106 protein-coding genes, 2 tRNA genes and 1 riboswitch (2 of these 109 cut by a window edge) are annotated in these 114,799 nt (G+C 57.8%); of the genes, 67 read left to right on the forward strand and 41 right to left on the reverse strand.

Going from position 1 to position 114,799, the window contains the following annotated elements:
- The 9 genes from DKK66_RS10125 to DKK66_RS10165 form a co-directional block, all read left to right on the forward strand.
- Positions 1–758, forward strand: the 3' portion of a protein-coding gene (locus DKK66_RS10125) for an O-antigen ligase (protein WP_165494150.1). The gene continues 580 nt to the left of window position 1, outside the view; the window shows 758 of its 1,338 coding nt (coding positions 581–1,338); its start codon lies off the left edge, out of view; its stop codon occupies positions 756–758.
- 115 nt (positions 759–873) lie between these two features.
- On the forward strand, positions 874–2,310 hold the full coding sequence (locus tag DKK66_RS10130; RefSeq protein WP_131357697.1) for a UbiA family prenyltransferase: 1,437 nt from the start codon (positions 874–876) through the stop codon (positions 2,308–2,310).
- On the forward strand, positions 2,307–3,602 hold the full coding sequence (locus DKK66_RS10135; RefSeq protein ID WP_131357700.1) for an FAD-binding oxidoreductase: 1,296 nt from the start codon (positions 2,307–2,309) through the stop codon (positions 3,600–3,602). The genes DKK66_RS10130 and DKK66_RS10135 overlap by 4 nt, the downstream gene beginning before the upstream one ends.
- An 8-nt stretch (positions 3,603–3,610) precedes the next feature.
- Complete coding sequence (locus tag DKK66_RS10140) at positions 3,611–4,354, forward strand: SDR family NAD(P)-dependent oxidoreductase (protein WP_207389766.1); 744 nt, start codon at positions 3,611–3,613, stop codon at positions 4,352–4,354.
- A gap of 126 nt (positions 4,355–4,480) precedes the next feature.
- A complete protein-coding gene (locus DKK66_RS10145; RefSeq protein ID WP_131357706.1) occupies positions 4,481–6,175 on the forward strand; it encodes a hypothetical protein in 1,695 nt (564 codons plus the stop codon).
- 74 nt (positions 6,176–6,249) lie between these two features.
- On the forward strand, positions 6,250–7,185 hold the full coding sequence (locus tag DKK66_RS10150) for an NAD(P)-dependent oxidoreductase (RefSeq protein WP_131357709.1): 936 nt from the start codon (positions 6,250–6,252) through the stop codon (positions 7,183–7,185).
- A gap of 2 nt (positions 7,186–7,187) precedes the next feature.
- Positions 7,188–8,477, forward strand: coding sequence for an NAD(P)/FAD-dependent oxidoreductase (locus DKK66_RS10155; protein ID WP_131357712.1), 1,290 nt, complete (start codon positions 7,188–7,190; stop codon positions 8,475–8,477).
- Positions 8,474–8,875 (forward strand): GtrA family protein, encoded by a 402-nt coding sequence (locus DKK66_RS10160; RefSeq protein ID WP_045846665.1) that lies wholly within the window; start codon positions 8,474–8,476, stop codon positions 8,873–8,875. The genes DKK66_RS10155 and DKK66_RS10160 overlap by 4 nt, the downstream gene beginning before the upstream one ends.
- A 7-nt stretch (positions 8,876–8,882) precedes the next feature.
- On the forward strand, positions 8,883–9,824 hold the full coding sequence (locus tag DKK66_RS10165) for a lysylphosphatidylglycerol synthase transmembrane domain-containing protein (protein ID WP_131357715.1): 942 nt from the start codon (positions 8,883–8,885) through the stop codon (positions 9,822–9,824).
- 24 nt (positions 9,825–9,848) lie between these two features.
- Here DKK66_RS10165 and DKK66_RS10170 read toward each other — a convergent pair whose 3' ends face one another.
- The 14 genes from DKK66_RS10170 to rfbB form a co-directional block, all read right to left on the reverse strand.
- A complete protein-coding gene (locus DKK66_RS10170; RefSeq protein ID WP_131357719.1) occupies positions 9,849–10,655 on the reverse strand; it encodes a glycosyltransferase in 807 nt (268 codons plus the stop codon).
- Position 10,656: 1 nt separating this feature from the next.
- A complete protein-coding gene (locus tag DKK66_RS10175; protein ID WP_131357721.1) occupies positions 10,657–11,592 on the reverse strand; it encodes a glycosyltransferase family 2 protein in 936 nt (311 codons plus the stop codon).
- Positions 11,585–12,505, reverse strand: coding sequence for a glycosyltransferase family 2 protein (locus DKK66_RS10180; RefSeq protein WP_131357725.1), 921 nt, complete (start codon positions 12,503–12,505; stop codon positions 11,585–11,587). Before DKK66_RS10180 ends, DKK66_RS10175 begins: the two co-directional genes overlap by 8 nt.
- 64 nt (positions 12,506–12,569) lie before the next feature.
- A complete protein-coding gene (locus DKK66_RS10185; RefSeq protein WP_131357728.1) occupies positions 12,570–13,580 on the reverse strand; it encodes a glycosyltransferase in 1,011 nt (336 codons plus the stop codon).
- A gap of 5 nt (positions 13,581–13,585) precedes the next feature.
- A complete protein-coding gene (wzx, locus tag DKK66_RS10190; protein WP_131357731.1) occupies positions 13,586–14,977 on the reverse strand; it encodes an O-unit flippase-like protein in 1,392 nt (463 codons plus the stop codon).
- A 17-nt stretch (positions 14,978–14,994) separates the two neighbouring features.
- Positions 14,995–15,870 (reverse strand): NAD(P)-dependent oxidoreductase, encoded by an 876-nt coding sequence (locus DKK66_RS10195; RefSeq protein ID WP_131357734.1) that lies wholly within the window; start codon positions 15,868–15,870, stop codon positions 14,995–14,997.
- 2 nt (positions 15,871–15,872) lie between these two features.
- A complete protein-coding gene (locus DKK66_RS10200; RefSeq protein WP_131357736.1) occupies positions 15,873–16,409 on the reverse strand; it encodes a dTDP-4-dehydrorhamnose 3,5-epimerase family protein in 537 nt (178 codons plus the stop codon).
- A 7-nt stretch (positions 16,410–16,416) separates the two neighbouring features.
- A complete protein-coding gene (rfbH, locus tag DKK66_RS10205) occupies positions 16,417–17,742 on the reverse strand; it encodes a lipopolysaccharide biosynthesis protein RfbH (protein ID WP_131357739.1) in 1,326 nt (441 codons plus the stop codon).
- Positions 17,742–18,845 carry a CDP-glucose 4,6-dehydratase gene (rfbG, locus tag DKK66_RS10210; RefSeq protein ID WP_242673472.1) on the reverse strand — a complete coding sequence of 368 codons (1,104 nt, stop codon included), beginning with the start codon at positions 18,843–18,845 and terminating at the stop codon, positions 17,742–17,744. Before rfbG ends, rfbH begins: the two co-directional genes overlap by 1 nt.
- On the reverse strand, positions 18,827–19,600 hold the full coding sequence (gene rfbF, locus DKK66_RS10215) for a glucose-1-phosphate cytidylyltransferase (RefSeq protein WP_131357742.1): 774 nt from the start codon (positions 19,598–19,600) through the stop codon (positions 18,827–18,829). The genes rfbG and rfbF overlap by 19 nt, the downstream gene beginning before the upstream one ends.
- A gap of 12 nt (positions 19,601–19,612) precedes the next feature.
- A complete protein-coding gene (gene rfbC, locus DKK66_RS10220) occupies positions 19,613–20,161 on the reverse strand; it encodes a dTDP-4-dehydrorhamnose 3,5-epimerase (protein WP_131357744.1) in 549 nt (182 codons plus the stop codon).
- Between the two features lie 15 nt (positions 20,162–20,176).
- Positions 20,177–21,046 (reverse strand): glucose-1-phosphate thymidylyltransferase RfbA, encoded by an 870-nt coding sequence (gene rfbA, locus DKK66_RS10225; RefSeq protein ID WP_131357747.1) that lies wholly within the window; start codon positions 21,044–21,046, stop codon positions 20,177–20,179.
- 16 nt (positions 21,047–21,062) lie between these two features.
- The gene (gene rfbD, locus DKK66_RS10230) at positions 21,063–21,956 is read right to left on the reverse strand and encodes a dTDP-4-dehydrorhamnose reductase (protein ID WP_131357750.1); all 894 of its coding nucleotides are present in this window, start codon (positions 21,954–21,956) and stop codon (positions 21,063–21,065) included.
- Positions 21,953–23,017 (reverse strand): dTDP-glucose 4,6-dehydratase, encoded by a 1,065-nt coding sequence (gene rfbB, locus DKK66_RS10235; RefSeq protein ID WP_131357753.1) that lies wholly within the window; start codon positions 23,015–23,017, stop codon positions 21,953–21,955. The genes rfbD and rfbB overlap by 4 nt, the downstream gene beginning before the upstream one ends.
- 272 nt (positions 23,018–23,289) lie before the next feature.
- Between rfbB and DKK66_RS10240 the strand changes: the two genes are divergently transcribed.
- From DKK66_RS10240 to DKK66_RS10280, 9 genes are all read left to right on the forward strand, one after another.
- Positions 23,290–24,318 (forward strand): glycosyltransferase, encoded by a 1,029-nt coding sequence (locus DKK66_RS10240; protein WP_242673473.1) that lies wholly within the window; start codon positions 23,290–23,292, stop codon positions 24,316–24,318.
- A gap of 172 nt (positions 24,319–24,490) precedes the next feature.
- On the forward strand, positions 24,491–24,778 hold the full coding sequence (gene groES / locus DKK66_RS10245; RefSeq protein ID WP_045846653.1) for a co-chaperone GroES: 288 nt from the start codon (positions 24,491–24,493) through the stop codon (positions 24,776–24,778).
- Between the two features lie 54 nt (positions 24,779–24,832).
- Entirely contained in the window at positions 24,833–26,476 is a 1,644-nt protein-coding gene (gene groL, locus DKK66_RS10250; RefSeq protein WP_045846652.1) for a chaperonin GroEL, read from the forward strand.
- Positions 26,477–26,605: 129 nt separating this feature from the next.
- Positions 26,606–27,352, forward strand: coding sequence for a Nif3-like dinuclear metal center hexameric protein (locus DKK66_RS10255; protein WP_131357756.1), 747 nt, complete (start codon positions 26,606–26,608; stop codon positions 27,350–27,352).
- A gap of 120 nt (positions 27,353–27,472) precedes the next feature.
- Entirely contained in the window at positions 27,473–28,057 is a 585-nt protein-coding gene (petA, locus tag DKK66_RS10260; RefSeq protein ID WP_045846650.1) for a ubiquinol-cytochrome c reductase iron-sulfur subunit, read from the forward strand.
- Between the two features lie 14 nt (positions 28,058–28,071).
- Entirely contained in the window at positions 28,072–29,409 is a 1,338-nt protein-coding gene (locus DKK66_RS10265) for a cytochrome bc complex cytochrome b subunit (RefSeq protein WP_045846649.1), read from the forward strand.
- A gap of 17 nt (positions 29,410–29,426) precedes the next feature.
- Positions 29,427–30,188 carry a cytochrome c1 gene (locus tag DKK66_RS10270; RefSeq protein WP_062789169.1) on the forward strand — a complete coding sequence of 254 codons (762 nt, stop codon included), beginning with the start codon at positions 29,427–29,429 and terminating at the stop codon, positions 30,186–30,188.
- Positions 30,189–30,344: 156 nt separating this feature from the next.
- Positions 30,345–30,947 (forward strand): glutathione S-transferase N-terminal domain-containing protein, encoded by a 603-nt coding sequence (locus tag DKK66_RS10275; protein ID WP_045846647.1) that lies wholly within the window; start codon positions 30,345–30,347, stop codon positions 30,945–30,947.
- A gap of 8 nt (positions 30,948–30,955) precedes the next feature.
- On the forward strand, positions 30,956–31,402 hold the full coding sequence (locus tag DKK66_RS10280) for a ClpXP protease specificity-enhancing factor (RefSeq protein WP_131357759.1): 447 nt from the start codon (positions 30,956–30,958) through the stop codon (positions 31,400–31,402).
- A 44-nt stretch (positions 31,403–31,446) separates the two neighbouring features.
- On the opposite strand, the gene DKK66_RS10285 is transcribed toward DKK66_RS10280, so the two are convergent.
- Positions 31,447–33,117: a histidine kinase N-terminal 7TM domain-containing protein gene (locus DKK66_RS10285; RefSeq protein ID WP_131357762.1), complete on the reverse strand. Its 1,671-nt coding sequence runs from the start codon at positions 33,115–33,117 to the stop codon at positions 31,447–31,449.
- 103 nt (positions 33,118–33,220) lie between these two features.
- A riboswitch (S-adenosyl-L-homocysteine riboswitch) is annotated at positions 33,221–33,286 on the forward strand.
- Positions 33,287–33,356: 70 nt separating this feature from the next.
- Between DKK66_RS10285 and ahcY the strand changes: the two genes are divergently transcribed.
- Both ahcY and metF read left to right on the forward strand, forming a co-directional pair.
- On the forward strand, positions 33,357–34,757 hold the full coding sequence (gene ahcY, locus DKK66_RS10290; protein WP_045846645.1) for an adenosylhomocysteinase: 1,401 nt from the start codon (positions 33,357–33,359) through the stop codon (positions 34,755–34,757).
- A gap of 136 nt (positions 34,758–34,893) precedes the next feature.
- Positions 34,894–35,730, forward strand: a complete 837-nt coding sequence (gene metF, locus DKK66_RS10295) for a methylenetetrahydrofolate reductase [NAD(P)H] (protein ID WP_045846644.1) — start codon at positions 34,894–34,896, stop codon at positions 35,728–35,730.
- Positions 35,731–35,796: 66 nt separating this feature from the next.
- Here metF and DKK66_RS10300 read toward each other — a convergent pair whose 3' ends face one another.
- The 3 genes from DKK66_RS10300 to DKK66_RS10310 form a co-directional block, all read right to left on the reverse strand.
- On the reverse strand, positions 35,797–37,650 hold the full coding sequence (locus DKK66_RS10300; RefSeq protein WP_131357765.1) for a diguanylate cyclase: 1,854 nt from the start codon (positions 37,648–37,650) through the stop codon (positions 35,797–35,799).
- Between the two features lie 10 nt (positions 37,651–37,660).
- Entirely contained in the window at positions 37,661–38,707 is a 1,047-nt protein-coding gene (locus tag DKK66_RS10305; protein ID WP_165494151.1) for an ABC transporter substrate-binding protein, read from the reverse strand.
- A 118-nt stretch (positions 38,708–38,825) separates the two neighbouring features.
- Entirely contained in the window at positions 38,826–39,311 is a 486-nt protein-coding gene (locus DKK66_RS10310; protein ID WP_045846641.1) for an Lrp/AsnC family transcriptional regulator, read from the reverse strand.
- Between the two features lie 460 nt (positions 39,312–39,771).
- On the opposite strand from DKK66_RS10310, the gene hppD reads away from it, so the two are divergent.
- The 7 genes from hppD to DKK66_RS10345 all read left to right on the forward strand — a co-directional run bounded on the left by hppD (position 39,772) and on the right by DKK66_RS10345 (position 44,985).
- Entirely contained in the window at positions 39,772–40,854 is a 1,083-nt protein-coding gene (gene hppD, locus DKK66_RS10315) for a 4-hydroxyphenylpyruvate dioxygenase (RefSeq protein WP_045846639.1), read from the forward strand.
- Positions 40,855–40,949: 95 nt separating this feature from the next.
- Positions 40,950–42,080, forward strand: a complete 1,131-nt coding sequence (locus DKK66_RS10320) for a homogentisate 1,2-dioxygenase (RefSeq protein WP_131357771.1) — start codon at positions 40,950–40,952, stop codon at positions 42,078–42,080.
- 58 nt (positions 42,081–42,138) lie between these two features.
- Entirely contained in the window at positions 42,139–43,122 is a 984-nt protein-coding gene (locus DKK66_RS10325; protein ID WP_131357774.1) for a fumarylacetoacetate hydrolase family protein, read from the forward strand.
- Positions 43,115–43,765 carry a maleylacetoacetate isomerase gene (gene maiA, locus DKK66_RS10330; protein ID WP_131357777.1) on the forward strand — a complete coding sequence of 217 codons (651 nt, stop codon included), beginning with the start codon at positions 43,115–43,117 and terminating at the stop codon, positions 43,763–43,765. The genes DKK66_RS10325 and maiA overlap by 8 nt, the downstream gene beginning before the upstream one ends.
- Before the next feature lie 125 nt (positions 43,766–43,890).
- Positions 43,891–43,966: transfer RNA gene (locus DKK66_RS10335), tRNA-Phe, on the forward strand.
- A gap of 21 nt (positions 43,967–43,987) precedes the next feature.
- Positions 43,988–44,063, forward strand: a tRNA-Phe gene (locus DKK66_RS10340).
- A 127-nt stretch (positions 44,064–44,190) separates the two neighbouring features.
- Positions 44,191–44,985, forward strand: coding sequence for a Cof-type HAD-IIB family hydrolase (locus tag DKK66_RS10345; protein WP_131357780.1), 795 nt, complete (start codon positions 44,191–44,193; stop codon positions 44,983–44,985).
- 77 nt (positions 44,986–45,062) lie between these two features.
- On the opposite strand, the gene ptsG is transcribed toward DKK66_RS10345, so the two are convergent.
- The 3 genes from ptsG to DKK66_RS10360 form a co-directional block, all read right to left on the reverse strand.
- Positions 45,063–46,844 carry a PTS glucose transporter subunit IIBC gene (ptsG, locus tag DKK66_RS10350; protein ID WP_131357783.1) on the reverse strand — a complete coding sequence of 594 codons (1,782 nt, stop codon included), beginning with the start codon at positions 46,842–46,844 and terminating at the stop codon, positions 45,063–45,065.
- Between the two features lie 90 nt (positions 46,845–46,934).
- Positions 46,935–49,448: a phosphoenolpyruvate--protein phosphotransferase gene (gene ptsP, locus DKK66_RS10355; protein WP_131357786.1), complete on the reverse strand. Its 2,514-nt coding sequence runs from the start codon at positions 49,446–49,448 to the stop codon at positions 46,935–46,937.
- Positions 49,449–49,877: 429 nt separating this feature from the next.
- Positions 49,878–50,267 (reverse strand): DoxX family protein, encoded by a 390-nt coding sequence (locus DKK66_RS10360; protein WP_131357789.1) that lies wholly within the window; start codon positions 50,265–50,267, stop codon positions 49,878–49,880.
- 127 nt (positions 50,268–50,394) lie between these two features.
- Here DKK66_RS10360 and DKK66_RS10365 point away from each other — a divergent pair, with 127 nt between their 5' ends.
- Positions 50,395–51,312, forward strand: a complete 918-nt coding sequence (locus DKK66_RS10365; protein WP_131357792.1) for a LysR family transcriptional regulator — start codon at positions 50,395–50,397, stop codon at positions 51,310–51,312.
- Between the two features lie 34 nt (positions 51,313–51,346).
- Here the strand turns inward: DKK66_RS10365 and DKK66_RS10370 are convergent, their stop codons facing one another.
- Entirely contained in the window at positions 51,347–52,645 is a 1,299-nt protein-coding gene (locus tag DKK66_RS10370; protein ID WP_045846630.1) for a dicarboxylate/amino acid:cation symporter, read from the reverse strand.
- Between the two features lie 396 nt (positions 52,646–53,041).
- Between DKK66_RS10370 and DKK66_RS10375 the strand changes: the two genes are divergently transcribed.
- Complete coding sequence (locus tag DKK66_RS10375) at positions 53,042–53,932, forward strand: DNA-binding protein (RefSeq protein WP_165494152.1); 891 nt, start codon at positions 53,042–53,044, stop codon at positions 53,930–53,932.
- A 45-nt stretch (positions 53,933–53,977) separates the two neighbouring features.
- Here the strand turns inward: DKK66_RS10375 and DKK66_RS10380 are convergent, their stop codons facing one another.
- A complete protein-coding gene (locus tag DKK66_RS10380; RefSeq protein ID WP_045846629.1) occupies positions 53,978–54,583 on the reverse strand; it encodes a MarC family protein in 606 nt (201 codons plus the stop codon).
- Positions 54,584–54,876: 293 nt separating this feature from the next.
- Positions 54,877–57,612, reverse strand: a complete 2,736-nt coding sequence (locus tag DKK66_RS20735; RefSeq protein WP_131357798.1) for a THUMP domain-containing protein — start codon at positions 57,610–57,612, stop codon at positions 54,877–54,879.
- A gap of 130 nt (positions 57,613–57,742) precedes the next feature.
- Here DKK66_RS20735 and mutY point away from each other — a divergent pair, with 130 nt between their 5' ends.
- From mutY to DKK66_RS10470, 17 genes are all read left to right on the forward strand, one after another.
- On the forward strand, positions 57,743–58,783 hold the full coding sequence (mutY, locus tag DKK66_RS10390) for an A/G-specific adenine glycosylase (protein WP_370302420.1): 1,041 nt from the start codon (positions 57,743–57,745) through the stop codon (positions 58,781–58,783).
- Between the two features lie 54 nt (positions 58,784–58,837).
- Positions 58,838–61,042, forward strand: coding sequence for a bifunctional (p)ppGpp synthetase/guanosine-3',5'-bis(diphosphate) 3'-pyrophosphohydrolase (locus tag DKK66_RS10395; protein ID WP_131357801.1), 2,205 nt, complete (start codon positions 58,838–58,840; stop codon positions 61,040–61,042).
- Between the two features lie 9 nt (positions 61,043–61,051).
- Positions 61,052–61,480 carry an NUDIX hydrolase gene (locus DKK66_RS10400; protein WP_131357804.1) on the forward strand — a complete coding sequence of 143 codons (429 nt, stop codon included), beginning with the start codon at positions 61,052–61,054 and terminating at the stop codon, positions 61,478–61,480.
- A gap of 137 nt (positions 61,481–61,617) precedes the next feature.
- Positions 61,618–62,385, forward strand: coding sequence for a deoxyribose-phosphate aldolase (deoC, locus tag DKK66_RS10405; RefSeq protein ID WP_131357807.1), 768 nt, complete (start codon positions 61,618–61,620; stop codon positions 62,383–62,385).
- Between the two features lie 98 nt (positions 62,386–62,483).
- Complete coding sequence (gene deoA, locus DKK66_RS10410; protein ID WP_131357810.1) at positions 62,484–63,827, forward strand: thymidine phosphorylase; 1,344 nt, start codon at positions 62,484–62,486, stop codon at positions 63,825–63,827.
- Positions 63,824–65,038, forward strand: a complete 1,215-nt coding sequence (locus DKK66_RS10415; RefSeq protein WP_131357813.1) for a phosphopentomutase — start codon at positions 63,824–63,826, stop codon at positions 65,036–65,038. The genes deoA and DKK66_RS10415 overlap by 4 nt, the downstream gene beginning before the upstream one ends.
- Before the next feature lie 24 nt (positions 65,039–65,062).
- Complete coding sequence (gene deoD, locus DKK66_RS10420; protein WP_045846622.1) at positions 65,063–65,773, forward strand: purine-nucleoside phosphorylase; 711 nt, start codon at positions 65,063–65,065, stop codon at positions 65,771–65,773.
- 12 nt (positions 65,774–65,785) lie between these two features.
- Positions 65,786–66,268 (forward strand): hypothetical protein, encoded by a 483-nt coding sequence (locus DKK66_RS10425; protein WP_131357816.1) that lies wholly within the window; start codon positions 65,786–65,788, stop codon positions 66,266–66,268.
- A gap of 37 nt (positions 66,269–66,305) precedes the next feature.
- Positions 66,306–66,740, forward strand: coding sequence for a 50S ribosomal protein L13 (gene rplM / locus DKK66_RS10430; RefSeq protein WP_045846621.1), 435 nt, complete (start codon positions 66,306–66,308; stop codon positions 66,738–66,740).
- 10 nt (positions 66,741–66,750) lie between these two features.
- Positions 66,751–67,143: a 30S ribosomal protein S9 gene (rpsI, locus tag DKK66_RS10435; RefSeq protein WP_045846620.1), complete on the forward strand. Its 393-nt coding sequence runs from the start codon at positions 66,751–66,753 to the stop codon at positions 67,141–67,143.
- Positions 67,144–67,515: 372 nt separating this feature from the next.
- A complete protein-coding gene (locus tag DKK66_RS10440; protein WP_131357819.1) occupies positions 67,516–69,396 on the forward strand; it encodes a methyl-accepting chemotaxis protein in 1,881 nt (626 codons plus the stop codon).
- A 102-nt stretch (positions 69,397–69,498) separates the two neighbouring features.
- Positions 69,499–70,542, forward strand: a complete 1,044-nt coding sequence (gene argC / locus DKK66_RS10445; protein WP_045846618.1) for an N-acetyl-gamma-glutamyl-phosphate reductase — start codon at positions 69,499–69,501, stop codon at positions 70,540–70,542.
- Between the two features lie 95 nt (positions 70,543–70,637).
- The gene (erpA, locus tag DKK66_RS10450) at positions 70,638–70,988 is read left to right on the forward strand and encodes an iron-sulfur cluster insertion protein ErpA (RefSeq protein WP_045846617.1); all 351 of its coding nucleotides are present in this window, start codon (positions 70,638–70,640) and stop codon (positions 70,986–70,988) included.
- A gap of 75 nt (positions 70,989–71,063) precedes the next feature.
- Positions 71,064–71,927 (forward strand): CheR family methyltransferase, encoded by an 864-nt coding sequence (locus DKK66_RS10455; protein ID WP_062789092.1) that lies wholly within the window; start codon positions 71,064–71,066, stop codon positions 71,925–71,927.
- A gap of 110 nt (positions 71,928–72,037) precedes the next feature.
- Positions 72,038–73,294, forward strand: a complete 1,257-nt coding sequence (locus DKK66_RS10460) for a D-amino acid dehydrogenase (protein ID WP_045846615.1) — start codon at positions 72,038–72,040, stop codon at positions 73,292–73,294.
- Positions 73,295–73,371: 77 nt separating this feature from the next.
- Complete coding sequence (purT, locus tag DKK66_RS10465; protein WP_131357822.1) at positions 73,372–74,571, forward strand: formate-dependent phosphoribosylglycinamide formyltransferase; 1,200 nt, start codon at positions 73,372–73,374, stop codon at positions 74,569–74,571.
- 3 nt (positions 74,572–74,574) lie between these two features.
- The gene (locus DKK66_RS10470; protein WP_045846613.1) at positions 74,575–74,961 is read left to right on the forward strand and encodes a group II truncated hemoglobin; all 387 of its coding nucleotides are present in this window, start codon (positions 74,575–74,577) and stop codon (positions 74,959–74,961) included.
- Positions 74,962–75,027: 66 nt separating this feature from the next.
- Here DKK66_RS10470 and DKK66_RS10475 read toward each other — a convergent pair whose 3' ends face one another.
- A complete protein-coding gene (locus DKK66_RS10475; protein WP_045846612.1) occupies positions 75,028–75,456 on the reverse strand; it encodes a PaaI family thioesterase in 429 nt (142 codons plus the stop codon).
- 111 nt (positions 75,457–75,567) lie between these two features.
- The gene (locus tag DKK66_RS10480; protein WP_045846611.1) at positions 75,568–75,927 is read right to left on the reverse strand and encodes a dihydroneopterin aldolase; all 360 of its coding nucleotides are present in this window, start codon (positions 75,925–75,927) and stop codon (positions 75,568–75,570) included.
- 72 nt (positions 75,928–75,999) lie between these two features.
- Here DKK66_RS10480 and plsY point away from each other — a divergent pair, with 72 nt between their 5' ends.
- A complete protein-coding gene (gene plsY / locus DKK66_RS10485) occupies positions 76,000–76,626 on the forward strand; it encodes a glycerol-3-phosphate 1-O-acyltransferase PlsY (protein ID WP_062789095.1) in 627 nt (208 codons plus the stop codon).
- A 61-nt stretch (positions 76,627–76,687) separates the two neighbouring features.
- On the opposite strand, the gene DKK66_RS10490 is transcribed toward plsY, so the two are convergent.
- Positions 76,688–77,647 (reverse strand): histone deacetylase family protein, encoded by a 960-nt coding sequence (locus DKK66_RS10490; protein ID WP_045846609.1) that lies wholly within the window; start codon positions 77,645–77,647, stop codon positions 76,688–76,690.
- 95 nt (positions 77,648–77,742) lie between these two features.
- Between DKK66_RS10490 and DKK66_RS10495 the strand changes: the two genes are divergently transcribed.
- The 3 genes from DKK66_RS10495 to DKK66_RS10505 are packed head-to-tail and all read left to right on the forward strand — an operon-like array spanning position 77,743 to position 81,534.
- Complete coding sequence (locus tag DKK66_RS10495) at positions 77,743–78,642, forward strand: MoxR family ATPase (RefSeq protein WP_131357825.1); 900 nt, start codon at positions 77,743–77,745, stop codon at positions 78,640–78,642.
- Complete coding sequence (locus DKK66_RS10500; protein ID WP_242673474.1) at positions 78,626–79,576, forward strand: DUF58 domain-containing protein; 951 nt, start codon at positions 78,626–78,628, stop codon at positions 79,574–79,576. Before DKK66_RS10495 ends, DKK66_RS10500 begins: the two co-directional genes overlap by 17 nt.
- Positions 79,573–81,534, forward strand: a complete 1,962-nt coding sequence (locus DKK66_RS10505) for a DUF3488 and transglutaminase-like domain-containing protein (protein ID WP_131357828.1) — start codon at positions 79,573–79,575, stop codon at positions 81,532–81,534. The genes DKK66_RS10500 and DKK66_RS10505 overlap by 4 nt, the downstream gene beginning before the upstream one ends.
- Positions 81,535–81,676: 142 nt before the next feature.
- On the opposite strand, the gene rpoS is transcribed toward DKK66_RS10505, so the two are convergent.
- From rpoS to nadA, 5 genes are all read right to left on the reverse strand, one after another.
- Complete coding sequence (gene rpoS / locus DKK66_RS10510; protein WP_131357831.1) at positions 81,677–82,624, reverse strand: RNA polymerase sigma factor RpoS; 948 nt, start codon at positions 82,622–82,624, stop codon at positions 81,677–81,679.
- A 47-nt stretch (positions 82,625–82,671) separates the two neighbouring features.
- Positions 82,672–83,763 (reverse strand): peptidoglycan DD-metalloendopeptidase family protein, encoded by a 1,092-nt coding sequence (locus DKK66_RS10515; protein WP_242673475.1) that lies wholly within the window; start codon positions 83,761–83,763, stop codon positions 82,672–82,674.
- A 76-nt stretch (positions 83,764–83,839) separates the two neighbouring features.
- Positions 83,840–84,508: a protein-L-isoaspartate(D-aspartate) O-methyltransferase gene (locus DKK66_RS10520; protein WP_045846604.1), complete on the reverse strand. Its 669-nt coding sequence runs from the start codon at positions 84,506–84,508 to the stop codon at positions 83,840–83,842.
- The gene (surE, locus tag DKK66_RS10525; protein ID WP_131357835.1) at positions 84,493–85,236 is read right to left on the reverse strand and encodes a 5'/3'-nucleotidase SurE; all 744 of its coding nucleotides are present in this window, start codon (positions 85,234–85,236) and stop codon (positions 84,493–84,495) included. The genes DKK66_RS10520 and surE overlap by 16 nt, the downstream gene beginning before the upstream one ends.
- A 107-nt stretch (positions 85,237–85,343) precedes the next feature.
- Positions 85,344–86,261, reverse strand: a complete 918-nt coding sequence (nadA, locus tag DKK66_RS10530; RefSeq protein ID WP_131357837.1) for a quinolinate synthase NadA — start codon at positions 86,259–86,261, stop codon at positions 85,344–85,346.
- Positions 86,262–86,719: 458 nt separating this feature from the next.
- Here nadA and DKK66_RS10535 point away from each other — a divergent pair, with 458 nt between their 5' ends.
- From DKK66_RS10535 to xerD, 6 genes are all read left to right on the forward strand, one after another.
- A complete protein-coding gene (locus tag DKK66_RS10535; RefSeq protein ID WP_131357840.1) occupies positions 86,720–89,395 on the forward strand; it encodes a bifunctional acetate--CoA ligase family protein/GNAT family N-acetyltransferase in 2,676 nt (891 codons plus the stop codon).
- Between the two features lie 192 nt (positions 89,396–89,587).
- Positions 89,588–89,836, forward strand: coding sequence for a 30S ribosomal protein S16 (gene rpsP, locus DKK66_RS10540; RefSeq protein ID WP_045846601.1), 249 nt, complete (start codon positions 89,588–89,590; stop codon positions 89,834–89,836).
- Positions 89,837–89,869: 33 nt separating this feature from the next.
- Positions 89,870–90,376 (forward strand): ribosome maturation factor RimM, encoded by a 507-nt coding sequence (rimM, locus tag DKK66_RS10545; protein WP_131357843.1) that lies wholly within the window; start codon positions 89,870–89,872, stop codon positions 90,374–90,376.
- On the forward strand, positions 90,376–91,143 hold the full coding sequence (gene trmD, locus DKK66_RS10550; RefSeq protein WP_062789100.1) for a tRNA (guanosine(37)-N1)-methyltransferase TrmD: 768 nt from the start codon (positions 90,376–90,378) through the stop codon (positions 91,141–91,143). Before rimM ends, trmD begins: the two co-directional genes overlap by 1 nt.
- Before the next feature lie 3 nt (positions 91,144–91,146).
- Positions 91,147–91,515, forward strand: coding sequence for a 50S ribosomal protein L19 (rplS, locus tag DKK66_RS10555; protein WP_045846598.1), 369 nt, complete (start codon positions 91,147–91,149; stop codon positions 91,513–91,515).
- A gap of 55 nt (positions 91,516–91,570) precedes the next feature.
- On the forward strand, positions 91,571–92,476 hold the full coding sequence (gene xerD / locus DKK66_RS10560; protein ID WP_165494153.1) for a site-specific tyrosine recombinase XerD: 906 nt from the start codon (positions 91,571–91,573) through the stop codon (positions 92,474–92,476).
- A gap of 76 nt (positions 92,477–92,552) precedes the next feature.
- Here the strand turns inward: xerD and clpA are convergent, their stop codons facing one another.
- Positions 92,553–94,832 (reverse strand): ATP-dependent Clp protease ATP-binding subunit ClpA, encoded by a 2,280-nt coding sequence (gene clpA / locus DKK66_RS10565; RefSeq protein ID WP_045846597.1) that lies wholly within the window; start codon positions 94,830–94,832, stop codon positions 92,553–92,555.
- Positions 94,832–95,140, reverse strand: a complete 309-nt coding sequence (gene clpS, locus DKK66_RS10570; RefSeq protein WP_045846596.1) for an ATP-dependent Clp protease adapter ClpS — start codon at positions 95,138–95,140, stop codon at positions 94,832–94,834. The genes clpA and clpS overlap by 1 nt, the downstream gene beginning before the upstream one ends.
- A 224-nt stretch (positions 95,141–95,364) precedes the next feature.
- On the opposite strand from clpS, the gene DKK66_RS10575 reads away from it, so the two are divergent.
- Positions 95,365–95,568, forward strand: coding sequence for a cold-shock protein (locus DKK66_RS10575; RefSeq protein WP_045846595.1), 204 nt, complete (start codon positions 95,365–95,367; stop codon positions 95,566–95,568).
- Positions 95,569–95,668: 100 nt separating this feature from the next.
- Here the strand turns inward: DKK66_RS10575 and mdtH are convergent, their stop codons facing one another.
- Positions 95,669–96,877, reverse strand: a complete 1,209-nt coding sequence (gene mdtH / locus DKK66_RS10580; protein ID WP_131357849.1) for a multidrug efflux MFS transporter MdtH — start codon at positions 96,875–96,877, stop codon at positions 95,669–95,671.
- A gap of 88 nt (positions 96,878–96,965) precedes the next feature.
- Here mdtH and DKK66_RS10585 point away from each other — a divergent pair, with 88 nt between their 5' ends.
- Positions 96,966–97,850, forward strand: a complete 885-nt coding sequence (locus DKK66_RS10585) for a LysR family transcriptional regulator (protein ID WP_045846593.1) — start codon at positions 96,966–96,968, stop codon at positions 97,848–97,850.
- 53 nt (positions 97,851–97,903) lie between these two features.
- Here DKK66_RS10585 and icd read toward each other — a convergent pair whose 3' ends face one another.
- Together icd and DKK66_RS10595 are read right to left on the reverse strand one after the other, a co-directional pair.
- Positions 97,904–99,148, reverse strand: a complete 1,245-nt coding sequence (gene icd / locus DKK66_RS10590) for an NADP-dependent isocitrate dehydrogenase (RefSeq protein WP_045846592.1) — start codon at positions 99,146–99,148, stop codon at positions 97,904–97,906.
- A gap of 211 nt (positions 99,149–99,359) precedes the next feature.
- Entirely contained in the window at positions 99,360–101,597 is a 2,238-nt protein-coding gene (locus DKK66_RS10595; RefSeq protein ID WP_131357852.1) for an NADP-dependent isocitrate dehydrogenase, read from the reverse strand.
- A gap of 457 nt (positions 101,598–102,054) precedes the next feature.
- Here DKK66_RS10595 and DKK66_RS10600 point away from each other — a divergent pair, with 457 nt between their 5' ends.
- Both DKK66_RS10600 and aceK read left to right on the forward strand, forming a co-directional pair.
- Entirely contained in the window at positions 102,055–102,732 is a 678-nt protein-coding gene (locus DKK66_RS10600) for a pseudouridine synthase (protein ID WP_045846590.1), read from the forward strand.
- A gap of 52 nt (positions 102,733–102,784) precedes the next feature.
- Positions 102,785–104,527 carry a bifunctional isocitrate dehydrogenase kinase/phosphatase gene (gene aceK, locus DKK66_RS10605; RefSeq protein ID WP_131357856.1) on the forward strand — a complete coding sequence of 581 codons (1,743 nt, stop codon included), beginning with the start codon at positions 102,785–102,787 and terminating at the stop codon, positions 104,525–104,527.
- Between the two features lie 73 nt (positions 104,528–104,600).
- On the opposite strand, the gene DKK66_RS10610 is transcribed toward aceK, so the two are convergent.
- The 3 genes from DKK66_RS10610 to mutS all read right to left on the reverse strand — a co-directional run bounded on the left by DKK66_RS10610 (position 104,601) and on the right by mutS (position 108,247).
- On the reverse strand, positions 104,601–105,008 hold the full coding sequence (locus tag DKK66_RS10610; RefSeq protein ID WP_131357859.1) for a hypothetical protein: 408 nt from the start codon (positions 105,006–105,008) through the stop codon (positions 104,601–104,603).
- 189 nt (positions 105,009–105,197) lie between these two features.
- Positions 105,198–105,629: a hypothetical protein gene (locus DKK66_RS10615; protein WP_045846588.1), complete on the reverse strand. Its 432-nt coding sequence runs from the start codon at positions 105,627–105,629 to the stop codon at positions 105,198–105,200.
- A gap of 68 nt (positions 105,630–105,697) precedes the next feature.
- Entirely contained in the window at positions 105,698–108,247 is a 2,550-nt protein-coding gene (mutS, locus tag DKK66_RS10620) for a DNA mismatch repair protein MutS (protein WP_131357862.1), read from the reverse strand.
- Between the two features lie 264 nt (positions 108,248–108,511).
- On the opposite strand from mutS, the gene DKK66_RS10625 reads away from it, so the two are divergent.
- From DKK66_RS10625 to DKK66_RS10645, 5 genes are all read left to right on the forward strand, one after another.
- Positions 108,512–109,078, forward strand: a complete 567-nt coding sequence (locus DKK66_RS10625; protein ID WP_131357866.1) for a GbsR/MarR family transcriptional regulator — start codon at positions 108,512–108,514, stop codon at positions 109,076–109,078.
- A gap of 5 nt (positions 109,079–109,083) precedes the next feature.
- Complete coding sequence (locus tag DKK66_RS10630; RefSeq protein ID WP_131357868.1) at positions 109,084–110,427, forward strand: cytochrome ubiquinol oxidase subunit I; 1,344 nt, start codon at positions 109,084–109,086, stop codon at positions 110,425–110,427.
- Entirely contained in the window at positions 110,424–111,434 is a 1,011-nt protein-coding gene (locus tag DKK66_RS10635; RefSeq protein ID WP_131357871.1) for a cytochrome d ubiquinol oxidase subunit II, read from the forward strand. Before DKK66_RS10630 ends, DKK66_RS10635 begins: the two co-directional genes overlap by 4 nt.
- A gap of 228 nt (positions 111,435–111,662) precedes the next feature.
- On the forward strand, positions 111,663–112,427 hold the full coding sequence (gene ugpQ, locus DKK66_RS10640; RefSeq protein ID WP_131357874.1) for a glycerophosphodiester phosphodiesterase: 765 nt from the start codon (positions 111,663–111,665) through the stop codon (positions 112,425–112,427).
- A 6-nt stretch (positions 112,428–112,433) separates the two neighbouring features.
- On the forward strand, positions 112,434–112,730 hold the full coding sequence (locus tag DKK66_RS10645) for a SemiSWEET family sugar transporter (RefSeq protein WP_131357877.1): 297 nt from the start codon (positions 112,434–112,436) through the stop codon (positions 112,728–112,730).
- Here DKK66_RS10645 and DKK66_RS10650 read toward each other — a convergent pair.
- Positions 112,727–113,512, reverse strand: coding sequence for an ABC transporter substrate-binding protein (locus tag DKK66_RS10650; RefSeq protein ID WP_131357879.1), 786 nt, complete (start codon positions 113,510–113,512; stop codon positions 112,727–112,729). The two genes, DKK66_RS10645 and DKK66_RS10650, sit on opposite strands and share 4 nt — an antisense overlap.
- A gap of 129 nt (positions 113,513–113,641) precedes the next feature.
- Between DKK66_RS10650 and DKK66_RS10655 the strand changes: the two genes are divergently transcribed.
- Together DKK66_RS10655 and DKK66_RS10660 are read left to right on the forward strand one after the other, a co-directional pair.
- Complete coding sequence (locus DKK66_RS10655) at positions 113,642–114,088, forward strand: MarR family winged helix-turn-helix transcriptional regulator (RefSeq protein WP_045846581.1); 447 nt, start codon at positions 113,642–113,644, stop codon at positions 114,086–114,088.
- A protein-coding gene (locus tag DKK66_RS10660) for a DHA2 family efflux MFS transporter permease subunit (RefSeq protein ID WP_207389768.1) crosses the window boundary here: on the forward strand, positions 114,085–114,799 show its 5' end (the start). Its footprint extends 800 nt past the window's final position; the window shows 715 of its 1,515 coding nt (coding positions 1–715); it begins with the start codon at positions 114,085–114,087; its stop codon lies off the right edge, out of view. Before DKK66_RS10655 ends, DKK66_RS10660 begins: the two co-directional genes overlap by 4 nt.

Here is a 114,799-nt window from a genome sequence, read left to right on the forward strand (position 1 = left end):
GCATCAGCAAACCATGGCTGCTGGCCATTCTGGCCTTGTTCGTGTTCGTCAGCCTGCATGCTGCTGCGCGCAACGGCATGATAGGCATGGTCTACCTCAGCTTTTCCATGCTGTTGTTATATTCCATTTTCCAGGGGGTGAAGCATGGCTGGGCCAAGTTATTGCTGATCTGGCTGGTGGTGATTGGAACGCTGAGTAGCTTGGTGGTGTATGCCATCAAGCAGGACAGTCGCAATCTGGCGTTTACCGAGTCCGTGGCTGCAGGCTGGGACTACCAGCATCATCCCAGCTGGACGCAGATCGGCCCCCTGCCGCTGATGTCAAACGGCGAACCGGTGGATGACTCGGCCTTCAAACGCGTGGCCTGGATTCACAGTGGTCTGGACATGATTGCCAGCCATCCCCTTGGATTCGGCTTCATGCGCGAAGTATTTGCCCAGGCCGCCACCAGCATGGGCATCAAGAATAATCTGGGGCATGCCCATAGCGGCTTCATCGACCTTGGGCTGGCTCTGGGTGTGCCGGGCATTGTGCTGTGGCTGCTGTTTTGTGCCAGCCTGTTTGTCACCGGCTACCGGCGCTTCCGCTATCAGCAGGATGTTCGCGGACTGATGCTGATGCTGATGGTGTGTGGTTTTCTGGGTCGTATGCTCAACGAAAGCATCTTCCGCGATCATATGCTGCAGCTGTTGTTGTTTGTGGCCGGTGCCTTGCTGGCAGAGATGATTGCCATGGCCAAGCCAGGCCAAGGTTATTGATGTGGATTCGACAATTTGGCGGCTGTCCCTGCGCTTAGGCGATACCGGATCTTGTAGTTTAATCACGCCGCTTGCCGTGTCCCCATGTTTGCTGTTCAGGATGTAACAATTGACAATGAATAATCATCCCCCCTTGTGTGTCGATCTGGACGGAACGCTGATTTACTCCGACATGCTGCATGAGTCCACCTTGAGCATGTTGAAGACCAAGCCGCTTGCCGCGTTTTGTCTGCCGGGCTGGCTACTGCAAGGCAAGGCAGTCCTCAAGGAAAAAGTGGCAGCAGCAGGTGATTTCAATCCGGCAAGCCTGCCTTATAACCAGCCTTTTTTGGACTGGCTGCGCGCGCAACATGCCCAGGGGCGCAGGCTGATCCTGTGTACTGCATCCGACCAGAAAATTGCCCAACGCATTGCCGAGCACCTGCAGGTCTTTGACGAGGTGATGGCCAGCGAAGGGGCGGTCAATCTGGCGGGAGCCAACAAGGCTGATGCGCTGGTGCAGCGCTTTGGTGAAAAGGGTTTCGATTACGCGGGCAACTCCACTGCCGATATTGCAGTCTGGGAGCGCGCACGCAAGGGTGTCGTGGTGAATGCCTCCGCTACCGTGCAGCAAGATGCTGAAAGTTGCGTAGATGTCGAAAAGGTATTCGCCGGTCCTTGCAAGGGCATTGCCGTTTGGCGGCGCGTATTGCGCATGCACCAGTGGCTGAAGAACATCCTGCTGTTCATTCCCTTGATTGCCGCCCATCGCATTGCCGACATGGATGCATGGCTGTCCTTGCTGCTGGGTTTCCTCGCCTTCAGCTTGTGTGCGTCGTCGGTGTATATCGCCAATGACTTGCTGGACCTGGAAAGCGACCGCACCCATCCGCGCAAATGCCAGCGTCCGTTTGCTTCGGGTTCGGTTCCGGTCTGGCAAGGCTGCATTGCCGCCCCCATGTTGCTGCTGGCCAGCTTTGGCATTGCCTGCCAGGTGGGTGGCAGTTTCCTGCCCTGGCTGGTGGGCTATTTTCTGCTGACCTGCCTGTACTCGCTCAAGCTCAAGCAACTTGCGCTGGTGGATTGCCTCACGCTTGCCATCCTGTATACCTTGCGCATACTATCCGGGGCGGCAGCAGTATCCATCAGCATGTCATTCTGGTTGCTGGCTTTTTCCGGTTTCCTCTTCCTGTCGCTGTCCTTTGTCAAACGCTTTGCCGAACTGCAAATGCAGATCCTGCACAACAAGCACAAGGCCCATGGCCGTGGTTATTACTCAACAGATGCGCCCTTGGTGCAAATGCTGGGGGTTGCTTCAGGATTTTCCGCCGTACTGGTGCTGGCCATGTACTTGAACAGCAAGGAAGTGCTGTTGTTGTACCGTCACCCGGAGTGGATCTGGGGAACGGTGCCGGTGATGCTGTTCTGGATCAGCTGGATGTGGCTGCGCGCGGCACGCGGCGAAATGCATGACGACCCGCTGGTGTTTGCCGTCAAGGACAAGGCAAGCCTGATGGCCGGACTGCTGTTTGCCCTGTTGCTGCTGGCCGGTTCGGTAGGAGGCAAGGCATGAAGGTGTATTCATGGGGCCGGCTCAGTGGTGAGCCACATGCAGTAAGCATGCTTGCCAGTACCCGCAGATTGCCCCCGCTAGCCGATGGGCAACGTGCATTGCCACACGGCATGGGCCGCAGCTATGGCGACAGCTGCCTGAATCCACAGGGTGCACTGTGGAAAACCACCGCGCTGGATCACTACGTTTCATTCGACCTTGAGACTGGCCTGCTGGTGTGCGAAGCCGGCATCCTGCTGCGGGACATCCAGCGCACTTTCATTCCCCGGGGCTGGATCCTGCCGGTCACTCCCGGCACCCAGCTGGTGACCGTAGGTGGTGCCATCGCCAACGATGTACACGGCAAGAATCATCATGTACACGGCTCCTTTGGCGACCATGTCCGCCAGCTGCGCCTGCTGCGCACTGACGGCAGCGTCATCGAGTGCGGCCCGACAGAGAATGCAGACTGGTTTGCCGCCACCGTGGGCGGGCTGGGGCTGACCGGTGTCATTACCCAGGCTTGCCTGCAATTGCGGCCGGTAGCCGGGCCGTGGATGGAGACGGAAACCCGTCCTTACCATTCGCTGGATGACTTTTTTGAGCTGGCCGATGCCTCAGAGGCACAATGGGAACATACCGTATCCTGGATCGACTGCATGTCTGGCAGTCACAGTCGTGGCATCTTCATGCGCGGCAATCCTGCCACGGCAGACAACCGGCAACCGGAACCCGCGGCCAAGGCATTGACGGTTCCCCTGGTGCCGCCGGTTTCACTCATCAATCCGCTGTCCTTGCGCCCCTTCAATGCGGCTTATTTCCATGCACATGCACGTAAAACCGGGCGCCGTATCCAGCACTATGCCAGCTATTTTTATCCGCTGGACAATCTGCTGGAGTGGAACCGCATCTATGGCCCGCGCGGCTTTTACCAATACCAGAGTGTGGTGCCACGGCACGTAGGCCAGGATGCCGTCGCTGCCATGTTGAAAGAAATTACCCGCTCCGGTGCAGGTTCCTTCCTGGCTGTGCTGAAAACTTTCGGTAACCGCCAAGCCTTGGGCATGATGAGCTTTCCACAGCCGGGCGTGACGCTGGCACTGGATTTCCCCAACAAGGGCGCACCGACCCTGGCCTTGTTCGAGAGGCTGGATGCTATCGTGCGCGAAGCCGGTGGCAGGCTGTACATGGCCAAGGATGCGCGCATGCCGCGCGATTTGTTCGAGGCCGGCTATCCCCGGCTTGCCGAATTCCTCAACTATCGTGATCCGGGCCTCAGTTCCGCCCTGTCACGCCGTCTGATCGGATACTGATGTCTAGCATGCGTAAAATTGTGATTGTGGGTGCCACCTCTGCCATGGCCGAGTATTGTGCCCGCCTGTGGCTGCAACAAGGTGTGGACGAAATGGTGCTGATCGGACGCGATGTACAACGTACCGACCGGGTTGCCGCAGATTTGCGCGTACGTGCTCCGCAGTGCCGGATCCAGACCATCTGCAGCGACTTTCTGCAGCCGGAGGCCATTGCCAGTACGGTAGAGCAGGCCTGCACCACCATTAGTCCGGACATTGTGCTGATCGCCCATGGCTCCCTGCCAGAGCAGGCGCTTTGCCAGCAAGACCTGCAGGACAATCGTACCGCGCTGGAGGTGAATGCCATTTCACCGGTGCTGTTTGCCGAAGCCTTTGCCACGCATCTGGAACAGGCAGGGCAGGGCAAGCTGGTATTGATTGGCTCGGTGGCCGGAGATCGTGGCCGCAAGTCCAATTATGTGTATGGTGCCGCCAAAGGCCTGGTGACGCGTTATGCACAAGGCCTGCAGCATCGCTTTGCCGGCAGCCGGATTCAAGTGGTGCTGGTCAAGCCAGGCCCCACCGATACCCCGATGACCGCTCACCTCAAGAGCAGCGGAGCAAAACTGGCGAGCGTGGAGCAGGTGGCCGGCAATATCGTATCCGGTGTGGCACGTGGCAAGTCCGTGATTTATGCACCGGCCAAGTGGCAGTTGATTATGCAGATCATCAGACATTTGCCAAACTTTATTTTCAATAAAATGAATATTTAAAAATATTTTATTTTGATTTATTTTTTGGTAATTCCGTAATTGCTTCCGATCTAGCTAAGATGGTCTTTTAATTAAGGGAATGGTTTGATTTTTATCATTCCATGTGAATATAAAGTGGACGTTGTGATGAATGATAATTTAAGTGTGAAACGAACTGTTGTTTGCTTCTCGGGCATTATTTTTCTGAGCATGGTTGTGCTTGCGGTTGTTGGTGGAGTGCGTAATTTTTCTGAAATACCATATTGGGATATGTGGGATGGTACGGTAGATTTTTTGTTAAAATTTAAAAGCGGAGATTATGGAAGTTTATGGGCGCAACATAATGAGCATAGAATTGTACTGGCTAAGATAATATTCATTGCAGATCATTATTTTTTTGGTGGCAGAAATGTTTTCTCGGTTGTTGCTAATTATATTTTTTTCGGTTTGAGTGGGTATGTATTTTTTTTATACTCGAGAAGAGTACGCTTGAGTGAGGTGCTTGCGGGTGACGTTTATAAGATGTTTGTTTTCACTATGTTATCATGGCTTTTTTTGTGGACGCAGTCGGATAATTTTTATTTGGCATTTCAGTCTCAGTTTGTTCTTGCACAGCTTTTGCCATTGACTGCATTTTACTTTATGGCAAAAAATGCCAAATTTGACCGGTCGCTTGATTTTTTTGCCGCATGTTTTTTTGCTATATTGGCTATGGGTTCTATGGCTAATGGAGTACTTGCTTTTCCGCTAATGTATTTTTATGCATTGTTGCTGAAGATGAATAGACGTAAGTGTGTGCTGTTGCTTGTTGCGGCGGTAGCATTTCCTGCTATTTATTTTTTTCATTACCATGCACCTGAAGGCCATGGCCATCTGTTAGTTTCATTACGTACTCAGCCGCTTCAATTTTTGTTGTATGTGCTGATGTATCTTGGTAGCCCATTTCATTACCTGCTTGGTAAAGGTGTGGGTGGAAATGTTGCTGCATTAATAATGGGTGCTGTGCTTATTATTTTTTCGTTGTTAATGTTTATTCGGCAGTTAAAGGCTGAATCACGTTCTGAATTCATTTTGGCACTGTTGCTTTTTATTGCCTATATCAGTGCGACTGCAATTGGTACCGCTGGTGGACGTCTCATTTTTGGTATTAATCAAGCGTTAGAGTCCAGATACACGACCCCTGCTATCATGGCGTGGACTGCATTTTTCCTTTCTGTTGCAAGTAGTTTTGTGTTTGAAAAAATGTTGTCAAAGAGAATGTTTGTTGCTGGGTTCGTACTTTTGAATCTTTGTATGCTGGGTGTTCAGTTGAAAACATTGAAGCCGGTAAACCCTATGTTATACATTCGAGAACAGGCGGCACTTGCATTATCTCTGAAAGTGAATGATGTCGATTACGTGCATAGCGTGTATCCTGATGCCGATCGTGCAATGATGTTGGCTAATCGTGCTGCTCAAAATGGTGTTTCCATATTTTCTAAGCCGCCTTTTTTTGATCTGTCCTCCAAAATTGGGTATAAAATGCCTAGTGGCAGCTTTTCGATGTGTTCTGGCTCAGTTGATCATGTTTATTTACTTGCAGCGGCTCCAGATTACATCCGTATTGATGGCTGGGTTTATTCACCGATTGATAAAAAATCGCCAGAGCGTATGACCATAGTCAATGATCAAGGACTGATCGCTGGCTATGCCGTTGTCGGGATGCCACGAGACGATGTCGCTAGTAAATTTGGTAGTCCGGCCAGGAGTTCTGGTTTTGGTGGTTACATCAAAAAATCCTTCTTGACGCAATCGATGTACGGCATAGGTACTACGCCGCAGTGCCGCTTTGTCATGAAGTGACACTTCATCCAGAACATACTTATCTATTGCTTCCTGATTATCAGGTCAAGGAAGCAGGTAAAATGGAAGTGCTGATGAGCAATAAAATTATTCTTCCCGGTGGCGCTGGTCTGGTCGGTCAGAATCTGGTGGTTCACCTGAAAAGAGCGGGTTATACCAATCTGGTGGTGCTGGACAAGCACAAGACCAATCTGGAGATCCTGCGCAGCCTGCATCCGGACATTACTGTTGAATATGCCGATCTGGCAGAACCTGGTGACTGGGAACGCCATTTTGAAGGTGCAGCCGCGCTGGTGATGTTGCAGGCACAAATCGGTGCCCCCACGCTGGAGCCCTTTGTCCGCAACAACATCACCTCCACCAAGTATGTACTGGCAGCCATCAAGCGCTACAACATTCCTTACACCGTACATATCAGTTCATCGGTAGTGGAGTCGGTGGCGAATGATGATTACACCAACACCAAGAAAGAGCAGGAAGAAATGGTGCTGGCCAGTGGCATCAATTGCGTGGTGCTGCGCCCGACCCTGATGTTTGGCTGGTTTGACCGCAAGCATCTGGGCTGGTTGTCGCGCTTCATGCAGAAGGTGCCGGTGTTCCCCATTCCCGGTGATGGCCGCTATATGCGTCAGCCGCTGTATGTTGGCGATTTTGCCAGCATTATCGTCAGCTGCCTGAAGTCGGGGATCCACGGTCAGGTTTTCAATATCAGTGGCCGGGAAAAGATCGACTACGTGGATATCATTCGCGCCATCCGCCAGGCTGTCGCAGCCAAGACCATGTTGCTGCACATTCCTTATGGCCTGTTTTATGTCCTGCTCAAAATCTGGGCCCTGTTTGACCGCAATCCGCCCTTTACGGCAGATCAACTCAAGGCACTGGTGGCGCACGACGAATTCGAGGTCATTGACTGGCCAGCCATTTTCCAGGTGACACCAACGCCTTTCAGCAAGGCTGTAGACGCAACTTTCAACGACCCGCAATACAGCCGGGTAGTACTGGATTTCTGAGCATGAACAAACAACGCATTGCAGTACTGGGTGCCGGGCCCATGGGGCTGGCCGTGGCCTATCAGCTGGCACGGGACGGACATGAGCCGGTCCTGTTCGAAGCAGATGACCGGGTGGGGGGCATGACCGCCACTTTTGATTTTGATGGCCTGGATATCGAACGCTATTACCATTTTCATTGCATCTCCGACCATGCCTTCCTGCAGATGCTGGAAGAGTTGAACCTGGGCAGCAAGATGAAATGGGTGGAAACCAAAATGGGCTACTGGTACCAGAACCGTTTGCAACCGTGGGGCAATCCCCTGGCGCTGCTGCGGTTCAAGGGGCTGGGTCTGGTGGCCAAATTCCGTTACGGTCTGCATGCCTTTCTCTCTACCAAGCGTGACGACTGGAAGCCGCTGGATCATGTCGAGGCGACTGGATGGATCCGCCGCTGGGTAGGCGAAGAGGCTTATGAAGTGCTGTGGCGTCGCCTGTTTGATTACAAGTTTTACGACTACAGCTCCAACCTGTCTGCGGCCTGGATCTGGAGCCGTATCCGCCGTATCGGTCGCTCGCGCTACAGCCTGTTCCGCGAAAAACTGGGCTATCTGGAAGGTGGCTCGGCAACCTTGCTGCAAGGCATGCGCGACGATATCACCGCACATGGCGGGGAAATTCGTCTGAGCACGCCGGTCAAGCGGGTGGTGATGGCCGAAGGCAAAGTGCGAGGCGTGGAAACCGCCTCCGGGATCGAAGCCTTTGACAAGGTCATCAGCACGGTCCCGTTGCCGTTTGTCCCCAGAATCATGCCGGACTTGCCCTCAGATGTGCTGCAGAAGTTCCAGCAGATCAAGAACATTGCCGTCGTCTGTGTCATTGCCAAGCTGAAAAAGCCGGTAACGGAAAATTTCTGGCTCAACACCAATGATGATGAAATGGATATTCCCGGTCTGGTGGAATACAGCAATTTGCGCCCGTTAGACCAGCATATTGTTTATGTCCCGTTTTACATGCCGGGCGAGCATGCCAAGTATGCCGAGCCGGATGAAGTGTTCCTGGGCAAAGTGAAGCGCTATCTCAAGAAGATTAATCCGGCGCTGCAGGACGACGATTTCATCGCCATGCGGGCCAGCCGTTATCGTCATGCACAGCCGATCTGCGATCCGGGTTATCTGGAGCATTTGCCGCCGGCAGCATTGCCGGTTCATGGCCTGTGGGTGGCGGATACCTCGTATTACTACCCGGAAGACCGTGGTATTTCCGAGAGCATCGGCTACGGCCGGGCACTGGCGCAAAAGGCGGTGGGATGATCCGTCATTTCATGTCGCGCCAGTTTCTGGTGTTCCTGCTGACCGGGGGATTGGCGGCTGCGGTCAACTTTGGCTCGCGCATTGTGTACAACCAGTGGTGTGACTTTTCCACTGCCGTGATCCTGGCTTATCTCACCGGGATGGTGACCGCTTTTGTGCTGGCCAGAATGTTTGTCTTCAAGCAAAGCAGCCAGTCCATGCACCGTTCTGCGCTGTATTTCACCCTGGTCAACCTGGTTGCAGTGATACAGACCTGGCTGATCAGCATGGGCCTGGCACTCTACCTGTTGCCCATGCTCGGCGTGACGCACTTCAGCCGGGAGATCGCCCACGCCATCGGGGTGGCAGCCCCGGTGTTCACCAGTTATCTGGGACACAAACGCTGGTCCTTCCGCTGACACAGGCATGAAGCTGAATCGACCTCTACTGGCATTTGCCGCACTGACTGCCTGTTATCTGGCAGCCTTGCTGATTTCGGATGCCCGGCATGACATGTTTGCCCGATTGCCTGCGCTGGCGAGCATCATGCCGGCGCTGATGGGCATGGCCTTCCTGTCTTTTTTCCTGCGCTATCTGCGCTGGTATTACCTGCTGCGGCGTACCGGGCATGGGCAGCCATTTGGCCTGGGTTTTTGCATTTACCTGTCCGGCTTCGCTTATACCGCAACGCCCGGCAAAGTAGGGGAGCTGATCCGCATCCGCTACCTGCAGCGACTAGGCATTGCGCACGAGCAGGTGCTGTCGGCCTTCATCTACGAACGCGGCTGGGATTTGCTGGTGGTGTTGCTGCTGGCCATGCCAGGCATGCTGGCAGCACCAATATTTCCGCTACTGGCCCTGTTTGTTGGTGCAGTGTTGCTGGTGCTGGCCATCCTGATGCGGCAGCCGCGCTGGCTGGGACGCTTGCATGCAAGGTTGCGCCTGTATCGATGCCGCAGGCTGTACCGGCTTATGCGCTTGCTGCAGCGTGGCGTGCGCGGTGGATTACGCTGGTTGGGCTGGCAAGACATGCTCGTTGCCGCCGTAGCCGGTCTGGCGGCCTGGTCACTCACTGCCACTGCCTTTGTCTGGCTGGTGCAGTCTTTATCCCCCGGCATGGCCTGGTGGCCGCTATTCTCCAGTTATCCACTGGCCATGCTGGCAGGCGCTGCCTCCATGTTGCCTGGTGGCATTGGCTCCACCGAATCGGTCATCGTGGCCAGCCTGCTGTGGCAAGGTGCTTCAATGCCGACAGCTGTCCTGGCCGCCGTTGGCATCCGTTTTGCCACCATGTGGTTTGCCGTCTTGCTGGGGATGGTCGCCATCGTGCTGGCTGAATGGAAACTGCCAGACCATACCACGCATTAGGGCCCCAAGTCGTCAGCAGACCATTCAGCGCCGCGGCAACTGCGCCAGGCATGCCTTGTTCAGGCGGCTGCGTGTCGGGTCGAACAGCCAGCCCCACTTATTGAAATACTGCACGGCAGAGCGGATGTGGGCTTTCAGCAACTTCCTGTCGGTATATGATGCCTTGGCGAAATGATGGGTCACCGTTATCTGTGGCAGATACAGATTGCCAAACCGCACGGCGCAGCGACGGGACAGATCGACATCCTCCATATACATGAAGAAATTGTCATCAAAGCCGTTCAACTCCAGCAGTGCTGCCGCGCGGAACAACATGAAGCAGCCGGATAGCGACGGGGCAAAAAAGGGCTTGTCAAAGTCTGCATGACGCAGCATGTAGCGCTGGTCCAGCTTCTCTGCCAGCGCGGGCAGGAAACGTCGCGCAAACAGATTAGCCGGGCTGGGGAGCAGCTTGCACAGCTCCTGCTGCGTGCCATCCGGGTAAACGATGCGCGGCATGAACAAGCCCGCGGTATGTTCGCTCAGCCCTGTCAGATAACGGTCCAGATCAGCGCTGTGAAACTGGATGTCCGGATTGCAAACCAGAAAGTAATCCGCTTGTCCGGCAAATGCCTGTATGGCCTGATTGTGACCATGACCATAACCACCATTACGATCCGAGCGGATGTAATGCACCCTGGGCAGTGTCAGTTGCCCTGCCCATTCACAGCCACCATTATCCACCAGCACCAGACCGTGCAGGCTGTTGCAGCCAAGTAGCGCATCCATGGTGGGTTGCACATCCTGATGTTGATGCTTGTACAGCACGATGGATGCAAAGAGCTTGGGCATTTCAGTACTTTCCATTCAGTCCATCCTTCAGCCCACGCCACAACGAACGCACATAACCCATTTTGTTGTGCCCAAACAGAATCAATACCAACTGATGTACCAAATTGAAGGCAATTTCCCGTAATGCCAGCAATGTCGGAACATGCGGCATCTTCAGCAGGAAAAAGGCATTGCGGATACGGTAATAGCGGCGGAAGGCACTATGCACCGGTACACGCCACTTCAGCAGTTTCAGGGAGTTATCGCCAATCGCGTGCAACATCTGAACCTGCGGATTCACAAAGATGACGTAGCCTTTGGCATGTGCACGCAGACACCATTCGGTATCGACATAATCAATGAAAAAGCGCTCATCCATAGGGCCAATGGCGCGCAAGGCATCAGCCGCAACAAGACTTCCAGAGGAGATGATCAGCGATGCAGCGAAAGGCTGCTGCATATGCTGGGTATCAATCTTGGTGCGACGGCCATGACGGTCAATATTGACAATCTTGTAATGAAAACCGTGTTTCTTGTCGACAAAGGCGGGACCCAGTGCAGCCAGTTGGAGCTGCACTGATCGGATGTGTTCAAAGGCTGTCACTTGCTGTCGGATGAAATCCGAGTCAATGGTGCTGTCCTGGTCAAAGAATACAATGTGAGTGTATTTGTTGAATAATGCGTATTCAATACCTACGTTTTGAGCATGTGCAATCCCAGTATTGTTCGGGAGCTGAATAAATTTTATGTTCGCGCTTTTTGGGAGTCGAGATTCAAGTTCTTGATGATTTCTTGAGTCGTTGTCCACAATGAGAACGAAAGAATCTTGTTCTGTAATACCTAATGTTAAATGCAGTATATTTTCGATTTGTGGATTGAAGCTTACTATGATGCAACAAACCTTGATCCTTGTTGCATCAAAGTTTTTTTTGTGTGTACCTTCATTTGTGCTATTCATTTTTTATTTTACCCATATTGCTTGATATTCCATCCCATATTGCACTTGCAAGCAGTCTTAGGGATTTAATTTTATTTCTGGATGTTAATGAGTAAAACAAATAGTATTTTGGAATTCGGAGTGCTGTATGTATTCTCCAAGCATACCCCATTTTTTTGTGTTTCAGCAAGAATGTTGCATTTCGAAGGATATAGTAGTTCCTGGTGTCATTATGAAGATTAATTGGCTTTCCCATGATTAGTTTTGTCTCATCACCAATGTTATGATCTAAAATAATATTAGGGATCGCAAATGAAAGAAAGCCTTTATGTTTTGCTCTCAAGCCCCATTCAATATCAACCCAGTCTATGAATAGGCACTCCATCATTGGACCAATCTTAAAAAAATTATCCAGTTTTATTAATGAGCCTGATGCAATGTTGAAGTCGGATTTTATCGGGATGCTGCTATTTTGCTGGGGTGTTGTTTTTATACTGTAAAGTGGACTGTATCTTATTACGTCACCAATATGGCCAGTTTTTTGATCGCGGTGGCATGGTGCGATAGAAGCAATATTTATATTTTCTTGTTCAATTTTGGTGTGTGCACTCAGTAGTGCAGTGACCATGTTGGCAGTTAGTAAACTATCCTGATCTAATAACATTACGAAAGTGGAGTTTAAATTTTTTGCTTGATTGATTCCCAAATTCTGTGCGTAAGCAATACCATAATTTTCGCCTAATTCAATATATTTGATGTTGAATGAGGTGGTGATGGACTGCAGTGTTTCAATAGAGAATGTGCCATTATTAATGAGAATGATGTGGCTGAACTGATGATGGGCGCTGATGATTAATTTCTTTAATTTTTCAATATCTGGATTGTAAGCAACAATAATGGCTGATACAGTAATTTCTTTGTCATCTACATTCATGGTAAAGTGGATTAGTGTTAATTAGGTTGAGGTGATGGGGTGATTTTCTTGTGCATGAAATTGTTTAAAATGTATACTTTAGTTTAATTTTTATTCTTTTCCATAAGGAAGAGAGTATGGAGTATTTGCTATAAATCAGCGGATTATTCTTTTTTAGATATAGCTCTGTCTTGTATAGTAAACTTTGAGTGGCCTTTTCAAACAAGGCAGGGTGTTTGTTTTTAATTCTATTTATATTTTCTATTGAGGTAGTATCTTTCGATGTGAAAGTTACTATGCAGGCTTGTCTGATCATTGATATCAGGCCAGTATTCTGTACGTACTTTTTTTGCTGAGCATCAGATAAAATGCCTTTCGAGTTTTCATATGGGGATAGAAAGGCATTCAGGTTTCCCACTGTCAACTCGGTGTTATGTTCTACCTGTCCAATTAAATTCATTCCATGTATTCTATAAGTGCTAACTATTCTGTTGTGAAAGTATACATTTCCTTCCAGACAAGAATTCAAGAATAATTCAGTGTCGCATGAGTAGTTGGCTCTTTCTGAAAAAGCGTTGTATTTTTCGGCGATGCTTCTTTTGAAAATCACATTGCACAATGTAAAGTCTTGCGGGGTAATTGTCCCCCGGGAAGTGAAGACATCGATACCATTTAACACACCATTGGCTGAATTTTTTAAGGTGGTCATCTTCCCATTTCTTGTATTGAGAATATAACCATTGGCATATAGTAGAGATAATTGGTGCTCTTCAAGTATCTGAAGTGCATCGGAAATGTAATTGTTATCAATGAAGTAGTCATCATCCGACATGATAATAAACCATTCGCACCGGGAATGCTCAAAAATGGCCTTTCTCCAGTTGGCTACCATGCCGATATTGGTTTCATTCTTATGGTAATGGATACGATGGTCTGTTTTGTATTTTTCTATTACATTTGAGGTGTGATCAGTTGATGCATTGTCGGAGATAATGATTTCGAAATCGTCCGAGGTTTGACTTAGGATGGATTTAATAGCTTGATCTAAAAAATCGGCTCTATTGAATGTGGGTATGATTATGCTGATTTTTTTCATGGCAATCACTTGATCTTATAAGCTATTTGGCTAAATCTTTTCAGCCCATTTATAAGGATGGTGGGGTAGTCGGTATGAAATTCTTTGGCAATGATATGTGGCCATTTCCAGTTGTTGTAAAGTAACTGAATTAGTAGTTGTGTAGTAATGAGCCAGTAAATTCCACCGCCAAAATTAAGCCCGGCAAGCGAAATGGTAAAAATCAAAATGCCAGAAATAAGTGCTGGTTTTACATATGGAACTTTATTTCCTGTCAGTATGATCCCTGCAGCGAGCGAGTGATTTAGTTCCAAAATGTACATAACTCCCATTAGTATGAGTGCTGGTAATGGAAGGAAGTGTGTGCCACTATCAATAATATATAAAATTAGATTGCCTGTTGAGATGAATAATACTGTGCCGGCAATAAAGATGATGAGTGTTCTGGAGATGCTATCTTCGATAGTACTTAATAAAGCTTCTCTTTGACTACTTACCCTAAGTCGTGAGATATATTGCTGTTGGATGCCAAAATATACCAAAGCAATACTTTGTAATACAGTGAAAACCTGATTCGTCAGGCCAAATGATGCGGTGGTTTTTAAACCGAGATAGTTCGATGACAACAAAGTATTGGCCCGTAATATCAAGAAACTGCCGATGACAACAAGGCCAAGGCGCCATGAGTTTGGCCATATTGATTTAAAAATGTTGTTTGACTCTTTTTTTGTTACATTCAAGTTTTGTATCTTGTTTTTGAATTCTTTGTCGTAAGTTGATTTTGAAAGTAATAGGTTTCCTATTATTGCGCTGCTGAGGAAGCCGATGGAAATTCCAATTAATTTGAAATTAAAAGTTAACAGTGTGGATGCGGCAAGAATAAAAGTTATATTTGAAATTGCAGTGCATTTATAAAATCTTGAAAATAAGCCTCTTCCGTGTAAAATAGGTATATATCTTTTATTGTACAGGTTGATTGCTATTGCTGCACTAAATAGTAGCCAAGATGTTGTAGTATCGTTGCCTGAGTCAATGGTATCAGTGATGTGCTGGATGTAAGGTGTGCCGATTAAAATGAGCAGAGGTAATGCTATTGATGCTATGAGAGAAAAAATTTTGTTTGAAGTGCTAATTATTCCACTGAGTAGCCTAAATTCAATTTTCGAATCTTGAATATATTCCGGATGGCCCTGTTCTTGTAGAGTTTGTGCACCTGCCATTACGTAACTTATGCTTCTGGTTAGTGCTGGGGTAAAGCCCATGTCGAGCATATTGACTAAATTTGATATGGTCATGAATACATACCATATTCCAAGCTCATTACTATTCAGTTTTCTTAACAGGATGGGGAGTACAAAAAGTGCTGATCCATACTGAAGTATTTGAGATGCATAACCCCAATAAATGTCTTTTTTCATGTTGGTGGCTTTTGTAATTATTTATTCTTGATGATATTTGCAATTCCTTCTTCTAATGTGGTATTGCATTTCCATTCTGGCAATATTGTATAGTCTTGCCAAGGTTTCATTACCTCTCGTAACCGGTAGGGAAGTGCAGAAAACTCAATATTTAGTTTTTTCTCACTGACTTTGCTGTAGATGGCCACAATTTCTTGCAGGCTGTGCAGTTTGCCACTAGCGACAGCGAAGGCTCCTGTTAGACGACCTGATTCATTGATTGCAATTTCATAGGCATTGAGCACATCTTCAATATAGACGATATCAAGTAACTGCTCTCCAGGGGACATTCTCAATTCTTTGCCCGTGTGAGCGGCTTCCTGTAAAAGGCGAAACAGTTTTTTTCTCTCGTCATCCGGCCCGAATGTATCAAATAACTCTAGCGTGATTGCCTTAAAATCATAAGCTTCTTGATAGAATTTCAGTAAGTCAGAAAAAGCCTGTTTGCTGGCGGCATACAGATTGACAGGATTGTAATCACAATTTTCAAAATGTTGCCAGGATGTGCCTGTGTTGATGAATTCTTTCATATTGGAAGCATGCATTGCTTCCAATAGATGGCAAGGAAACTTGATGTTGGAATCAATCAGCTGGCTAATGTCTTCTGGCCTGTGTTGAGTTAAAAACAGTGAGGCGATATGAATGACGAGAGCAGATGATTTGCCTTGCATTCCTTTTACAAGGCTGTCGACGGTGCCATCGTAAAATATTTTCTCTATGGCGGCAGGCAAGCTCTCAAGGCGCGGGCTGGTTTCTCTTACGACTACAGAAACCGGATAGCCATGTTCCACCAGTCGAGCCAGTAGTTTTCTGCCAATATAGCCGGTCGCACCTGTCAGAATAATATGTCTCATGCTTAAAAACCTGCGCTTGCAAATTGGGAGAGAGTTGGGTGTGCCATATCCCTTTCTGAAAGGAGGGGTTGCGAAATTCCCCAGTCAAAACCAAAGCTGTCCCAGCGAATGCCACAATCAGCGGCAGGCACATGATGTACGTCAGTTTTGTACATCATCAGAGAGTGATCTTGCAAAGAAAGAAATCCATGAGCGATACCCGGTGGTATATACAGGATTCTTTTGTTGCTGCCAGATAGTGTGGCGCTTCTTGTCTTGCCGAAATATTGGCCACTGCGCAAGTCAAGCAAAACGTCCATTACCGCGCCTGTCAGGCAATAAACGATCTTGGCGTGGGCATGTGGTTCGGATTGAAAATGCATGCCACGCAATACGTTCTTGTGTGATACGGAGTAAAACTCTTCATGCAGATTGAAGTCCACTCCCAGGCTATGCATGGTGTCATCGTGAAATGTTTTCACGAATTCTCCACGATGGTCCGTAAATATCTGCGGTTCCATTAACAGGCAGCCTGGAAGTAGTTCTTCAATGATTTTCATGTGACTCTCAGAAATTCACGCCAATGATGGTTTCAAGTTTCTCAACACTGTAGTCCAGCATGTCTTGGGTCAGTGCCGGGTGCACGCCGATCCAGAAAGTGTTGTTCATCACCAGGTCAGTATTGGTCAGCTCTCCGCTTACGCGATATTGCTGGCCGTCCATATACGGTTGGCGGGTCAGGTTGCCGGCAAACAGCAGACGGGTGCCTACACGGTGCTGGTCGAGGTATTGCAGGACATCGACACGGCTGATGCCGCTTTCCGGCCGGATGGTAATCGGGAAGCCAAACCAGGACGGATCGCTGTTTTCAGTAGCCTCTGGCAGGATAAGGAATTCGCTGCAGCTTTGCAGGGCATTGCTCAGGTAACGGAAGTTGTCCTTGCGTGCCTGGATGAAGCTTTCCACCTTGTCCAGCTGGGCCAGTGCACAGGCGGCCTGCATGTCGGTGATTTTCAGGTTGTAGCCCAGGTGACTGTAGGTGTACTTGTGGTCATAGCCTGCCGGCAGGCTGCCCAGTTGCCAGCCAAAGCGCTTGCCGCAGGTATTGTCGCAGCCCGGTGCGCAATAGCAGTCGCGGCCCCAGTCGCGGAAGGATTCGATGATTTTCTTCAGTTCGGTATTGTTGGTGAATACCGCACCGCCTTCACCCATGGTGATGTGGTGTGCCGGGTAGAAACTGAGGGTGCCGATATCGCCAAAGGTGCCGACCAGTTTGCCGTCATAGGTACTGCCCAGTGCATCGCAGCAGTCTTCGATCAGCCACAGGCCGTATTTGTCGCACAGCTCGCGGATCACCTTGAGGTTGTACGGATTACCCAGCGTGTGGGCCAGCATGATGGCCTTGGTTTTGCTGGTGATGGCGGCTTCAATCAGCTCGGGCTTGATGTTGTAGGTCGGGATGTCGACATCGACAAACACCGGGACTGCGCCGAATTGCAAAATGGGATTGACTGTGGTGGGAAAGCCGGCAGCAACACCGATGACTTCGTCACCTTTACGGATGGCACGCTCGCCCAGCTTGGGGGAGGTCAATGCCGAGAAGGCAAGCAGGTTGGCCGACGAACCGGAGTTGGTGGTCAGCAGGTGGCGCACTCCCAGAAATGCAGCCAGGCGTTTTTCGAACATGTCGTTGAAACGGCCAGTGGTCAGCCAGCCATCCAGTGAGGCCTCCACCATGTTTTTCAGTTCAGCGCCATCAATCACTTTGCCGGATGGGGGAATGACGGTCTTGCCTGCTTCAAACGGGCGGGGGGCCATGGCAATGGCTGCGTATTCATCAACCAGCTGGGCAATCTGCTGGCGAAGTTGTTGGGCTTTGTCTTGTGTGCTCATTAATGCTGTCCCTTGGCGGGCTGGGCCTCAAAGGCCTTGATTTGTTGAATGGTGATGTCTTGCATATCGGCCCCGGTCAGGTGTGCCTGATGCCAGCTGCAGATGTGTTCGAGTGCGGTATGCAGCGTCCAGCGTGGTTGCCAGTCAAGTCGGGTTTGTGCCTTGCTGCAATCCAGACGCAGATAATGGGCTTCGTGCAGGTCTGCACCGGCAGGGTCGATCTGGTAACTGGCACCCTGGCCCCAGATCCGGGTGAGGGTATCCACAATCCAGGCCACCGGCTGGGCATCTTGCGGGCGTGGGCCAAAATTCCAGCCTTCGGCAAATTCGCTGCCGGAGCTGAACAGCTGCTCTGCCAGGAGCAAATAGCCTGACAGGGGCTCCAGCACGTGCTGCCATGGGCGGATGGCATGCGGGCTGCGTATCTGCACTGGCTTGGCCTGTTCGATGGAGCGCATGATATCGGGAATCAGCCGGTCTTCCGCCCAGTCTCCGCCACCGATGACATTGCCGGCACGGGCACTAGCCAGAGCCACGCCATGGCGTTGATAGTCGGCCGGGTTGAAGTAGGAATTACGATAGGCACTGGTAACCAGTTCGGCACAGCCTTTGCTGTTGCTGTAAGGGTCGTAACCTCCCATTGCCTCGTTTTCGCGATAGCCCCACAGCCATTCGCGGTTTTCGTAACACTTGTCGCTGGTGACATTGACTACGGCACGTACGCTCGGGGTTTGCCGAATGGCTTCCAGCAGATACACCACCCCCATGACGTTGGTGGAGTAGGTTTCGACCGGATTTGCATAGGAGTAGCGCACCAGCGGCTGCGCTGCCATGTGGATGACGATATCGGGCTGCGCGGCCTGCATGGCCTGCATGAGCTTGGCCGGGTCGCGGATGTCGCCGATGATCGAGGTCATGCCTGCGGCAACCCCCGCGGTTTCAAACAGGTTCGGTGTGGTGGCCGGTGCCAGCGCATAGCCGGTAAGCTCCGCGCCCAACTGTTGCAACCACAGCGACAGCCAGCTTCCCTTGAAGCCGGTGTGACCGGTCAGGAAAACCCGCTTGCCTTGCCAGAACTCACGCTTCATTCCCATACCTTCCATGGCGCCTGACCACTTTGCCACAGCTCTTCCAGATGGTTCTTGTCGCGCAGGGTATCCATCGGTTGCCAGAATCCTTCATGACGGAAGGCAGACAATTGCTGTTTGCTGGCCAGTTGTTCCAGCGGTTCGCGTTCCCAGATGGTGGCGTCGTTATCAATGAAATCGATCACCTTGGGCGACAGGACAAAAAAGCCCCCGTTGATCATGCCACCATCGCCTTTGGGCTTTTCCTTGAAGGTGGTGACTTTGTCAGCCTGAATGTCCAGTGCGCCGAAGCGGCCGGGTGGGTAGGTGGCCGTGAGGGTGGCCAGCGTACCTTGCTGCTGGTGGAATTTCACGAGCGCGCCAATATCGACATCGCCGACACCATCGCCATAGGTAAAGCAGAATGCTTCTTCATCTTGCAGGTACTTGCGGACGCGTTTCAGGCGGCCACCAGTCATGGTTTCTTCACCGGTATCCACCAAGGTGACACGCCATGGTTCGGCGTAGCGCTGGTGGACTTCCATGCTGTTGCTGGACATGTCGAAAGTGACATCGGACATGTGCAGGAAGTAGTTGGCAAAGTATTCCTTGATGACATAGCCCTTGTAACCGCAGCAGATCACGAAATCGTTGATCCCATGGTGGGAGTAGATTTTCATGATGTGCCACAGGATGGGTTTGCCACCGATTTCAACCATGGGTTTGGGGCGGACCGATGTCTCTTCGCTGATCCGGGTACCCAGCCCGCCTGCCAGAATGACTGCTTTCATGATGTGTTCCGTTCAATCAAAAAGCTGCGCGGTGTTGAAGGCGCAGGCTTGCATGTCTTTGCCCGACAGGGAAGGTGTGCTGTCCAGCATCCAGTCGATGTCTAACTCGGCATCGTTCCAGATGATGCTGCGCTCATGCTCTGGGGCGTAGTAGTTGGTGGTTTTGTACAGGAATTCCGCGTAATCAGAAGTAGTGACAAAACCGTGGGCAAAGCCTTCCGGAATCCACAACTGGCGTTTGTTTTCAGCGGACAGTACCACACCTACCCATTGACCGAATGTGGGCGAGCTGCGGCGGATATCCACTGCAATGTCATACACTTCGCCCAGCGTACAGCGCACCAGCTTGCCTTGGGCAAACGGCGGCATCTGGTAGTGAAGCCCGCGCAGCACACCCTTGCTGGAGCGGCTGTGGTTATCCTGGACAAATTCAACCTTGCGACCGATGGCTTCTTCAAAGCGCTTCTGGTTGAAACTTTCGAAGAAAAAACCACGCTCGTCACCGAATACGGCAGGTTCAATGATTTTGACGTCCGCAATGGCGGTATCGATGATTTTCATGAATGGCTTGCTTTCTTACTTCAGCAGCTGCAGCAGGTATTGTCCGTAGGCATTTTTCTTCAGCGGTTGTGCCAGCTGTTCCAGTCTGGCGGCATCAATCCACTGCTGCACGTAGGCAATTTCTTCCAGACAGGCCACTTTCAGGCCCTGGCGGTTTTCCACGGTGGCAATGAACTGGCTGGCTTCCAGCATGGATTCGTGGGTGCCGGTATCCAGCCAGGCATAGCCACGGCCCATGGTCTGCACATCCAGCTGCCCTTGCTGCAGGTAGTGGTTGTTGACATCGGTGATTTCCAGTTCGCCGCGCGGTGAGGGGCGGATGGACTTGGCGATGTCGACAACCTGATTGTCGTAGAAGTAAAGGCCGGTGACAGCATAGTTGGATTTGGGTACAGCCGGTTTTTCCTCGATGGACAAGGCCTTGCCCTGGGCATCGAATTCCACCACGCCATAGCGCTCCGGGTCCTGCACATGATAGGCAAACACGCTGGCGCCTTTTTGCTTGGCGTTGGCCGCCTTCAGCAGTTTGGGGAAATCATGGCCATGGAAGATGTTGTCACCCAGTACCAGTGCCGAAGGCGCGCCTGCCAGGAAGTCTTCGCCAATGATGAAGGCCTGTGCCAGGCCATCCGGACTGGGTTGTACCGCGTATTGCAGGCTGATGCCCCACTGGCTGCCATCGCCCAGCAACTGCTCGAAGCGCGGGGTGTCCTGCGGGGTGGAGATGATCAGGATGTCGCGAATCCCGGCCAGCATCAGGGTGCTGAGCGGGTAGTAGATCATCGGCTTGTCGTAGATGGGCAGCAATTGTTTGCTGACTGCCAGTGTGGCGGGGTACAGGCGGGTGCCGCTGCCTCCCGCCAGGATGATGCCTTTACGTTTCATCTGCTTGCGTCCTGCATCAGGAATTGAAGATCTGCTGGAACACCTGTTCCACGCCGCTCTGCCATGTTGGCATGCTCAGGCCGAACGCGTCCTGGATTTTACTGCAATTTAGCCTGGAGTTGCCGGGGCGTTTCGCCGGGGTCGGATAGGCGCTACCGGGAATGGCGTGCAGGCTTTCCGGCTTCAGTTGCAGTGCGACACCGTAACGTTCCGCCAGTGTCAGCAGGTATTGGCTGTAGCCATGCCAGCTGGTGCTGCCGCTGCTGGTCAGGTGATAAGTGCCTAGCAACTGCTTGTCCTTGCTGGTTTGCCACTGCTTGATGATGTGGGCGGTCACATCGGCAATCAGCGCAGCGGGTGTGGGCGCACCAATCTGGTCGGCCACCACATTCAGGCTGCCGCGTTCACGCGCCAGGCGCATGATGGTTTTGAGGAAGTTGCCGCCATGTGCGCCCACCACCCAGCTGGTGCGCAGGATGATGTGGTCTGCACCACTGGCGCGGATGGCCTGTTCACCCTGGCATTTGCTCAAGCCATATACCGACTGCGGGTTGGTGGCATCGCTCTCTTCATAAGGCGTGGTCTTGTCACCATCAAACACATAGTCGGTGGAGTAGTGCAGCAGCAGGGCATTTTTTGCTGCGGCCCAGTCAGCCATCGCGGCCGGTGCGACTGCGTTCACGGTATGGGCCAGTTCGGCGTCAGTCTCGGCCTTGTCCACGGCGGTGTAGGCTGCCGGGTTGACGATGATGTCTGGTTGGTATTGCTCCAGCACCGAGGCAATGTCCGCCGGGCGGGACAGGTCCAGTTGCTGGCGATCCAGGCAGATGCACTCGCCCAGCATGGCCAGTGCGCGGCGTAGCTCAAAGCCCAGCTGGCCATTGATGCCGGTAATCAGGATGCGGCTCATGCCTTGTTCCCGTAGTGTTGTTCCAGCCATTGGCGATAATTGCCGCTGGTGACGTTGCAGACCCAGTCCTGATTGTCCAGATACCACTCTACGGTCTTGCGGATGCCGCTCTCAAAGGTTTCTGCCGGTTTCCAGCCCAGCTCACGTTCCAGCTTTCGTGCGTCAATCGCATAGCGGCGGTCATGGCCGGGGCGGTCCTGCACATAGGTGATCTGCTCGGCATAGCCTGTGCCATCGGCCTTGGGGCGCAGCGTATCCAGAATGGTGCAGATGGTGTGCACGACATCCAGATTGGCTTTTTCGTTCCAGCCGCCAACATTATATGTTTCACCCAGGCGACCTTGCGCCAGCACGGTGCGGATGGCGCTGCAATGGTCTTTCACATACAACCAGTCGCGGATTTGCTGGCCATCACCGTAAATGGGCAAGGGCTTGCCGGCCAGCGCATTCAGGATGACCAGCGGAATCAGCTTTTCCGGGAAATGATAGGGGCCGTAGTTGTTGCTGCAGTTGGTGGTGAGGACCGGCAGGCCGTAAGTGTGGTGCCAGGCACGCACCAGGTGGTCCGACGCCGCCTTGCTGGCCGAGTAGGGACTGTTGGGTTCGTAACGATTGGTCTCGCTGAACGGCGCGTCAGTGGCAGACAGCGTGCCGTACACCTCGTCGGTGGACACGTGCAGGAAGCGGAAAGCTGTCTTGGCTTCGCCTTCCAGTGCACTCCAGTAGGCCCGCACGGCTTCCAGCAGGTTGAAGGTGCCTACCACATTGGTCTGGATGAATTCACCCGGGCCGTGGATGGAACGATCAACATGGCTTTCCGCCGCGAAGTTGATGACAGCGCGCACCTGATGTTGTTGCAGCAGTCGGCTGACCAGCTCGCGATCGCCGATATCGCCCTGAACAAATATGTGGCGCGGGTCGTTTTCCAGGCTGGCGAGGGTTTGCAGATTGCCAGCGTAGGTCAGCTTGTCCAGGTTGATCACACCTTCGTCATTGCCATTCAGCCAGTCCAGAACAAAGTTGGCTCCAATGAAGCCGGCACCGCCTGTCACCAATATCATTTAACAATTCCAATAAGTAAGTGGTTTTTGCTTGGCGCGGGGCCATGGTAAAGTAGCCCACCGTGGGCAAGTACATTGTGCTCGCCTGCAAGGCCGACATTATAAGACAAAATTGCCCGGCTTCTCGTTGTACAGTCTTGCGACTGCGGCGGGCAGGCCCGATTATTCCGTTTCCACGCCCATTCAGGCCTTGATGCCCCATGTTGCAGATTCTCTTGCTTGCACTGATTGCTTCTTTTACGACCGGGCTGTTGCTGATTCGGTATGCACACTTGCATGCACGCTTTTCGACCGATGGTGACGTCACCGGCGTGCAGAAATTCCATGCCACGCCTGTGCCTCGCATTGGCGGCCTGCCCATCATGCTGGGCCTGATTGCAGGCTGTGCGCTGTCTGGCTATCTCAATACATCGGTGTGGGTGCTGTTGCTGTTGCTGTCGGCTTTCCCGGCATTTGCAGCTGGGTTTATTGAAGACCTCACCAAGAAAATCGGCCCCTTGCCTCGCTTGCTTGCTACCTTTGTGGCTGCTGCACTGGGTTATTTCCTGCTAGGCGCCGGGCTGGCCCGGCTGTCCATTCCCGGGGTAGATCAGCTGCTGGCTTCCTACTGGTGGCTGTCCTTGCTGCTCACCATGGTGGCGGTGGGCGGGGTGGCTCATGCCGTCAACATCATTGATGGCTATAACGGTTTGTCCGGCATGGTGGCGGTGTTCATATTCCTGTCCATCATTTATGTCTGCTTCAAGGTGCATGACATCGTATTGATGAGTGTGTGCTTTGCCATGGTTGGTGCAGTGTTGGGTTTCCTGTTCTGGAACTTCCCGCGCGGGCTGATGTTTGCTGGTGATGGTGGGGCCTATCTGATTGGCTTCATGATTGCTGAAATGTCGGTTTTGCTGGTGGCGCGCAACCCTGCAGTTTCACCGTGGTTTCCCTTGCTGTGTGTGATCTACCCTGTTTTTGAAACAATCTTTTCCATCTACCGGCGCAAATTCCTGCAGGGCAGGGCGGTGGGCTATCCGGATGCACTGCATCTGCACCAGATGATCTACAAGCGCATGGTACTGTGGATGGTGGGCTCCAAGGATGCACGTCACCTGACCCAGCGTAACAGCATGACTTCACCTTACCTGTGGTTGCTGACCTCGTTTTCGGTGGTTCCGGCCATGTTGTTCTGGAACCATACCTGGGTGCTGATGCTGTTCTGCCTGCTGTTTGTGCTTGGCTATTTGCGTCTGTATCGCATGATCGTGCGCTTTAAAGTACCCAGCTGGCTGGTGTTGCGTCGCGACGATTCCTGAGCCCTGCCTGTCCCGGTGGGCAGCAAAGTTTTTGCAGCTCCCCCACTTGAAACCTCCTTGAGCCGTCCCTATTATTAGCACTCGTCAGGGGCGAGTGCTAATTCCCGCCCCGTGCTGCCATCCAGGCAGATCATTTTTGCTTTCAACAGCCAATTGTATTTAGGAGAGATCAATGGCAATTCGTCCGCTGCACGATCGTGTTGTTATCAAGCGCCTTGAGGCTGAAGAAAAAACCGCATCCGGCATCGTTCTGCCGGGCGCTGCAGCTGAAAAGCCCGACATGGGCGAGGTGCTGGCTGTCGGTAACGGCAAGGTTCTGGACAATGGCGAACGTCGTCCGCTGGAGCTGAAGGTTGGTGACAAGGTCATCTTCGGCAAGTATTCCGGCCAGTCCGTCAAGGTTGATGGCGAAGAAGTCCTCGTGATGCGCGAGGAAGATGTGATGGGCATCGTCGAGTAATTCCGACCCATACACCCTTCTACGATCCTTTTATAGAATTCTGGAGATTTGAGCATGGCTGCAAAAGACGTAAAGTTTGGTGATTCCGCACGCGCCAAGATGGTGGTTGGTGTCAACATTCTGGCTGACGCCGTCAAGGTTACCCTGGGCCCGAAAGGCCGCAATGTTGTGCTGGACCGCTCCTTTGGCGCACCGACCATCACCAAGGATGGTGTATCCGTTGCCAAGGAAATCGAACTGAAAGACAAGTTCGAAAACATGGGCGCTCAGATGGTGAAGGAAGTGGCTTCCAAGACTTCCGACGTGGCTGGCGACGGTACCACCACCGCTACCGTACTGGCCCAGGCCATCGTGCAGGAAGGCATGAAGTTTGTTGCCGCCGGCATGAACCCGATGGACCTGAAGCGCGGCATCGACAAGGCTGTGGTTTCCCTGGTAGGTGAAATCGCCAAGATCGCCAAGCCATGTGCCACCACCAAGGAAATCGCTCAGGTTGGTTCCATTTCCGCCAACTCCGATTCCGACATCGGTGAAATCATCGCTACCGCCATGGAAAAAGTGGGCAAGGAAGGCGTGATCACCGTTGAAGACGGCAAGAGCCTGAGCAACGAACTGGACGTGGTGGAAGGCATGCAGTTCGACCGCGGCTACCTGTCCCCGTACTTCATCAACAACCAGGAAAAACAGATTGCCGCTCTGGACAATCCGTTCGTCCTGCTGTTCGACAAGAAGGTTTCCAACATCCGCGACCTGCTGCCGGTACTGGAGCAAGTGGCCAAATCCGGTCGTCCGCTGCTGATCATCGCCGAAGACGTAGAAGGCGAAGCACTGGCTACCCTGGTGGTCAACACCATCCGCGGCATCCTGAAGGTGGTTGCTGTCAAGGCTCCGGGCTTTGGCGACCGTCGCAAGGCCATGCTGCAGGATATCGCCATCCTGACCGGCGGTACCGTGATTGCCGAAGAACTGGGCCTGACCCTGGAAAAAGCCACTCTGGACATGCTGGGCCAAGCCAAGCGTATCGAAGTGGGCAAGGAAAACACCATCATCATCGACGGTGCTGGCCAGGCTGATGCCATCCAGGCTCGCGTTGGTGAAATCCGTCGCCAGATCGAAGAAGCTTCTTCCGATTACGACCGCGAAAAACTGCAAGAGCGCGTGGCCAAGCTGGCTGGCGGTGTTGCCGTGATCAAGGTTGGCGCTGCCACCGAAGTGGAAATGAAAGAGAAGAAGGCTCGCGTTGAAGACGCGCTGCACGCTACCCGCGCCGCTGTGGAAGAAGGCGTTGTCGCTGGCGGTGGCGTTGCCCTGCTGCGCGCTCGCTCCACCCTGGACAGCCTGAAGACCGACAATGTCGATCAGGATGCCGGCGTGAAGATCGTACTGAAGGCCATCGAAGCTCCGCTGCGTCAGATCGTCAAGAACGCTGGCGACGAGCCGTCTGTTGTGGTGAACAAGGTACTGGAAGGCAAGGGTAACTTCGGTTACAACGCTGCTACCGGCGAATACGGCGACATGCTGGAAATGGGCGTGCTGGATCCGGCCAAGGTAACCCGCTCCGCCCTGCAACATGCTGCTTCTGTTGCCGGTCTGATGCTGACCACCGACTGCATGATCGCAGAACTGCCGGAAGACAAGCCGGCTGCTGGCGGCATGCCGGACATGGGCGGCATGGGCGGCATGGGCGGCATGATGTAAGCTGCTTCGGCCTCTCGCTGAACCTGAAAACCCCGCACTTGTGCGGGGTTTTTGTTTTTGGATCGCAAACAGGTAGCGCGTCTTATCTCTGGCACAATAAGCGCATTCAGAACCAGGCAAAGGTGTCCCATGCAATTAATGCAATTGTTGAACAGCATCGATCAATGGCTGGAACCGTGGCGCTACAAGGACTATGCGCCCAATGGCCTGCAAGTGGAGGGTAGGGCGGAAGTAGCGCGCATTGTCTGCGGCGTGACTGCTTCGCAGGCGCTGATTGATGTGGCCATTGCGCGCCAGGCGGATGCCATCCTGGTGCACCATGGTTACTTCTGGAAGGGCGAGGATGCCCGGCTGGTGGGCATGAAGCGGCAGCGTGTGGCCAAATTGCTGCAACATGACATCAGCCTGCTGGCTTACCACCTGCCGCTGGATGCTCATCCCGAGCTTGGCAACAATGCCAGGCTGGCTGCCGTGCTGGGACTGGATGTGGCCGGCCAGAGTGGTGAGCAGGGATTACTGTGGCATGGCAGCTGGCCCAAGGCGGGTAGTGCACGGGATTTTGCTGATCATGTCAGCATGCTGCTGGGGCGCCCTGCCCAGCTGTTGGGTGATGAAAATCAAAGAGTAAGCAAGGTTGCCTGGTGTACCGGCGGGGCGCAGGGTTTCTTTGAAGAGGCAATCGCTCTGGGGGTACACGCCTTTGTGACGGGCGAAGTGTCCGAGCAGTGTTTTCATCTGGCCAACGAATACGGTGTGGCATTCATTGCCGCCGGACATCATGCCACCGAGCGTTACGGAGTGCAGGTGTTGGGTGAGAAGATTTCTCATTTACACGGCATAAATGTGGAATTTGTCGATCTTTTCAATCCGGTTTAGACAAATCCGGCCGACATAGGTCAATTTATTTGCATAGGCGCTTCATGTCCCTACTGCTAATCAGGTAAAATCGTCTGGTTTGAAGTTTAAGCTCGGTTTCCACGTTTGAGGATGACTGTAATGAGTGAACAACAAGTCGATACGGGGCGCCGTCGGTTTCTGACGGTAGCAACCAGCGCTGTTGGGGGTGTGGCGGTTGCCGGGGTGGCAACGCCGTTTCTGATGAGTTTCTTCCCGTCTGAACGGGCAAAAGCTGCTGGTGCACCGGTTGAGGTGGATATCAGCAAGCTGGAGCCGGGCCAGAAGATCAACGTTGAATGGCGCGGCAAGCCGGTATGGCTGTTGTCCCGTACCAAGCAGCAGATTGCCGATCTGCCGAAGAACGACCCCAAGCTGGTGGACCCCAAGTCCGAAGTAGAGCAACAACCCAAGTACTGCCAGAACGAAGGCCGTTCCATCAAGCCGGAACTGCTGGTTGCCGTGGGCATCTGTACCCATCTGGGCTGTTCGCCGACTTTCCGTCCTGATCTGGCACCTGCCGATCTGGGTCCGGAATGGCTGGGTGGTTTCTACTGCCCGTGCCACGGTTCCAAGTTCGACCTGGCTGCCCGCGTGTTCAAGGGTGTGCCGGCGCCGAAGAACCTGGAAATTCCGCCGCATAAGTATCTGTCCGATACCCGCCTGCTGATTGGCGACGACAAATAAGCTGAGGGGGAAAAATGAGCAAAGGACAAAAGCTGCTGAACTGGATTGACGACCGCTTCCCGCTGTCGTCGATGCTGAAAGAGCACGTTACCGAGTATTACGCACCGAAGAACTTCAACTTCTGGTACTTCTTCGGCTCGCTGGCCATGCTGGTTCTGGTTATCCAGATCGTGACCGGCATCTTCCTCACCATGAACTACAAGCCGGATGGCAACCTGAACGCAGCCGGCATCCCGGTGGCGTTTGCCTCGGTGGAATACATCATGCGTGATGTGGCAGGTGGCTGGATCATCCGCTACATGCACTCCACCGGTGCTTCCATGTTCTTCGTGGTGGTTTACCTGCACATGTTCCGTGGCCTGATCTACGGCTCGTACAAGCAGCCGCGCGAACTGGTATGGGTGTTTGGTTGCCTGATCTTCCTGTGCCTGATGGCTGAAGCCTTCATGGGTTATCTGCTGCCCTGGGGCCAGATGTCCTTCTGGGGTGCGCAGGTGATCGTAAACCTGTTCGGTTCCATCCCGGTAATCGGCCCGGACCTGTCGGTGTGGATCCGTGGTGACTTCGTGGTGTCCGATGCCACGCTGAACCGCTTCTTCGCCCTGCACGTGATTGCCGTGCCGCTGGTGCTGCTGGCCCTGGTGGTGGCTCACCTGATCGCGCTGCACGAAGTGGGTTCCAACAACCCGGATGGCGTGGAAATCAAGAAACTGAAGGACGAAAAGGGCATCCCGCTGGATGGCATTCCTTTCCATCCTTACTACACCGTGAAGGATATCTTCGGTGTGGCCGTGTTCCTGATCGTGTTCTCCATCATCGTGTTCTTCCTGCCGGAAATGGGTGGCTACTTCCTGGAACACCCGAACTTCGACCAGGCTGACCCGCTGAAGACCCCGCCGCACATTGCGCCGGTATGGTACTTCACCCCGTTCTACGCCATTCTGCGTGCCATTCCGTCCTTCCTGGGTACCCAGGTTTGGGGTGTGATCGGCATGGGTGCTGCCGTAGTGGTGATTGCCTTCCTGCCGTGGCTGGATCGTTCCCCGATCAAGTCCATCCGTTATCGCGGTCCCAAGTTCAAGTTCATGCTGGTGCTGTTCATCATCGCCTTCATCGGCCTGGGCATCCTGGGTGCCATGCCGCCGACAGCTGGTCGAACCCTGATCTCGCAGATCCTGTCGTTCGTCTACTTCGCCTTCTTCCTGGGCATGCCGTTCTACACCAAGAACGACGTTGGCACCGTACCGGTACCGACCCGTGTGACGGACACCAATGGCAAGCGTCAGCTGCAGTTCCTGGTGCTGGTGGCAGTGACCGTGATTGCGGCCTACCTGTTCGCCACCAACGTGTAAGCAAGGGGAAAGGACATATGAAAAGCAAAATCCGCCACCTGATCGCTGCCATGGCGCTGGTGTTGCCGGTAAGCGGCACGGTTCTGGCCAATGAAGGGCCGAAGCTGGAAAAGGCTCCGATCGACATTCAGGACACCGAAAGCCTGCAACGTGGTGCCCAGCTGTTCAGCAACTACTGCCTGTCCTGCCACTCGGCCAGCGCCATGCGCTACAACCGTCTGGAAGACATTGGCCTGACTGAAGAGCAGATCAAGGCCAACCTGTTGCCGGAAGGTGCCAAGATCGGCGACCAGATGAATGTTTCCATGGACAAGAAGGACGCCAAACTGTGGCTGGGTGCGGCTCCGCCGGACCTGTCGCTGATTGCCCGTTCCCGTGGTGCAGACTATCTGTACGCCTACCTGCGTGGCTTCTACCGTGATCCGTCCCGTCCGACCGGCTGGAACAACCTGGTGTTCGACAAGGTTGGCATGCCGCACGTGCTGTGGGAAATGCAAGGTGAGCAAGTACTGAAGACCGAGAAAAATGCTGAAGGCCATGAAGAGCACAAGCTCGAACTGGTCAAGGCCGGTACCCTCACCAAGCTGGAAAACGGCAAGGCCAATACCGCCGAGTTTGACAAGCGTATGGCGGACCTGACCAATTACCTTGTGTACATTGGTGAGCCGGCTCAGGTGAAGCGCCATCAGATCGGCTACATTGTGCTGCTGTTCCTGGGTGTGCTGCTGCTGCCGCTGACCTACTTCCTGAAGAAGGAATACTGGAAAGACGTGCACTAAGTACTGGTGCCGTTCAAAGAAAAAGGCGGATATTTCCGCCTTTTTTCTTTTGTAATCATGGTGTTGTGATCTAGTTGTGGAAATTGCCATCCCGAAAATGGTAAAATCCCTTCTTTGATCGAAATCGACAGCTCCTGTCAAGGATATCCGCAAGCCATGATGACTCTTTATTCTGGAATTACCTGCCCCTTCAGCCAACGTTGCCGTATCGTGTTGTATGAAAAGGGCATGGATTTCGAGATCATCGATGTAGACATTCACAACAAGCCGGAAGATCTGGCTGTGATGAATCCCTACAACGAAGTGCCGGTACTGGTGGAGCGTGACCTGATCCTGCACGAATCCAACATCATCAATGAATACATTGACGAGCGTTTCCCGCACCCGCAACTGATGCCGGCCGACCCGGTGATGCGTGCGCGTGCCCGCCTGTTCCTGCACCGTTTCGAAAACGAGCTGTTCTGCCACGTGAAAGTGCTGGAAGCCGGCGCTACCGGCAAGGAAGCCACCAAGGCGCGTGAAGCCATCCGTGATGGCCTGACCACCATTGCACCGGTATTTGCCAAGCAAAAGTTCATGCTGGGTGAAGAGTTCTCCATGATCGATGTGGCCATCGCTCCGCTGATGTGGCGCCTGGAGCATTACAACATCGACTTGGGCAAGCATGCTGCTCCCATCCTGAAATACGCCGAACGCATTTTCCAGCGTCAGTCTTTCATTGATTCGCTGACCCCGTCCGAAAAGGCCATGCGCAAGTAAGGATGACCATGAGCGCCAGTACCAAGCCATATATGCTCCGCGCACTGTATGAATGGTGTACGGATAATGGTCACACCCCCTTTGTGGTGGTGTGGGTGGATGAGCATACCGATGTCCCGCGCGAATACGTGAAGAACAACGAAATCGTGCTCAATATTGCCGCCAGTGCAACCCATCATCTGCGCATCGACAACGAGTGGTTGTCGTTCTCCGCCCGCTTTGCCGGTGTATCGCGTGATATCTGGGTGCCGGTTGGCAATGTGATGTCGATTTTCGCGCGGGAAACCGGCGAAGGAATGGGCTTCGAGGTTGAACTGGGTCAGACACCTGGCAAACCTGCCTTGCAGCCGGTCAGTGCTGCCACCGAACCGGTGGCTGATGCCGAAGCAGACAGCCCTGCACCCGAAACCCCGCCGCGTGCGGGTGGTCGTCCCAGCCTGCGTATCGTGAAGTAAGGCGTGTGATGTCAAACAAGGCCGGGATATAGTCCCGGCCTTTTTCATTCACTGCCTGCGTTTTGCGTCGGGGTGTGCGGACTGTTTTCCGCCGGGCTGGAGTCCTCCGCGACTGCCGGAGTGGGGGCGTGGAGTAAAACCTGGTTCTTGCCCTTGGCCTTGGCCTGATACAACGCCATGTCCGCCAGCTGGTACAGGTGGGCAAAATTATTGCCATCCTGCGGAAAGCAGGCAATGCCGCAAGAGAAGCTGGTTTGAAAGCGCTGCTCCTCGGCCTGGAACTGTAACTCGGAGAAGCGTTGTCGCAGTAGCTCCATGCGCATCCAGCCATTGCGCTGGTCTGCCGAAGGCAGCACCACGATGAACTCCTCGCCACCCAGGCGACAGACAATATCCGCCTGCCGGCAATGGGCGCGCAGCAAGTCGGCCAGTGCGCACAGCACGGTATCGCCAATGATGTGACCAAAGCGGTCATTGATGCTTTTGAAGTTGTCCAGATCAATCAGCGCAAAAGTCAGCGAGCGCTGTTCCCTGCCAGCCCGGCTGATTTCCCGGCCCAGGGTTTCTTCCAGATAACGACGGTTGTACAGGCCGGTGAGCGGATCGTGCAGGGCCTGTTCGCGCAGTGTGTCCTGCAAGGTTTCGATTTCGTCGATACGGGTTTTCAGTTGCAGATAGGCCTGATGCAAGGCCTCCTCCGCCAGACGCTGCCGCGAAATATCGCGCAGCACCAGCATGCGCCCACCCAGGGTCACACCGCTTTCACGGATGGGAAAGGCGCGCACTTCCAGAATGGAACGCGAGCCTGGCCCGTTCAGTTCCACCTGATGCGAGCCATCCTGATCTGCCACTGCAACCAGGGCGGCAATCTGCAATTGCTGTCCGCACAGCACACCTGCCGGTTTGCCAAACAGGTTGGCAGCTGCCGGATTGATATCCAGAATGGTTTTTTCATTGTCTATCACCACAATGCCGTCACCCATGGCATTGAAGGCGTTGCCGCGCGCGATGGGCACCACGTACAACATGCGCAGGTAAAGCAGGTCGAAGGCAAAAATGGCACCGGTGGCGGCAAAGCACAGCGGTGTAGGGTCCAGTCCTTGCCAGCTGATATTGCCTGTGAGGTACAGCAGATTGCCTATCCACGGGACAATGGCGCCCAGCATCAGGATGAGCGATTGGCCGCGGTAATGAGGCGAGTAAAAGTGCAGGGTACGCAGCAAGAGCAGTGAGCCAAGCAGCATCATCAGATAGGAATACCCGGCAACCAGTAACCAGAACAAAGGCCCGTGGTTGAAAATCAGCAGATTGTGTCCGGAGGGAGAAGGCTGAAAGCTGCGCCAGATCAAGCCATGCTTTTCATTGGTAAGCGCAAGCGCCAGGCTGAACAGGGGAATCAGCAATAACTGCACGATGGTGCGTGGACGTAGTGCGCGTTCCAGCTGGTTGTAATCGGCGGCCAGCAGGAAAAACAGTACCGGCACACTCAGGGTGCCCAGGTATTCCACCTTGGACCAGAATATCTTGTCGCGCAGCAAGGTGGAGGACAACTCCAGTGTGGCTGCACCAGCCCAGACCGTGACAGCCAGCATCAGCCAGGCCAGATAGCGGGCTCCGCTTACCTTACGCCTTTCCCAAGCCAGGATGCCGATGGTGGCAGCACTGAGGGCGGCTAACCCGGAAATGGCTGAAATGGAGGTAAAAACAAGAGACATGAGACCCGCTATGCAAAGTGACTATATTTACCGCAACGTTTTAGTTTAACCCCTGTTGTGCAAGTTTCATTCACATTTTTGTGTCTCTAGGTATAATTACGGCATTCCCGAGGAGCGCTGCGAGGTCAATCCCCAGGCTCGGGCTTCTTGCAAACGGCGCTCACCTGACTAATCTCCGTGCCGATGCCGGAATAGCGGGTGAGCCGCGTTCCGGCCGGCGTGTGAAAGGACTTTGCACGATGGCTGAATTCTCCGATTTTCACGTAGCTGACATCAATCTTGCAGCCTGGGGCCGCAAGGAACTGGCAATCGCCGAAACCGAAATGCCCGGCCTGATGGCGCTGCGTGAAGAATACGCGCACCAGAAGCCGCTGCGCGGTGCCCGCATTGCCGGCTCGCTGCACATGACCATCCAGACTGGCGTGCTGATCGAAACCCTGGTGGAACTGGGTGCCGATGTACGCTGGGCTTCCTGCAATATCTTCTCCACGCAAGACCACGCCGCTGCCGCCATTGCCGCAGCCAATATCCCGGTATTTGCCTTCAAGGGTGAAAGCCTGGATGAATACTGGGAGTTCTCCCACAAGATCTTCGAATGGCCGGAAGGTCAGGAAGCCAACATGATTCTGGATGACGGTGGCGATGCCACCTTGCTGCTGATGCTGGGCAGCAAGGCCGAGCAAGACCGCAGCGTCATCAGCCATCCGTCCAACGAAGAAGAAACCGCGCTGTTTGCTGCCATTGCCCGTTACCTGGAAGTAGACCCGCACTGGTATTCCAAGCGTCTGCCGCATATCAAGGGCGTGACCGAAGAAACCACCACCGGCGTGCATCGTCTGTACCAGATGCAAAAAGAAGGCCGTCTGCCGTTCCCGGCCTTCAACGTCAACGACTCGGTGACCAAGTCCAAGTTCGACAACCTGTACGGCTGCCGCGAATCGCTGGTGGATGGCATCAAGCGCGCCACCGACGTGATGATTGCCGGTAAGGTCGCCGTGGTATTGGGCTACGGTGACGTGGGCAAGGGCTGCGCCCAAAGCCTGCGTGGCCTGGGTGCCACCGTGTGGGTGACCGAAGTGGACCCGATCTGCGCGCTGCAAGCCGCGATGGAAGGCTACCGCGTGGTGCGCATGGATGATGTGGCCGATCAGGGCGACATCTTCGTTACCACCACCGGCAATGTATCGGTGATTACCCACGAGCACATGGTCAAAATGCGCAATAACGCCATCGTGTGCAATATCGGCCACTTCGACAGCGAAATCGAAGTCGCCAGCCTGCGCCAGTACCAGTGGGACAACATCAAGCCGCAGGTTGACCACATCATCTTCCCGGATGGCAAGCGCATCATCCTGCTGGCCGAAGGCCGTCTGGTGAACCTGGGCTGCGCTACCGGCCACCCCAGCTTCGTGATGTCCAACTCCTTCACCAACCAGGTGCTGGCGCAGATGGAAATCTTCCAGCACGGTGAAAAGTACGGCAAGGAAGTGTATGTGCTGCCCAAGCATCTGGACGAGAAGGTGGCCCGCCTGCACCTGAAGCGTATCGGTGCCAACCTGACCGAGCTGTCCGACGAGCAGGCCGCCTACATCAGCGTACCGAAGCAGGGCCCTTATAAGCCGGCGCACTATCGTTATTGATAGCGGGCTGTAAGGCAAACGGACAGGGCAGGGTATGATGCACCTGTCCGTTTTTCTATCTGCGGGCCACTACCGCTTCGACACGCTGCAGTATAAAAACTAAAGCCTGCCGCCCCGAGCAGGGACAGAGACGATCATGAACGAACAGAAAAAAACCTTCAGCTTCGAGTTTTTCCCGCCCAAGACCCCCGAGGGTGTGGCCAAGCTGCGTACTACCCGCCAGCAACTGGCCCAGTTCAAGCCGCAGTTTTTCTCGGTGACCTTCGGTGCCGGTGGCACCACCCGCGATGGCACCCTGTCCACCGTGCTGGAGATCCGCAGCGAAGGGCATGCCGCCGCACCGCACCTGTCGTGTATCGGCTCGACACGGGAAAACATCAGCGCCATCCTCAATGAATACCGTAATCACGGCATCCGTCACATTGTGGCACTGCGTGGTGACATGCCGTCCGGCATGGTGGCGGCCGGTGAGTTCCGCTATGCCAACGAACTGGTCGAGTTCATCCGCAGCGAACATGGCGAACATTTCCATATCGAAGTGGCGGCTTATCCGGAATTCCATCCGCAGGCCAAGTCGGCCGAGGATGACCTGAACAATTTCGTGCGCAAGGTAAAAGCCGGTGCCAATTCGGCCATGACCCAGTATTTCTTCAATGCGGATGCCTACTTCCGCTTTGTTGACGAAGCGCAGGCACGCGGTGTGGACATTCCCATCGTGCCGGGCATCATGCCGATTGCCAACTTCGGTCAGCTGTGCCGCTTCTCCGATATGTGCGGGGCCGAAGTGCCGCGCTGGCTGCGTCAGCGCATGCAATCCTATTACGATGATGCGGCCTCCATTCGTGCCCTGGGTCTGGATGTGGTGACCGAGCTGTGCGACCGCCTGCTGGCCAATGGTGCGCCGGGCCTGCACTTCTACACCCTGAACCAGGCTGGCCTGGTGTCCACGGTATGGCAGCGTCTGGGCCTGTAATGGCCGCTTAGTCGCACCATCGGAAAAAGCCCGGTTTATCACCGGGCTTTTTTTGTCCACTGCTGCTCAGGCCAGAATGTGCGGTGGCGACTGGGCTTGTACCACCTGATTGCGTCCCAGGTTCTTGGCGCGATACAGCGCCAGGTCGGCATCCCGCATCAGTTGCTGGCTGGCGTAGTGATTGTCCTGCAAGGTGGCAACGCCAATGCTGATGGTGACCCGGTCGCCAACCGAGCTGTTGCGATGGGCAATGGCCAGTTGCCAGATGGCCTGACGCAGGACCTCGGCCAGTGCCAGGCTGTCGGCAGCGTGATAGCCGGGTAACAGGACTCCGAATTCCTCACCACCCACCCGTGCGACCAGCGCTGCCGTGCCAGCCAGCTGCGACTGTATGCACTGCGCAACCTGACGCAGGCACTGATCGCCCGCCAGATGCCCGTAGCTGTCGTTGAATTGCTTGAAGTAATCGATGTCGATCTGCATCACGCTCAGGTTCTGGTGTTGACTGCGTGCCTGGGTGAAACACTCCAGCAACTGCTCATCAAAATAGCGCCGGTTGGCAATACCGGTGAGGCCGTCACTGAAGGCCATGCGTGCCAGGTCGGCATTGGCATTGCGTAATTGTTGCTGGGTGCTGCTCAGGGTTTGCAATTGCTGGCGGCGGATGATGGTATTGGCCAGGGTTTCGCCCAGCAGACGGGCTTGCTGCTGCTCCTTGCCCTGCCACTGGCGTTGGCGGCTTACCATATCGCAGCCGAACAAACCGATCGGCCGGCCCATATGATCGATGCGCAGCATGAACAGGCTTTGCACCTGATGGCTTTCCAGCTCATGGCGTTCCAGCGTGGCGCTGGCTGGCAGGGCGGACAAGGCATCCAGTGACAGCACGCCGAACTGCTGCAATTGCTGCCAGGCGAAGCTGCGCTGTTGCAGGTTTTCTCCCAGCAAGGTGTGGGTAGTGGGGGAAATGCCGGAGGCGCACCATTCATGCACGGTATCGACCAGCCAGGCGTCGGAGAAGCTCACCAGATAACAGCGCTCCACCTGCATGAACTGGCCGATTTCTCCCAGAGCCATGTCGGTGGCCTGATCAATGTCGTGTAGCGGGATATTGATGAAGCGGGTGGAGATACCGGCAATCAGCTGCTGAAAGCACAGTAGCTGGTCCAGCTCCCGGGTGCGTTCGGCCACCAGCCGTGCCAGTTCGTCGCGATGGCTGGCCAGCTCGTTTTCAATTCCGCTGCGTTCGGCCAGATGGCGGTTGATATTGTCGCTCATGCTGCGAAAGGCACGTGCCAGTTCGCTCAGCTCATTATCCACCACCTGGTCGGGCGAGCCGGGCAGCAAGGGGGGCAGTGCCTGGCCCGGTTGATAATTGCGTACTGTTTGCGCCATGTCCTGCAGCGGCTTCACCAACTGGCGGTTGAACAGCCACCACAACAACAGGGCAAGGCCGAAGAAGCCCAGCAGAAACTGCAAGGTGGCACTGAGCACTTCATGCCACATGGCCTGGTAGACCGGTTGGCGCGAAACCAGCAGTTGCAAGGTGCCGATGCTGTCCTTGCCATGCGGGGAGGCCAGCGGCAGGTGATATTCCTCACGGTTGTACTGGTCTTGCAGGGCCGGATTATCGTAGCGCAGGGACTGACCCAGTTCGGTACGCACTTCCACGCTTTGCACACCCGGAATCTGCCCAATCAGCCGCAGTTGCAACTGGATGGCCGGAATGTCCACATCCCAGGCGCTTTGTCCCAGCAGTGGCAGGTAAAGACGGGAAACCGTGTCGGGAATGGCATTCATCTCCCGCTGCCCGTCGCGCCATACCACCACGGCCTTGAGCGTGATGACGGCCACGCCAAACAGCAGGGTATACAGCAGTAACTGCCATATCAGCTGACGGGTGAGTCGGCGGGTGGGCATGAACAAACTCCTAATTCAGCAGTGTGCTGAAGCCAAAGGCATAGCGTTGCAATGCCGGATTGGCGAATTTGCTGAATTGCCTGAAACGGATGCCCTTGTAGTCATTATCGGCGAATAACTGTAAAAAGCGTTGCGCTTGTTGACGGGAGACCGTGCTGAAAATGGTGGGGTGCAGCTGTAGTCCCTCGCTGGCAAAGTCATGACCGTGATGGTAATCGTACAGCAGCACCAGGCTCCATGCACCGGTCATGAAATGGCCGGCGGCCAGGGCGGCAAGCTTGTCGTCACGTCTTTCCTGCATGGCGCGCGGCGAATTGTTGATGGCACTGAGCAATACCGTCTTTCCGGCCTGCTTGCCACTTTGGCGGATGGCTTCTTCCATGCCGAACGCCATTTCATCATTGGCCGCCCATACCAGATTGATCTGCGGATAGCGCTGCAACAGCCATATGCCTTGCTGCATGGCACGTTTGCTTTCCCACTCGCCATAAACCAGCTGGGTCAAGGTGGCATTGGGTGTTGTGGCCAGAATCTGGCGTGCGCCTTCTATCCGCAAGGTAGACGCTGGCGTGGAGCGATCTCCCGCCATCATCAGCACATGTAGTGGCGTTCCGGGCGGAAAGCGACGGGAGGCTTCGTCCAGCAAGGCTTTCATGGTCTGGCTGCCCGCCATGGCGTTATCCGGTGTCAGTGAACCCAGCCAGTATTTGAGCCGTTGTCGTGGCAGGCCGCTGGTTTGCAGTTGGGCGGGAGTCAAGGGGTTGAAGCTGAGGAAACAGGGGATGCCGGCCTGGTCGGCCAGCGACAGCATGGCTGGTCCGGCCAGCTTTTCATTGACCAGCAGCAGGTAGTCCGGCTTGCGACGACGCTGGGTGACGGCCTGCACCAGCTTTACCATCTGCACGGGGTCGCGCTCGGCGGACAGCACTTCCAGCTGGATGTCGAGCTGATCGGCAGCAGCCTGCATCGCACGGACCGCGCTCAGCCAGAAGGCTTCATTCTGGTGCCCCGGCGAAATGAATGTGACCGTAAATGCCGCTGCCTGGTTGTGCAACATTATTGCAACAACCAGGACAAGAAGCCGGATCGCGTGGATCACCTGCATGCCGGGGCCTTTATTCAATCCTCCTGCGTTCATTATCGGACTTGGCAAGGACTTCTGCAGCGCAAGTGGCTCAAATACTTCTGAGCTGGCTGAGCGGCAATGAAGTCGTACGCTTGATCTCTTTCAGGACGAAGCTGGATTTCACATCCTCAACGCCTTGCTGCTGCAGCAGCTCATCCATGACAAAGCGCGAGAAATGTTCCAGATCTTCAAAATAAACTTGCAAGAGATAGTCCATTTCGCCGGTCATTGCAAAGCAATTGATAACTTCCGGCCAGCGTTGCACGGCATCAATAAAACTTTGCACATGGGTATTGCCGCGCTTCTCCAGCACGACACGGACATAGGCCTGCAAGCCGAGGCCGATTTTGGCCGGGTCCAGCAGCGCGACGTACTGTCGAATCACGCCGGATTCTTCCAGCTGTTTCAAGCGTCTCAGGCAAGGGGATGGCGAGAGCGCTACTCTTTCCGCAAGTTCCACATTGGTCAACCTGCCATTGAGCTGAAGCTCGGACAGGATGCGCAAGTCTGTCTTATCTAGCGTAAGACTTGGCATATAAACTCCTCTGATTTGAAATTTTTGAAATTATATTTCTAGTTATTATGTATCTGGGGGATGTTAGCAAGAAAATTGCCCGGCCTTTTCCCTAGAATAAAAAGCCTAGCCCGGACATTTTACACGGTGGCAACAGATCACTGGATAATGTCGGCAACGATGGAGGAGAAGCCCGGTGAGACACACAAAATCGTGCCGCCGGGGCAAAGACAGCGCCACCCCTGATCGCAGCGCACTGCGTATCCGGTGTGCGCCTGCACGTACGGCAACACGCAGCCATCAACCCGCATCCCGTGCGCGGTAGCTGCCGGGTCTGCCTGCGCCATTCCTCTCCCTTGCTTTTGCCGATTGCCACCGCGTTGGTTCGCTGGCCTTGCTTGCCACCACCACACCTGGTCTGACCGTCCGGTTTCTTGCCATGTGCAGCAACCGGGCATGTGCAAAGGAAAGAGGAGAGAAAATGAAAATGGAAACACCGCTGCATAACCCGCTGGCCACCGACGGCTTTGAGTTTGTCGAATACACGGCCCCCACTGCCGAAGGCATTGCCGATTTGCGCCAGCTGTTCCTGTCGCTGGGCTTTGTCGAAGTGGCACGGCATCGCAGCAAGAATGTCAGCCTGTACCGTCAGGGTGACATCAACTTCATCCTCAACGGTGAACCTACCCAGCCGGCCAACGAATTCGGCAAGGTACATGGCCCGTCCGCCTGTGCCATGGCCTGGCGGGTGAAGGATGCGGCCAAGGCGTATGAATATGCGCTGGCGCACGGTGCCAAGCCCTATGTGCGCCCCATCGGCATGATGGAACTGAACATCCCGGCAGTGGAGGGTATTGGCGGCTCGGCACTGTACTTTGTCGACCGTTACGGCCCGGCGCACAATATCTACGATGTGGATTTCCTGCCGCTGGACGGGGTGGAGCAGCACCCGGCTGGTGTCGGCCTGTATGAGATCGACCACCTGACCCACAATGTTTTCCGCGGCAATATGGCCAAGTGGGCCGGTTTCTACGAAAACATCGGCAATTTCCGCGAAATCCGCTATTTCGACATCGAAGGCAAACTCACCGGCCTGGTGTCCAAGGCCATGACCAGCCCTTGCGGCAAGATCCGCATTCCCATCAATGAGTCCTCCGACGACAAGAGCCAGATCGAGGAATTCCTGCGTGAATACCACGGCGAAGGCATCCAGCACATTGCACTGACCACCCGCGACATCTACCAGACGGTGGAAACGCTGAAGGCCGCCGGCACGCGCTTCCTGGATACGCCGGACACCTATTACGACAAGGTGGACAGCCGTGTGGCCGGCCATGGCGAAGACCTGGCCCGCCTGCGCAAGAACAGCATCCTGATCGACGGTGCCCCGGTGGAAGGCGCGGGCATCCTGTTGCAGATCTTCACCGAAACCGTCATCGGGCCGATTTTCTTCGAAATCATCCAGCGCAAGGGCAACGAGGGCTTTGGCGAGGGCAACTTCCGCGCCTTGTTTGAATCCATCGAAGAGGACCAGATCCGCCGCGGCGTGCTGAAGGCGGATTAAGGCAAAGCAGGACAAACGGGCAGATGGTGGCACCGTCTGCCTCTGTGCACAGCTCTCCCTGCATGGCGGCCAGCCATGCAGGCAAGGAATGCCCCATGCGTAAATGGATAGGATTCCCGCACCGGGAAGGGACAATTTCCCGTCAGGCCCACGCCGATTTGCCGGCGGAGGGCATTTATGAACGTGAAGTCGGGCGCAGCGGTTTTTTTGGCCCTGCCACCCATCTGCATCACAAGCACCCGCCCACTGGCTGGTCGGCATGGGAAGGGCCGCTCAAGCCGCGTGCCTTCGACCTGAACGAACTGCCCAAGGACGTGGCAGCTCCCTGGTCAGCCCCGCTGGTGTTGCATAACAGCCAGTGCCAGCTGCGCATCTGGACCTGCTCCCAGGCCATGACCCAGCTGTACCGCAATGGTGATGGCGATGACATGCTGTTCATCCATGCCGGCAGCGGCGAGCTGTTTTGCGACTACGGCCACCTGAGCTACCGCGATGGCGATTACATCCTGATTCCGCGTTCCACCAACTGGCGCATCGAACCGGCCGAAACCACCACCATGCTGCTGATTGAAGCCTGCAACGGGGCATACCAGCTGCCGGACAAGGGCATTGTCGGCCCGCATGCGATTTTCGACGAAGCCATGCTGGATGTCCCGGCCATCGACGATGCCTTCAGGGCGCAGCAGACCGAAGACGAATGGCAGGTGGTGATCAAGCGCCACAATGTGCTGTCTACCGTCACCTACCCGTTCAATCCGCTGGATGCCATCGGCTGGCATGGCAATATCGCGGTAGCGCGCATCAACTGGCGCGATATCCGGCCGCTGATGAGCCATCGTTATCATCTGCCGCCCTCGGCACACAGCACCTTTGTGGCCGACGGCTTTGTCATCTGCACCTTTGTACCGCGTCCGATCGAATCCGACCCCGGTGCGCTCAAGGTGCCGTTCTATCACAACAACGACGACTACGACGAAGTCATCTTCTACCACGCAGGCGACTTTTTCAGCCGCGACAATATCAAGCCCGGCATGCTCACCTTCCACCCCGCCGGCTTCACCCATGGTCCGCACCCCAAAGCCTTTGCCAAGGCGATGAGCGAGCCGAAAAAGTTCACCGACGAAGTGGCGGTGATGATCGATACCCGCAACGCGCTGGAGCAGGGTCCCGGCCTGCCTGCCGTGGAGTGGACGGGCTATGTGGACAGCTGGAAGCCCAAGACCTGAACCAGACACCGGGCGATTGGCGTGATGAGCCATACCGCCCGTCAAGGAAAGCACACCGATGAAACTTGCCACCTACCGTAATCACACCCGCGATGGCCAGCTGATGGTCGTCAGCCGCGATCTCACCCGCGCCATCGCCGTACCGCATATCGCCGCCAGCCTGCAGGCTGCGCTGGATGACTGGAGCCGTTGCGAGCCTGCCTTGCAGGAGATTTATGCCGCCCTGAACCAGGGGACGGTCAACGGTGCCGTCAGCTTTGACCAGTCCGCCTGCCACAGCCCGCTGCCACGTGCCTATCAGTGGGCAGATGGCAGTGCTTACCTGAACCATGTGGAACTGGTACGCAAGGCGCGTGGCGCCGAAGTACCCGCCAGTTTCTACCAGGACCCGCTGATGTATCAGGGCGGATCGGACACCTTCCTGCCGCCACATGCCGACATTCCGCTGGCCGATGTCAGCTGGGGGCTGGATTTTGAAGGCGAAGTGGCGGTGATTACCGACGATGTGCCGCTGGGCAGCCAGGCTGGTGATTGTGCCGCACATATCCGTCTGCTGATGCTGGTGAACGATGTCACCCTGCGCAACCTGATTCCGGCCGAGCTGGCCAAGGGTTTCGGCTTCTTCCAGAGCAAGCCGGCCACGGCCTTCTCGCCGGTGGCGGTAACGCCGGACGAGCTGGGTCAGGCCTGGCAGGACAGCAAGGTACATCTGCCGCTGCGGGTGGAATACAACGGCAAGCTGTATGGCCAGCCACAGTGCGGCGTGGAAATGCAGTTCAACTTTGCCCAGCTGGTGGCGCATGTGGCCAAGACCCGTGCGTTGGCGGCAGGCTCCATTGTCGGTTCCGGCACCATTTCCAATCATGACCGTGCCACCGGCTCCTGCTGCCTGGCCGAGCAGCGCATGATCGAGATCATCGAGCAAGGCGCACCCGTCACGCCTTTCATGCAGCCGGGTGACCGCATCCGTATCGAGATGCTGGATGCAGCCGGTCAATCCATCTTCGGTTGCATCGATCAGCAGGTAGCTGCCCATGACTGAGCGCGTGCTGTATGGCTACTACCGCTCCAGTGCCGCTTACCGGGTACGCATTGCGCTGAATCTCAAGGGCCTCTCCTACCGGCAGCAGGCGGTCAACCTGCTCAAGGGTGAGCAGCGCGATCCGGCCTATCTGGCGCTCAACCCGCAAGGGCTGGTGCCGGCCTTGCTGGATGGCGGCCAGTTGCTGACCCAGTCGCTGGCCATCTGCGAGTATCTGGACGAAGCCTATCCGGATACGCCAGCGCTGCTGCCGCGCGACTTGCACGAACGGGCAAGGGTGCGGGCGCTGGCCTTGAGCATCTGCGCCGACATCCACCCGCTACACAATGCCCGTGTCCTGAAATATCTGGAAGGCGAACTGGAGCAGCCAGAAGCGGCGAGGCTGCAATGGATACGCCACTGGATTGCCACTGGATTTGAGGCACTGGAACAGCAACTGGCGGCCAAGCCGCAGCCCTTCGCCTGCGGCGATGCCCCCGGCCTGCTGGATGTCTGCCTGGTGCCACAGGTCTTTGCCGCGCGGCGCTTCGGGCTGGATCTGACGCCGTATCCGCACATCGTGCGCATTGATGCCGCCTTGGCCAGCCTGCCGGCCTTTGCTGCGGCACATCCGGCACAGCAGGCGGATGCGCCGCCGGTTTGATGAGGGAAATAGCGCCACTTGCTTTAATTCATCGGTATTTTCAGCCTTTTTGAAAAATGTCTTGACGCAGCTGGTCTGCTCTGATTTAATGCGTGGCTCTGATGACGCGAAAGCGTAGCAGTGATGGCCAGTTAGCTCAGTTGGTAGAGCAGCGGATTGAAAATCCGCGTGTCCGTGGTTCGATTCCGCGACTGGCCACCAATATCACCGCAGCTGTCAGACGGCCAGTTAGCTCAGTTGGTAGAGCAGCGGATTGAAAATCCGCGTGTCCGTGGTTCGATTCCGCGACTGGCCACCAGAATTCACGCAAAAGCCAAGCTCCATGCTTGGCTTTTTGCATTTCTGCTCCCGCCGCAGTGTAGTCCTGCAGCTACATGGCAGGGGGTGTAAAATCGCTTGCTCCCACACTCATGCGGAGTCCTGCCGTGTACCGTTTCATTGCCTCCGACCTGGACGGCACCTTGCTGGATGAACACCACTGCGTCAACGCGCTGACTGCGCAAACCCTGCAACAACTGGAAGCACGCGGCCTGCGTTTTGCACTGGCCACCGGCCGTCATTATCTGGATGTAAAAGGCATCCGCGATGCGCTGGGTATTGCCGCCTATCTGATCAGCTCCAATGGCGCGCGGGTGCATGACCCGGACAACCGCCTGATCCATAGCAGCAATCTGGACCCCGCCATCGTGCGCCAGATTGCCCAGCCGGAATTTGCTGCCGGGACGGTGCTGAATTTCTATCTGGATGATGCCTGGCTGATCGACCAACCCTACCAGTATCTGCTGGATCTGCATGCCGACTCCGGCCTGCACTACCAGATTGCGCCCTTGCATCAGCATGATGGAGCAGGGGTGGCCAAGGTCCTCTACATTGCGGACCATGCCCATTTGCTGACGGTTGAGGCCAAGCTACATGCAGCGCTGGGCGACCGTGCCTATATCACCTTCTCGGCGGACAATTGCCTGGAGGTGATGGCACCCGGCGTCTCCAAGGGCCATGCGTTGCAACTGGTGCTGGACGAGCTGGCTATCGATACGGCTGATTGCCTGGCGTTTGGCGATGGCCAGAACGATATCGAACTGCTGCAAACCGTGGGCCACCCGCGGGTCATGGCCAATGCCCACCCGAGGCTTGCATCGCAGCTGCCGCAGGCACAAACCGTGGCCAGCAATGCACAGTCCGGCGTGGCCCTGCATCTGCGCCAGTTGTTTGCCTTGTAAGCGTGTTCTCCTCTGCGCTACCAGCGCACCATGAAAAAGGGCTGCCAAGGCAGCCTTTTTGTTGCTAGCAAAGCTAATCAGCCCTGCAAGGCTTGCGCCAGCGCACCGGCCTTGTCACCAACAATCAGATGCCAGGTGCCCGGCTGGGTCTGCACGCAGGCCATGACGCCGGCTTCGCGGGCCGCTGCTTCATTCAGGCTGGCCGCCTGTTTCAGCTGCACGCGCAGGCGGGTGTGGGCAATGGCTTCCACCTGCTGCACATTGCCACGGCCACCCAGTGCGGCCAGGATGGCTGCGGCTGTAGCGGCCAGTTGCGGGTCGGCCGGGGTGCTGCTGACTGCTGCCGGAGCATGGGCTGTTGCAGTGGCTGCACTGGCTGCTGCTGCCGCAGGCAGTTCGGCATCGTCACCAGCGGTTTTCAGGTAGATCTCCATATCGGTTTTCAGGTTTTCCGATTGCGGCCCGAAAATGGCTTGAATGCCGCTACCTACCTGTACCACGCCGGATGCACCCATGGCCTTGAGCTTGGCCTGGTCTACCTGTGCCGGGTTTTTCACGGCAATGCGCAGACGGGTGATGCAGGCATCCAGATTGGTGATGTTGCTGCGGCCGCCAAAGGCCAGTACCAGGGCGCGGGCGCGCTGGTCTTCGCTTACCGCACCTTCGCTGCTGCTGTCTTCGTCTTCACGACCCGGTGTTTTCAGGTTGAATTTCAGGATGACGAAGCGGAACACGCTGTAGTAGATGACGGCGTAGATCGGCCCCAGGATGAACACATACCAGGCATGGTGCGATTTGTTGCCGATCAGGTTGAACATCAAAAAGTCGATGCCACCTTGCGAGAAAGTGAAGCCCATGTGCATGTCCAGCGAGTTGGCCACGAACTGGGCCGATGCTGCCAGGCAGGCATGGATGAAATACAGCACCGGAGCCACGAACAGGAAGGCGAATTCGATGGGTTCGGTAATACCGGTCAGGAAGGAAGTCAGTGCGGCGGAAATCATGATGCCGCCCACTTTCACCCGGTTTTCCGGCTTGGCGGTATGCCAGATGGCGATGGCAGCAGCCGGCAGGCCGAACATCTTGAACAGGAAGGCACCGGACAGCACGCCTGCGGTCGGATCACCGGCAAAGAAGCGGTTGATGTCGCCGTGGATGTGCTTGCCGCTGGCATCGACAAAATCGCCCATTTCAAAGAAGAAGGGCACGTTCCAGATGTGGTGCAGGCCAAACGGAATCAGCAGACGCTCGACGAAACCGTACACGGTGGCGGCAGTGCGCGGGTCGCTCACGGCTGCCCATTGCGAGAAGGTCTTGATGGCACCACCGATGGGCGGCCAGACAAAGGACAGTACCGCACCCAGCACGATGGCAGCCACTGCGGTGACGATGGGCACAAAGCGCTTGCCGGCAAAGAAGCCCAGATACTGCGGCAGGCTGATGCGGTAGTACTTGTTGAACATGTAAGCCGCCAGACCACCGGCCAGAATGCCGCCGAACACACCGGTCTGGATGGATGGCATGCCCATGATGGTGTCGGGTTTCACGCCCAGCAGCCCGGCCATCACGCCCAGCGTGGTGGTCATCACCAGGAAGCCGATGGTGGCGGCAATGGCGGCTACACCGTCGTTTTCGGTAAAGCCCAGCGCCACGCCCACGGCAAAGATCAGCGGCAGGTTGCCGAAAATCACGTCACCGGCGTTTTTCATCAGCGACAGGATGGCCAGCAGCACGGTGCTCTGGGTGTGGAAGTCGGTTGCGCCAATGCCCAGCAACAGGCCGGCTACCGGCAGTACGGCAACGGGCAGCATCAGTGCCTTGCCGATTTTCTGCAGAAAAGCGAAGGATTGATCAAACATGATAGTGATTCCTGCGTAATGCTCCCGCCTGCATCAGCAGGCGAGGAGCCAGCACCGTCCGGGCAAAGCCGGACGGCAGGTTCGTCGCGCTTAGCGCGCCTGTTGTGCCAGATGGGCGCGCACTTCGGCCACCGTGCCCAGTGCCAGCACCTGCTGGGCCAGCGTACGGCATTCGTCCATGCTCCAGCGCGCCAGTGTGGCCTTGACGCTGGCCACGGCCGGTGTGCTGACCGACAGCTCGGTCACGCCCAGGCCGACCAGCACCGGGGCCGCACGTTCGTCGGACGCCAGGCCACCACACACACCCACCCACTTGCCGTGGGCACGGGCGCCGTCGCAAGTCATGGCAATCATGGCCAGCACGCCCGGATGCAATGCATCGGCCTGCTTGGCCAGTTGCGGATGGCCACGGTCCATCGCCAGTACGTACTGGGTGAGGTCGTTGGTGCCGATGGAGAAGAAATCCACTTCCGGCGCAAAACGCGCAGCCAGGATGGCGGCAGACGGTACTTCAACCATGATGCCTACCTTGACGTCGGCATGGCCGCTGCTGGCCTGCTCTTCGGCCAGAATGGCCTTGGCGGCGCGCAGCTCGTCCAGGGACGCCACCATGGGGAACATGATGTGCAGGCGGGTGAGTGGGGCAGCTTGCAGAATGGCACGCAACTGGGTGCGCAGCAGATCGGGGCGATCCAGGCTGACGCGGATGCCGCGCAGGCCGAGGAAGGGGTTGTCTTCCTTGGGCAGCGGCAGGTAGGACAGCGGCTTGTCGCCACCTACGTCCAGCGTGCGCACTACCAGCGGGCGATCGCTGCCCAGCTCGCGGGCCACCGCGCAGTATTCGGCAGCCTGTTCGGCTTCGGACGGTGCGGTGTCGCGGTTATCGAACAGGAATTCCGAGCGCAACAGGCCCACGCCTTCGGCACCGGCTTTCACGGCGTCACGGGCATCGGCGGCATTGCGGATATTGGCCACTACTTCGATACGGCTGCCATCGCTGGTCTGGCCCGGCTGTTGCGACATGGCCTGTTCGGCGGCGCGACGTTCAGCCAGACGGGCGATGGCGGCTTCCGCCTCGGCCTTCTCGGTGGCGGTGGGGGCAATGTTCAGGGTACCGGCGGTGCCGTCCAGAATCACTTCACGGCCATCTTGCAGAGCCAGCGCAGCTTGCGAGATGCCGCAAATGGCCGGAATGCCCAGCGAGCGGGCCAGAATGGCCACATGGCTGGTGGCTCCGCCGGTGCGGGTGCAGAACCCCAGTACCTTGCCCGGGTCCAGCGCAGCAGTATCGGACGGTGCCAGGTCTTCGGCAATCAGGATGGAACCGGCCGGTACGTCCAGCTCGGCTTGCTTGACGCCAGCCAGCAAGGCTAGCACGCGGCGGCCTACATCGCGGATGTCGTTGGCACGCTCACGCAGCAGGGCGTTGTCCTGCGCTTCCAGACGGGCAGAGTAGGCGCTGAAGGCGGCACGCCAGGCCCAGGCGGCGGATTTGCCATCGGCAAGGCCTGCATAGGTCAGGGCCAGCAGGTCCGGGTCTTGCAGCAGCTCCTGATGCATGGACAGGATGGCGCGCTTGGCCTGGTCTTGCAGCTGGGCCTTGATGGTTTCAATCTGCTCGGCAGCTTCTTCGGTTGCACGGGTGAAGTTTTGCTGCTCCACCACGCCAGCGGCACCGGCTTCCACCACGTCAAACTCTTGCAGGCGGTGGTGGAAGATGCGGCCAATGGCGATGCCGGGCGAAGCACCTACGCCAGCCAGTACGCCAGCGCTGTCCTGTTGCACTGGCTGGGCAGCAGCCGGGGCAGCTGCGGCCGGCGCTTCGTCCAGGCTCTCGCCGCAGCGGTCCAGCAGCAGTTGGGACAGTTCGGCAATGGCAGCGGCGGCATCCGGCCCGGTGGCCAGTACCCGCACCTGATCGCCATTTACGGTAGCCAGGCCCATGATGCCGACCACGGATTTGGCATTGGCCACCTTGTCGCCCAGTTGCAGCTGGATATCCGCGGCAAAGCGTTTGGCGGCGCTGGCAAATACCGCAGCCGGACGGGCATGCAGGCCGGCCGGGTTGGTCAGAGTGATGGTTTCCGAACTCAGGGTTTCGCCTTCGGCCTGGCTGGCGGCTTCAGCGCTGCCTTGCAGGTCCAGCGTCATGATGATGCTCTTGCCTGCTTCGACCAGACCGCTGGCGCAGGTGAGCTTCTCCACTATTTCACCATTGGTGATGATGATCTGGGTGAGCAGGCTGGGGGCGGTGCAGGCGACCAGGTCGAGGTCGAAGTCGATCAAGGCCTGACCGGCCTTCACCTGCTGGCCTTGCTCCACCAGCGGCACAAAGCCTTCGCCCTTGAGCATGACGGTGTCGATGCCGATGTGCACCAGCACTTCGACGCCATTGTCCGAGGTGATGGTCAGTGCATGATGCGCAGTATGAATATTGCTTACAGTACCGCTGACCGGAGCCAGCAGCGAGCAGGAGGTCGGGTCCAGGGAAATGCCGTCACCCACCATTTTGCCGGCGAAAACCGGGTCGGGGACGGTATCCAGAGCGACCAGCCACCCGGAAAGGGGGGCGAGAATGTCCAGTCGTGGCGCGGGAGAGCCCATGTGAAACTCCTCAGGAGTTGATTGCAACAGTTATTTTATTACGAGCGATTGTTGGGGCAGGATTAAGCCGCAACTCGGCGCGTAAGGCAAGTGCCTAATCAGCCTGTTAAACGCAAGAATGTTGTTATTGCAGGATTAAACCCGGTTTTCTGCTGAATGTGTAGGCAGTTTGCAACTGTCTGCATCATGCCAATATTGTAATTTAGCTACAGCAAGGATGTGAAACTGGCTTGATGGCCGTCAACAAAATGGCGGGTGAGTGCAACCTCAGTGCCACACCCCTGAACCGCGATGTCCGGCTGAGTATGGCAGCCATGCGTTCAGCATAGCGGGATGGCGTGGGCTGGCAAGGCCGCAGTGACCGGGACGGAACGCAAAAACGCGGCCCGCCAGAGCTGGCGTGCCGCGTGAGAGATGGGAGAGATGGGTTTACTGCTGTTGACGCCTAGCAGGTTCACCCAAAAAGAACAGTGCCAGCGAGCTGGTGATCAGGAAGGCCGAATATTCCCAGCCGCCGCCCTGATTGGTGAACATCCAGCCATTGGCACCATGCACCAGTACGATGGTGCCGGCCAGCAGCGGCACCAGCGCCAGGGCAACCCAGCGTGCTTTCAGTCCCAGGATCAGCAGCAGGCCACCACCGATTTCAGCGGCCATGGACAGATAGCCGACAAAGCCGGGCAGGCCGAGGCTGGAAAAGAACTGGGCAGTACCGGCCGGGCCGAAGACAAACAGCTTGGTAGCACCATGTGCCAGATACATCAGGCCCAGGGATACGCGCAGAATCAGGGCGGAAAGTGCGGGAGAGGTGGTGTTCATGGCAAGACTCCTGTAGCGGTTAAAGCCCGTGTGTGGATGGGCGGTGGCAGTGGGAGTATTTGACCATGCACTTATCGCTTGATAAACATGCTATAAATGAAGAAATTATTTACTAATTGGAAATTGTATGGACAGATTCTCGGAAATCCGTGCCTTTGTCACCGTGGCCGAGCAAGGCAGCTTTGCCGCTGCAGCCGACAGGCTGGACCTGTCGCGTGCCATGGTAACCAAGCTGGTGTCGGCACTGGAGGCCCGGCTGGGCGTGCGGCTGATGCATCGTACCACCCGTCGCCTGTCGCTGACCGAGGCGGGTGAAACCTATCTGGCGCAAGGCGGCGCATTGCTGGCCGAACTGGAAGACCTGGACGCGCTGCTGTCGCAAGGAGCCAGCAAGGCCAGCGGCCGCTTGCGGGTGACGGCACCGGTTTCTTTCGGCATGCGCTTTCTGGGACGGGCGATTGCCGGCTTCCAGCGCCAGCATCCGCAGGTGGAGGTGGAACTGTCGCTGAATGACCGCAAGGTGGATCTGGTGGATGAAGGCTTTGACCTGGCAATCCGCGTGTCCAATCTGGACGATTCCAGCCTGATTGCCCGGCCACTGGCCAAGGTGCGAGACCGTCTGTGCGCGTCACCGGACTATCTGTTGCGCCACGGCGTGCCGCAGCATCCGGACGAACTGGCCCAGCATGACTGCCTGATCTACACCCTGATCAACCAGCCCCATTTGTGGGAATACCAGGGGCCGGATGGCCAGCCGGGCAAGGTGCGTATCAAGGGCAGCCTGCGCGCCAATAATGGCGACATCCTCACCGACGCCGCCGTCCATGGCATGGGTATCACCCGCCAGCCGGAATTCCTGCTACAGCAAGCGCTGGAGTCCGGACAGCTACAAACCATTCTGGATGACTACCGCTGGTCCTGCCTGGACGTATCCGCCGTGTACCCGATTCGTCGCCATGTGCCGGGCAAGGTAAGGGTATTTGTGGATTTTCTGGTCGACTTCTTTGCCCAGCAAAAAAACAGCCCGTCGTATGACGGGCCATAAGCTGACTGAAAGGTCGAACGAGGTACAACATTAATCAGTGCTTGGCGGGTGCTGCATCCGGCTCTGGCAGCACTTCACCATTCAGCACGCGCTGCATGCGGTCGGTATCCAGCGCCTTTTCCCACTTGGCTACCACCACGGTGGCCACGCCATTGCCGATCAGGTTGGTGATGGCGCGCGCTTCGGACATGAAACGGTCCACACCAATCAGCAGCGCCAGGCCTTCCACCGGCAGCTTGCCGCCCAGTGTGGCCAGCGTGGCTGCCAGGGTGATGAAACCGCCGCCGGTAACGGCTGCAGCGCCCTTGGAAGTGAGCAGCAATACGCCGATGATGCCCAGCTCTTCACCCAGGCTCAGCTGCACATTGGTAGCCTGGGCAATAAAGATGGCTGCCATGGTCAGGTAGATGGAAGTACCGTCCAGATTGAAGGAGTAACCGGTCGGAATCACCATGCCCACCACCGGTTTGGCGCAGCCCAGGTGTTCCATCTTCTTCATCATGCCCGGCAGGGCGGATTCGGACGAAGACGTACCCAGCACCAGCACGATTTCTTCCTTGATGAAGGCCAGGAACTTGAAAATACTGAAGCCGTTGAAGCGGGCGATGGCGCCCAGCACGATGAAGACGAAGGCAAAGCAGGTGAGGTAAACGCAGGCCATCAGGAAGCCCAGCTGTTTGAGCGAACCCACACCGTATTTGCCAATGGTGAAGGCCATGGCACCGAACGCACCGATCGGGGCCAGCTTCATCAGCATGTTGATCACGCCGAACAGCGCATGCGAGAACTCGTCCAGCATGGAAATCACGGTCTTGCCGCTGCTGCCCATGCGGGTGAGTGCCAGGCCCAGCAATACCGAGAACAGCAATACCTGCAGGATTTCACCGGTGGCAAACGCGCCCACCACGGTATCCGGGATGATGTGCAGCAGGAAGTCGACGGTATTCATGTCCTTGGCACCGGCGGCAAACTTGGCCACCGACTTGGCATCCAGCGTGTGCGGGTCCACATTCAGGCCGGCACCGGGCTGCAGCAGATTCACCACCACCAGGCCAATCACCAGTGCCAGCGTAGTCACGACTTCAAAGTAAAACAGCGCCTTGACGCCGACGCGGCCCACTTCCTTCATGTCGCCCATCTTGGCAATGCCCACCACCACGGTGGAGAAAATGATGGGGGCGATCATCATCTTGATCAGCTTGATGAATGCATCACCCAGCGGCTTCATCTTGGCGGCGGCTTCCGGATAGAAAGCCCCCATCAGTACGCCGATGGAGATGGCAACCAGCACCTGGAAATACAGGCGCGAGTGGAGCGGTGTTTTGGCTTGCATGTCTGGTCTCTTGTTCTCGGATATTCAGAGGTTGAGCGTTGTTCCGGATCCTGATGGATCCTGTTGTTGGGCACATCCTAGCAAGCGCTGGGTTTTTGGCTAATTGCTGATATCCCTAAGCTGTAGCGGAAAATGCAGATTCATGTGCAGGGTGTTTGGAAGTTCAGAAAATTCTTGCAACTAATGCGCACGCTGCCGTCACTTATGACAGCTTTTTCGGATTGTTCATTTGGCGTGAGCAGGAAAGAATCTTCCCTTTATCAGCATTTCGCCTGACCGGAACGAAGGGATGGCGGACAGCTTGTAATTTGCTGCACTGTGCCGCAAGCAGGCTTGATGAATGAATGCTGGTGTTATCGGTGGACTGTTGTCCGCAGACCGTTAAAGGATGATTTCATGGTAAAGGCCGACACGATTCCTGCCGAAGTACGCGAGCGTATCCATCGCGTTGCTACCGAGCTGTATGCCAAGTCAGGCTACCACGCACTGCCCGCGCTGGATGAGGTTCGCAAATGTGCCAATGTCGACATGAATGTGGCCAGTCTGGTGCTCAAGGAATGGCGCAAGATTCAGCCGGTCAGCCCCGCGCCACTGGGTAGCAAGCTGCCCACGCCGGTCGAAGAGGCTGGCCTGGCAGCAATTGATGCCGTCTGGCAGCATGCCCAGCAATTTGCCAATCAGCATCTGCGAGCTGCCCAGGCAGGCTGGCAAACCGAGCGTGAAGAGCTGGATGCGCTGCGCGCCGAGTTGGCCGAAGCCTTCGAGCGGCAGGCTGCCGAACTGGAAGCCACCAGTCAGCAACTGAGCATGGTGCTGGCACTCAATGCCCGCCAGCAACAGGAGCTGGAGCGCGCGGCACCACGGCTGGATGAGTCTGCCAATCGACTGGGAGAAACCGAGTCGCGGCTGGTGGCAGTGGAGCGCGAGCTGGGTGAAACCCACGACAAGCTGGCGCAATCCTACGACGATGTACGCGCGCTGCGTCAGCAATGTGACGAGTTGCGCAAGGAGTGCGACAACTTGCGCAAGCAGCAGGCAGAGTTGCAAGAAGAGCTGCGGGTGCAGCGTTCCGACAAGGAAAGTGCACATCGTGCCGTGGCCAGTCTGCGTCAGCAGTTGCAATCTGCTAGTGGCGGAAACCCGGCATCCCCCGCCAGTGCGCAGGAAGCGGTGGCCGATGTGAAGGAAACCGCTGAACTCGAAGCCGCAGCAGCCTATGGCCAGTCGGTTAGCAACCGCTTGACCACTTCCTCGCGTGCGGCTGACCTGATCGTCCGTTCACGCTGAGAACAAGAACTGGTGCCCGTTGGTGGCACCAGCGCTTCTTGCCACTCAATGAAACTGGCGAATATAAGACGCCACCCCGCCCAATAGCATTTCAATCGAAATCGCGGTCAGCACCAGTCCCATCAGGCGTTCCAGTGCAGTAATGGCCTGCTCCCCCAGCAGCTTTTGCAAGCGCCCGGAAAACAGGAACACCACGGTAGTCACCAGCATGCAGATGGTGAGCGCGCCTATCCATTCCAGCATGCGCGCCGGTTCGCGGGTGGACATCAGCAATACCGTGGCCATGGCCGAAGGGCCGGCAATCAGCGGAATGGCAATCGGCACGATGAAGGGCTCGCCGTGCATCTTGTCGCTGCCAAACACGCTGCCGCCCTCGCTGGGGAAAATCATTTTCAGCGCAATCAGGAACAGGATTACCCCGCCCGCCACCTGCATGGACTGATCGGTCAGGTGCATCACGTCCAGAAAATTCCGCCCGAAAAACATGAAAGTCAGCAGCACCAGAAAAGCGATCAGGCATTCGCGGTACACCACTTTCTTGCGGCGCTCCGGTTTGACTTGTTTGAGTGCGGAGATGAACAGCGGAATATTGCCGAGCGGATCGGTAATCAGGATCAGCAAGACCGTGGCGGAAATGAAAGAAGTTTGCATGGTGGTGTCGACGTGTTGGTCAGTGAAACATTCTGCCGGCGGCAGATTTTATTTTAGTTGCTGCCTGCAAAGGGATGCGGGCAGTAAAGCAAACAAGCCCGGGAATGCCGGGCTTGTCAGGCTGCTGACAAAGTAACTGGTGACATTGCACAGGGCCCGGCACCGCCGGGCCGTTCGACTAAGTTAATTCGTCTACAGCCTTCCCATCGCTTGGCCTGCTCCACGCGCTTGCCCTGCCAATCGCAGAGACTGGAGAACGCGAGAAGCGGCTTGTCAGATTTGGCGATCGCAGTTTATTCGGCGTCGGCAACGCCGTTTGCTTCGTCACCTGCCGCCGGCTTTTCCCGGCGAGCGCTGCCTGCCACCATGGGGATGGCAAACAGACGGCAGGGCAGCGAGCCGTTGAACAGCGGGGTGCGGCGCTTGACCGACAGGTGAATCAGGTCGGACAGGCGCAAATCGCCGGTAAAGAAGTGGGCAGTCCAGCCGGCAAAGTGCGCCTTCAGCCAGTCACCCAGCTGCGGGTACAGCTCGGCCAGCGCGTCCTGCTCGTCCATACGCACGCCATAAGGCGGGTTGGTGACAATGAAGCCGCTATCGGCAAACGGGCGTGCTTGCAGCACGTCTTGTGCCTGCAGCTCGATGGCATCGGCCAGACCGGCGCGTTGCAGGTTGGCACGGGCTACCGGCAGCATGTTGCGGGCGCGGTCGCTGCCCTTGATGGCCAGATTGCGCACCGGCAGTTCTGCCGCGCGCGCTTCGCTCAGCAGCGCTTCCCAGGACAGGGCGTCAAATTCGCGCAGGCGTTGGAAACCAAAGCGGCGGTTGCGACCCGGCGCGCGTTTGAGTGCGATGTCGGCCGCTTCCACCAGGAAGGTGCCGCTGCCGCACATCGGGTCCAGCAAAGGCTGGCTGCCATCGTAACCGGCAATCAGCAGAATGCCGGCTGCCAGGTTTTCCCGCAGCGGGGCTTCACCGGTTTCTTCACGCCAGCCGCGCTTGAACAGCGGTTCGCCGCTGGTATCCAGATAAATGGTGGCATGGTCGCGGGTGAGGAAGGCGTGGATGCGCATGTCCGGCGTGCGGGTGTCCACATTGGGGCGACCGGCATTGGCCTGACGGAAGCGGTCGCACACGGCGTCTTTCACCTTGAGCGAGACAAAATCCAGGCTGCGCAGCTGTGCGCCGATGGCATCGGTTTTTACCTTGATGCTGCGCGATACATCGAACCAGCGCGGCCAGTCGATCTGCATGGCCAGCTGGTAGATATCGCTTTCTTGCTGGTAACCGCCTTCGGCCAGCTTCAACAGCACACGGCTGGCGGTGCGGCTGTAGAGGTTGGCCTTCATCATGATGTCGGCGTCGCCACGGAAGGCTACCCCGCCGTCCACCTTGCTGACATCGTTGGCACCCAGTGCGTTCAGTTCGGCCACCAGCGTCATTTCCAGGCCGCGCGGGCAGGGAGCGAACAAGGCCAGTTGCTTGTCGCGCAGGCCGGTCAGCGCATACACCGCTTGCGCGGCCAGCTTGTCGTTCCATGCCGGTTTGTCGGTACTTCTAGCTTGGCGGCTATCGTGCTGGCGCGGGTCGCGCTCCATGCGGTGTTTGTTGTCGAAGGGCTTGAGGCTGGCCGGGGAGTTGCCGCGCTCGCGCGGTTCCCAGCTGCGCTCATGACGGGCATCGCGACGCGGGCTGTCCTCGCGCTGGAAACGCTCACGCGGTGCGCTGTCTTCCCGGCGATCTGCCGGTTTGGAGAACAGCTTGCGTGGTGCGTTTTCCTGCACCGGTTCGTCGCGGCGGAAGCGGTTTTCCCGTTCAGCAGCCGGTGCCGGCAGGATTTCCGGGTCGTAATAGCTGGCCGCATCATTGCGTTCCACGCGGCGCGGGGCTTGCTCGCGCGGCTGCTCGTCACGGCGGAAGCGGTTATCACGCGGCGCGCTGTCTTCCCGTCGTTCGGCCGGCTTCGCGAACAGCTTGCGTGGTGCATTTTGCTGCGCGGGTTCGTCGCGGCGGAAGCGGTTTTCCCGTTCAGCAGTCGGTGCCGGCAGGATTTCCGGATCGTAGTGACGGGCGGCATCATTGCGCTCGAAACGGCGCGGAGCCTGTTCCCGTGGCGGCTCGTCACGGCGGAAGCGGTTATCTCGCGGCGCGCTGTCTTCACGGCGCTCGGCCGGCTTGGAGAACAGCTTGCGCGGGCCTTGCTCTGCCGCCGGAATGGTCGGTGCCGCCGCTGGTGTGTCGCGTTCCACATGACGCGGCACATGAGGTTTGTGTTCGATCTGGCGATCCGGCTGGCTGTTCAGCGGTTTGCGGCCGGACGGGCCACGGTCACGCTGATAGCTGCGCTCGCCTTCCGGACGGCGCGATTCATGCAGATCGCCACGGCTATCGGCCGGATGCAGGCTGCGCGGGGCCGAGGCGTCACGCTCGCGCGGCGGGTAGGGCTTGCGTTCACGGTCGTCACGGTTGAATGGCTTGCGTTCACCGTCACGGGCATCGAAACGGCGCGGCTCACCATCGCGCGGCGGGTAGGGCTTGCGCTCACGGTCGTCACGGTTGAACGGTTTGCGATCGCCATCACGCGGCTCGAAACGGCGCGGCTCGCCATCACGTGGCTCGAAACGGCGCGGCTCACCGTCGCGTGGCGGATAGGGCTTGCGTTCGCGGTCGTCACGGTTGAACGGTTTGCGCTCGCCGTCACGGGCATCGAAACGGCGCGGCTCACCATCGCGCGGCGGGTAAGGCTTGCGCTCGCGGTCGTCACGGTTGAATGGCTTGCGTTCGCCGTCACGGGCATCGAAACGGCGCTGTTCTCCCTGGCGTGGCGGCTGGCCTGCTGCCGGACGGCGCGAGGAGTAAGGATCGCGCGGGCCGTCGGCTGACGGTGCCTTTTTCTGGATGATGGGTCCCTTGGCCGTGCCATCGGCGGGTGCGGCGGCACTACCAGCGGCAGGCTGAGCGGAGGAGGTGTCGCTGCTGCTGACATCGCGGCGCAGATTGGCGCGCTGGCGTGAACGGAAAGTGGCCATGGGTACATCCTTCAAATAAGCAAGCTTTAAGCAATCTTCCATTTTACCTTATTTGCAGGCGCACTGCTTGGTGCTGCTCCGCCTTTCAGGTAGCATGTCCGGTTCCCTTTTGTTTTGGCGCGGCTTTGCCATGTTGCAGGATTCATTTGCCACCCGTCTGGTGGCTTGGCAGGAACAGCACGGCCGGCACGATCTGCCCTGGCAGGTGAGTGACCCATACCGGGTATGGCTGTCCGAGATCATGTTGCAGCAAACGCAGGTGACTGCGGTGCTGGGCTATTACGCCCGCTTCCTGCAGCAATTCCCTGACGTGGCCAGCCTGGCGGCCGCGTCTGTCGATGAGGTGCTGGCCTTGTGGAGCGGCCTTGGCTATTACAGCCGGGCGCGCAATCTGCACAAGGCCGCCCGCATGGTGATGGATGAATTTGGCGGACGGTTCCCGCAACAGCGCGAGGACATCCAGCGGCTGCCTGGTGTCGGGCGCTCTACTGCTGCCGCAATTGCAGCCTTTGCCTTTGGCCAGCGGGAAACCATTCTGGACGGTAATGTCAAACGCGTCTTGACGCGCTGCTTCGGCATCAGTGGTTTTCCCGGTGAGAAGGCAGTGGAAAACCGGCTGTGGACGCTGGCAGAATCCTTGCTGCCGGCTGACGCTGCCCAGATGACTGCTTACACCCAGGGCCTGATGGATCTTGGTGCCACCGTGTGCGGCCGCAAGCCGGCCTGTACCGTGTGCCCGATGGTGGATGGCTGTGTAGCCGCACAGCAGGGGCGTACCCATGAGTTGCCCACTCCGCGACCAAAAAAGGCGGTGCCCACCCGTCACACCGTCATGTTGCTGGCACAGCATGGCGACAAGGTGTGGCTGGAGCGCCGGCCGCCTACGGGTATCTGGGGCGGCTTGTTATCCCTGCCAGAATTTGCCGACTCCATGGCGGTGGAAAGCTGGCTGGCCGAGCAGGGCAGTGGTGATGTGCTGCCCTCCTGGCCGGAGCTGGAACATGTGTTTACCCATTTTCGCTTGATCATCACCCCGGTGCCGGTACGGCTGGATACGCTGGCCGGCTCCCGGGTACAGGATTCCGCCGGCCAGTGGCTGCCATTGGCGCAGGCACTGGAGGCCGGATTGCCCGCCCCGGTCAAACGGCTGTTGCAGCGTTTGAATGCGTGAGTGCGGCGTATTGGTATTCTTTTTTCGTGCAGCCTTGCTGCCCAGGTGTGAAATATGGTTTCCGTAGTGCGTTCGATGGCCGATACCCTGGCCGATGCAGCCGACCCGAAACGGTGGCTGGAACAGATGTCCGCAGCCCTGCCCGAGGCCGAAGCCAGCCTGCTGGCACGTGCCTTTGAAGCCGCGCGCGAGCTGTATCGCGGCAAGGGGCTGGTGAGCACCGGCGAGGACCTGTTCAGCCATGCGGTGTCCGCCGCGGCCATTGTGGCCGACCTTAACCTGCTGACCGACGCCATTGTCGCCACCCTGCTGTTTGCCGTGCCGGATCACAAGCCCGACTGGCAAGGGTGGATGACCGAGAATTTCGGCCAGACCGTCACCGTGCTGGTGGATGGCGTGGGCGGCGTGCGCCGCATTACCGAGCTGGCGCGCATCGACAAGCTGGAAACCCCGGAAGAACGTGCCCGCCAGGCGGAAACCATGCGCAAGATGCTGCTGGCCATGGTGGCGGATATCCGCGTGGTGCTGATCAAGCTGGCCTGGCGTACCCAGACCATGCATTACCTGCCCCATGTGCATGACGAAGCGGTGCGGCGCGCCATCGCCACCGAAACGCTGGACCTGTTTGCCCCGCTGGCCAACCGCCTGGGTGTGTGGCAGATCAAGTGGGAGCTGGAAGACCTGGGCTTCCGCCACACCGAACCGGACAGCTACAAGAAAATTGCCAGGCTGCTGGACGAGCGCCGGCTGGAGCGCATCGATTATATCGACCGGGTGCTGGATACCCTGCGCGCCGAACTCAAGGCTGCCGGGGTCAAGGCCGAAGTGGCCGGGCGGCCCAAGCACATCTTCTCCATCTGGAAGAAGATGAAAAAGAAAAAGCTCGACTTTACCGAGCTGTACGACATCCGCGCCGTGCGCATCCTGGTGGAAAAACTGCCGGATTGCTACACCGCGCTGGGCATCATCCACGGCATGTGGCAGCCGATTCCCGGCGAGTTCGACGACTACATTTCCCACCCCAAGGCCAATAATTACCGCAGCCTGCACACCGCGGTGATCGGCCCGGAGGACAAGGCGCTGGAGGTGCAGATCCGTACCTTCGAAATGCACGAACATGCCGAATTCGGCGTGGCCGCGCACTGGCGCTACAAGGAAGGCGGCAAGGGCGATGCGCAGTACGAGGAAAAGATTTCCTGGCTGCGCCAATTGCTGGACTGGCGCGAGGAAATGTCCGACCGCGAAGGCCTGGCCGAAGCCTTCAAGACCGAGCTGTTCTCCGACACCATCTACGTACTGACCCCGCAAGGCCGGGTGCTGGCGCTGCCACATGGCGCCACCCCCATCGACTTTGCCTACGCCATTCATACCGGCCTTGGCAATCGCTGCCGGGGTGCCAAGGTGGAAGGGCAGATCGTGCCCCTGTCCACCCCGCTGCAAAACGGCCAGCGGGTGGAAGTGCTGACCGCCAAGGAAGGCGGACCTTCGGTCAACTGGCTGCACGATGGCTGGGTGAAAAGCCACCGCGCCATCTCCAAGATCCGCCAGTACATCCGCATGCAGAATGCGGACACGGTGCGCGAAACCGGCAAGCAATTGTTTGAGCGCGAACTGGCCCGCCACCCGCATCAACAACCCAACCTCACCCTGCTGGCGGAAAAACTGGGTTACGCCAAGCTGGACGAAGTGTACGGCGCGATGGGGCATGGTGAACTCAGCGTCCGTGCGGTCGCCAATGCCATTGCCAGCTTTGCCCCGCCGCCTCCGGCAGATGTGGAGCCGGAAAGCATCATCCGCGCCAGCAAGGGCGGCCATGATGCGGGCGGCATCCTGATTGAAGGGGTGGACAACCTGATGACGGTACTGGCCAAGTGCTGCAAGCCGGCACCGCCGGATGCCGTGGTCGGTTTCGTCACCAAGGGCCGTGGCATTTCCATTCACCGCACCAATTGCCTCACGCTCAAGCGCCTGTCGGCCGATGTGCCGGAACGGCTGATTGCTGCAGGCTGGGGCGATCAGAAAAGTAGCGTGTTTCCGATTGATATCGAGGTGGTGTCGCTGGATCGTGGTGGTCTGCTGCGCGATATTTCCGACGTGCTGTCCCGCGAAAAGCTCAACCTGATTGCCGTCCACACCCTGTCGCGCGATATGCGTGCCAAGATGCGCTTCACCGTGGAAGTGCGCCAGGTACAGGACATCAGCCGCGTGCTGGCGCGCATGATGGAGTTGCCTGGCGTCACCGATGCGCGTCGGGTGTAATCCCTGGTCATGAGCGAACCGTTTTGCGGTGCCAAGGCAGCGCTGTTTTATCAGGACAGCCTGCTGGTGTATCTGCGGGATGACAAAGCGTGGCTGCCCTTTGCCGCCTGCTGGGATTTTCCCGGCGGCGGGCGGGAAGGGCAGGAGAGCCCGTTTGCCTGCCTGCAACGCGAAACGCGGGAAGAATTCGGCATCCTGTTACAGCCTGCACAAATCGTCTGGCAGCGCAGCTATCCCAGCTGGCACCGGCCCGGCGCGCAAAGCGTGTTCATGGCGGGCCGGCTGGAAGCCTCCCAGGCTGAGGCCATCCGCTTTGGCGACGAAGGCCAGTACTGGCGCTGGATGAAACCCGGGGACTATCTGGCACAAAGCGCAGCGGTCCCCTACCTGCAGCAACGCTTGCAGGACTATCTGCAGGCAGCGGCAATGCGCACGTAATAAATGCCGCATGGCGCTCATGTCAGGTGACAGTACGGTCATTGCCGATTGATTTCAATTGAAGATATTTCCATAATCGCTCCTCTGAATCTGCCGGCCATCGCCAGCCATGCAGATGACAACCAAGCAGGAATCCCATGTCAGAACTCATCACTGCCGCGCGTCGCGCCCTGTCCATGATGGACCTCACCTCTCTGAACGATGACGATACCGATGCGCGCATCGTTGCCCTGTGCCAGCAAGCCAGCAGTAGTGCCGGTACGGTGGCGGCAGTCTGCGTCTATCCCCGTTTTGTTGCACTGGCGCGCCGCACGCTGGATGAGCTGGGCCTGCAACAAGTCAAGGTGGCTACGGTCAGCAACTTCCCGGCCGGTGGCGATGACATCGCGCTGGCTGTCGCCGAAACCGCAGCGGCCATCGCAGACGGTGCTGACGAGGTGGATGTGGTGTTTCCGTACCGTGCCCTGCTGGCAGGCAATGCCGAAGTCGGGGCCGAGCTGGTGGCGGCCTGCAAGGGAGCCTGCGGCGACAAGCTGCTCAAGGTCATCATCGAAAGCGGCGAACTGAAAGAACCGGCCCTGATCCGCCAGGCCAGCCTGATCGCAATCGAGGCCGGGGCCGACTTCATCAAGACCTCCACCGGCAAAGTGGCGGTGAATGCCACGCTGGATGCCGCCGGCATCATGCTGGCCGCCATCCGCTCCACCGGTGCACAGTGCGGCTTCAAGGCCGCGGGCGGTGTGCGCACGGCAGCCGAAGCCACCGAATACATCGACCTGGCCGAACACATGCTGGGCGAGCACTGGGTGAGCCCGGAACATTTCCGCTTTGGTGCCTCCAGCCTGCTGGCCAATCTGCAGGCAGAAATCAGCGGCGGGGCAGCCACTGCCGGTGGCGCTTACTGAGCCACGCCACCGCAATCAGCTGCATGCAGGCCGAAGCCCGTCTTCGGCCTTGTCTATTGGCAGGGCGGTCGGCCTTGCCCACCCAGCAGGAGAAACCCATGTTTTTACCTCAGGAAGTCATCCGCAAGAAGCGCGACGGCCAGACACTGTCGGCCGAGGAAATCCGCCAGTTCGTGGCCGGCATCACCGATGACAGCGTGGCCGACAGCCAGATAGCAGCCTTGGCCATGGCGGTGTATTTCCAGGGCATGGAACTGTCGGAAAACGTTGAACTGGCCATGGCCATGCGTGATTCGGGACGCTGTCTGCGCTGGGACGACTTGCACCTGCCAGGACCGGTGCTGGACAAACACTCCACCGGTGGGGTGGGCGATGTGGTGTCGCTGATGCTGGGGCCGCTGATTGCCGCCTGTGGCGGCTTTGTGCCGATGATTTCCGGCCGCGGTCTGGGTCATACCGGCGGCACGCTGGACAAGCTGTCGGCCATTCCCGGCTACAACCCGTTTCCCACGCCGGAACGCCTGCGTCAGGTGGTGCGCGAAGTCGGCGTGGCCATCATCGGCCAGACCAGTGATCTGGCTCCGGCTGACCGGCGCTTTTACGCCACGCGAGACATCACGGCTACGGTGGAATCCATCGCGCTGATCACTGCCTCCATCCTGTCCAAGAAACTGGCTGCCGGGCTGGATGTACTGGTGATGGACGTCAAGGCCGGCAGCGGCGCCTTCATGCCCACCATGGCACAGTCCATCGCGCTGGCCGAACGTATTGTCCATGTCGGCAATGGTGCCGGAGTACGTACCCGCGCCCTCATCACCGACATGAGCCAGCCGCTGGCCAGCACCGCCGGTAACAGCCTGGAAACCCTGGAAGCCGTGCGCTACCTGCGTGGCGAGGCCGCCAACCCGCGCCTGCATGCCGTCACCATGGCCTTGTGCAGTGAAATGCTGCTGGCCAGCGGCCTGGCCAAGGATGCGGTGGAGGCCGGGCAGCGGCTGCAAACCGCACTGGACTCCGGCCGCGCCGCCGAAATATTCGGTCGCATGGTATCGGCACTGGGGGGCCCGGCCGACCTGCTGGAGCAGCCGGAACGCCATCTGGCAGCAGCACCGCTGGTACGCCCGGTCTATGCTGAGCATGGCGGCTTTGTCGCCGCCATGGATACCCGGGCACTGGGCATGGCCGTTTGCGCCCTGGGCGGTGGTCGTCGTCAGGCCAGCGACCAGCTGGACTACCGTGTCGGACTGAGCGGTTTTGCCGAACTGGGTGCCGAACTGATGCCGGATACCCCCTTGCTGTTCATCCATGCCGCCGACGCCGTCAGTGCCGACGAAGCAGAACGCCGGGTGCGCGAGGCCATTCATATCGCGCCACAAGCGCCCGCAGCACTGCCGCTGGTGTATCAAACCATCCGCCAGCCGGAACAGGAGCCATCGCAATGAAACGCGCCATCATTCTGATACTGGATTCGCTGGGCATCGGGGCGGCTGCCGATGCGCCACTGTTCGGCGATGCAGGCAGCAACACCCTGGGCCATATCGCCATGGAAGCCGCTGCCGGTCGTGCCCAGAAGGGGCGTAGTGGCCCGCTATACCTGCCCAATCTGTCGAAAATGGGGCTGGGGCATGCCTGTCAGCTGTCCTCCGGTTATTTTCCGGAAGGCATGGACCAGGCGGCACCGATCGCTGCCTACGGTTATGCCCGCGAACTGTCCAGCGGCAAGGACACGCCGTCCGGCCATTGGGAAATCGCCGGGGTGCCAGTGCTGTTCGACTGGGGTTATTTCACCGACAAGGACAACAGTTTTCCGCCTGCCTTGCTGGATGAGATTGTCAGCAAGGCCGGTTTGCCAGGCTTCCTCGGCAATTGCCATGCGTCGGGCACTGAAATTCTCGACCGTCTGGGCGAGGAACACATGCGCACCGGCAAGCCCATTTTCTATACTTCGGCCGATTCGGTATTCCAGATCGCCTGCCACGAAGAAACCTTCGGGCTGGAGCGCTTGTACCAGCTGTGCCAGATCACCCGCGAAGCGCTGGAGCCTTACAATATCGGCCGCGTCATTGCCCGACCGTTTCTGGGAGAGGGCAAGGGCGGCTTTGTCCGTACCGGCAACCGCAAGGACCTGGCACTGCCGCCGCCCGCTGCCACCGTGCTGCAAAAGCTGGCCGACGCCGGCGGGCAGGTGGTGTCCATCGGCAAGATTGCTGATATCTATGCCCATGTCGGCATTACCGAACAGCACAAGGCCACCGGTTTCGACCAGATCTGGGATGCCACGCTGGCGGCCATGCGTAACACGCAACAGCGCGCCATCATCATGGCCAACTTCGTTGATTTCGATTCCAGCTACGGTCATCGGCGTGATATCGCCGGTTACGCCCGGGCGCTGGAAGAGTTCGATCGCCGCCTGCCCGAAGTCATGGCAGCCATGCAGCCGGACGATATCCTGATTTTGTCGGCCGACCACGGCTGCGACCCCACCTGGTCCGGCACGGATCACACGCGCGAGCATATTCCGGTGCTGTGTTATGGCCATGGCGTGCCCGCCGGCTCCATTGGCGCGCGCAGCACCTTTGCTGACATCGGCCAGAGCGTGGCCAGCCATCTTGGCCTACCTGCCATGGATTACGGGTCTTCCTTTCTGAACTGAGCACGCCACACAAGGAGAAGCACAATGGCTACCCCGCACATCAATGCCCAGAAGGGCGATTTTGCCGAAACCGTGCTGATGCCCGGCGACCCGCTGCGCGCCAGAATGATTGCCGAAACCTTTTTGCAGGATGCCCGCGAGGTCACCAGCGTGCGCAATATGCTGGGCTATACCGGCAGCTATCAGGGCAAGCGTCTGTCGGTAATGGCACACGGCATGGGCATCCCCTCTGCCAGCATCTACACCACCGAGCTGATCCAGCACTACGGGGTGAAAAACATCATCCGTGTCGGCTCCTGCGGTGCCGTGACCGCCAAAACCCAGCTGCGCGAGTTGTACATCGCCATGGGTGCCTGTACCGACAGCAAGGTCAACCGCATGCGGTTCAACAATCATGACTTTGCCGCCATTGCCGATTACACCCTGCTACGTACCGCCATGGACGCAGCCCAGCAACTGGGACGTACCGTCAATGTGGGGAATGTGTTTTCCGCCGACCTGTTCTACGGCGTGGAACCCACCATGCTGGAAGTGCTGGAGCGGATGAACGTGCAAGTCATCGAAATGGAACTGGCCGGTATCTACAGCGTGGCTGCGCAATACGGTGCGCGTGCGCTGGGAATCCTGACGGTGTCCGACATCATTCCGACTGGCGAAGCCACCAGTGCCGAAGAGCGGCAAACCACCTTCCGCGAGATGATGGAGCTGGCGCTGGAGACGGCAATCCGCTTATAGCAACATGCTGCCATGCAGCAGCGTGGTTGCGCTAAAACGCGCTCAGCCACTGCTGCCCTGTCTCTGCAAAGCAGGTTTTCTGAATGCCAATCAGGGTGGCAAGCAAGTTATCTGTCTGATTTATTGTTTAATATCAGTATCTTGCTGGTGTGTTGCAGTTGGCGCACTATTTTTAGTGCAGTGCACAAAAAATACTTGCCAAACCAGGGGGTGGTCCTGATAATGAAACCTGCATCAGGACGTGGCATGCAATGTGTGCGTTTTGGTGTTGTCTCCTCCATCCTCCTTCTTTTAGGTGGAACTTGGCGCAATCAACATGGATTGCGCTTTTTTTTTGCCCGGCGCGTGCCCGGCTGCCGACAATCAAGTATTCTCTCGTCCATACGGCGTTTTTCTGCCCGGTTGTGGCAAAAAAGACCGCTTTCCCGTCCCGTTTCAGCATTGTCATTTGCTTTGTTACACAATGGTTTGACAGTGGGAAGGGCACTGCATTAGAATCCGTAACTTTCAAGAATTACGATGGAAGAGTTCCATGAAGACCTTTTCTGCCAAGCCGCATGAGGTTAAGCGCGAGTGGTTCGTGGTCGACGCCGAAGACAAGGTGCTGGGTCGCCTCGCCGCCGAAATCGCTCACCGCCTGCGTGGCAAGCACAAGCCGGAATACACTCCGCACGTTGATACCGGTGACTACATTGTTGTAGTCAACGTTGACAAACTGCGTGTTACTGGTACCAAAGCGCTGGACAAGAAGTACTACCGTCACTCCGGTTACCCGGGCGGTATCTATGAACGCAACTTCACCGAACTGCAAAACCAGTTCCCGGAACGCGTTCTGGAAAAAGCCGTTAAAGGCATGCTGCCGAAGGGTCCGCTGGGCTACGCCATGATCAAGAAGCTCAAGGTGTACGCTGGTACCGAACATCCGCACACTGCCCAGCAGCCCAAAGTGCTGGAATTTCGTTTTTAAGGCATAGAGAATGAACGGTAAATACTACTACGGCACCGGCCGTCGCAAGAGCTCCGTAGCTCGCGTGTTCATGCAAAAGGGTAGCGGCCAGATCATCGTTAACGGCAAGCCGGTTGACGAATACTTCTCCCGCGAAACCGGTCGCATGGTTATCCGCCAGCCGCTGGTTCTGACCGAAAACACCGAATCCTTCGACATCAAGGTTAATGTTGTTGGTGGTGGTGAAACTGGTCAGGCAGGTGCTATCCGTCACGGTATCACCCGCGCTCTGATCGACTTCGACGCAGTCCTGAAGCCGGCTCTGTCCGCTGCAGGCTACGTAACCCGCGATGCGCGTGAAGTTGAACGTAAAAAAGTCGGCCTGCGCAAAGCTCGCCGCGCCAAGCAGTTCTCCAAGCGTTAATCGCCTGGTGCTGTTTATGCAAAAGCCGCCTTCGGGCGGCTTTTTCTTTTGCTGTTGGCTGTCTTTTTTCCCCGCCGCATTGCTTCTTTCCTGTTGCTCCCATCTTGCTTGCCCAAGTCGAAACAGTACCGCTGGTACTTGCTTGCGGTCGCTGTTTCTTTACCTGAAATAATACCCTATTCATATTAATGTCTTTAAGCTGTCATTTAAATTGATTAGTTTACAAAGAAAATGGCAGCAAGTTTAACGGGTTTACCCTGGTGAATAGTCGGTGTATGGTGGCCCCCTTTTGTCTTTTGGCCCACGCCGTCCAGTGGGCAGGTAGTAGCCCGGTTAGGCTGCCGCCAGGATGCAGATCAACAGGAAATCCAGATGTCTTTGAAGCAACGCCTGCTCGCCTTTGTCGCACTACTGTTAGTGATTGTCATTACTCTTCTGGCAGTCTTGTCTTACCAACGCATGCGCGCAGAAATCATCGTCGGGGTGCGTCATGAGCTGGACGCCGCTATGCTGGGAAACCGCAGTGCCTTGGCCAACTGGCTGGGCCAGCGCAAGGATGCGGTGGAGGCCACGGCGACATCGCTGCTGGATACTGGTGACATCCTGCCCCAATTGCAGGAAGGCAAGACGGCAGGCCGCTTCGACCAGCTGTTTGCCGGTTATGCCGACAAACGCATGGTTTACCAGCTGGCCGACAAGCATGCGCCGGAAGGTTACGACCCGACTTCCCGCCCCTGGTACAAGCAGGCGGCCAGTGCCGGCGGCAGCATCGTGACCGAGCCTTATGTGTTTGCCAGCACCAAGAAGCTGGGGGTGACCGTGGCTCATCCCTTGCTGCGCAACCAGCAGTTGCTGGGTGTGGTGGGCGGCGACATTTCGCTGGAAGGCATCATCAGCCTGGTGCAGGGCATCAAACTGCGGGGCGATGGCTACGCTTTTCTCGCCACCCGCAGTGGCAAGATCGTGGCGCACCCTGCTGCCGACAGTACGCTCAAGCCGGTGGCGGAGGTAATGCCAGGCCTGGATGCCGCCCTGCTGCAGCAGGCCGATGCCGGCAGCAAGCTGGAGGAGCTGCAAATCGGTGGCCGCACGGTATATCTGCAACTGTCGCCGGTGCCCGGTTCTGACTGGGTGCTGGGCAGCGTGGTGGACAAGGACGTCATCCTGGCGCCGTTGCAGGGCTTGCTGATTACGCTGGTGGTGGCCGGTGTGCTGTGCGGCGTGCTTGCCATCGCACTGGCACAGCTGGTACTCACCCGTCTGCTGCGCGGACTGATGCGCTTGCGTGATGCCTTGCTGGAGATTTCCAGCGGCCATGCCGACCTTACCCACCAGCTGCATGTCGGACAGCAGGATGAAATCGGCCAGACCGCGGAAGCATTCAACCGCTTTGTGGCCAGCCTGCGCCGCATGTTCATTGATGTGCGCGAGCATGCGATTGCACTCAATGGCGAACTGGACAGCCTGCAACAGGTCACCCACACCGTGGCGCGCCAGTCCGAGCGGCAGTCGGAGGTATCCAGCGCCGCCGCTGCCACCATCGAGCAGATCACCGTCAGCATCAATCACATTGCCGACAATGCGGCCATGGCGGAACAAGCGGCCAGTGAGACCGGCACCACCTCGGCCCATTCCGCCCAGGCGGTCGGCCGTCTGGCCGACGATATTGCCAATATCGCCGAGGAAGTAGGGCATTTGGGGACGGCACTCAATGCACTGGGTGAACGTTCCGGGCAGATGAATACCATTATCGGTGTGATCCGCGACATTGCCGACCAAACCAACCTGCTGGCACTGAACGCCGCCATCGAGGCCGCACGCGCTGGTGAGGCTGGCCGCGGCTTTGCCGTGGTGGCCGATGAAGTGCGCAAGCTGGCTGAGCGCACCGCCAAGGCGACCGTGGAAATCGGCCAGCTTATCGATGCCACCCATGGTGACATCCATACCGCACTGGGCGACATGGCTGATACCCAGCGTTCGGTGGCCAGTGGCGTGGCAGCGTCGCGCACGGTGGCGCAGGACATGTCGGGCATTCAGGGGCGGATTGCCGAGGTTGTGGCAGGTATTCACGACATTGCCGATTCAACGCGTGAGCAGTCGGTGGCCACCACGGAAATGGCACGCGCCTCGGAGCAGGCCAACCGCGCTACCATCGAAACCGATCAGGCGGTGCAAGGTGCCATGCAAACCGTCAGCCAGCTGCACCAGCTGTCGGCCGATTTGCAAGCCATGGTGGCCCAGTTCCGGCTGTAAGCCGGCGGCCTGTGTGGCACAAGCCAGATCGCGGTTGCATCGTCTCGGCCTAGTCCTTAGACTGTCGCTTTTGCGACGTTTATTTACACAAGGAAGTACAGCATGATCAAGGTGGGCATCGTCGGCGGTACCGGTTACACCGGTGTCGAACTGTTGCGTCTTCTGGCCGGGCATCCCGGTGCCGAGGTGGTGGCCGTTACCTCGCGCAAGGAAGCAGGCATGAAAGTGGCCGAGATGTTCCCCAGCCTGCGCGGTCGCGTGGATGTGGCCTTCTCCACCCCGGATGAAACCCCGCTGGAGCAGTGCGACGTGGTGTTTTTTGCCACCCCGCACGGCGTGGCCATGGCCCAAGCGCGTGAACTGCTGGCAGCCGGCGTCAAGGTGATCGACCTGGCGGCGGATTTCCGCCTGAAAGACCCTGCCGTATTCCAGCAATGGTATGCGATGGAGCACAGCTGTACCGACCTGCTGGCCGAAGCCGTTTACGGCCTGCCGGAAGTCAACCGCGATGCCATCCGCGCAGCGCGTCTGGTGGGTATGGCCGGTTGCTATCCCACTTCGGTACAACTGGGCCTGCTGCCGCTGCTGGAGGGCGGCAAACAGCTGATCGACACCCAGACGCTGATTGCCGACTGCAAATCCGGCGTGTCCGGTGCCGGTCGCAAGGCCGAGGTTGGCGCGCTGCTGGCCGAAGCCGGTGACAACTTCAAGGCCTATGCCGTGAAGGGCCATCGTCATTCGCCGGAAATCGAGCAGGGCTTGTCCGCCATTCATGGCGGCCCGGTCAAGCTGACCTTCGTACCGCACCTGACCCCGATGATTCGCGGTATTCATTCCACCATCTACGCCCGCATCAAGCCCGAGGCGCTGGATACCGATTTCCAGACCCTGTTCGAGCAGCGCTATGCCGGTGAGCATTTCGTCGACGTGCTGCCGGCCGGCAGTCACCCGGAAACCCGCAGCGTGCGCGGTTCCAACACCGTGCGCATTGCCGTGCATCGTCCGGGCAACGGTGATCTGCTGATCATCCTGGTGGTGGAAGACAATCTGGTGAAAGGCGCGTCCGGTCAGGCGGTGCAAACCATGAACCTGATGTTCGGCCAGCCGGAAAACGCCGGTCTGGACATTGTTCCGCTGCTGCCGTGATGCGGGAGTGATTGAATATTGGCCATTCGCCCTGATATCCGACTAAAATAGTAGGTGAATGGCTGCGAGGCCGAAATCGATTTGCGAGGTGAACCATGTCCGAGACTACCGAAATGCCGTCCCCGATCAACTTTACCGACAGCGCCTGCAACAAGGTGCTGGACCTGATCGCGGAAGAGGGCAATCCTGACCTGAAACTGCGTGTGTTCGTGACTGGTGGTGGCTGCTCCGGCTTCCAGTACGGTTTTACATTTGACGAAATCGCCAATGAGGACGATACCGCTATAGAGAGAGACGGTGTCACTTTCCTGGTCGACCCGATGAGCTACCAGTATCTGGTGGGTGCGGAGATCGACTATCAGGAAAGCCTGGAAGGCTCCCAGTTTGTCATTCGTAACCCGAATGCCACCACCACCTGCGGTTGTGGTTCTTCCTTCTCGGTGTAAACCGGCGGGCAGACAAACAGGAGTAGAATGAAAACCCGGACTCAGTCCGGGTTTTTTTGTATCGGGGGAAACAAGATGAATAAACTGCCACCACTGGTGTTGCCCAAGGTTGAATTCAACCGTGAATTCAGTTTCAGCGATGCGGACTTCGAGCGTATTCGCAAACTGATTTACAAGGAAGCCGGTATTTCGCTGAACCCGTCCAAGAAGGACATGGTGTACGGCCGCCTGGTAAGACGCATCCGTGAGCTGAAGCTGGCCACTTTTGCCGCCTACGTGGATTATCTCGAGTCGGTCTCCGGCAAGCGCGAGTTCGAGCAGTTTGTGAATGCCCTCACCACCAACCTCACCTTCTTTTTCCGCGAAGAACATCATTTCCCGATTCTGGCGGAACACCTGAAGCAAAGGGCGGCGGCAGGTGCCAGTGAGCTGTCCATCTGGTGCGCGGCATCCTCCACCGGTGAAGAGCCGTATTCGCTGGCCATTACCGCGCTGGAGGCCTTCCCGCTGTCCGGCAAGCCTGCCATCAGCATCATGGCGACCGATCTGGATACCAGCGTGCTGGAAACCGGCCGCAAGGGTATTTATCCGGAAGACAAGATTGCCCGCCTGCCGCCCGGTCATGCCCACAAGTATTTCGACAAATTGCCGGATGGCACCTATCAGGCCAAGGCGGTGCTGCGCAATATGATTACCTTCCAGCGCCTGAACCTGATCGAAAACAACTGGGCGCTGCGCAAGCAGTTCGATGCCATTTTCTGCCGCAATGTGATGATTTATTTCGATCGCGACACCCAGTTTGCCGTGCTGAAAAAGTTTGCCCCGCTACTCAAGCCTGACGGCCTGCTGTTTGTCGGCCACTCGGAAAACTTCTATTTCGCCTCGGACTACTTCCAGCTGCGCGGCAAGACGGTGTATCAGCACACACCGAAAAAGTAGCGTTTCCCCCATTGAGCCCTGCTGCGCTGCGGCGTAGTATCCGGGGTCTCAATCGGCTGAGCCGGACGGGCAAGCATGACTTGCCCGTTGTCACGTCTGCTGGAGTCAACATGAAGGTAGCTGTGCTGGGATCGGGCGTGGTGGGGGTGTCCACCGCCTGGTTTCTGGCCCGTGCAGGGCATGAGGTAGTGGTGCTGGACCGCGCCAGCGGGCCGGCGCGTGAAACCAGTTTCGCCAATGGCGGGCAAATCTCCGTCAGCCAGTCCGAGCCCTGGGCCAACCCGGCCGCCCCCTGGCAAATCCTGCAGTGGCTATTGCGCGACGATGCCCCGCTATTGTTCCGCCTGCGGCTGGACCCGGCCCAGTGGCGCTGGTGCTGGCAGTTCCTGCTGGAATGCCGTGGCAGCCGTGCCGAACGCAATATGCGCCAGATGCTGGCGCTGGGCCGCTACAGCCGCGATACCCTGCAAATGCTGCGCGCCGAACTGAATCTGGATTACCAGCAGCAGACGCGTGGCATCGTGTCCTTGTTTCATACCCAGCGCCAGCTGGACGAGGCCGCCCATGTGGCCGCGCAAATGCGCGAGCTGGGCATGGACAAGCACATCATCAGCCGTGAAGAACTGGCGCGCATCGAGCCGGCACTGGCTGGCATTGCTCCCACGCTGGCCGGTGCCAGCTACTGCCCGTCGGACGAATCCGGCGATGTCCACCTGTATACCTGCGCCATGGCTGAGCATGCAGCGCGTGCCGGGGTGGAGTTCCGTTTCAATACCCGCATCAATGCGCTGGAAACTGACAATGGCCGCATCAGCGGCGTGTCGGTCAATCTGCCAGAAGGCAATTACCGCCGTGTGACTGCCGACGCCTACGTGCTGGCGCTGGGCAGTTACTCGCCTTTGCTGGCGGCCCCGTTGGGGCTGCGCCTGCCCATCTATCCGTGGAAGGGCTATTCCGCCACCTTGCCCTTGCGCGACCCGGCCACGGCCCCGCTGGCCAGTATTACCGACGAAGCCTACAAGGTGGTGATTTCCCGTCTGGGCTCGCGCCTGCGCATTGCCGGGACGGCAGAGCTGGCCGGTTACTCCAGCAGCCTGAATGCGGTGCGCTGTCAGGCCTTGATCAAGCGTGGCCAGGCCTTGATGCCGGAGGTGGCCGACTGGGATGCCGCCGAGTTCTGGAGCGGCTTGCGCCCGGCTACGCCCGGCAATGTGCCGCTGATCGGTCGCAGCCGCTATGCCAATCTCTACTTTAATACCGGGCACGGCACGCTGGGCTGGACCGAAGGCGCGGGCAGCGGCAGGGCGCTGGCGGAAATCATCAGCGGCCGCACTCCGCCGATTGATTTTGCCTTTCAGGGTGTTTGATCCGGCGCAGCGGGTAGCACGGCAGCAATGCTAAAATGCCGGCCTGGATTATTTCATTTTCTAACTGGAGTCGGACCATGCGTATCGGAACCCCGCACAGCGCCACTGCGCTGCGTGTCATGCTGCTGGGCAGCGGCGAGCTGGGCAAGGAAGTTGTCATTGCATTGCAGCGCCTGGGGGTGGAAACCATTGCGGTTGACCGCTACGCCGGTGCTCCGGCCATGCAGGTTGCGCACAGCAGCCATGTTATCAATATGTCGGATGCCGCCGCGCTACGCGCGCTGGTGGAGCAGGTGCGCCCGCATCTGATCGTGCCGGAAATCGAAGCCATTGCTACCGAAGAGCTGCTGCGCATCGAGGCCGATGGTCTGGCCGAGGTGATCCCCACCGCCCGTGCCACCAACCTCACCATGAACCGCGAAGGCATTCGCTGTCTGGCGGCGGACGAGCTGGGCCTGCCCACTTCGCCGTTTGCCTTTGCTTCCTCGCTGGACGAATTGCAGCAGGCCATCGACGCCGGCATCGGCTACCCCTGCCTGGTGAAGCCGGTGATGTCCTCCAGTGGCAAGGGCCAGTCGCTGCTACGTGGGCCGGATGATGTGGCCAAAGCCTGGGAATATGCCGTCAGTGCCGGCCGTGTGGACAAGGGCCGGGTGATTGTCGAAGGTTTCATCGACTTCGATTACGAAATCACCCAGCTCACCGTACGTGCCAGCGATGGTCAGGGCGGTATTGCCACCCACTTCTGCGACCCCATCGGCCATCTGCAAAAGAACGGCGACTACGTGGAGAGCTGGCAGCCGCAGCCGATGAGCGAACTGGCACTGCTGCGCGCCCGTGAAATGGCCAAGGCCGTGACCGATGCACTGGGCGGACGTGGCCTGTTCGGGGTGGAGCTGTTCGTCAAGGGCGATCAGGTATGGTTCTCCGAAGTCAGCCCACGCCCGCACGATACCGGGCTAGTGACACTGGCTACCCAGCGCTTCTCCGAATTCGAACTGCATGCGCGCGCCATTCTGGGCTTGCCGGTGGATGCCAGCCTGCGCAGTGCCGGTGCCTCTGCAGTGATTTACGGTGGCATGGAAGAGCAGGGCATTGCCTTTGAAGGCGTGGCCGAAGCACTGGAGGTGCCGGGTGCCGACCTGCGCCTGTTCGGCAAGCCGGAAAGCTTTGTCCGCCGTCGCATGGGCGTGGCGGTGGCCCAGGCGGATGATGTGGCCACTGCGCGTGAGCGTGCCTTGCTGGCCGCTTCGCTGGTCAAGCCGGTAAAGGACTGAGCCATGCAGGAAATGACGCCATACGAGCTGATGGGTGGTGAAGGCGTGGTGCGCTGGCTCACCAACCGCTTCTACGACATCATGGATAGCGACCCTTCGGTCAAGGTGCTGCGCGACATGCACCCGGCTGATCTGGCCGGTTCGCGGGAAAAGCTGTTCATGTTCCTGTCCGGCTGGCTGGGTGGACCGGGCTTGTATATGGAAAAGTTTGGCCATCCGCGCCTGCGCATGCGTCACATGCCGTTTGCCGTGGATGGGGAAATGCGCGACCAGTGGATGCAGTGCATGACCCAGGCAGTGAACGAACTGCTGGTGGAAGACTGGCTCAAGGCCAAGCTGCTGGAGGCCTTCTATAACACCGCAGACTTCATGCGCAATCAGGAAGAGTAAGCGCCGGTCTGATTCAGCGTAACCGGATAACCCTCTGCACGGTCATTGCCGGCAGAGGGTTTTTGTTTATCTGTTGTCGGGCAACGGCGGAATGGAATAAGTACCTGTGACATGGGCCACCGGCTCGTCACTGCCCGCGGAATACAGCAGCACCTCGCCCACGGCCAGGCGCTTGCCCAGCTTGAGGATGCGGCCTTCGGCAATCACATCTTCCTGCGGTGGCTTGCGCAGGAAATTGATATTCAGGCTGGTCGTCACCGCCAGTTCCACCTTGCCTATCATGCCCAGTACTACGGCATAGAGGGTGGCATCGGCCAGTGCCATCAGGGCCGGGCCGGCAATGGTGCCACCGGGGCGGATCAGGTCGGGGTTGAAGTGCATGCGCATGCGGGCGGTGCCATGGGCAATGTCCTCGGTACGCATGCCAAACAGCTTGACCAGCGGCAGTTCGCTGTCGATCAAGGCCTGGAACTCTGCAACGCTGATCTGGCTCATGGTTTGCTCTGGTGATGGCAGGGCACCATGGTGCATGACCGTTACGTTAACGTCAATTTGCCGCCATCATCCATGACCTGATGGCGGCCAGGGCAATCTGTAGTGCAGTTCTCAGCGCGGACGGTGACCACGCTCGATCAGCACGCCAACGCGGCGCACACCGGGCAGAATGCCCAGCTTGGTGACGGAAACCTGCACCCAGGGTGCGCCAAAGTCTTCGCGAATCACCTTGGCGATATATTCCGCCAGCGCTTCCAGTAGCAGGAAGTGCTGTTCCGACAGTGCCTTGCGCAAGCGTTCCACCACCACGCCATAGTGAATGGTGTCGCCGATATTGTCGGTGTGGCAGGGCACTTCACTGGGAATGCCGATTTCCAGGTCGATTTCGATGGTTTGCGGATTTTTCCGCTCCCACTCATAAACACCGATAATGGTGTCGGCGCGTACTTCGCGCAGGAAAATGATGTCCATTGCTATGCCGGGAGTTGGGCTTTGTCGCCCGATACCGTAAAATCCGAAGCCTTCTATTCTAATGGATACACCATGACCACGACAGCATTTGCCTTCATTGTTGCGGCCTACCTGCTGGGCTCGCTGTCTTTTGCCGTGATCGTGAGCAAGGCCATGGGCATGGCCGACCCGCGCAGCTACGGCTCGGGCAACCCCGGCGCCACCAATGTCCTGCGTACCGGCAAGAAACTGGCCGCCGTGCTGACCCTGCTGGGCGATGGGGCCAAGGGCTGGGTGGCGGTGGCGCTGACGGCCTGGTTCGGCCCGCAATATGGACTGGGTGAGCAGGCCATTGCCATGTCGGCACTGGCGGTGCTGATCGGCCACATGTGGCCGGTATTCTTCGGCTTCAAGGGCGGCAAGGGTGTGGCCACCGCAGTGGGCGTGCTGTTCGGTTTCAATATCTGGCTGGCACTGGCGGCCATTGCCACCTGGCTGTTCATGGCTTTTGTGGTGAAGATTTCCTCGCTGTCCGCCATCGTGGCCTGCGTGATGGTGCCGGTATACGCCTACTTCATCGTGCAGCCGTCCTCGCCGTATTTTGGCACCTGCATCATCATTGCCATCCTGGTGATTCACCGCCACAAATCCAATCTGATCAAGCTGCTGACCGGGCAGGAAGGCAAGATTGGCGAGAAGGCCGAGAAAAAGGGCAATTAGTCGCTTGCCGTCAAACTAAAAAGCCACCGCATGCGGTGGCTTTTTTTGCAGCCTTTGGCCATCAGCCGTCTGACAGCACCTTCACATGGGCGGTTACGCTGCGTGCCAGCGAGGACAAGTCATAGCCGCCCTCCAGTACCGAGACGATGCGGCCATCGGCATACTGGTCGGCAATCTGCATCAGGTGGCGGGTCACCCACTCGTAGTCGGCCTCCACCAGCCCCAGTGAGCCCATGTCATCCTCGCGGTGGGCATCAAACCCGGCAGAGATAAAGATCATCTGCGGCTGGAAGTCGTGCAGGCTGGGCAGCCACACGTTTTCCACCACTTCGCGGAATTCCCGCCCGGTGCTGCCGGCCTTGAGCGGTACATTCACCATGTTCGGCCCTACCGGGTTGTCACCGCAGTAAGGGTAGAAGGGGTGCTGGAAGATGGACACCATCATCACGCGCGGGTCGTCACGGAAGATGTCTTCGGTGCCGTTGCCGTGATGCACGTCGAAGTCGATCACTGCAATCCGCTCGAACTTGTAGGTGGACAGCGCATGGGCAATGCCGACGGCGATATTGTTGAAGAAGCAGAAGCCCATCGCCTTGTCGTGTTCGGCATGGTGGCCCGGCGGACGAATGGCACAGAAGGCATTGGGTGCCTTGTCCTCGCACACCATTTCCACCGCCTTGATCACCGCGCCGGCGGCGCGACGTGCGGCAGGCAGGGTGCCCGGTGCCATTGCGGTGTCCGGGTCCATGCGAAAGGTGCCAACCGATGGCGCACAGGCCTCGATGTATTCCACATAGCGTGGCGGGTGCACCCGGGCCAATTGCTGCTCGGTGACCTCCGGTGCTTCCACCTCATGCAGGCTGTCGTAAATCTGTGCGGCCATCAGTTGATCCTTGATGGCAACCAGGCGTTCCGGGCATTCCGGGTGGCCCACCCCCATATTGTGCTGCAGGCAGACAGAATGGGTGATGTAGGCAGTGAGTCCGTTTCTCTGTAGACGGTTTTTGAGCCAAGTTAACACGAGCGTTTCCTTGTTGCGTACGATTGTTTGCGTACAATGGACGCGAGTTTTATCTTTATGTATTTTCGATAAATACTGCGCGCAACCGGGTCCAAATGCAATCACTCAGCCTTGCCTATCGTCAACTGAACACGCTTATCCTGGGGAAGTCCCGTGCCGTCCGGCTGGCGCTGACCTGCCTGATCGCCCGGGGCCACCTGCTGATCGAGGACGTGCCCGGCGTGGGGAAAACCACGCTGGCCCATGGCCTGGCTGCGGTACTGGGCCTGCATTACCAGCGGGTGCAATTCACCAGCGATTTGCTGCCGGCCGACATCCTCGGCGTCAATATCTACCAGCGTGAAACCGGCAGCTTCCGCTTTCACCAGGGACCGGTGTTCAGCCAGCTGTTATTGGCCGATGAAATCAACCGTGCCTCGCCCAAGGTGCAATCTGCCTTGCTGGAAGCCATGGAAGAGCGTCAGGTCTCGATTGATGGTGAAAGTCATCCGCTGCCCCAGCCGTTTTTTGTGATTGCCACCCAGAACCCGTCCGAGCAGCTGGGGACTTTTCCGCTGCCGGAGTCGCAGCTGGACCGTTTCCTGATGCGCATTTCCCTTGGCTATCCGGCGGCCGATGCCGAGCGGGCACTGCTGCTGGGACAAGACCGGCGCAGCCTGCTGGCAGACATGACCCCCTGCTTGCAGGGCGATGGTTTGTTGCAACTGCAGCAGAAGGCAGCCGCGCTGACCGTCACGGCTGATCTGGCTGATTATGTGCTGGCGCTGTTGCAGGCCACCCGGCAGGAAAGCAGTTTCCTGAGCGGCCTGAGTCCGCGGGCTGGCCTGGCCTTGCTGTCGGCGGCCAGGGCATGGGCGATGCTGGAAGGGCGTGACCATGTATTGCCGGAAGATGTGAAAGCGATTTTCCCGGCAGTGGCCGGCCATCGTCTGGGTTTGACCGGGGATGCCACGGCCAGCCTCACTGCCTTGCTCGACCATGTTGCCATTCCGTAAGCGCCTGCGTAGCTGGTGGTGGCGACGCCTGCCGCTGGAGAAAGAATGTCGGCTGAGCCAGCGGCGCATCTATCTGTTGCCCACCCGTTTTGGCTTGCTGCTGTTGGCCGTGGCCGCTGCGGTGTGGGTGGGCGCGCTCAATTACGCGGTCAGCCTGGCTTACGGGCTGGCATTCTGGATCATCAGCCTGTTGTTGCTTGCCGTGCTGATGGCCTACCGGCAATTGGCCGGCCTGCAATTACAGGTGGAAGCCGGGGAAAACACTTTTCTTGGCCAGGTGGCCAACTGCCGCCTGTCGCTGATCAATCAGGCCGGTGTGGAGCGACAAATACATCTGTGGGCAGAAGAAGGAGAAAGCGCTGTACATTGCCAGCTACCGGCGGGTGGCCAGCAGTCGGTCAGCATTCCGCTGTTGCTCAATCGGCGTGGGCCGCATGCTTATCCGGTGCTGCAAATATGGAGCACGGCGCCTTTTGGCCTGATTCGTGCTTTTTCCTGGTGGCGTCCGTACGCCACTGTGCTGGCCTACCCACACCCTTTGCCAGACCGCATTCGTCATGCTGATGACTTGCAAACGGGCAAAGGGCGCAGCCGGGGTGAAGACGAGGAGGACTTTTCCCATCTGGCTGAATATCAGGCGGGCGATACGCCACGCCAGATTGCCTGGAGCATGCTGGCGCGGCGCGATGTATTGGCCAGCAAACGCTTTGTCAGTCAGCCGCGTGGCCATGCCGTGCACGAGCTGGCCTGGCAGGATTACCCGGCAGCACTGGATGTGGAAACCCGGCTATCCCGTTTGTGCTGGCGCCTGTTGCAGTGCGAGAAGGCCGGCCAACGCTATCGCGTGCGTTTGCCCGATACGGTGATCGAACCGCAGGCAGGTCAACGGGAAAGGGCATTGGCCGCGCTGGCCAACTGCTCACTGCCATCATGAAACATTCTTTGTTCCGCCCCGCAGAAATGGCGGTGCTACTGGCCGTGGCGCTGGTCATCGTCCCCTTGTTGTTCTATCTGCCGTTCTGGTTACCGGCCCTGGTCGAGCTCATGCTGTTGCTGCGCGCATGCCTGCTGCTGCGCCAGTCCCGCCTGCCCGGTTTGGCTGTGCTTCTGCCCTTGCTGGTGTTGGCAGCGGCTGGTGTATGGCTGAATCTGAATACCTTGATTGGCCGGGAAGGTGGGGCGGCATTGTTGATCCTGCTCTTGGGCTTCAAGGTGTTTGAGTCCCGCCAGCAGCGTGACTGGCAGGTCGTCCTGGCGCTGGGGTTCTTCCTGAGCGCCATCCCCTTGTTATTCGATCAGAGCCCCTGGTCCGCGTTGTGGCTGGTCATCAGCCTGCTCGCCTTGACCTGGGCCATGTTGCGACTGGCCGGGGATATTCCATCAGGCAGTGCCCGCACCGCGGTACAAGCCTTGTTGCTGTCCTTGCCGCTGATGCTGGTGTTGTTTGTGGTGATGCCGCGCTTGCCCGGCCCCTTGTGGAGCATGCCGCACGATAGTCATACCGCACAGACCGGCCTGTCCGACAGCATGGAACCAGGCAGTATCAGCCAGCTGGTGCAACGTGAGGATGCCGCATTTTCCGTGGTGTTTGCCGGCCAGGCACCCGCCGTCAGCCAGATGTATTGGCGCATCATGATCCTGGACGATTTTGATGGCCGTCGCTGGCAGAACGTACATGGCTTGCAACAAGAGACTGTGCAATTGCAAGGCGGTCAGCTGATTCCTTACCGTCTGACCGGCAAGCCTGCCCGCTCCCGGCTCCCCTTGCTGGAGTACCCTTTGCAAGCACCCAGAGGCGGCGTGCTGGAGCCGGGCCGCCTATTGCGTCTGGCCAGCGACAGCGATGACACGGTGCGCATCGATGCTGCCAGCCTGCTTGGCAGTCATTACCGCCAGTCTCTGAGCCAGAGCGATCAGGATTTCTACCGCCGCCTGCCGCCGGGCAATCCGGCCAGTCGGCAGCTGGCGATGCAATGGCGCATGCAAAGTCAGGATGATGCCGGTTTCGTGCACGAGGCCCTGCTGCATTTTCGCCTGAATGGCTATCGCTATACCTTGACTCCGCCCTTGCTCGAAGGCGACAACTCGACGGATGCCTTCCTGTTTTCCAGCCGCCAGGGCTTTTGCGAGCATTACGCCTCGGCCTTTGCATTTCTGGCACGGGCTGCTGGCATTCCGGCCCGGGTAGTCACCGGTTACCAGGGCGCGCAGTTCAACCCGGTAGGCCGGTTCTGGCAAGTCCGCTCATCGGATGCGCATGCCTGGGTCGAAGTATGGTTGAAGGAAAGCGGTGAGTGGCTGCGGGTCGATCCGACGGCGGCGGTTGCGCCACAACGGGTCAGCGATGGTGTCAGCCAAAGCATTCCCTCATTGCAGCCTGCCATGCCCTTGATGGGCAGTCGTATCCCTGGCTGGTTGCTGCCGCTGCAGCAAAGCTGGCAGGCTGCCGGCTTTGCCTGGCAGCAGTGGGTGGTGGGCTACGATGCCACCCGACAGCTCAATCTGTACCGTCTGCTGGGCCTTGGTGAGGCGGTGGATGCCGCAGCCGTCTTGCGCGCATTGCTGTTAGGTGGTGCTCTGGGTCTGTTACCATTGTTGTGGTGGTGGCGCAGGCGACCCGCGATGGCACCATTGCAAGTGGGCCGCAACTTGTTGGTGGCTGCATTGCAGTGTCACGGCATCACGATTCTGCCCAGTGACGGGCCGCTGGACATGCTGAACAAGGCTGCGCATCTGCCAAAGGACGTGCGTGTCCTGCTCAAGCAATTGCTCAAGGAGTATGCCGCCATGCGTTATCGGCATGCTGAATTGCCTGCCAGGCAAGTGCAGGCCTGGCTCGGACAAGTGCGCCGTTTTGCGCAGCAGGCTCGCAAACAAAGGCGGCACCGCTGAGTGAATGTGCCAGATTCAGGGGGAGGACTACGGCGACGTTTGCCTGAGGAGACTGGTCGTGTGTCTTGTCGCGGGCAAACAAAAACCCCGCCGTTACGGGCGGGGTCATGCTGCTGTTGGCAGGGCTGGTAAGGCGCGATGCTTACAGGACAAAATCGCGTGAAATACCCTTGCGGCGCAGAATGCGACGCAGTTGCTCCAGTCCTTCTATCTGAATCTGACGCACGCGCTCCCGGGTCAGGTTAAGCGCAGCAGCCAGCTCTTCCAGCGTGCAGATTTCATGACCGTTCAGGCCATAGCGGCGCTCGATCACCATGCACTGCTTGTCATTGAGCTGTGCCAGCCATTCCTTGACGAAGAGTTCCAGCTGATTGTTATGCAACTGGATTTCAGGCTCTTCGTGTTGTTCATCAGGGATGGATTCACCAATGGACAGCATCGGATCAATGTCGAGCGGGGCATCCAGAGAAGCCATGCGTTCGTTCAGGTTCATCACCTTGCGCACATCTTCCACCGGTTTGCCGACATGCTGGGCAATTTCTTCCAGCGTCGGTTCACGTCCCATCTGGCTTTCCAGCTGACGGGAAGCACGCAGGTAGACGTTCAGCTCCTTGATGACATGAACCGGCAGGCGGATGGTGCGCGACTGGTTCATGATGGCCCGTTCGATACTCTGACGAATCCACCACGTTGCATAGGTTGAAAAACGGAAGCCGCGTTCCGGATCAAACTTTTCCAGCGCATGCATCAGTCCGATATTGCCCTCTTCGATCAGATCAAGCAGCGCAAGGCCGCGATTGATGTAATGTTTGGCAATATTGACCACGAGGCGCAGATTGTGCTCGATCATCTTCTGACGGGCATCAAAATCGCCGTCGACTACACGACGTGCCAGTTCCAGTTCCTGGGCTGGTGTCAGCAAGGCATTGTTTCCGATGTCGTTAAGGTAAATCTGGGTGACATCGGCCACTTCCTCGGTCACGCTCTGACGTTCGGCAGCCTCTTCGGTTTCTGCTTCAGCGGCAACGTCTTCGGCAACTTCTTCTTCAAGAACTTCCTCTTCTTCGAGGATATCGCTGTCTTGGTTCATTATTTCCCCCCGCTACGGTGGATCCTGGCAGAGGGAAATACCTCTGTTCAGGACTTGTTGTCTAGGTACTGCATCGGATCAACCGGTTTCCCGAAGCGGCGGATCTCAAAATGCAGTTTTACCTGATCGGCATCAGTATTACCCATTTCGGCAATCTTTTGCCCTTTCCTGACAGACTGGCCCTCCTTGACCATCAACTGACTGTTATGAGCGTATGCAGACAGAAAAGTCTTGTTGTGCTTGATGATGATGAGCTTCCCGTAGCCCCTCAAGCCATTTCCGCTGTAAACGACCTTGCCATCACCTGCTGCTATGACACTTTGACCTGCACGACCACTGATATCGACACCTTTATTGCTTTCCGAATAGCCGCGTATCACTTTTCCTTCGGTCGGCCAACCCCAAGCGACTGCATCTTCACTGATTGTTGCCTGAGATTTTTCTTCAATTTTGTTCTTATTTTCCGATATTGCAGCTGGAGTACTACTGTCCTTTTTGTCGGATTGACTGTTTGCGGACGTCGTCGCAGCTACTTTGGGTGGCATTGTCTTTTTATTGCCACTTCCTTCGCTCTGTTGTGCCAGTGTTTTGGCAGCTTCTTCCGAATAAGGCAGTTTGAGTGCTTTCGGATAGTTTTTGCTGCCAGCGGCAGGATTACCACTTTCAATGGTGGCTTGTTCTGGTTTTGGTTGTTCTGTTGCCGGTACCGTCGTTTGCTGTTTCAGGACGGGTTGCGGCGTGGCTTCATTGCTGGTCGGTGGCGTCAGACGTAACACCTGGCCAACCTTGATATTGTTGTCTGACAGATTATTCCATGCAGCAACATCTTTGTATTTCAAACCATTATTCAGCGAAATGCGAAACAGGTTTTCACCTGCTTGAACAACATGTGTCTTTTCTGCCGAATCATTGCCCAACTTCTTGGCAGTCAGTCCGCCGCCGCTCTTGTAGGGCGTTGCCACGGCAGTGTCTGCTGCAACCGGTGCCTGGGGCTTGCTCGCCGTGCTCGTTATCGTTGCCACCGGAGCGGGGCGGGCGGACTCAACCGGTGCCGCCTGTTGTGCCATGCTGCTGCAACCTGCCAGAACAACGGAGGTTAACGATGCGGTCAGCCAATGCTTTGAATGCTGTTTATGCATGCCTATGGATTTTATATGTCAGTTAATTGATGTTTGTAAACATTTACACTTGGTATGTGTTGTGTTTTTGCAAGAGTTAGTTACGACCGGGCAGGAGAGGTACAAACTTGACCGGGTCCAGTCTGGTCTTTTGTAAACCCTGCGTGGTCTTCTCCAGCAGCCACAAATACTGCTCGGCTTCACCGACCGGCATGATCAGCCTGCCGCCTTCTGCCAATTGTTCGACCAGTGCTTCCGGAATGTTGCGAGCCGCTGCTGTCATGATGATGCCTTCGAACGGTGCTGCTTCCGGTAGCCCGAAGTGACCATCACCGTGAACCAGCCGGGCGTGAACCAGTTTGGCTGCACGCAGATTCCGCCTTGCTTTGTCCAGCAGGGCCGAGAGTCGTTCAATCGAATACACTTCAGCCCCGGTCTTGAGTAATACGGCTGTCTGGTAGCCGCATCCCGTGCCGATTTCCAGCACCTTGCCAGGCTTGCGACCGGCAAGTAGTACTTCAGTCATGCGTGCTACGGTCAGCGGCTGCGAAATGGTCTGGCCATGACCGATGGGGAGGGATACATCGTCATAGGCGCGTGTTGCCAATGCCTGATCGACAAACAGGTGACGTGGCACATCAGACATGGCACCAAGGACACGTTCGTCCTGAATGCCGGATTGTCGCAGGCGCTCCACCATGCGTTTGCGGGTACGGTCAGACAGCATGCCATAGGCTTGGCTGTCTTGTGTCACGGATGAAGCCATGTATTGATTCCGTCCATTTGGCCAAATGCAGTTAGATCAAGCATGAGCGGAGTCAGCGAGGCATGCTTGCCTGCAATGGCCGCAAAGTCGGTGCCTGGCCCGGCATCTTGTGCCGCTCCCACCGGGCCTACCCAGTATATCGTTTCTCCACGGGGATTCTTGGCTTTGATGACCGGTTCGGCCTGATGCCGGCGCCCCAGACGGGTGACTTGCAGCGCTTGCAGCTCGTTGGCAGGGATGTCCGGGACATTGACATTGAGCAGCACGGGGCTGTTCAGTGGATGTTGTCGATGGCGTTCCAGCAGTTGTTCCACCACCAGTGCTGCAGTATCGAAGTGCTTGCCGCTATAGCCGGCCAGCGAAATGGCGATGGAGGGAATGCCCAGCAAAAAGCCTTCGCTGGCGGCGGCCACGGTGCCGGAGTAAATAGTGTCATCGCCCATGTTCGGGCCATGGTTGATACCGCTGAAGATCATGTCCGGACGGAAATCCAGCAAGCCGGTCACTGCCAGGTGAACGCAGTCGGTAGGCGTGCCATTGACATAATAAAAGCCATTGGCGGCCTGGCGGACGGTCAGGGGGCGGTCCAGGGTGAGCGAATTGCTGGCGCCGCTTCGGTCGCGTTCCGGGGCGACCACGACGACTTCGCCATGGCGTGCCAGGGTTTCCGCCAGTACCCGTATGCCGGGTGAGAAATAACCGTCGTCATTGCTGATGAGGAACTTCATGCTCTGCTTCCGGGTTGGACGCATGATTGTATCGCTGCGAGGGAGTGCTGGGAAACCATTGCAGCACATTCAGACAAAGAAAAACCCGCCGCAGCGGGTTGGTCTGATCAGGCGTAGTAGCGCTGGCTGAATTCCAGCATGCGTTCAATCGGGATGCGGGCTGCATCCATCTGTTCTGCCGTGAGGTAGTCGATGCGCAAGCCCTCGCCTTGTTGGGCGCGTTTGACTGCCTCGATGGTATTCATCTTCATGTAAGGACAGGAGTTGCACTGGCAACCGGCGTAGATGGGGGCCTGCCGCAGGTCCAGGTCGGGCCGCGCCAGACCCATGTTGTACAGGATACCGTCTTCGGTTGCGACGAAGATGACGGCCTTGCTGTCACCCTTGAAGGCTTTTACCCAGTTCAGCATGCCGGAGGTGGAGCCTACGTAATCGGCTTTTTTCAGTACCGGCAACGGGCTTTCCGGGTGGGCAATCAGGTATTTTTCACCCGTTGCGGCGGCAAATGCCTCATCCAGCGCCGCTTCGTTGAACTTGTCGTGTACTTCACACACGGCCGACCACAGCGGCATGTCGTAGCCGTATTGGTCGTTCAGGTAGCCGCCCATGTTGCGGTCCGGCGAGAAAATGACTTTTTTGCCTTCGGCATACAGGTGGGCAATGATGTCGTCCACATTGCGGCTGGTGACAATCCAGTCCGACAGTGCCTTGTGTTCCGCGCTGGAGTTGATGTACGACACATGGACATGGTCCGGGTGACGTTCACGCCATGCCTTGAGTGCAGTGACATCGGTCTGGGTGACCAGCGAACAGGTGGAACCGGCATCCGGCAGGATGACTTCGGCTTGCGGATTGAGGATTTTGGCGGTTTCGGCCATGAAACGGACACCGGCAAACACAATGATGTCGGCGTTGGCTTCCTTGGCATACAGCGACAGTTCCAGGCTATCGCCCACCTTGTCAGCCATTTGCTGGATTTCCGGCTGGGTGTAGTAGTGGGCAAGGGTGACGACGCGCTTCGTCATGATGGCTGACTCCTGCCCGCCCTGCTTCATGTTGCAGGCGAGCTGAATTGATATGTTGCGATGCAGTTCCCGTGGACTGCTGAACCGTCAAGGGTAGCAATATTGCAGTGCGATTACCACCGCCAGCTTGTGTGCGATGCGCGGATGGTGGCGGTCTTTGCTATAAAATTCATCTGAGGTGCGCTTGCCCGAGGTCAACATGAGGCGGCAAGGTCTGCGGCAGCATGTTGGTGTCATTCTGCACAGGCTGTGCTTGGCCGATCAGTCTTGTCGCGTCATGACGCATGCTCGTTTGTCCTTATTGTGCATTGCACAATACTATCGCAACATACAGGTATCAAGCTGGATTTGCCTTTGCAAGTCCATGTATTCAAACAGATCTGGCCAGAAGACTGGCTGCCCCTGGCAGCGTGTCGTGCTGGATGACTGCTGGCATTAACCCTACTGGAACCGCTTCCATGAAGCCTCACTACCTTACTCCGCTGTTTTCACCGCGCACTGTTGCTGTTGTTGGTGCCAGCGATACGCCCGGCTCCATTGGCCAGGCGGTGTTTGCCAATCTGTTGGCGGGCAATTTTCAAGGCAAGCTGTTTCCAGTCAATCTGAATCACAAGGTGGTGGGTGGCATTCCTGCCGTTCCCTCGGTACGCCTGATCGAACCGGCGGTTGACATGGCCGTGGTCTGTACAGCCATTCGTACTTTGCCGGCCATCATCAAGGATTGTGGCAAGAAGGGCATCAAGGCCGTGCTGCTGGCCAAGGAGTTTTCCGATAGCGAGCAGCTGGAGCGGGAAATCCTGAATGAGTCTGTATCAATTGCGCGCCACTATGGCATCCGTGTGCTGGGGCCGAATGTATTGGGCCTGATGCGACCGGTGGCCGGCTTCAATGCCACCAATTACACCAGTAAGGTCCGTCCGGGAAACATGGCGCTGGTGTCGCAGTCGTCAGCCCTGTGTACGGCCATGCTGGACTGGGCAGACAGCAAGGGCATCGGTTTTTCCAGTGTGATTTCGGTGGGTGAGGCGCTGGATGTCGATTTCGGCGAAATTCTGGATTACCTGGTGGCGGATAACTTCACCCAGGGCATTTTGTTGCATGTTCACCACATCCATCATGCACGCCGCTTCATGAGTGCGCTGCGTGCGGCCGCACGTACCAAGCCAGTGGTGGTGATCAAGTCGGGCCGTTATCAGGATGATGTGACCGGTGTCACCCATTCGAGCAACCTGATTGAAAGCGGTGATGTTTTCGATGCCGCGCTGTCCCGAGCCGGTGTGCTGCGCGTGTCTTCCATTGCCCAGCTGTTTACTGCGGCCAAGGTGCTGGCAGCCAATTTCCGCGTCGGCGGCAAGCGGCTGGCCATTGTCACCAACGGTATTGGCCCCGGCGTGCTGGCTGCCGACAGTGCCTATACCAATGGTGTGGAGCTGGCCAAGCTGAGCGACGCCACCATGGACCTGCTCAATAACGCCTTGCCACGCAACTGGTCGCACGGCAACCCGATCGACCTGATCGGTGATGCCAGCCCGGTGCGTTTTCGTACTGCGGTGAAGGCCTGTATCGACGACCCGAATGTCGACGGTGTGCTGGTGGTGTTCACCCCGCAGGCCGGTACCGACCACCTGACCACGGCGCAGTTGATGATTGGCTTGCAGCGCGAATCCAGCAAGCCGATGTTCCTGTCCTGGCTGGGTGATGCCAAGGTATCGGAAAGCCGCGACCTGTTTTCCAAAGCCAAGTGCGCGCATTTCCGTGCGCCGGAATACGGCATCGAGGTATTCCGCAACCTGGCTTCCTATCATTACAACCAGCAATTGCTGTTGCAGACCCCAGGGCCGCTGGAAGGCAAGCGTGAAGCACCAGACCTGCTGCGTGCCCGTGCGGTGATTGCCGGAGCCATGGCCGAAGGCCGTACCATTCTGTCCGAGCGCGAATCCAAGGAGGTGCTGGCGGCGTTCCGTATCCCGGTCAACCCCACCTTGCTGGCGCGCAGCGAAGACGAAGCCGTGGTGCTGGCCGAGCAAATCCACTACCCGGTGGTGCTGAAGATCGATTCACCGGACATCATCTACAAATCGGATGTCGGCGGTGTGGAGTTGAACATCAGTAACGAAGCCACCTTGCGCGCAGCCTTCCGCAGCATTCTGGAACGGGCACACCAGGCCATGCCAGAGGCGCGCATTGATGGGATTTCGGTACAGCCCATGCGGAAACGCCGCTTTGCGCGCGAGGTGATGGTGGGTGTGACACACGATAGCTCGTTCGGCCCGGTGATTACCTTTGGTGCCGGCGGTATTGCGGTGGAGGTCATGCATGACCGCGCGCTGTCCTTGCCGCCGCTGAACCAGTACCTGGTGGGCAGCATGATACGCAAGACCCGTATCGGCCAATTGCTGGGTGCCTTCAAGAACCTGCCGGCCGTCGACATGGAAGAGCTGGTGGATGTGCTGCTGCATGTGTCGGAGATGGTGTGCGAGCTGCCGGAACTGCGCGAGATGGACATCAACCCCTTGGTGGCGGACGAGAAGGGGGTTATTGCGCTGGATGCGCGCATCATCGTCGAACCCTTGAAGCCTGATGTGAAACGCTACGGCCACATGGCCATCATGCCTTACCCCACGCATATGGTGCGCAGTGCCACGCTGAACGATGGCATGAAGGTCATCATTCGCCCGGTGCGGCCGGAAGATGCCGAGATGCAGCAGGAGTTTGTCCGCACGCTATCGGACGAAAGCCGCTACAACCGTTATATGTCCAGCATCAAGCAGCTGTCGCAAACAATGCTGGTGCGCTTTACCCAGCTGGACTACGACCGCGAAATGGCACTGGCCATGACGTGCGAGACCGAGAACGGTGAAGAGCAGCAAGCCGTGGCCCGTTTCATTACCGATCCGGACAACGAAGGCTGCGAATTTGCGCTGGAAGTAGCAGACAAATGGCAGGGCAAGGGCATTGGCTACATCCTGATGAATGCCTTGTTCGATGCCGCCCGTGAGCAAGGGCTGACCGTGATGCGCGGTGAAGTGCTGGCCGGCAACAAGGGCATGCTCAAGCTGATGCACAAGCTGGGCTTTACCGTGGAAACCCATCCGGAAGACAGGGCGCTGACCATCGTCACCAAGATTCTTTAATGCATTGCACTCCGTGCCCTTGGCTGATTGCAGCGCCGTGGTGTGGTTTTTTTCGTCAAAGCAGGGGTCTTCTGCTGACCGATATCGGGCGGCAGGACTGGCAGGCGTATTAAGCGCTTGCAAGATAAGGGAAAAGTGCCATAGAATCGTGGGCTTTTCTACGATACCGTTTTTATCTAAGGACAATCGACAATGGTAGTGATTCGTCTGGCACGTGGCGGCGCCAAGAACCGTCCGTTCTACAACATCGTGGTGACCGATTCCCGTAACCGTCGTGACGGTCGCTTCATCGAGCGCGTTGGCTTCTACAACCCGGTAGCTAACGAGAAGGAAGAGCGCGTGCGCCTGACTTCCGATCGTCTGAACTACTGGATCGGCGTTGGTGCCCAGGTTACCGACGCTGTAGCCAAGCTGCTGAAAGAGCAGAAGGTTGCTGCCTAATCGTTCGTTGACTCAACTCGCGGACTAAGGCGCATGCGCAAGGAAGATCTCGTCTTGATGGGGTTTGTGCGTGGCGCCTTCGGTATCAAGGGCTGGATCAAGGTCCAGGCCGATACCGAATACGCTGACGGTCTGTTTGACTACCCGGTCTGGTGGCTGGGCAAGGATGACAGCTGGAAGCCGTACACATTTGAAAACGGGGCGGTGCAGCCCAAGGGCTTGTCCGTCAAGCTGCAGGGCATTGAAGATCGCGACGCGGCGGAAGCCCTGCGCGGCCTGCAAATAGCCGTTCCCCGTAGTGAATTGCCGGAAGCTGGTGCTGACGAATATTACTGGTCCGATCTGATCGGCCTGTCTGTCGTCAACCAGCAAGGTGTGGTGCTTGGCAAGGTGACCGAATTGATGGAAACCGGTGCCAACGACGTATTGGTGGTAGAAGGTGAACACGGCCAGCGGCTGATTCCCTTCGTTGGCCAGTTCGTACTGGATGTCAGTCTGGCCGAGGCCCGCATTTCAGTCGACTGGGGCCTGGATTACTGATGCATATCGATGCCATCACGCTGTTTCCGGAAATGTTCGATGCCATCGCCCGCTTTGGTGTAAGCCAGCGGGCGCTTGATCTGGGCATTTGGGATTTCCAGAAATGGAATCCACGCGATTTCACCCATGACAACTACCGCCGTGTGGACGATCGTCCTTATGGTGGTGGGCCTGGCATGCTGATGCTGATTGAACCGCTGGAGGCTGCCATTACGGCCGCCAAGGCACGTCAGCAGGCAGCAGGTGTCGAAGAGAGTCATGTTATCTACCTGTCCCCGCAAGGGCGTGCATTGACGCACGAAAAAGCGGTTGAGCTGTCCCGTCGTCCCGGTCTGATTGTGCTGTGCGGACGTTACGAAGGGGTGGACGAGCGCTTGATCGAGCGACAGGTGGACGAGGAAGTTTCCATTGGCGACTACGTGTTGTCCGGTGGCGAACTACCGGCCATGGTGCTGATGGATGCGGTCATCCGGCTGCTTCCCGGTGTTCTCAACGACGCCCAGTCTGCTTATGAAGACTCATTTGTGAACGGACTCCTTGATTGTCCGCACTATACCCGACCCGAAGACTATCAGGGCATGCGGGTGCCGGATGTACTCATGTCCGGAAATCATGCACTGATTGCTAAATGGCGGCTCAAGCAGGCGCTGGGAAGAACGTGGCAACGTCGACCAGAGCTGTTGCAGGGCCGCACTTTGACAAAACAGGAATCTCGGCTGCTGGCAGAGTACCAGCAGGAACAAGATATCCGTAAAAAACCGGAGTAACACATGGATCTGATCCAGAAACTCGAGCAAGAAGAAATCGCCCGCCTGGGCAAAACCATCCCGGAATTCGCTCCTGGCGATACCGTTGTGGTGAATGTCAAGGTAAAGGAAGGTAACCGCGAACGTCTGCAGGCTTACGAAGGTGTTGTTATCGCCAAGCGTAACCGTGGCCTGAACAGCTCTTTCATCGTGCGCAAGATGTCCGCCGGTGAAGGTGTTGAGCGTACTTTCCAGACCTACTCCCCGCTGGTGGCTTCCGTTGAAGTGAAGCGCCGTGGTGACGTACGTCGTGCCAAGCTGTACTACCTGCGTGGTCGTACCGGCAAGTCCGCACGTATCAAGGAAAAACTGCCGGCTCGCAAGCAAGGCTGATCCTGATACCGTCAGGTATGATGAAAGCGCAAGGTTCACACCTTGCGCTTTTTTTATGTCTTCTGCCAGGAAACCCTGCATGACTACGGAAAGCATAGACCGGTTTCTGGATCATCTGTGGCTGACGGATGGCTTGTCTGCCAATACCCTGGCGGCTTATCGCCGTGATCTGGCCAAAATGCAAAAACAGCTGCAAAGCGAGGACTGCGCGCTGGAATCGGCCAGCCATGTCCAGCTGCAGCAGGCCTTGTTGGCAAGTATCGAGCACGAGAAACCTGCCACGCGAGCCAGGCAGCTGTCCTGTCTGCGGCGCTATTACCAGTATCTGCTCGGGACAAAACAGCGCAATGACGACCCCAGCCTGCATCTGGATAACCCCCGGCTGGGGCAGCGGCTGCCCAAAACCCTGTCAGAAGGACAGGTTGAGCTATTGTTGCAGGCACCGGATGTGGAAACGCCGCTGGGACTGCGCGATCGGGCCATGTTTGAAGTGCTGTATGCAACCGGCTTGCGCGTGTCCGAGCTGGTGGGGCTGACGCTGCAGCAACTGGACATGGTGACGGGTTTGATCATCACCCGTGGCAAGGGTAACAAGGAGCGCATGGTGCCCTTGGGAGAAATTGCCCTGGAATGGCTGGAGCGCTACTTCAGGGAGGCCCGTGTGCTGTTGTTGGGTGGAGCGCAGTGCGATGCCGTATTTGTCACCCAGCGCAAGGCCGGGATGAGCCGGCAGATGGCCTGGCATCTGATTGCCAGCTATGCCAGTGCGCAAGGTTTGCCACCCGTTGGGCCGCACATGCTGCGACACGCCTTTGCCACCCACCTGGTGAACCATGGTGCTGACCTGCGTGTTGTACAGTTGTTACTGGGGCATTCGGATATATCGACCACGCAGATCTACACCCACGTTGCCCGCGAGCGACTCAAGCAACTGCATGCCCAGCATCATCCACGTGGCTGAGTGATGATGTCTTTGTCCGGCACAAAAAAACGCCCGCAATTGCGGGCGTTTTTGTGAGGCGATTTGGTTATCAGGCTCAGGCGGGCTCTGCTGCCAGTGCTTCGGTGTCGAATTGCAGCTCGACCACATCCTGGTCATTGATATCCACCGTAACTTCCCCGCCATGGGCCAGTCGGCCAAACAGCAGCTCGTCTGCCAGTGCCTTGCGGATGGTGTCCTGAATCAGCCGTGCCATCGGACGCGCACCCATCAGCGGGTCGAAGCCGCGTTTGGCCAGGAAGGCGCGCAAGGCATCGGTGAAGTGGATTTCCACCTTCTTGTCGCCCAACTGATGCTCAAGCTGCATCAGGAACTTGTCCACCACCTGCATGATGATCTGCTCATCCAGCATCTTGAAGGAAATGGTGGCATCCAGCCGGTTACGGAATTCCGGGCTGAACAGGCGTTTGATGTCCGCCATCTCATCTCCGGTTTCCTTGGACTGGGTAAAGCCCAGCGTCGGCTTGGACATGGCTTCGGCCCCGGCATTGGTGGTCATGATGATCACCACATTACGGAAGTCGGCCTTGCGCCCGTTGTTGTCGGTCAGGGTGCCGTGATCCATCACCTGCAACAGTACGTTGTAGATGTCCGGATGCGCCTTCTCGATTTCGTCCAGCAGCAGCACCGCATAGGGGTGCTTGTTGATGGCCTCGGTCATCTGGCCGCCCTGTTCGAAGCCGACATAGCCCGGAGGCGCACCAATCAGCCGGCTTACCGCATGGCGTTCCATGTATTCCGACATGTCGAAGCGGATCAACTCCACGCCCAGCACATAAGCCAGTTGCTTGGCTACTTCGGTCTTGCCCACACCGGTAGGGCCGGAGAACAGGAAAGAGCCGATCGGCTTGTGCGGATTGCCAAGCCCAGAGCGTGTCATCTTGATGGCGGTGGCCAGGCTTTCAATGGCCTTGTCCTGACCAAACACCACGTTCTTGAGGTCGCGCTCCAGGTTCTTCAGCACGTTCTTGTCGTCGCTGGAGACCGTCTTGGGCGGAATGCGGGCAATCTTGGCGACGATCTCTTCGATCTCTGCCTTGTTGATCACCTTCTTCTGCTTGGACTTGGGCAGAATCTTCTGTGCGGCACCTGCTTCGTCAATCACGTCGATGGCCTTGTCCGGCAGGTGACGGTCATTGATGTAGCGGGCAGACAATTCTGCAGCGGTAGACAGGGCCGACTGCGTGTACTTCACGCCATGATGTGCCTCGAAGCGCGATTTCAGGCCCTTCAGGATTTCGATGGTCTGCTCCACGGTGGGTTCAGCCACGTCGATCTTCTGGAAGCGCCGCGACAGCGCGTTATCCTTCTCGAAAATGCCGCGATACTCGTTGTAGGTGGTGGCACCAATGCAACGCAGGCTGCCGTTGGACAGGGCCGGCTTGAGCAGGTTGGAGGCATCCAGCGTGCCGCCAGAGGCCGCACCGGCACCAATCAGCGTGTGAATTTCGTCAATGAACAAGATGGCGTGCTCATCTTCGGTCAGCTGCTTGATGACTGCCTTCAGGCGCTGTTCGAAGTCACCGCGATACTTGGTGCCGGCCAGCAGAGCGCCCATGTCCAGCGCGTAGACAGTAGCCTTGGACAGCACGTCGGGCACTTCATTGTTGACGATGCGCCGGGCCAGACCTTCTGCGATGGCCGTTTTGCCCACGCCAGCCTCACCCACCAGCAAGGGGTTGTTCTTGCGGCGGCGGCAGAGGATTTGGACGGTGCGTTCCAGCTCGTGCTCACGGCCGATCAAAGGGTCGATCTTGCCGTCGCGGGCTTGCTGGTTCAGGTTCAGCGTATAGTTTTCCAGTGCGCCGCCCGGGCCGTTGCTTTGCTCCTCGCCATCGGATTCATTGTGCTGTTCACGCGATTCCGGCGGATGCTGCGGGGAGCGTTGTTTGGTGATGCCATGCGAAATGAAATTGACCACATCCAGGCGGGAAATGCCTTGCTGATGCAGGTAGTACACTGCATGTGAGTCTTTTTCGCCGAAGATGGCCACCAGAATGTTGGCACCGGTGACTTCCTTTTTGCCGGAAGACTGAACGTGCAGGATGGCGCGCTGGATAACGCGCTGGAAACCCAGTGTGGGCTGGGTTTCCACCTCGGTTTCCCCCGGAACGGTAGGTGTGTGTTCGTCAATGAAATCGCCCAGCTGCTTTTTCAGCTGGTCGAGATTGGCCCCGCAGGCCCTCAAGACATCGGCGGCGGAGGGGTTGTCGATCATGGCAAGCAGCAAGTGCTCCACGCTGATGAACTCGTGGCGCTTGCGCCTGGCGTCCATGAACGCCATATGCAGGCTTACTTCAAGCTCCTGGGCAATCATCAGTTTTCCTCCATAACGCACTGAAGCGGATGCTGGTGTGCTTTGGCAAATTGCAACACCTGTTCAACCTTGGTGGCAGCCACGTCTTTGGTATAAACGCCACACACGCCGTGACCTTGCGTATGGACTTGTAACATGACTTGGGTCGCTTTTTCCCGATTCATGTGGAACAACTGTTGCAATACTTCCACCACAAATTCCATTGGGGTGAAATCATCGTTCAATAACAACACCTTATACATCGGAGGAGGGGTGGTCCTCACCCGAGACGTCTCTTTGACGACGTCATCGCTGAACTGCGTTGGCATGTCGACTTTCAGTTAAACCGCGGTTTACTTCAATTTTGGTTCCCTCTGGCTTTTTTTCAAGGGGAGCGTGCGAATTCCTTCAGGGGCTTGACGCTATCACAATGGTTGCGTAGAAATGCTGTCAGGTGCTTGGCTTAGCTGTTTGGCATTGTCGGATAAGCCGCAATGGGCAGCAGGCTTTAAGTTGTTCGGCCTCACCAGCCATCGTCAATCAAGGAAGTAACATGTCAATTGGTACCGTTAAGTGGTTCAACGACGCTAAAGGCTTTGGCTTTATTACCCCGGATGAGGGTGGTGAAGACCTGTTTGCCCATTTCTCCGCCATCAACATGCAAGGCTTCAAGACCCTGAAAGAGGGTCAACGCGTAAGCTTTGACATTGTTAGCGGCCCGAAAGGCAAGCAAGCGTCGAACATCCAGGCTGCCTGATCAGGCAGAGGATGTGCCAGGATTGCCAGGCACGCTGATCTGACCGGTCAACGTCCCGACAGCTTCAAACAGAACCCCGCCAGTTGGCGGGTTTTGTTTTTCATGCATTGTTGCGTGCACAGGCGCTGCCGCTGGCGTCCGGTTGCCACTGAGACCAGAGGGCAAGCAAGGTGATGCTGCCAACCAGTGACAGGCACAACCAGGGCAAGGCGGGCAGCTGCCACTGGTGCGATGCATCCAGCAGCCAGCCGCCGCCGACATAGCCCAGTGCTCCGCCTACAGCCAGCCCCACCCGGCTGCAACCCAGATAGCTGGCGCGGGCGTGTGGACGCGCCAGGCTGGCAACATGGGTCTCCCGCGCCGGTTCCATGATGATGGAGCCGACAAAGAACAACCCCAGTACGCTGAATGCGGCCAATGGATGCGTCACATTGCTCATGACGGCCAGGCTCAGGCTCATCAGGCCAAGTCCGATCAGCATGCGCTGCTCGCGGCGCAGGTGACGTTCGCCCCAGCGTGCCAACGGGTAGAGCAGGCTGAGTGACAGACAGGTTTCCAGCGTGTACATCCAGCCGACGGCCTGGTAGCTGCCGGTGAGTTGCTTGATGGTGACGGGAACCAGCAGCATGACCTGCACCGCAAGCATGTAATAGCCGCTCAAGGTCAGTACAAAGCGCATATAGCTGCGGTCTTGCAGAACCACGCGCATGGATTGCCAGGGCGATGCGGTACCGGTGGCAACCCGGTAGGGCGGTAGCAGCAAGGCATTGACCAAGGCCGCCAGAACAAAAATGGCGGTGCCCGCCAGACCAACCCAGCGGAAGTCAAACTGTAGCAGCCAGCTGCCCAGCAAGGCGGCAGCAACTGCACCTGCACTGTCCTGCATCATCAGCAGGGCGTAGAAATGCGGGCGGTGCCGTGCCAGTACCAGCTTGGCCACCAGTGCGGTGCGGGGTGGGTCGAACAGGGTGCCGCCCAGGCCGGAGAGCAGGCAGGACAGGTAAAGCAGCCAGGGGGCATGTGCGATGGCCATGCAGGCGAAGCCCGCTGCGCGCAGCAACATGCCGGAGACGATCAGCGGCTTGGCGCCAAAGCGATCGGCCAGCGAGCCGCCAAACAAGCCCAGACCTTGCTGCATGAACTGGCGTAGTGCCAGTGCCAGCCCGACCGTGCTGGCACTCCAGCCCAGCTGATCGACGAAGTGCAGGCTGATCAGCGGAAACACCATGAAAAAACCGAATATCACCAGCAGGTTGTCCAGCAGGATGAAAGCCTTGCCAAGCTTGCGGGCACGCTGTGCGGATGCCATGTCTTCTCCTCATTCGAACAGCATTCTAGGGAGGCATCCTGCTATTATGTAAGTCTATTTCTCCTCATATTTCATATCGGTTTTGATTATGTCTGTTGCCTTGTCTGATCTGGAGCTTCTACTGGATGTGGCCGAACTGGGCAGCTTCAGCCAGGCGGCGGCCAAACGGGGCTGGTCCCAGCCGCAGGTCAGCCAGCGCATCGGTTTGCTGGAGCAGCACTGGGGTGTCACCCTGTTTACCCGTCATCGGCGTGGTGCCGTGGCCACCAATGCCTGCGAGGCTTTTCTGGAGTCTGCCCGTCAGTCGCTGACGGTTTACCGGCAAGGTCTGGATGCCATGCAGGGCACGCCGGCGGTACGGCGTATCCGCCTGTCCTGTCTGCCATCGCTGACCTCTCCGGTGTTTGGTCCCTTGCTGATGAAACTGGCGGACGCACCGATGGAAATCCGCTGCAATACCGATCACTCCCAGCAAATCATGCAGGATTTGCTGACTGGCCAGGTTGAGGTGGGATTTGTACTGAAATGCCCGGCCATGGCAGGCATCCAGATGGAGTTGCTGTGGCGCTCACCGATTGTTCCGGTGGTGGCTGCCAGTCATCCCCTGGCAGCTGCTGGCGGGGTGCTGGCACTGGCTGATATTGCCCGGCACCGTATTGCGCCCCAGTTCTGGGGGGATGAGTGTGAGAGCCTGATCCAGCAGATTCGCATGCTGCGACAGCTGCCCAGCCCGATACATGCGGTGCAACCGGCATCTGCCGCGCGCGAGCTGGTGCTGCGTCATGGTTTTGTGTCCTTCATGCCGGAGTTGTCGATCAAGGCTGATTTGCAGGATGGCACGCTGGTCCGCCTGTGTGTGCCAGAACTGCCGGCCTGGCACTGGGAAGTGATGATGGCCTGGCGTGCCGGCAAGCGGGTGGATGCAGCCAAGGCACAGGTGCTGGATGCTGCGAGGGCGCTGGTGGCCGGCTGATACGCACAAGGCCCGCTGCAGCGGGCCTTGTCGGGGGATGATGTGGAGAGGGGTTACATGCGGGCAATCATGGCATCGCCGAATTCCGAGCAGGATACTTCGGTAGCGCCGTCCATCAGGCGGGCAAAGTCGTAGGTGACCTGCTTGTCGGCAATGGCTGCTTCCATGGACCGGATCACCAGATCCGCCGCTTCCACCCAGCCCAGATGGCGCAGCATCATTTCCGCCGACAGAATCAGCGAGCCGGGGTTGACCTTGTCCAGGCCGGCATATTTGGGTGCCGTTCCGTGGGTGGCTTCAAAGCAGGCGTAGTGGTCGGAAATATTGGCTCCCGGTGCTATGCCGATGCCGCCAACCTGGGCAGCCAGTGCATCCGAGATGTAGTCGCCGTTGAGGTTGGTGGTGGCAATCACATCGTATTCGGCCGGACGCAGCAGGATTTGTTGCAGGAAGGCATCGGCAATGGCGTCCTTGACGATGATTTCCCGGCCGGTATTGGGGTTGTTGAATTTGCACCACGGGCCACCATCAATCGGCTCGGCCCCGAATTCCTTGCGGGCCAGCGCATAGGCCGTATCACGGAAGTTACCTTCGGTGAACTTCATGATATTGCCCTTGTGGACAATGGTGAGGCTCTTGCGGTCGTTGGCGATGGTGTAGTTGAGCGCAGCGCGCACCAGTCGCTCGGTTCCTTCCACCGAGATGGGCTTGATGCCGATACCAGAGCTGTCCGGGAAGCGGATTTTCTTCACGCCCATTTCGTTTTGCAAAAAGGCGATCACCTTTTTCACCGCATCCGAACCGGCCTGCCATTCAATCCCGGCATAAATGTCTTCGGTGTTCTCGCGAAAGATCACCATATTGACCAGTTCCGGGTGCTTGAGCGGGGATGGCACGCCCTGGAAATACTGTACCGGGCGCACGCACTGGTATAAATCCAGTTCCTGGCGCAGGGCGACATTGAGCGAGCGGATGCCGCCGCCGACCGGAGTGGTCATCGGTCCCTTGATGGAGACCGAATATTCTTTCAGCGCATCGAAGGTTTCCTTGGGCAGCCATTCGTCCGGGCCATACAGCCGGGTGGATTTTTCCCCCGCATACACTTCCATCCAGTGGATTTTCCTGCGCCCGGCATAGGCCTTTGCCACGGCAGCGTCGATGACCTTGATCATCACCGGAGTGATGTCGATCCCGATGCCATCCCCTTCAATAAAGGGAATGATGGGGTTGTCCGGAATGGCCTGTCCCGGAATGATTTTCTGTCCTTCAGCCGGAACCTTGATATGGGACGCACTCATTGTTGTTCTCTCCTTGTCACAGGGTAGGGACTGCCGGGTTCAGCAGTGTTTTCCACTCACTCAGCCTAGACCTTGGCGTGGCTGTTGCAGAGAAAGATCAGACAAATTTATTGGCCGATGGTTGACGCATGGCGGCATGACAATAAAAAAGCGCCAGGAGGAATCCTGGCGCTGGTGTGGTGCTACCGACCGTGAAGGCCGGTAAACGGACTTAGGCGTGAACGCTCTTCAGTGCGGCATTGAAGGTGCTGCTCGGGCACATTACAGCCTGGCACTTGGCTGCATCGGGCAGGTAGTAGCCACCGATATCTGCCGGTTTGCCTTGCACGGCTTTCAGTTCGGCAATGATTTGCGCTTCCTGCTCGGCCAGTTGCTTGGCCAGCGGGGCAAACTGGGTTTGCAGCTCCAGGTCTTCGGTCTGGTTGGCCAGCGCCTCGGCCCAGTAGCTGGCCAGGTAGTACTGGCTGCCACGGTTGTCCAGCTCGCCAGTGCGGCGCGACGGGGACTTGTCGTTGTCCAGCAGCTTGCCGGTGGCGGCATCCAGCGTCTTGGCCAGAATCTTGGCCTTGTTGTTGCCGGTCTTGATGCCCAGTTCTTCCAGCGAAACGGCCAGAGCGAGGAACTCACCCAGCGAATCCCAGCGCAGGTGGTTTTCTTCCAGCAGCTGCTGTACGTGTTTCGGAGCCGAACCACCGGCACCGGTTTCGTACATGCCGCCGCCAGCCATCAGCGGTACGATGGACAGCATCTTGGCCGAGGTGCCCAGTTCCATGATGGGGAACAGGTCGGTCAGGTAGTCGCGCAGGATGTTGCCGGTGACCGAGATAGTGTCCAGACCGCGGGCAACGCGTTCCAGGGTGAAACGCATGGCGCGGACTTGCGACATGATGTGGATTTCCAGACCGCTGGTGTCGTAATCCTTCAGGTAGGTTTCTACCTTCTTGATCAGTTCCTTTTCGTGCGGACGGTACGGGTCCAGCCAGAACACTGCCGGCATGCCGGAGTTGCGGGCGCGGGTCACGGCCAGCTTCACCCAGTCGCGGATCGGTGCGTCCTTCACCTGGCACATGCGCCAGATGTCACCGGCTTCCACGTTCTGGCTCAGCAGGACTTCGCCGGTGGCCAGGTCAACGATGTTGGCCACGCCGTCTTCAGCGATTTCAAAGGTCTTGTCGTGCGAACCGTATTCTTCTGCCTTTTGCGCCATCAGGCCCACATTGGGCACGGTGCCCATGGTGCGCGGGTCGAAGTTGCCGTGCCATTTGCAGAAGTTGATCATCTCCTGATAGATACGGGCAAAGGTGGATTCCGGCATCACGGCCTTGCAGTCGGCCGGCTTGCCATCGGCACCCCACATCTTGCCACCGCCACGGATCATGGCCGGCATGGAGGCATCGACAATCACGTCGTTGGGCGAGTGGAAGTTGGTGATGCCCTTGGCGGAGTCCACCATGGCCAGACGCGGACGGTGTTCCTGGCAGGCGTGCAGGTCGCGGATGATTTCTTCGCGCTTGGTGGCCGGCAGGGTCTCGATCTTTTCGTACAGATTGGCCATGCCGTTGTTCACGTTCACGCCCAGCTCTTCAAACAGCTTGCCGTGTTTCTCGAAGGCGTCCTTGTAGTAAATCTTGACGCAGTGACCGAACACGATGGGGTGGGACACCTTCATCATGGTGGCTTTCACGTGCAGCGAGAACAGGATGCCGGATTCACGGCAGTCTTCCATTTCGCGCTCGTAGAATTCGCACAGTGCCTTCTTGCTCATGAACATGGAGTCGATGATTTCACCGGCCTGCAGGGCAAGCTTGGGCTTGAGCACGATGGTCTGGCCGCTCTTGGTGGTCAGTTCCATTTTCACGTCACGGGCCTTGTCCAGGGTCATGGACTTTTCGCCGTGGTAGAAGTCGCCATGGTGCATGTGGGAAACATGGGTTTGCGACCATTGTTTCCACTCGCCCATGGAGTGCGGGTGTTTCTTGGCGTAATTCTTCACTGCCAGCGGGGCGCGGCGGTCGGAGTTGCCTTCACGCAGCACCGGGTTCACGGCTGAACCCAGACACTTGGCGTAGCGTGCCTTCAAGGCGTGATCGGCGTCGGTGGTGGGCAGTTCAGGGTAGTCCGGCAGGGCGTAGCCCTTGGATTGCAGTTCCTTGATGCAGGCAATCAGCTGCGAAACCGAAGCACTGATGTTCGGCAGCTTGATGATGTTGGTGTCCGGGTCCTGGGTCAGCTTGCCCAGTTCGCTCAGCGTATCCGGTACTTTTTGCTCGTCGGTCAGGTATTCGGGGAATTCGGCCAGTACGCGGGCGGCGACGGAGATGTCGGCAGTTTCAATATTGATGCCGGCGCTGCCGGTAAAGGTACGGATGACTGGCAGGAAGGCGCTGGTGGCCAGCGCAGGTGCTTCGTCGGTCAGGGTGTAGATGATGGTCGGCTGTTCCGAAGGCATTGCTCTATCTCCAATGATTATTTTGACGTCAGAACGACTGCGCGAGGCGGCTTTCGCACACCGGGGGATGTTCCGCTAGGCGCGTGGAAAGATACTGCATGATGCAACCGTGCTGCCCGTTGGTCGCAATGACCTTAGCGTGGCAGCATGGCCTTCAACTTGCGGCTGTCTTTTCGGAAGTGAATTATACCCCTCAAATGTTCGCACTGTTTGTAAGTATCCGAACTTTGCCCTTGCGACTGGCCAAACGCGTGTTCGAATGTGAATTTTACGCACCGGTGCTGTGAGTTGCAGTCCACAGCATAGTTCCATGTTCCGGTTTTTGCTGTCCTCCTTTGTCGCAGTGAGTGCTTTGCCTGGGACAACGCGGCAAGTTGCGGAATGGTGGCATGACCAGTGCTGGCGCTCCTTGGTATCATCCGGGCCATGACTTCACTTTCTGCATGGTCCAGCCACAATGCCCGCGCTTTTTCTGTTCAATAAACCTTATGGCGTCATTTGCCAGTTTTCCCGGCACGAATTGCATCCGACGCTGAAGGATCATATTTCCACACCGGGCATTTATCCGGCCGGCCGCCTGGATACCGACAGCGAAGGCCTGCTGTTGCTGACCGGGGAGGGTGCGTTGCAACACCGCATCAGCGACCCGCGCTGGAAACTGCCCAAAACCTACTGGGTGCAAGTAGAAGGCCGTGCCAGCGAAGAACAATTGGCCGCGCTGCGCGCCGGGGTGGATCTGGGCGACTTTGTCACCCGTCCGGCCCAGGTGCGCCAGATCGACCCGCCAGCCTTGTGGGAACGCAAGCCGCCGGTGCGTTTTCGCAAGACCGTACCGGATTGCTGGCTGGAAATCATCATCAGCGAAGGCAAGAACCGTCAGGTGCGCCGCATGACGGCCAAGGTGGGGCTGCCTACCTTGCGACTGGTGCGCGCAGCCATTGGCCCGTGGCAGCTGGGTGACATGCAGCCGGGCGAGTTGCGCAGCATCGAGGTGAGTCTTGAAGATTTGCCGGCACTGTCCCATGCTGAGCGTCTGGGCAAGCCGACGCCCTTGCCCCAGGGGAAGGCGGGGGCGGGGGGCGGTCAGTCCCGAGCGCAACCCTCTTTCCGTTTTGCCCGCAAAAACAAGTCCTGATTGTTGTCGTTGGGGCTGCTGGCTGGATGCGCGACAGCGATGAGGCCCCATCATGCATATTCCCGAGTACTACAACCCGGTTGCCCGCGATATCGCCCAGGCGCTTGTCGCCGGGTTCAACAAGCATTACCGCTTGTTCCGCGCCTGCAGCAAGCAGGCCAAATCCCTGTTCGAGCGCGCGGACTGGCAAGGCGTGCAGCAGGCCATCCGCGACCGCATCCAGTTTTACGACGAGCGGGTGGAAGAAACAGTTGGCCGGCTGCATCACGAATTTCATGCCGATTTGCTGGATGATGAAATCTGGCAGCAGGCCAAGCTGTACTTCATCGGCCTGCTGACCCAGCACAAGCAGCCGGAGCTGGCCGAGACCTTTTTCAATTCGGTATTCACTCGCATGCTGCACCGGGATTACTTCAACAACGATTTCATCTTTATCCGTCCGGTCATTTCCACCGAATATATCGAGTCTGATCCCCCTTGCTATCGTAGTTACTATCCGGCGGCCAGTGGTTTGCGCCAGGTGATGCGCCAGATCGTGCGAGATTTTGCCTGGGCGCTGCCTTTTGCCCGCTTGAGCCGGGATCTGGCCTGCGTGCTGGGCGCGATAGCGGAGTATTTTTCCGGCCAATGGCCAAGCCCGGAAGCCAATCTGCAAATCCAGGTATTGTCCTCGGCCTTCTATCGCAACAAGGCGGCTTATATTTTCGGCAAGGTGATCAATGGTGGCGTGAGCTATCCGTTTGCCGTACCGGTACTGCGCGATGAAAACGGCAAGCTGTATCTGGACACCGTGTTGCTGGAGCCCTGGCGCATTGGTGTGCTGTTTTCCTTCAGCCGGGCTTATTTCCTGGTGGATATGGAAGTGCCATCAGCCTATGTGCAGTTTTTGCGCAGCATGCTGCCCAGCAAGACCAAGGCCGAGCTTTACACCATGCTGGGCCTGCAAAAGCAGGGCAAGAACACTTTCTATCGCGATTTCGTGCAGCACCTGCAGCATTCCAATGACCAGTTTGTCATTGCGCCCGGCATTCGTGGCCTGGTGATGCTGGTGTTTACCCTGCCGTCCTATCCCTATGTGTTCAAACTGATCAAGGATGTCTTTGGCGGGCCCAAAGAAATGGACCGCGATACGGTCAAGCGCAAATACCGGCTGGTGAAACGGCATGACCGGGTAGGGCGCATGGCCGATACGCTGGAGTTTTCCAATGTGGCCTTTCCGCGCAGCCGCTTTACCGCGGAATTGCTGGATGAGCTGCGCAGTCAGGCGGCATCAATGATAGAAGAAAGCGGCGACAGCATTGTCATTCGCCATCTGTATATCGAGCGGCGCATGAAGCCGCTGAATATATACCTGATGCAATGCGACGAGACGGAAAAGGAGAGGGTGATTCGCGACTACGGCATGGCTATCCGCGAGTTGGCATCGGCCAATATTTTTCCGGGCGACATGTTGTTCAAGAATTTTGGTGTGACCCGCTACGGTCGGGTGATTTTTTATGATTACGATGAAATCGAATACATGACGGACTGCCATTTCCGCCGCATACCGCCTGCGCCCAATCCGGAAATGGAACTCTCCGGCGAGGTATGGTACCCGGTTGGCCGCCATGATGTTTTTCCGGAAGAATTTGCCACCTTTTTGCTGGGCGATCCACAGATTCGCAAGACTTTCCTCAAGTATCACCGAGACCTGCTGGATCCACGGTTCTGGCAGCAGTGTCAGCAGCGCATCAAGGATGGCGTGATCGAGGACTTTTTTCCGTATCCGGTGGAAATGCGTTTTCGCCAGCCGTAGGTGTGAGCATCAATGCAGCAAGGGGAAGCCGTAGCTTCCCCTTTTTTGTGATGACAGCGGCGGGGGCCTGGTTTCAGTGCGAAAAATAGGCAAGTGGGCCGGCCGAAGTGAGGCCGATGCAAAACGACATGCCTGGTATATAGCCTTTGGAGGGGGAGCAGGTATTGAGCAATTCAAACAATGCGCGTGTTTCATGGAATGACAGCCGCAAGTCATGGCTGTTGGACAGCCACAAGCGTATGGCTCTGGCTTGCGGATGCTGGCTGTGCAATTCCAGCGTGCCTTCCGCGTTGCTGATCAGGCAGATGGCTGGCGGGATATGGATGCTGCGGGCTTTCATTTCCTGCAGGGCTTGCTGGCCAAACATGCCCAACAGGGTTTTGGCTTGCAATAACAGGTTTTCTGCCAGCCCAGGCTCTTGGGGTGCCAAAGGTGGGCGCTGTGGCGCGATGGCCGGGCGTATGGTTTCGGTGAGGGGCATGGGGTGGCTCCAGTAAAAGTGCGTACCTTGATGGTAGAAGTACTTGAGCACCCGGGAGTCTGATGATCCCCTAGGAAATTTCACTTTTGCAGGTGGCTGGCCAGGGCTATTGACCAGCTATTACGTCAGGCCCAAAAGCAAACAGGGAGACCTGAGTCTCCCTGTCGGTCAGGCCGCAGGCCTGGCGGATTACTGTTGACTGCACACGTGATCTTCAAAATAAGCAATCGGACCCGCACTGGTCAGGCCGATATGGAAGCAGGATGATTCGGGGAAGGTTTCACCTGCGTACTCAGTAGCGCGGATAATTTCAAACAGGACTTCCACTTCTTTGAACAGGCTGGAAACTTTGGCATTGCCGGCAAGCCAGGTGAGGATGTCGTCGGCCTGTGGGTGATTGTTTTCCAGTGTGAGACTGCAACCAGGACAGCTGACCAGGCTGATGGCCGGGGGCATGCTGATCTGGCGGGCAGCCAGTTCTTCTTCTGCCAGCGTGGCAAAACGTGTCAACTGCTTGGAGGCTCTATCGCGAATGGCTTGAAGGGAAATGCTGCCATCTTCTCCGGCGTGACCAAACAGACGAATCAATCCCGGATTACTGGCAGTGCTCTGCGACGACATGATTAATGCTCCTGTTCTCTGGTTGTCATGATTTTTTCATCATAGAAGACGGCAGAAATTTTGCTGAATCATTTCAGCGCTTTTTTCACTTTATAGAGAAATTCAAGTGCCTGGCGCGGTGTCAGTTCGTCAGGGTCGATTTCTTCCAGCATTTCCAGTGCCGGATCAGGGGCGACTTCCACTACATTTGCCGTCGCTGGCGGAGCGGAAAACAGGTCGGGTTGAACGCGGGCGGCAGACTGGTTTTCCAGCTCGGCTAGATAGCGTCTTGCCTCGCGAATCACCTTGGGAGGCACCCCGGCCAGCTGGGCCACTGCCAGGCCGTAACTCTGGCTGGCCGGGCCTTCGTCCACATGGTGCATGAACACGATGCGGTCCTTGTGCTCGACGGCAGACAGGTGAACATTGGCCACGGACGGGTATTGCTCGGCGAGGGTGGTCAGCTCGAAATAGTGGGTGGCAAACAGGGTGTAGGCACGGCTTTTTTCGATCAGCGCCTTGGCAATGGCCCAGGCCAGCGCCAGGCCGTCGAAGGTGGAGGTGCCACGGCCCACCTCGTCCATCAGCACCAGTGACTGGGCGGTGGCGTTGTTTAAGATATTCGCCGTTTCGGTCATTTCCACCATGAAGGTGGAGCGGCCGCCCGCCAGGTCGTCCGAGGCTCCGATACGGGTAAAAATACGGTCGATCTGGCCGATGATGGCGCGGTTGGCCGGTACGAAGCTGCCAATATGGGCCAGCAGGGTAATCAGCGCATTCTGCCGCATATAGGTGGATTTACCGCCCATATTGGGGCCGGTGATCAGCAACAGCTTGCGGCTGTCACTCAGGCGGGTGTCGTTGGCGATGAAGCGCTCCACCTCAGCTTCCACCACCGGGTGACGGCCTTCGATGATTTCCAGCCGGGTGTCGCTGACGAATTCCGGTTCGACATAATTATTGCTGCTGGCGCGTTCGGCAAAAGCAGCCAGCACGTCCAGCCCGGCCACGGCCTGGGCGATCAGCTTGAGATCGGGAATATAGGGCGCGAGCTGGTCCAGCAGCTGTTCGTATAGCTGCTTTTCCAGGGCCAGCGAACGGTCTTGCGCCGACAGTGCCTTGTCTTCGAATTCCTTCAGTTCCGGCGTGATGTAACGCTCGGCATTTTTCAGGGTCTGGCGACGGCGATAGTCGTCCGGCACCTTGTCGCCCTGGGCGCGGGAGACTTCAATATAAAAGCCGTGCACGCGGTTGAATTCCACCTTGAGGGTGGTGATGCCGGTGCGCTCCTTCTCGCGCGCTTCCAGCGCCAGCAGGAAGTCGCCGCAATCGGTCTGGATGGCGCGCAGCTCGTCCAGGTCGGCATTCAGGCCGTGATTGATCACCCCACCATCACGCAGGAAAGTGGCCGGTTCTGGCAGGATGGCCGCGCTCAGCAGTTGTTCGACCGGAGACTCGTCCGGCAGCACACGCGACAGTTCACCCAGCAGCGGGGCGTCCAGGCTGGCGGCCAGCTGCTTGGCACCGGTCAGGGCCTTGAGCGAGTCGCGCAGGGCGGCCAGGTCGCGTGGACGGGCGCTGCGCAAGGCAATGCGGGCGGTAATGCGTTCGATGTCGGCCACTTCGCGCAACTGGGCGTGGATATCCTGATGCACCGGCAGCAGCGCGCGTACCGATTCCAGCCGGCGTTGCAGCTTGCCGTGCTGGCGGATGGGGTGGTGCAGCCAGTGGCGCAGCAGGCGGCTGCCCATGCTGGTGGCGCAGGTGTCCAGCATGGATGCCAGTGTGGGCGAGGGCTCGCCGCGTATGGTTTCGGTCAGTTCCAGATTGCGCCGGGTGGCGGCGTCCATGCGGATCAGCTCGCCTGCGTCTTCTACTGCCAGCTGGGCGATGTGGGCCGGGTTCACGCTCTGGGTGGATTTGACGTATTCCAGCAGCGCACCGGCGGCACCAACCGCCACCGGCAGGGTGTCGGCACCAAAGCCTGCCAGATCATGGGTGCCAAAGTGGCGGGTGAGCGCCAGCTGGGCGGAGTCGTGGTCAAACTGCCAGGGCGGCAGCTTTTTGCGCGGGCAGCTGACTTGTTCGAAGATATTCAGCCCGCTGTCGTCCGGCAGCACCAGCTCGGCCGGTTTCAGCCGTTCCATTTCGCTGGCGAACTCTTCCACGCTGGTTTGCATGATTTTGAATTCGCCACTGGCCATGGATAGCCAGGCCAGGCCCAGCGTGCCCTTGATCATGTTGACCGCCAGCACCAGGTTGTCGCGCTTGTCGTCCAGCAGGGCGGCGTCGGTGAGGGTGCCGGGGGTGACGATGCGCACCACCTTGCGTTCCACCGGGCCTTTGGCTAGTGCCGGGTCGCCAATCTGTTCGGCAATGGCCACCGATTCACCCATTTTCACCAGCCGTGCCAGATAGCCTTCGGCAGCGTGATAGGGCACGCCTGCCATCTTGATCGGGTTGCCGCCGCTGGCACCGCGGGTGGTGAGGGTGATGTCCAGCAGGCGCGCCGCCTTTTCCGCATCCTCGTAGAACAGCTCGTAAAAGTCGCCCATGCGGTAGAACAGCAGCTTGTCGGCATGCTGGCTTTTCAGGGCGAAGTACTGCTGCATCATCGGGGTGTGCTGGGGCGTGCTCATGCGCGTGGTGCTCTTTTGATATCGGGTGCAGATGACAACGCCCCACCGAGGCGGGGCGCTGACGCAAAACGCGAATTCTACCGTAGCGGGCTCTGGGTGTCAGGCCAGCATCGCGGCGGTGGCGGGCTGCAAGCACATGTTGCATCCATGGACTGTACTGATTGGCAAGCTGTTTGATCAAGCAATCTGTGCATTGACCGGAACCAAGTGATGAAATTATGATCTTTATCAAACTTTCAGAAATTCCTGAAAATTGAGGAAGTCATGAATACCACCCCCCTTGTTCAGTCCTTTGTGGCGCATTTCGGTGAAATGGGCAGCCGCTGGGGCATAAATCGCACCGTCGGTCAGATTTATGCCCTGCTGTTTGTTTCCGAAAAGCCGCTCAATGCCGATGAAATTGCCGAAAGCCTGAGTTTCTCCCGTTCCAATGTCAGCATGGGGCTGAAGGAGCTGGAGTCGTGGCGGCTGGTGAAGCTGCAGCATTATCCCGGCGACCGGCGCGAATACTTTTCCACCCCGGACGATGTCTGGGCCATCTTCAAGACCCTGGCCGAGGAGCGCAAAAAGCGCGAGGTGGAACCCACCCTCACCATGCTGCGCGGGGCGATGATGGAGAAACCGGCCAGCGATGCCGAGCGTCATGCACAACAGCGCATGAGCGAGATGTATCAATTGATCGAGCTGGTCACCACCTGGTTCTCCGACATCCAGCACATGGATGTGGAAACCCTGCAGCGGTTGATGAAGCTGGGCTCGCAGGTGCAGAAAGTACTGCAATTCACCCAGTCGCTGAGCAAGCTGACCGGGCGAGATACTGACAGGGAGTAGCCGTCATGGAACTGGATGCCCTGGCACTGGCACGTGCCCAGTTTGCCGCCAATATCAGCTTTCATATCCTGTTTCCCAGCATCAATATCGCGCTGGCCTGGGTGCTGTTGTTCTTCAAGCTGCGTTACCTGCGCACCGGCCGGCAGGCGTGGATGGATGCCTACGGGTTCTGGGTCAAGATTTTTGCACTGTCCTTTGCCCTGGGCGTGGTGAGCGGCGTCACCATGAGCTTCCAGTTCGGCACCAACTGGCCGGGCTATATGCAAACGGTGGGCAATATCGCCGGGCCTTTGCTGGCCTATGAAATCCTCACTGCGTTTTTCCTGGAGGCGGGCTTTCTCGGCATCATGCTGTTTGGCCGCAGCCGGGTGTCGGAACGGGTACATACGCTGGCTACGCTGCTGGTGGCCTTTGGCAACAGCCTGTCGGCGTTCTGGATCATCGCGCTCAATTCCTGGATGCAAACTCCGGCCGGTTTCGTGATGAAGGATGGCCGCGCGCATGTCTCCAGCTGGCTGGAGGTGATTTTCAATCCGTCCATGCCTTACCGGTTGACGCACATGTTGTTGGCCTCCGGCCTGACCGTGGCCTTTCTGGTGGCGGGGTTGTCGGCCTATCGTCTGCTGAAGGCCGACCGCAGCGCGGGCAATGCCGTGGCACTGAAAACCGGTGTCTGGCTGGCGGCGCTATTGATTCCGCTGCAAATCCTGGCGGGGGACGCGCATGGCTTGAATACCATGGCACACCAGCCGGCCAAGCTGGCCGCCATCGAAGGGGTGTGGCACACCGAGCGTGGCGCGCCCTTGCTGCTGTTTGCCCTGCCCAATGCCGATACCCAAAGCAATGACTACGCGCTGGGCATTCCGCGCCTCGCCAGCCTGATCATCAAGCACGACCCTGACGGCGAAATCCGCGGCCTGAACGAATTTGCCCAGCATCCGCCGGTGGCCAAGGTGTTCTGGAGCTTCCGCGTGATGGTGGGGGTAGGGGTGCTGATGCTGCTGGCGTCCTGGCTCACCGCCTGGCAGTTGCGTCGCCGGGATGCTGCCGGACTGGACCGTCGCCTGCTGTACTTGCTGGTCGGCATGACCTTTGCCGGCTGGGTGGCCACGCTGGCTGGCTGGTATGTGACGGAAATCGGCCGCCAGCCCTGGCTGGTGACGGGTGTGCTCACCACCGCACAGGCTGCCGGGGCGGCGACCGGTAGCATGGTGGCCGGTTCGCTGCTGACTTACCTCGCCTTGTATGCCGGCCTGCTGCTGGCCTACATCTCGGTGCTGTTTCATCTGGCCGGCAAAGCCGCAGGACAGGCTGATGCTGCCGTGGAGCTTAAGGAGGTGCAAGCATGAACGCTGCATACTGGTTGCCGGTGATCTTCGCCGGGCTGATGGGGCTGGCCATGCTGGTGTATGTGGTGCTGGATGGCTTTGATCTGGGCGTGGGCCTGTTGTTGCCACTGGCGGACGATGCCGGCAAGGACCGCATGGTGGCCAGCATCGGCCCGTTCTGGGATGCCAACGAAACCTGGCTGGTACTGGGTGCGGGGCTATTGCTGGTGGCCTTCCCCATGGCGCACGGCGTGGTGTTTGGTGCCTTGTACGTTCCGGTACTGCTGATGCTGGTGGGGCTGATCCTGCGCGGGGTGGCCTTCGATTTTCGCGTCAAGGCGCGTGACCCGCACCGCCCATGGTGGAATGCCATCTTTGCCTTCGGTTCCTTGCTGGCTTCGCTGGCGCAAGGCGTGATGCTGGGCCGCTATCTGACCGGTTTTGCCGATGGGGCATTGCCCTGGCTGTTTGCCTTGCTGGTGGGAGCGGGGCTGACTGCGGCCTATGCCTTGCTGGGTGCCTGCTGGCTGATCATGAAGACGGAAGGTGCCTTGCAAAGGCAGGCACTTGGCTGGGCGCGTCGCAGTGTGCCGGGCGCGGGCCTGGCCGTGCTGCTGGTGTCCATCGTGACGCCGCTGGCCAATCCGGCCATCGCCGGCAAATGGTTTGCCCTGCCGCAGCTGTTCTTGCTGCTGCCCTTGCCGCTGGGGACGCTGGCGCTGTTTGTGGTGCAATGGTTGGCCCTGCCACGGCTGGCCCGGCGTCAGGCAGCCGGCAACGACAGCTATTGCTGGCTGCCGTTTGCCACCACCGTGGGCATGGTGCTGCTGGCCTTCTGGGGGCTGGCTTATAGCGTGTTCCCGCAGGTGATACCGGGCCGCATGGATATCTGGCAGGCCGCCAGCGACCCTGAAGCCTTGTGGATCATGCTGTGGGGCGCGCTGCTGGTACTGCCCTGCATCATCGGCTACACCGCCTTTGCCTACCGGGTGTTCTGGGGCAAGACCGGTACTTTGCGTTATCAGTGATTGTGGATGGTTCCGACCCGGCCTGTCGCATCCAGGTCGGGTTTTGTCATGTCCGGGTCACATACAGGCCAGATAATTGCAGCCTTTTGCCGGTGTAATGGACAATGCGGCCTGCTTTGGCCGCCGTTGACGAAATAGCCGCAAATCAGCACTGGCAGAGCGCCTGCCTGGCGTTACGATAGGCATGATCTGTCTTGTTCCTGCACACCCTTCCGGATGGAGAACCACATGACGCAGCAGCACACCTCACCCTGGCCCTATCCCCGGCTGGTCGCCCATCGTGGCGGCGGCGTCATGGCTCCGGAAAACACGCTGGCCGGTTTCCGTGCCGGGGTGGCGTATGGTTATCGGGCCGCCGAGTGTGATGTAAAGCTGTCCGCCGACAATGTGTGCTTTCTGCTGCACGACGATACGGTGGATCGCACCACGAATGGCCATGGTCTGGCCGCAGAGCTGAGCATGGCGCAGCTCTCGCAGCTGGATGCCGGTGGCTGGAAGGGTGCGCAGTTTGCCGGCGAGGCGCTGCCAGGCTTTGCCAATGTGGCGGCCTATTGCCGGGCGCAGGGCATGCTGCTGAATGTGGAAATCAAACCCTGTCCGGGACGCGATGATGAAACCGGCCGTCTGGTGGCGCAAGAAGCTGCGCGACTGTGGGCCGGTGCGGCCGTGCCGCCGCTATTGTCATCGTTCAGTGTGGACGCCCTGCGCGCCGCACAGCTGGCCGAGCCGGATTTGCCACGCGCCTGGCTGGTGGAGGAGATTCTGGCGGATTGGCAGGCCACCTTGCAGTGGCTGGGCTGCATTGCCTTGCATTGCGACCATGCCACGCTGACACCGCAGCTGGCCGCCGCCATCAAGGCCGCCGGTTACCAGTTGCTGTGCTACACGGTGAACGATGTGGCGCGGGCGCGCGAAATCATGGCCTGGGGTGTGGATAGCGTCTGCACCGACCGGCTGGACCTGTTGCAGCCTGCCCAATGGCTGACGGAGTAAGGCCGGATGCACGCCGCACTGGTGGAATGGCTGGGCCTGTTGGCCGGTTGCCTGACAACCCTGTCTTTCTTGCCGCAGGTGTGGCTGGTATGGCGCAAGAAATCGGCTGGGGATATCTCGCTGGGCATGTATCTGCTGATGTGCAGCGGCGTGGCCTTGTGGCTGAGTTACGGCCTGCTGATTCATTCACGACCGGTGGTGCTGGCCAATGGCCTGACCTTGCTGCTGAGCATGGCGGTGCTGCTGATGAAGCTGGTGTTTGATGCACGCCGCCAGCCGCAAGCGGACAGGCCGGGCGGCTAGAAGCTGGTCATCTGCTGCGCTTCTTCGCGGTTGAAGTACTTACTGAATATTTTCAGCAGCGTGCCATCGCGGCGCATGTCGTTGATCAGGTCACGCCAGCGTTCCTGTTGTTCGGGCGAGATGGTTTTTTTCGACATGATCAGGCCGTGGGGCGTGGGCTGGTCATTGGTTTCCACCATGCGGACCAGCTTGGCCACCTGGTATTTTTCCAGATCCGAATAATCAAACGGCTCGATGATGATGGCCTGGGTGCGGTCCTGGCGCAGGTTCTGATACAAGGTTTCATAGTCGTAACTGCCGATCAGCCGTCCTTGCTGGTCCAGTTTGTCCACCAGCTGATTGATGGTGTTGCTGTAGCGGAAGCTCAGGATGCCACCCAGCTTCACGTCATTGCGGGTGGTGAAATCCGCCAGCGTCTGCACGCCGCTGTCCTTGCGTACGATCAGGCTGTATTTGTCGGCAAAATACCAGGCAAACGCCGCGTAGCGTTCGCGCTGTTCATTGGTGATGCCTGACAGGCTGAAATCCAGGCTGCCCACTTCCAGCAATTTCCAGATGCGCGAGCGCGGCAGCAGGCTGACTTCCACCTTGCAGCCGCTGCGGCGGATCAGCTCGTCCGCCACGTCTTTATCAATCCCGCTGCGCGTGCCGGCGTTATACAGCAGGCCATGTTCATGCAGGGCCAGGGTGTAGCTGCGCTTGCAGTCCGGGCCGGCAGCCAGTGCCAGCAGCGGCAGGCAGCACAAGGCGGCAAGATACAAGCGCGTAAGCAACTGGGGCATGGTGGTTCTCCTGTCCAATGATAAGAGCATAGCAGATGGCTGGCATGCCCCCGGCTCATGTGATGAAGTACTTGGTGATGAAAATTTGCAGACATATAATTAGTGAGCTAATCAAATTCAGGATGCCTCATGCCACAGTCTCATCAAGAACTTGCCGAATTGCTGGGTGCCGTCCCCAAGGCGTGGCGCGCCTTGCTGGACCAGCGACTGCGTCCCTATGGTTTTTCCCAGGCTACCTGGCAGGTATTGCTCAAACTGGGGCGTGCCGGTGAGCCCTTGCTGCAAAACGAACTCGCCGCCCGGGTGGGCATTGAACCGGCCTCGCTCGTGCGGCTGCTGGATGTATTGCAGGCCGATGGCTGGGTCACCCGCCAGCAGGATGAACAGGACCGCCGTGCCAAACGGGTGTTACTGACGGCCAAGGCCAGCCAGGTTTCCGGCGAGCTGCTGCAAGTAGCTGATGCGCTGAAAGCCGAACTGCTGGGCGGGCTGGATGAGGCCGAGCTGCAAACCTGCATCAAGGTGCTGGCACAAATCCGCCATGCTGCCGAACAGGCTCAGGAGCCGGGCGCTTGAGCCAGCGTGTGCTGGTGACCGTGGCGGTGATGGCGGCCACGGTGATGCAGGTACTGGACACCACCATTGTCAACGTGGCACTGCCACAAATGCAGGGCGAACTGGGGGCAACGTCAGACCAGATCAGCTGGGTGCTGACCAGCTATCTGGTGGCCAGCGCCATCTGCATGCCGCTGACCGGTTATCTGACTGACAAACTGGGGCGGCGACGCTATCTCTTGCTGTCCATCAGCGGCTTCGTGCTGGCATCCATGCTGTGCGGCGTGGCGCTGAATCTGGGCCAGCTGGTGGTGTTCCGTCTGTTGCAAGGTGTGTTCGGCGCTGCGCTGGTGCCCTTGTCGCAGGCCATCATGGTAGACAACTACCCGCGTGAACAGCGTGGCAAGGCCATGGCCATCTGGGGCATGGGGGTGATGGTGGGGCCGATTGCCGGGCCCACGCTGGGCGGCTGGCTGACCGATATGTTCGATTGGCGCTGGACCTTCTTCATCAACCTGCCAGTCGGGCTGTTGTCCTTGCTGCTGGCGCGCCAGGTGCCGGATACGCCCAAGCGCGAGCGCGACATCGACTGGCTGGGCCTGTTGCTGATTTCGCTGGCCATTGGTGGCATCCAGTATGTGCTGGACCGGGGGAATGGCGACGACTGGTTTTCCAGTACCGGCATCGTGGTGGCCAGCGTGCTGGCGGTGCTGGGCGCGGTGGGTTTCATCT

It is taken from the genome of Aquitalea sp. USM4, from assembly GCF_004328945.1.
Lineage (GTDB): Bacteria > Pseudomonadota > Gammaproteobacteria > Burkholderiales > Chromobacteriaceae > Aquitalea > Aquitalea pelogenes.

Bases quoted from the DNA above. Each gene is read 5' to 3' on its own strand.
- DKK66_RS10130 (WP_131357697.1), top strand. From the start codon at position 874: ATGAATAATCATCCCCCCTTGTGTGTCGATCTGGACGGAACGCTGATT.
- DKK66_RS10135 (WP_131357700.1), top strand. From the start codon at position 2,307: ATGAAGGTGTATTCATGGGGCCGGCTCAGTGGTGAGCCACATGCAGTA.
- DKK66_RS10140 (WP_207389766.1), top strand. From the start codon at position 3,611: ATGCGTAAAATTGTGATTGTGGGTGCCACCTCTGCCATGGCCGAGTAT.
- DKK66_RS10145 (WP_131357706.1), top strand. From the start codon at position 4,481: ATGAATGATAATTTAAGTGTGAAACGAACTGTTGTTTGCTTCTCGGGC.
- DKK66_RS10150 (WP_131357709.1), top strand. From the start codon at position 6,250: ATGAGCAATAAAATTATTCTTCCCGGTGGCGCTGGTCTGGTCGGTCAG.
- DKK66_RS10155 (WP_131357712.1), top strand. From the start codon at position 7,188: ATGAACAAACAACGCATTGCAGTACTGGGTGCCGGGCCCATGGGGCTG.
- DKK66_RS10160 (WP_045846665.1), top strand. From the start codon at position 8,474: ATGATCCGTCATTTCATGTCGCGCCAGTTTCTGGTGTTCCTGCTGACC.
- DKK66_RS10165 (WP_131357715.1), top strand. From the start codon at position 8,883: ATGAAGCTGAATCGACCTCTACTGGCATTTGCCGCACTGACTGCCTGT.
- DKK66_RS10170 (WP_131357719.1), bottom strand. From the start codon at position 10,655: ATGCCCAAGCTCTTTGCATCCATCGTGCTGTACAAGCATCAACATCAG.
- DKK66_RS10175 (WP_131357721.1), bottom strand. From the start codon at position 11,592: ATGAATAGCACAAATGAAGGTACACACAAAAAAAACTTTGATGCAACA.
- DKK66_RS10180 (WP_131357725.1), bottom strand. From the start codon at position 12,505: ATGAATGTAGATGACAAAGAAATTACTGTATCAGCCATTATTGTTGCT.
- DKK66_RS10185 (WP_131357728.1), bottom strand. From the start codon at position 13,580: ATGAAAAAAATCAGCATAATCATACCCACATTCAATAGAGCCGATTTT.
- wzx (WP_131357731.1), bottom strand. From the start codon at position 14,977: ATGAAAAAAGACATTTATTGGGGTTATGCATCTCAAATACTTCAGTAT.
- DKK66_RS10195 (WP_131357734.1), bottom strand. From the start codon at position 15,870: ATGAGACATATTATTCTGACAGGTGCGACCGGCTATATTGGCAGAAAA.
- DKK66_RS10200 (WP_131357736.1), bottom strand. From the start codon at position 16,409: ATGAAAATCATTGAAGAACTACTTCCAGGCTGCCTGTTAATGGAACCG.
- rfbH (WP_131357739.1), bottom strand. From the start codon at position 17,742: ATGAGCACACAAGACAAAGCCCAACAACTTCGCCAGCAGATTGCCCAG.
- rfbG (WP_242673472.1), bottom strand. From the start codon at position 18,845: ATGGAAGGTATGGGAATGAAGCGTGAGTTCTGGCAAGGCAAGCGGGTT.
- rfbF (WP_131357742.1), bottom strand. From the start codon at position 19,600: ATGAAAGCAGTCATTCTGGCAGGCGGGCTGGGTACCCGGATCAGCGAA.
- rfbC (WP_131357744.1), bottom strand. From the start codon at position 20,161: ATGAAAATCATCGATACCGCCATTGCGGACGTCAAAATCATTGAACCT.
- rfbA (WP_131357747.1), bottom strand. From the start codon at position 21,046: ATGAAACGTAAAGGCATCATCCTGGCGGGAGGCAGCGGCACCCGCCTG.
- rfbD (WP_131357750.1), bottom strand. From the start codon at position 21,956: ATGAGCCGCATCCTGATTACCGGCATCAATGGCCAGCTGGGCTTTGAG.
- rfbB (WP_131357753.1), bottom strand. From the start codon at position 23,017: ATGATATTGGTGACAGGCGGTGCCGGCTTCATTGGAGCCAACTTTGTT.
- groES (WP_045846653.1), top strand. From the start codon at position 24,491: ATGGCAATTCGTCCGCTGCACGATCGTGTTGTTATCAAGCGCCTTGAG.
- groL (WP_045846652.1), top strand. From the start codon at position 24,833: ATGGCTGCAAAAGACGTAAAGTTTGGTGATTCCGCACGCGCCAAGATG.
- DKK66_RS10255 (WP_131357756.1), top strand. From the start codon at position 26,606: ATGCAATTAATGCAATTGTTGAACAGCATCGATCAATGGCTGGAACCG.
- petA (WP_045846650.1), top strand. From the start codon at position 27,473: ATGAGTGAACAACAAGTCGATACGGGGCGCCGTCGGTTTCTGACGGTA.
- DKK66_RS10265 (WP_045846649.1), top strand. From the start codon at position 28,072: ATGAGCAAAGGACAAAAGCTGCTGAACTGGATTGACGACCGCTTCCCG.
- DKK66_RS10270 (WP_062789169.1), top strand. From the start codon at position 29,427: ATGAAAAGCAAAATCCGCCACCTGATCGCTGCCATGGCGCTGGTGTTG.
- DKK66_RS10275 (WP_045846647.1), top strand. From the start codon at position 30,345: ATGATGACTCTTTATTCTGGAATTACCTGCCCCTTCAGCCAACGTTGC.
- DKK66_RS10280 (WP_131357759.1), top strand. From the start codon at position 30,956: ATGAGCGCCAGTACCAAGCCATATATGCTCCGCGCACTGTATGAATGG.
- DKK66_RS10285 (WP_131357762.1), bottom strand. From the start codon at position 33,117: ATGTCTCTTGTTTTTACCTCCATTTCAGCCATTTCCGGGTTAGCCGCC.
- ahcY (WP_045846645.1), top strand. From the start codon at position 33,357: ATGGCTGAATTCTCCGATTTTCACGTAGCTGACATCAATCTTGCAGCC.
- metF (WP_045846644.1), top strand. From the start codon at position 34,894: ATGAACGAACAGAAAAAAACCTTCAGCTTCGAGTTTTTCCCGCCCAAG.
- DKK66_RS10300 (WP_131357765.1), bottom strand. From the start codon at position 37,650: ATGCCCACCCGCCGACTCACCCGTCAGCTGATATGGCAGTTACTGCTG.
- DKK66_RS10305 (WP_165494151.1), bottom strand. From the start codon at position 38,707: ATGTTGCACAACCAGGCAGCGGCATTTACGGTCACATTCATTTCGCCG.
- DKK66_RS10310 (WP_045846641.1), bottom strand. From the start codon at position 39,311: ATGCCAAGTCTTACGCTAGATAAGACAGACTTGCGCATCCTGTCCGAG.
- hppD (WP_045846639.1), top strand. From the start codon at position 39,772: ATGAAAATGGAAACACCGCTGCATAACCCGCTGGCCACCGACGGCTTT.
- DKK66_RS10320 (WP_131357771.1), top strand. From the start codon at position 40,950: ATGCGTAAATGGATAGGATTCCCGCACCGGGAAGGGACAATTTCCCGT.
- DKK66_RS10325 (WP_131357774.1), top strand. From the start codon at position 42,139: ATGAAACTTGCCACCTACCGTAATCACACCCGCGATGGCCAGCTGATG.
- maiA (WP_131357777.1), top strand. From the start codon at position 43,115: ATGACTGAGCGCGTGCTGTATGGCTACTACCGCTCCAGTGCCGCTTAC.
- ptsG (WP_131357783.1), bottom strand. From the start codon at position 46,844: ATGTTTGATCAATCCTTCGCTTTTCTGCAGAAAATCGGCAAGGCACTG.
- ptsP (WP_131357786.1), bottom strand. From the start codon at position 49,448: ATGGGCTCTCCCGCGCCACGACTGGACATTCTCGCCCCCCTTTCCGGG.
- DKK66_RS10360 (WP_131357789.1), bottom strand. From the start codon at position 50,267: ATGAACACCACCTCTCCCGCACTTTCCGCCCTGATTCTGCGCGTATCC.
- DKK66_RS10365 (WP_131357792.1), top strand. From the start codon at position 50,395: ATGGACAGATTCTCGGAAATCCGTGCCTTTGTCACCGTGGCCGAGCAA.
- DKK66_RS10370 (WP_045846630.1), bottom strand. From the start codon at position 52,645: ATGCAAGCCAAAACACCGCTCCACTCGCGCCTGTATTTCCAGGTGCTG.
- DKK66_RS10375 (WP_165494152.1), top strand. From the start codon at position 53,042: ATGGTAAAGGCCGACACGATTCCTGCCGAAGTACGCGAGCGTATCCAT.
- DKK66_RS10380 (WP_045846629.1), bottom strand. From the start codon at position 54,583: ATGCAAACTTCTTTCATTTCCGCCACGGTCTTGCTGATCCTGATTACC.
- DKK66_RS20735 (WP_131357798.1), bottom strand. From the start codon at position 57,612: ATGGCCACTTTCCGTTCACGCCAGCGCGCCAATCTGCGCCGCGATGTC.
- mutY (WP_370302420.1), top strand. From the start codon at position 57,743: ATGTTGCAGGATTCATTTGCCACCCGTCTGGTGGCTTGGCAGGAACAG.
- DKK66_RS10395 (WP_131357801.1), top strand. From the start codon at position 58,838: ATGGTTTCCGTAGTGCGTTCGATGGCCGATACCCTGGCCGATGCAGCC.
- DKK66_RS10400 (WP_131357804.1), top strand. From the start codon at position 61,052: ATGAGCGAACCGTTTTGCGGTGCCAAGGCAGCGCTGTTTTATCAGGAC.
- deoC (WP_131357807.1), top strand. From the start codon at position 61,618: ATGTCAGAACTCATCACTGCCGCGCGTCGCGCCCTGTCCATGATGGAC.
- deoA (WP_131357810.1), top strand. From the start codon at position 62,484: ATGTTTTTACCTCAGGAAGTCATCCGCAAGAAGCGCGACGGCCAGACA.
- DKK66_RS10415 (WP_131357813.1), top strand. From the start codon at position 63,824: ATGAAACGCGCCATCATTCTGATACTGGATTCGCTGGGCATCGGGGCG.
- deoD (WP_045846622.1), top strand. From the start codon at position 65,063: ATGGCTACCCCGCACATCAATGCCCAGAAGGGCGATTTTGCCGAAACC.
- DKK66_RS10425 (WP_131357816.1), top strand. From the start codon at position 65,786: ATGCAGCAGCGTGGTTGCGCTAAAACGCGCTCAGCCACTGCTGCCCTG.
- rplM (WP_045846621.1), top strand. From the start codon at position 66,306: ATGAAGACCTTTTCTGCCAAGCCGCATGAGGTTAAGCGCGAGTGGTTC.
- rpsI (WP_045846620.1), top strand. From the start codon at position 66,751: ATGAACGGTAAATACTACTACGGCACCGGCCGTCGCAAGAGCTCCGTA.
- DKK66_RS10440 (WP_131357819.1), top strand. From the start codon at position 67,516: ATGTCTTTGAAGCAACGCCTGCTCGCCTTTGTCGCACTACTGTTAGTG.
- argC (WP_045846618.1), top strand. From the start codon at position 69,499: ATGATCAAGGTGGGCATCGTCGGCGGTACCGGTTACACCGGTGTCGAA.
- erpA (WP_045846617.1), top strand. From the start codon at position 70,638: ATGTCCGAGACTACCGAAATGCCGTCCCCGATCAACTTTACCGACAGC.
- DKK66_RS10455 (WP_062789092.1), top strand. From the start codon at position 71,064: ATGAATAAACTGCCACCACTGGTGTTGCCCAAGGTTGAATTCAACCGT.
- DKK66_RS10460 (WP_045846615.1), top strand. From the start codon at position 72,038: ATGAAGGTAGCTGTGCTGGGATCGGGCGTGGTGGGGGTGTCCACCGCC.
- purT (WP_131357822.1), top strand. From the start codon at position 73,372: ATGCGTATCGGAACCCCGCACAGCGCCACTGCGCTGCGTGTCATGCTG.
- DKK66_RS10470 (WP_045846613.1), top strand. From the start codon at position 74,575: ATGCAGGAAATGACGCCATACGAGCTGATGGGTGGTGAAGGCGTGGTG.
- DKK66_RS10475 (WP_045846612.1), bottom strand. From the start codon at position 75,456: ATGAGCCAGATCAGCGTTGCAGAGTTCCAGGCCTTGATCGACAGCGAA.
- DKK66_RS10480 (WP_045846611.1), bottom strand. From the start codon at position 75,927: ATGGACATCATTTTCCTGCGCGAAGTACGCGCCGACACCATTATCGGT.
- plsY (WP_062789095.1), top strand. From the start codon at position 76,000: ATGACCACGACAGCATTTGCCTTCATTGTTGCGGCCTACCTGCTGGGC.
- DKK66_RS10495 (WP_131357825.1), top strand. From the start codon at position 77,743: ATGCAATCACTCAGCCTTGCCTATCGTCAACTGAACACGCTTATCCTG.
- DKK66_RS10500 (WP_242673474.1), top strand. From the start codon at position 78,626: ATGTTGCCATTCCGTAAGCGCCTGCGTAGCTGGTGGTGGCGACGCCTG.
- DKK66_RS10505 (WP_131357828.1), top strand. From the start codon at position 79,573: ATGAAACATTCTTTGTTCCGCCCCGCAGAAATGGCGGTGCTACTGGCC.
- rpoS (WP_131357831.1), bottom strand. From the start codon at position 82,624: ATGAACCAAGACAGCGATATCCTCGAAGAAGAGGAAGTTCTTGAAGAA.
- DKK66_RS10515 (WP_242673475.1), bottom strand. From the start codon at position 83,763: ATGCATAAACAGCATTCAAAGCATTGGCTGACCGCATCGTTAACCTCC.
- DKK66_RS10520 (WP_045846604.1), bottom strand. From the start codon at position 84,508: ATGGCTTCATCCGTGACACAAGACAGCCAAGCCTATGGCATGCTGTCT.
- surE (WP_131357835.1), bottom strand. From the start codon at position 85,236: ATGAAGTTCCTCATCAGCAATGACGACGGTTATTTCTCACCCGGCATA.
- nadA (WP_131357837.1), bottom strand. From the start codon at position 86,261: ATGACGAAGCGCGTCGTCACCCTTGCCCACTACTACACCCAGCCGGAA.
- DKK66_RS10535 (WP_131357840.1), top strand. From the start codon at position 86,720: ATGAAGCCTCACTACCTTACTCCGCTGTTTTCACCGCGCACTGTTGCT.
- rpsP (WP_045846601.1), top strand. From the start codon at position 89,588: ATGGTAGTGATTCGTCTGGCACGTGGCGGCGCCAAGAACCGTCCGTTC.
- rimM (WP_131357843.1), top strand. From the start codon at position 89,870: ATGCGCAAGGAAGATCTCGTCTTGATGGGGTTTGTGCGTGGCGCCTTC.
- trmD (WP_062789100.1), top strand. From the start codon at position 90,376: ATGCATATCGATGCCATCACGCTGTTTCCGGAAATGTTCGATGCCATC.
- rplS (WP_045846598.1), top strand. From the start codon at position 91,147: ATGGATCTGATCCAGAAACTCGAGCAAGAAGAAATCGCCCGCCTGGGC.
- xerD (WP_165494153.1), top strand. From the start codon at position 91,571: ATGTCTTCTGCCAGGAAACCCTGCATGACTACGGAAAGCATAGACCGG.
- clpA (WP_045846597.1), bottom strand. From the start codon at position 94,832: ATGATTGCCCAGGAGCTTGAAGTAAGCCTGCATATGGCGTTCATGGAC.
- clpS (WP_045846596.1), bottom strand. From the start codon at position 95,140: ATGCCAACGCAGTTCAGCGATGACGTCGTCAAAGAGACGTCTCGGGTG.
- DKK66_RS10575 (WP_045846595.1), top strand. From the start codon at position 95,365: ATGTCAATTGGTACCGTTAAGTGGTTCAACGACGCTAAAGGCTTTGGC.
- mdtH (WP_131357849.1), bottom strand. From the start codon at position 96,877: ATGGCATCCGCACAGCGTGCCCGCAAGCTTGGCAAGGCTTTCATCCTG.
- DKK66_RS10585 (WP_045846593.1), top strand. From the start codon at position 96,966: ATGTCTGTTGCCTTGTCTGATCTGGAGCTTCTACTGGATGTGGCCGAA.
- icd (WP_045846592.1), bottom strand. From the start codon at position 99,148: ATGAGTGCGTCCCATATCAAGGTTCCGGCTGAAGGACAGAAAATCATT.
- DKK66_RS10595 (WP_131357852.1), bottom strand. From the start codon at position 101,597: ATGCCTTCGGAACAGCCGACCATCATCTACACCCTGACCGACGAAGCA.
- DKK66_RS10600 (WP_045846590.1), top strand. From the start codon at position 102,055: ATGCCCGCGCTTTTTCTGTTCAATAAACCTTATGGCGTCATTTGCCAG.
- aceK (WP_131357856.1), top strand. From the start codon at position 102,785: ATGCATATTCCCGAGTACTACAACCCGGTTGCCCGCGATATCGCCCAG.
- DKK66_RS10610 (WP_131357859.1), bottom strand. From the start codon at position 105,008: ATGCCCCTCACCGAAACCATACGCCCGGCCATCGCGCCACAGCGCCCA.
- DKK66_RS10615 (WP_045846588.1), bottom strand. From the start codon at position 105,629: ATGTCGTCGCAGAGCACTGCCAGTAATCCGGGATTGATTCGTCTGTTT.
- mutS (WP_131357862.1), bottom strand. From the start codon at position 108,247: ATGAGCACGCCCCAGCACACCCCGATGATGCAGCAGTACTTCGCCCTG.
- DKK66_RS10625 (WP_131357866.1), top strand. From the start codon at position 108,512: ATGAATACCACCCCCCTTGTTCAGTCCTTTGTGGCGCATTTCGGTGAA.
- DKK66_RS10630 (WP_131357868.1), top strand. From the start codon at position 109,084: ATGGAACTGGATGCCCTGGCACTGGCACGTGCCCAGTTTGCCGCCAAT.
- DKK66_RS10635 (WP_131357871.1), top strand. From the start codon at position 110,424: ATGAACGCTGCATACTGGTTGCCGGTGATCTTCGCCGGGCTGATGGGG.
- ugpQ (WP_131357874.1), top strand. From the start codon at position 111,663: ATGACGCAGCAGCACACCTCACCCTGGCCCTATCCCCGGCTGGTCGCC.
- DKK66_RS10645 (WP_131357877.1), top strand. From the start codon at position 112,434: ATGCACGCCGCACTGGTGGAATGGCTGGGCCTGTTGGCCGGTTGCCTG.
- DKK66_RS10650 (WP_131357879.1), bottom strand. From the start codon at position 113,512: ATGCCCCAGTTGCTTACGCGCTTGTATCTTGCCGCCTTGTGCTGCCTG.
- DKK66_RS10655 (WP_045846581.1), top strand. From the start codon at position 113,642: ATGCCACAGTCTCATCAAGAACTTGCCGAATTGCTGGGTGCCGTCCCC.